The 82,651-nt window shown below is 59.7% G+C and carries 64 protein-coding genes and 4 pseudogenes (1 of these 68 running past the window's edge); 21 read left to right on the top strand and 47 right to left on the bottom strand.

What is annotated here, in order from left to right:
* Together PI86_RS06250 and PI86_RS06245 are read right to left on the bottom strand one after the other, a co-directional pair.
* Nucleotides 1-222: aldo/keto reductase (locus PI86_RS06250; RefSeq protein WP_039319890.1), on the bottom strand; the 222-nt coding region annotated here is incomplete at its 3' end.
* 67 nt (nucleotides 223-289) lie between these two features.
* On the bottom strand, nucleotides 290-1,609 hold the full coding sequence (locus tag PI86_RS06245; protein ID WP_039319888.1) for a GAF domain-containing sensor histidine kinase: 1,320 nt from the start codon (nucleotides 1,607-1,609) through the stop codon (nucleotides 290-292).
* A gap of 325 nt (nucleotides 1,610-1,934) precedes the next feature.
* Here PI86_RS06245 and PI86_RS06240 point away from each other — a divergent pair.
* Nucleotides 1,935-2,204 (top strand): annotated as a pseudogene (locus tag PI86_RS06240) (transposase); the annotation flags it as partial.
* A 228-nt stretch (nucleotides 2,205-2,432) separates the two neighbouring features.
* Here PI86_RS06240 and PI86_RS06235 read toward each other — a convergent pair.
* The 7 genes from PI86_RS06235 to PI86_RS06205 form a co-directional block, all read right to left on the bottom strand.
* A complete protein-coding gene (locus PI86_RS06235; protein WP_052319385.1) occupies nucleotides 2,433-3,344 on the bottom strand; it encodes a 4Fe-4S dicluster domain-containing protein in 912 nt (303 codons plus the stop codon).
* A 10-nt stretch (nucleotides 3,345-3,354) separates the two neighbouring features.
* Nucleotides 3,355-6,333 carry a molybdopterin-dependent oxidoreductase gene (locus PI86_RS06230; protein WP_039319886.1) on the bottom strand — a complete coding sequence of 993 codons (2,979 nt, stop codon included), beginning with the start codon at nucleotides 6,331-6,333 and terminating at the stop codon, nucleotides 3,355-3,357.
* A 93-nt stretch (nucleotides 6,334-6,426) separates the two neighbouring features.
* Nucleotides 6,427-7,341: a VOC family protein gene (locus tag PI86_RS06225; RefSeq protein ID WP_052319384.1), complete on the bottom strand. Its 915-nt coding sequence runs from the start codon at nucleotides 7,339-7,341 to the stop codon at nucleotides 6,427-6,429.
* Nucleotides 7,342-7,417: 76 nt separating this feature from the next.
* Complete coding sequence (locus PI86_RS06220) at nucleotides 7,418-8,158, bottom strand: OmpW/AlkL family protein (protein ID WP_052319383.1); 741 nt, start codon at nucleotides 8,156-8,158, stop codon at nucleotides 7,418-7,420.
* Nucleotides 8,159-8,450: 292 nt separating this feature from the next.
* Nucleotides 8,451-10,418, bottom strand: coding sequence for an acyl-CoA synthetase (locus PI86_RS06215; protein ID WP_039319884.1), 1,968 nt, complete (start codon nucleotides 10,416-10,418; stop codon nucleotides 8,451-8,453).
* Nucleotides 10,415-11,371 carry a fumarylacetoacetate hydrolase family protein gene (locus tag PI86_RS06210; protein WP_039319881.1) on the bottom strand — a complete coding sequence of 319 codons (957 nt, stop codon included), beginning with the start codon at nucleotides 11,369-11,371 and terminating at the stop codon, nucleotides 10,415-10,417. The genes PI86_RS06215 and PI86_RS06210 overlap by 4 nt, the downstream gene beginning before the upstream one ends.
* Nucleotides 11,372-11,407: 36 nt before the next feature.
* Complete coding sequence (locus tag PI86_RS06205; RefSeq protein WP_039319879.1) at nucleotides 11,408-12,505, bottom strand: VOC family protein; 1,098 nt, start codon at nucleotides 12,503-12,505, stop codon at nucleotides 11,408-11,410.
* A gap of 330 nt (nucleotides 12,506-12,835) precedes the next feature.
* Here PI86_RS06205 and PI86_RS06200 point away from each other — a divergent pair, with 330 nt between their 5' ends.
* A complete protein-coding gene (locus PI86_RS06200; RefSeq protein WP_039319924.1) occupies nucleotides 12,836-13,921 on the top strand; it encodes an AI-2E family transporter in 1,086 nt (361 codons plus the stop codon).
* A gap of 376 nt (nucleotides 13,922-14,297) precedes the next feature.
* On the opposite strand, the gene PI86_RS06195 is transcribed toward PI86_RS06200, so the two are convergent.
* Nucleotides 14,298-15,014: a TetR/AcrR family transcriptional regulator gene (locus PI86_RS06195; protein ID WP_052319386.1), complete on the bottom strand. Its 717-nt coding sequence runs from the start codon at nucleotides 15,012-15,014 to the stop codon at nucleotides 14,298-14,300.
* A 216-nt stretch (nucleotides 15,015-15,230) separates the two neighbouring features.
* On the opposite strand from PI86_RS06195, the gene PI86_RS06190 reads away from it, so the two are divergent.
* The 6 genes from PI86_RS06190 to PI86_RS06165 all read left to right on the top strand — a co-directional run bounded on the left by PI86_RS06190 (nucleotide 15,231) and on the right by PI86_RS06165 (nucleotide 24,875).
* Nucleotides 15,231-16,391: an efflux RND transporter periplasmic adaptor subunit gene (locus PI86_RS06190; protein WP_039319876.1), complete on the top strand. Its 1,161-nt coding sequence runs from the start codon at nucleotides 15,231-15,233 to the stop codon at nucleotides 16,389-16,391.
* On the top strand, nucleotides 16,388-19,561 hold the full coding sequence (locus tag PI86_RS06185) for an efflux RND transporter permease subunit (protein ID WP_039319874.1): 3,174 nt from the start codon (nucleotides 16,388-16,390) through the stop codon (nucleotides 19,559-19,561). Before PI86_RS06190 ends, PI86_RS06185 begins: the two co-directional genes overlap by 4 nt.
* A 2-nt stretch (nucleotides 19,562-19,563) precedes the next feature.
* On the top strand, nucleotides 19,564-21,027 hold the full coding sequence (locus PI86_RS06180) for an efflux transporter outer membrane subunit (protein WP_039319871.1): 1,464 nt from the start codon (nucleotides 19,564-19,566) through the stop codon (nucleotides 21,025-21,027).
* Nucleotides 21,028-21,132: 105 nt separating this feature from the next.
* A complete protein-coding gene (locus PI86_RS06175; protein WP_039319868.1) occupies nucleotides 21,133-22,476 on the top strand; it encodes a paraquat-inducible protein A in 1,344 nt (447 codons plus the stop codon).
* Between the two features lie 51 nt (nucleotides 22,477-22,527).
* A complete protein-coding gene (locus PI86_RS06170; protein ID WP_039319865.1) occupies nucleotides 22,528-24,123 on the top strand; it encodes a PqiB family protein in 1,596 nt (531 codons plus the stop codon).
* A complete protein-coding gene (locus PI86_RS06165; RefSeq protein ID WP_052319382.1) occupies nucleotides 24,120-24,875 on the top strand; it encodes a PqiC family protein in 756 nt (251 codons plus the stop codon). The genes PI86_RS06170 and PI86_RS06165 overlap by 4 nt, the downstream gene beginning before the upstream one ends.
* 56 nt (nucleotides 24,876-24,931) lie before the next feature.
* Here PI86_RS06165 and PI86_RS06160 read toward each other — a convergent pair whose 3' ends face one another.
* On the bottom strand, nucleotides 24,932-25,687 hold the full coding sequence (locus tag PI86_RS06160) for a TetR/AcrR family transcriptional regulator (protein WP_039319863.1): 756 nt from the start codon (nucleotides 25,685-25,687) through the stop codon (nucleotides 24,932-24,934).
* 179 nt (nucleotides 25,688-25,866) lie between these two features.
* Here PI86_RS06160 and PI86_RS06155 point away from each other — a divergent pair, with 179 nt between their 5' ends.
* Nucleotides 25,867-26,295, top strand: coding sequence for a TetR/AcrR family transcriptional regulator (locus tag PI86_RS06155; protein WP_082012156.1), 429 nt, complete (start codon nucleotides 25,867-25,869; stop codon nucleotides 26,293-26,295).
* Nucleotides 26,296-27,222: 927 nt separating this feature from the next.
* A complete protein-coding gene (locus PI86_RS06150) occupies nucleotides 27,223-28,404 on the top strand; it encodes an AlbA family DNA-binding domain-containing protein (protein ID WP_039319860.1) in 1,182 nt (393 codons plus the stop codon).
* A gap of 48 nt (nucleotides 28,405-28,452) precedes the next feature.
* Here PI86_RS06150 and PI86_RS17655 read toward each other — a convergent pair.
* Nucleotides 28,453-28,816, bottom strand: a pseudogene (locus PI86_RS17655) (AAA family ATPase); the annotation flags it as partial.
* A 318-nt stretch (nucleotides 28,817-29,134) separates the two neighbouring features.
* Nucleotides 29,135-29,338 (bottom strand): hypothetical protein, encoded by a 204-nt coding sequence (locus PI86_RS06145; protein WP_039319857.1) that lies wholly within the window; start codon nucleotides 29,336-29,338, stop codon nucleotides 29,135-29,137.
* A gap of 56 nt (nucleotides 29,339-29,394) precedes the next feature.
* Between PI86_RS06145 and PI86_RS16930 the strand changes: the two genes are divergently transcribed.
* Nucleotides 29,395-29,649, top strand: a complete 255-nt coding sequence (locus PI86_RS16930; protein ID WP_152608058.1) for a hypothetical protein — start codon at nucleotides 29,395-29,397, stop codon at nucleotides 29,647-29,649.
* A gap of 120 nt (nucleotides 29,650-29,769) precedes the next feature.
* On the opposite strand, the gene PI86_RS15670 is transcribed toward PI86_RS16930, so the two are convergent.
* From PI86_RS15670 to PI86_RS06130, 3 genes are all read right to left on the bottom strand, one after another.
* A complete protein-coding gene (locus tag PI86_RS15670; protein ID WP_052319380.1) occupies nucleotides 29,770-31,140 on the bottom strand; it encodes a DUF6602 domain-containing protein in 1,371 nt (456 codons plus the stop codon).
* A gap of 499 nt (nucleotides 31,141-31,639) precedes the next feature.
* On the bottom strand, nucleotides 31,640-33,424 hold the full coding sequence (locus tag PI86_RS06135; RefSeq protein WP_039319855.1) for a hypothetical protein: 1,785 nt from the start codon (nucleotides 33,422-33,424) through the stop codon (nucleotides 31,640-31,642).
* Nucleotides 33,421-36,078 carry a hypothetical protein gene (locus PI86_RS06130; protein WP_152608057.1) on the bottom strand — a complete coding sequence of 886 codons (2,658 nt, stop codon included), beginning with the start codon at nucleotides 36,076-36,078 and terminating at the stop codon, nucleotides 33,421-33,423. Before PI86_RS06130 ends, PI86_RS06135 begins: the two co-directional genes overlap by 4 nt.
* Before the next feature lie 600 nt (nucleotides 36,079-36,678).
* Here PI86_RS06130 and PI86_RS16925 point away from each other — a divergent pair.
* Nucleotides 36,679-37,107 carry a hypothetical protein gene (locus PI86_RS16925; protein ID WP_152608056.1) on the top strand — a complete coding sequence of 143 codons (429 nt, stop codon included), beginning with the start codon at nucleotides 36,679-36,681 and terminating at the stop codon, nucleotides 37,105-37,107.
* A gap of 977 nt (nucleotides 37,108-38,084) precedes the next feature.
* Here PI86_RS16925 and asd read toward each other — a convergent pair.
* A complete protein-coding gene (gene asd / locus PI86_RS06120) occupies nucleotides 38,085-38,924 on the bottom strand; it encodes an archaetidylserine decarboxylase (protein ID WP_039319848.1) in 840 nt (279 codons plus the stop codon).
* A 122-nt stretch (nucleotides 38,925-39,046) separates the two neighbouring features.
* Nucleotides 39,047-40,597, bottom strand: coding sequence for a GMC oxidoreductase (locus PI86_RS06115; protein WP_039319846.1), 1,551 nt, complete (start codon nucleotides 40,595-40,597; stop codon nucleotides 39,047-39,049).
* A gap of 57 nt (nucleotides 40,598-40,654) precedes the next feature.
* On the opposite strand from PI86_RS06115, the pseudogene PI86_RS06110 reads away from it, so the two are divergent.
* Nucleotides 40,655-41,176 (top strand): annotated as a pseudogene (locus PI86_RS06110) (LysR substrate-binding domain-containing protein); the annotation flags it as partial.
* 22 nt (nucleotides 41,177-41,198) lie between these two features.
* On the opposite strand, the gene PI86_RS06105 reads toward PI86_RS06110, so the two are convergent.
* The 5 genes and pseudogenes from PI86_RS06105 to PI86_RS06090 form a co-directional block, all read right to left on the bottom strand.
* Nucleotides 41,199-41,990, bottom strand: coding sequence for a substrate-binding domain-containing protein (locus PI86_RS06105; protein ID WP_039319843.1), 792 nt, complete (start codon nucleotides 41,988-41,990; stop codon nucleotides 41,199-41,201).
* Nucleotides 41,991-42,194: 204 nt separating this feature from the next.
* Entirely contained in the window at nucleotides 42,195-43,715 is a 1,521-nt protein-coding gene (locus PI86_RS16165) for a GMC oxidoreductase (RefSeq protein ID WP_082012154.1), read from the bottom strand.
* A gap of 149 nt (nucleotides 43,716-43,864) precedes the next feature.
* On the bottom strand, nucleotides 43,865-44,161 hold the full coding sequence (locus PI86_RS16160; RefSeq protein WP_235362694.1) for a MerR family transcriptional regulator: 297 nt from the start codon (nucleotides 44,159-44,161) through the stop codon (nucleotides 43,865-43,867).
* A gap of 396 nt (nucleotides 44,162-44,557) precedes the next feature.
* Nucleotides 44,558-45,007 (bottom strand): annotated as a pseudogene (locus tag PI86_RS06095) (HAD-IC family P-type ATPase); the annotation flags it as partial.
* Nucleotides 45,008-45,266: 259 nt separating this feature from the next.
* Entirely contained in the window at nucleotides 45,267-46,076 is an 810-nt protein-coding gene (locus PI86_RS06090) for an AraC family transcriptional regulator (RefSeq protein ID WP_039319838.1), read from the bottom strand.
* A 166-nt stretch (nucleotides 46,077-46,242) separates the two neighbouring features.
* Between PI86_RS06090 and PI86_RS06085 the strand changes: the two genes are divergently transcribed.
* The 3 genes from PI86_RS06085 (at nucleotide 46,243) to PI86_RS06075 (ending at nucleotide 49,927) form a co-directional block, all read left to right on the top strand.
* The gene (locus PI86_RS06085) at nucleotides 46,243-47,565 is read left to right on the top strand and encodes a tetratricopeptide repeat protein (RefSeq protein ID WP_014899895.1); all 1,323 of its coding nucleotides are present in this window, start codon (nucleotides 46,243-46,245) and stop codon (nucleotides 47,563-47,565) included.
* Nucleotides 47,566-47,721: 156 nt separating this feature from the next.
* Nucleotides 47,722-48,972, top strand: a complete 1,251-nt coding sequence (locus PI86_RS06080) for an MFS transporter (RefSeq protein ID WP_039319836.1) — start codon at nucleotides 47,722-47,724, stop codon at nucleotides 48,970-48,972.
* A 40-nt stretch (nucleotides 48,973-49,012) separates the two neighbouring features.
* Nucleotides 49,013-49,927 (top strand): LysR family transcriptional regulator, encoded by a 915-nt coding sequence (locus PI86_RS06075; RefSeq protein ID WP_014899897.1) that lies wholly within the window; start codon nucleotides 49,013-49,015, stop codon nucleotides 49,925-49,927.
* Nucleotides 49,928-50,031: 104 nt separating this feature from the next.
* Here PI86_RS06075 and PI86_RS06070 read toward each other — a convergent pair whose 3' ends face one another.
* The 8 genes from PI86_RS06070 to PI86_RS06035 form a co-directional block, all read right to left on the bottom strand.
* The gene (locus tag PI86_RS06070) at nucleotides 50,032-51,048 is read right to left on the bottom strand and encodes an alcohol dehydrogenase (RefSeq protein ID WP_039319833.1); all 1,017 of its coding nucleotides are present in this window, start codon (nucleotides 51,046-51,048) and stop codon (nucleotides 50,032-50,034) included.
* Between the two features lie 38 nt (nucleotides 51,049-51,086).
* Nucleotides 51,087-52,202, bottom strand: a complete 1,116-nt coding sequence (locus tag PI86_RS06065) for a flavin monoamine oxidase family protein (protein WP_014899899.1) — start codon at nucleotides 52,200-52,202, stop codon at nucleotides 51,087-51,089.
* A 2-nt stretch (nucleotides 52,203-52,204) separates the two neighbouring features.
* Complete coding sequence (locus tag PI86_RS06060) at nucleotides 52,205-52,873, bottom strand: cupin domain-containing protein (protein ID WP_014899900.1); 669 nt, start codon at nucleotides 52,871-52,873, stop codon at nucleotides 52,205-52,207.
* Between the two features lie 75 nt (nucleotides 52,874-52,948).
* Nucleotides 52,949-53,230 (bottom strand): hypothetical protein, encoded by a 282-nt coding sequence (locus PI86_RS06055; protein ID WP_014899901.1) that lies wholly within the window; start codon nucleotides 53,228-53,230, stop codon nucleotides 52,949-52,951.
* Nucleotides 53,231-53,305: 75 nt separating this feature from the next.
* Complete coding sequence (locus tag PI86_RS06050; protein WP_039319829.1) at nucleotides 53,306-54,079, bottom strand: SDR family NAD(P)-dependent oxidoreductase; 774 nt, start codon at nucleotides 54,077-54,079, stop codon at nucleotides 53,306-53,308.
* 578 nt (nucleotides 54,080-54,657) lie between these two features.
* On the bottom strand, nucleotides 54,658-56,091 hold the full coding sequence (locus tag PI86_RS06045; RefSeq protein ID WP_014899903.1) for an amino acid permease: 1,434 nt from the start codon (nucleotides 56,089-56,091) through the stop codon (nucleotides 54,658-54,660).
* A gap of 352 nt (nucleotides 56,092-56,443) precedes the next feature.
* Complete coding sequence (locus PI86_RS06040; RefSeq protein ID WP_014899904.1) at nucleotides 56,444-57,694, bottom strand: MalY/PatB family protein; 1,251 nt, start codon at nucleotides 57,692-57,694, stop codon at nucleotides 56,444-56,446.
* A gap of 140 nt (nucleotides 57,695-57,834) precedes the next feature.
* Nucleotides 57,835-58,467, bottom strand: coding sequence for a carboxymuconolactone decarboxylase family protein (locus tag PI86_RS06035; RefSeq protein ID WP_235362692.1), 633 nt, complete (start codon nucleotides 58,465-58,467; stop codon nucleotides 57,835-57,837).
* Between the two features lie 140 nt (nucleotides 58,468-58,607).
* Between PI86_RS06035 and gcvA the strand changes: the two genes are divergently transcribed.
* A complete protein-coding gene (gcvA, locus tag PI86_RS06030; protein ID WP_014899906.1) occupies nucleotides 58,608-59,525 on the top strand; it encodes a transcriptional regulator GcvA in 918 nt (305 codons plus the stop codon).
* 96 nt (nucleotides 59,526-59,621) lie between these two features.
* On the opposite strand, the gene PI86_RS06025 is transcribed toward gcvA, so the two are convergent.
* Both PI86_RS06025 and PI86_RS06020 read right to left on the bottom strand, forming a co-directional pair.
* A complete protein-coding gene (locus PI86_RS06025; protein WP_014899907.1) occupies nucleotides 59,622-60,806 on the bottom strand; it encodes an MFS transporter in 1,185 nt (394 codons plus the stop codon).
* A gap of 395 nt (nucleotides 60,807-61,201) precedes the next feature.
* Entirely contained in the window at nucleotides 61,202-62,092 is an 891-nt protein-coding gene (locus tag PI86_RS06020) for a LysR family transcriptional regulator (RefSeq protein ID WP_039319825.1), read from the bottom strand.
* Between the two features lie 127 nt (nucleotides 62,093-62,219).
* Here PI86_RS06020 and PI86_RS06015 point away from each other — a divergent pair, with 127 nt between their 5' ends.
* Together PI86_RS06015 and PI86_RS06010 are read left to right on the top strand one after the other, a co-directional pair.
* The gene (locus PI86_RS06015; RefSeq protein ID WP_014899909.1) at nucleotides 62,220-63,413 is read left to right on the top strand and encodes a M20 aminoacylase family protein; all 1,194 of its coding nucleotides are present in this window, start codon (nucleotides 62,220-62,222) and stop codon (nucleotides 63,411-63,413) included.
* A gap of 36 nt (nucleotides 63,414-63,449) precedes the next feature.
* A complete protein-coding gene (locus PI86_RS06010; RefSeq protein WP_039319823.1) occupies nucleotides 63,450-64,751 on the top strand; it encodes an MFS transporter in 1,302 nt (433 codons plus the stop codon).
* A 139-nt stretch (nucleotides 64,752-64,890) separates the two neighbouring features.
* On the opposite strand, the gene PI86_RS06005 is transcribed toward PI86_RS06010, so the two are convergent.
* The 14 genes from PI86_RS06005 to PI86_RS05945 form a co-directional block, all read right to left on the bottom strand.
* The gene (locus tag PI86_RS06005) at nucleotides 64,891-65,493 is read right to left on the bottom strand and encodes a c-type cytochrome (RefSeq protein WP_014899911.1); all 603 of its coding nucleotides are present in this window, start codon (nucleotides 65,491-65,493) and stop codon (nucleotides 64,891-64,893) included.
* A complete protein-coding gene (gene soxC, locus PI86_RS06000; RefSeq protein WP_014899912.1) occupies nucleotides 65,480-66,787 on the bottom strand; it encodes a sulfite dehydrogenase in 1,308 nt (435 codons plus the stop codon). Before soxC ends, PI86_RS06005 begins: the two co-directional genes overlap by 14 nt.
* A gap of 145 nt (nucleotides 66,788-66,932) precedes the next feature.
* Nucleotides 66,933-67,514: a disulfide bond formation protein B gene (locus tag PI86_RS05995; protein WP_235362696.1), complete on the bottom strand. Its 582-nt coding sequence runs from the start codon at nucleotides 67,512-67,514 to the stop codon at nucleotides 66,933-66,935.
* Nucleotides 67,514-67,687: a hypothetical protein gene (locus PI86_RS17310; protein WP_014899914.1), complete on the bottom strand. Its 174-nt coding sequence runs from the start codon at nucleotides 67,685-67,687 to the stop codon at nucleotides 67,514-67,516. The genes PI86_RS05995 and PI86_RS17310 overlap by 1 nt, the downstream gene beginning before the upstream one ends.
* Nucleotides 67,688-67,934: 247 nt before the next feature.
* Complete coding sequence (locus PI86_RS05990) at nucleotides 67,935-69,218, bottom strand: MFS transporter (protein ID WP_014899915.1); 1,284 nt, start codon at nucleotides 69,216-69,218, stop codon at nucleotides 67,935-67,937.
* Between the two features lie 80 nt (nucleotides 69,219-69,298).
* Nucleotides 69,299-70,501, bottom strand: a complete 1,203-nt coding sequence (locus PI86_RS05985) for a mandelate racemase/muconate lactonizing enzyme family protein (protein ID WP_014899916.1) — start codon at nucleotides 70,499-70,501, stop codon at nucleotides 69,299-69,301.
* Between the two features lie 203 nt (nucleotides 70,502-70,704).
* Nucleotides 70,705-71,598, bottom strand: coding sequence for a D-2-hydroxyacid dehydrogenase (locus tag PI86_RS05980; RefSeq protein ID WP_052319379.1), 894 nt, complete (start codon nucleotides 71,596-71,598; stop codon nucleotides 70,705-70,707).
* A 516-nt stretch (nucleotides 71,599-72,114) separates the two neighbouring features.
* Nucleotides 72,115-72,783 (bottom strand): GntR family transcriptional regulator, encoded by a 669-nt coding sequence (locus PI86_RS05975; RefSeq protein ID WP_039319815.1) that lies wholly within the window; start codon nucleotides 72,781-72,783, stop codon nucleotides 72,115-72,117.
* Between the two features lie 136 nt (nucleotides 72,784-72,919).
* Entirely contained in the window at nucleotides 72,920-73,645 is a 726-nt protein-coding gene (locus PI86_RS05970) for an amino acid ABC transporter ATP-binding protein (RefSeq protein WP_014899919.1), read from the bottom strand.
* Between the two features lie 58 nt (nucleotides 73,646-73,703).
* Entirely contained in the window at nucleotides 73,704-74,363 is a 660-nt protein-coding gene (locus PI86_RS05965; protein ID WP_014899920.1) for an amino acid ABC transporter permease, read from the bottom strand.
* Nucleotides 74,364-74,408: 45 nt separating this feature from the next.
* Nucleotides 74,409-75,206, bottom strand: coding sequence for a transporter substrate-binding domain-containing protein (locus PI86_RS05960; protein WP_039319813.1), 798 nt, complete (start codon nucleotides 75,204-75,206; stop codon nucleotides 74,409-74,411).
* Nucleotides 75,207-75,521: 315 nt separating this feature from the next.
* A complete protein-coding gene (locus PI86_RS05955) occupies nucleotides 75,522-76,490 on the bottom strand; it encodes a LysR family transcriptional regulator (RefSeq protein ID WP_014899922.1) in 969 nt (322 codons plus the stop codon).
* A gap of 195 nt (nucleotides 76,491-76,685) precedes the next feature.
* On the bottom strand, nucleotides 76,686-77,036 hold the full coding sequence (locus PI86_RS05950) for a carboxymuconolactone decarboxylase family protein (RefSeq protein WP_039319903.1): 351 nt from the start codon (nucleotides 77,034-77,036) through the stop codon (nucleotides 76,686-76,688).
* Between the two features lie 847 nt (nucleotides 77,037-77,883).
* On the bottom strand, nucleotides 77,884-78,885 hold the full coding sequence (locus PI86_RS05945) for a TauD/TfdA family dioxygenase (RefSeq protein ID WP_052319378.1): 1,002 nt from the start codon (nucleotides 78,883-78,885) through the stop codon (nucleotides 77,884-77,886).
* 113 nt (nucleotides 78,886-78,998) lie between these two features.
* Here PI86_RS05945 and PI86_RS16915 point away from each other — a divergent pair, with 113 nt between their 5' ends.
* The gene (locus PI86_RS16915) at nucleotides 78,999-80,078 is read left to right on the top strand and encodes a hypothetical protein (protein WP_152608054.1); all 1,080 of its coding nucleotides are present in this window, start codon (nucleotides 78,999-79,001) and stop codon (nucleotides 80,076-80,078) included.
* A 113-nt stretch (nucleotides 80,079-80,191) separates the two neighbouring features.
* Nucleotides 80,192-82,651, top strand: partial view of an ATP-dependent helicase gene (locus PI86_RS05935; RefSeq protein ID WP_052319377.1) — the 5' portion only. 759 nt of this gene lie beyond the right edge of the window; only the first 2,460 of its 3,219 coding nucleotides appear in the window; the start codon lies at nucleotides 80,192-80,194; its stop codon lies off the right edge, out of view.

Below are 82,651 nucleotides of genomic sequence, written 5' to 3'. Positions count from 1 at the left end.
GTATTCGTCACGCGGATGGTTCGCGAGCGCGGCGCCAACGCGAATTTCCGACAGGCCGGCCCCATAGAACGGCGCCGTATCGAAATAACGCACGCCGCGTTGCCAGGCGGCTTCGACCGTCGCCAGCGCTTCTTCTTCCGGAATGTTGCGGAACATGTTGCCGAGCGGGGCTGCACCGAAACCCAACACCGTACCGGCAGGCAATTTATCCTTGATGCTCATCGTTTAACTCCATTCATTGAGTGAGTACGATGAAGTCTAGATGTCCACCACCAAGTCCGTCCAAGACTTAATTTATCTGAGTTGCGTCCCGAACGGTCTTAACATGCACGGTATCCCGCCAACCAGATTTCGGGCTGCCGCGACGAGCGCAAGCATTGCCAATCGACGGTTCAGCCTGCTTCCGCCAATGCAGCTCCACACGTAACACGGCACCCCGCGGTTCATTCACCCGCACGTGAAGCGGGCCGCAATGCGCTTCGACGATAGAACGGCAAATTGACAGTCCCATTCCCATTCCGGTCGCGTCGGTTGTGTAGAAGGGCTCGAAGAGCCGTTCGCTCCTGGCGGCATCCAGTCCCGGCCCTGTATCGCCGATCGAGATACACAGGTTGCGCGCCGTGCCGAGATACGTGGCGATCGCCAATTCCCGCCCCCATTCTCCGCCCCCGGCCATTGCCTCGATCGCATTCACCACGAGGTTCATGACGACCAGCTGCAACTGCATCCGATCTCCGTAAATATCCGGCAAGCCCTCTTCCAGATCCATCAGGACCGTCACGCCGTGCTTCGACGACTCGCCATGCGCCAGCGTGATGACCTCGCGAATGGCGTCGTTGACGGCAGCGTATTCGCATCGGGGCGGCGCTCGCTTGACGAGTTCCCGGAGCCTTGTCACAACGTCGTTCGCCCGCGTGCCGTTGTTCACGACACGCTCAAGCGCCGCACGCACTTCGTCAAGATAAAGGCGAGCGTTCTCGAGCGAAATGGCGGCTTGGGATGCCAGCAACTTCAGCACGGCAATTCTGTGCGCCGTGAACACGTTCGATGCCAGGCTATTCTCGAGATACAACAATGCGATCGGCCGCCCTTGACGAACCAGTGGCATGCATGCAACTGAATGGTGGTAATGCGATCGGCCAAAATACGGATCACCGGAAAAATCGTGGAGTTCCGCAGTGTCGTTGACAATCACGCTCTCTCGCGAGCGAATGGCATAGTGGATGGCGGACTTCGGCAACGGAACCGCATCGAGCGCCCGTATGTCCAGGCTGACCTGCGTGGAATCGCTCGTCGAGATTGCTTCGGCCTCAACCCTCAATACCGGCCCGTTTGCAACGACGAGTGCGCCGCGATCCGCACCTGCATGCTCAACGGCGGTTCGAATGACCGCCTGAATCAGGTTATTCGAATCGATCTCCCCGGATACGGCTTGCGACACCTTGAGGACCGTCGCCAGATCGAGATGCTCAACAGGCGCTTCACTGCACCTTGCAACTGCGTTGCCGTGAACATCCCGGACAAATTGCGGATAGCGGTTGTCGAGCTGCAGCACCTTGCCAGTCGAGCCCCAACGCAGATACGCACGGCGCGCGGCGCGCAGGTACATGTCCGCGATGTCATCCAGCTCCCGCGATCGGTAAAAACATGATGCCAATTGCCAGGCAATGGCGTCATGATGGACGAAGGCTAGGGGCAGGGGCACCCAAAGAAGTAGTTGTAGAGTCCATCAATTGATGTCGCACCAAGACAACCAATTCTTGTCGTTTCGACCACTAAACTCACGCCGACGACAAGCCTAAAGCTGACCAAGACACGCAATTCGTGTCGCGCTGATACACGAACGCTTAATAAATCGACGCTCTGGACCTTTTACCCACCTGTTGCGTGCTGCAAATGTTGTTGCTTACCCTACCCGCGACGGAGCGCGGGCAGGCGTGACCTGGCACGTGGCGATGAAGCCGGGACGCCGCCGTATTCTGGACAAAGGCAAGCCGCTTGACGCACTCATCGATCAAGTCGAGCGAGTCAAGGCTGGCATCCGGGTCAAGATCGAGCATCCGTTCCGGGTAATCAAGCGCCAGTTCGGCTACGCCAAGGTCCGCTATCGAGGGCTGAAGACGAACACCGCACACCTTATGACCTTGTTTGCGCTCTCCAACCTGTGGATGGCGCGCGGCAAGTTGCTGGCTGCTGGGGCATGAGCGTGTTCCTGGCCCGCGCCGATACCCGGTGCGCAGCCCGCGTACCGTTCGACGTATGCCAGCCAGCTTCGCTCGGGGGTGATAGGTTGGCATCGTGGCGCATTCAGCTCCCTATTCAATCGTCAAATACACTCGATTCCGTTTTGTGCAGAGCATCCCTAACGGACAGACTTCAAGTCGTTGAGTGGAATGGCTCTCCGTGCCAGGCATGCTCAGACGTAAAATCCGTCACGATGCGACGGAACCGCGGTTCTGGGATAACGCAGCGTAATGAAGTCCGTCATTCGCCATAATTCGTGAGGGCCGAGCGAGGCTGAGCTCGCCAAGGTAGACGCTTTCGCCTAATTCGCACTGGTGCGAAGCCTCCCCGTGTGCATGACGGATTTCGACTTTGTAGACGCCGCTACTCCTCGCCAAGCCGACAAACCGAAAATCGCCGAAGCCGTCCGACACGGTTTCGGCCACCATGCGATCGCCGCCGTACAGGGTCACTTCCGCACCCGCGACGCATTCGACCACATCTCCAATCTGCGCACTCACACTTCCTCCGATGAAGCATGTGTCCCAGCGCGCCAGGGCGCTGTACCACACGCGTGGCTTCGTCCCAAAGTTGGGCTGCAGCACCCTGAGGCCCTCGCGCCGCGCCTTTTCGGCCATCGACTCGTCGTCGAGCTTTACCGCTTCGAACACTTCGGTCGGGCACGACTGCTGACAACGCGGGTGTGACCAACCTTGATCGAGCAGATGCGCGTCGAAGATCCAGGTCTGCGGCAGTTGCAGTTCCTCGTTCCAGACGATCGCCTTGTACGGGCAGGACTTGACGATGTCCTTGCGCCCTCGCGCCTTGTCCGGATCAATGATGACGATGCCGTCGGATCGCTTGCGGATCGCATCGCCGCCGACGCGCATGCAGGGCGCGTCGTCGCAGTGATTGCACATGACCGGCAAGTATGTCGTTTCAACCATGTGGGACTCGCCCTGCACGCGGCGCAGGATGCGAATGGGGCTTTCGGCGCTTGCCGCAGCAGGCGCGGCGTACCCAGGAAAGTCATTGCCGACATGCTCGTCCCGCGCCGCGACGACGCAGTTCTGGCAGTTCTCGCATTGCCCGACCTTGATAATCAGGTTCCATTTGCTCATCGTGTGCTCCTCACGCTGCGCGACGGATCAGGAAAGCATCCGCGCTTTTCCACTTTTCCACCTGCACAAGACATGAATTCGGACTCATGCTGCTTGTACCTGCCGTCTGGGGCCGATCCGGGGTCAGCAGGTTCATGCAACCGCCAATTTCGACGTGCTCCCCGTCTAATTCGATCAACTGGAATTCAGCGCTCGCCTCGTATGACTTGACTACCCCGGCAGTAACCAGCGGCGATACGTCAGCCGCGCAGATCACCGCACCGCGGTCGTTGTAGACCTTGACGAGATCGCGATGGGCAATGCCGCGGGCCGCCGCGTCGACGGCACCGAGTCTCAGCAGCCAGAAGCGATGTCCGCCAATCAACGCACGATGATCTTCGATGCTGTTGACCGAGGAGTTCTTGCCGTCGCAGTGGGTGTGAAAACTGTAACGGCTATGCGTGGCGATCAGTTGCAGCGGATATCGCTGTGCCAGTGGAGAGCGCATGCCCTCCCAGGACGGGATGTATCGGTTCACCGCCGGCCGCTCCGGGTTGTCCGCTGTGTGCCGCTTCAGCAACTCGGGTACGAACTCGAGCTTGCCGCTGGGCGTCTGCAGGCCCATGCCGAATTTTTCGGCATATTGCGACGGCATCGGATGCGGCTCCTGCAAATCCTTGCGCCGGCCTTCCGCGAACCAGCGCATATCCACTGGATGTCGCAATTCCGGTTTTTCGGTCGGCACAACGAAGTAGCCTTTACGGCAGAACTCGCGCCACGAAATGTGATCCGGCAAATCCGACGAGTTGAAAACGCGCTTGACCCAGTCCAGCTCCCCGCAGCCCTCGGTGAACACGCTGCCAAGTCCCAGACGGGTCAGAATAGCGGTGAAGATGTCATAGTCGGAGCGGGACTCGCCCAAAGGTTCGATGCACTTGTGCTGCAGCGTAATCATGCGGTGATTGACCGTGTTGAAGCCGTGATGCGCGTAGCCACCGGAATTCGACCATTCGCCGATGTCCCACCGCTCCAGCGATGTGCATGCAGGCAGAATGATATCGGCGAACTTCGCCTCGCCTTCCATCCAGATCGACTGATTGACCACGAACTCGATGCTCGGGTGACGGTAAGCATCGGCCCAGCGCCCCGCTTTCGTGACCGTGCTGAAGGCAGAGCCGCCATAGCGATAGATCATGCGGATCGGCGAGTAACCGGGCATCGGATAACTGAACGGCGCGAACTGCGCTTCCTGGGACATGCCGTCCCAGAGGTAGCCTGTCGCGTGGCCGTTGATGATTGCATCGGGCAACTGCTGCCGCGGGACCATCTGCTTGACCGGATTCATCGTCAGGATGTGCGGCATGCGTTGATAGTTGTTCACGGCGTTCGCGGTCCACGCGAGCTCGCCCGACATCCCACCGTCCGCGTAGCCCGGAAAGTAGAAGTTCAGATCGTGCGGAACGCCGATTTCGAGGCAGCCGAAATTGACGCCCGGCTTGCCCCAACCCTGCATCGCCATCATCATGATCATGCAACGCGCCCATTGGGCGCCCGTCGCGCCGCGTCCCGCCCCTCCAAACCCCGCGCCCGTCATTCCGACGGCGAGATACACCTTCTTCTTCCCCCACCGCCGCGCCAGGGCTCGAACGTCCTTGGCCGGCACGCCGGTTTCCAGCGCCTGCCATTCGGGCGTTTTCGGCACGCCATCCGTCTCGCCCGTCAGGTAGGCCCGCCATTCGTCGAACCCGGTCGTCCGGTTAGCGACGTAATCCTTGTCGTACAGGTCCTCCATCAGCCATACATACATGATGGCAGTGGCGAGGGCCGCGTCCGTTTGCGGTCGGACCGGAACCCATCGCCCACCCAGCAACTGGGCAGTCGGATTGCAGTGCGGATCGATATGGACGAACTCGATTCCCAGTTCCTTTGCCCAAAGACGCCTCGGCGTACCTTCGAATCCGGCGTAGGCGCCATTCGTGCTTTCCGGGTCGCTAGACCAGAAAACGATCATTTCGGCTTCCTTCAGGCAATCCTCGATTCCGCCATAGCCGGACGGTACGCCAACGCGCATCGAGTTGCCGAAGTGATGCATGGCCCCCCAGTACCAACCTTCCCAGCTGTCCGGATTGGCGGCCACCCGTGTGAAGCCGATCAGGTTGGCAAAACGCGTCAACGCGCTGAGGTAGTAGCCGATATTGCCCCACTGGTGGTGCGACGACATGGGGAACGTTATGGCGCCCGGACCGTGAACACGCTTTTGCCGGTTGATCTCTTTCGCGACAATGTCCAACGCCTCGTCCCAGCTGATCGGCACATAGGCAGACTTGCCACGGTTTTGTGGATTGCGCTCGCCGTCTGGGTCGAAATCGACTCGCTTCATCGGGTGAAGGATGCGCTTGTCCGAATAGACGAGCGACTTGATCGCCAATGCGTGCGGCGCGACGAGGCCACGCCGTGGCGGGCTGAAACGGCGTCCACGCGCTTCAATCTCCCAGCTCGGGGCATCCTTGTTGTCGAGATCGACAGGCGTCACGCGAATGATGCGTCCATTTCTCACGTACACGAATAAAGGGCCGCCATTGGTGCAAGTGGTGTAGCGCTGCGTGCCGTCGCGCATGGGCGTACCCATCGGCAGGCTGATGGTTTGCATCATGCTCAGCGTTTGCATGAACCACACCAGCAACTCATCGTCGCCTTCAGTAACCACCTTGAAATTTTTCGCCGCATGGATGATTTCCAGGTAGTCCGGACTGGCGGAGAGAAATTTCAGGGCGGTGGCCACGTCCTTGAATAGCATGCGTACGTCGGGCTGCGGATGCCTGCCGGCACACGACCGGATGCGGCCGTTCTTGAACTTGATGACGCGACCGATGCTTTGATCCATGAGCCCGATCCACGCGACGAGATCGCGCTCCTTTAGCCGATCGCGATAGGCAGGGAAGCGGCGTGCCGTCAGGTCGAGGACCTTGGGCATGGCAAAGAGAATGGTCTTGAGGATCTGTCGTTTCACTTTTTGATCCAATGGGAAGGCTGCGCAGATGCAATCATCAGGGCATTACGGACCAGTTCCGCCGAGCGGACAGCGGTCATGTCTGGTGGTGGTTTAAAGACCCGGGAAAGCCGGGCCCCATTGCAACAATGTATTTCGTCCGAACGGATAGCTCAGGGTCGGCGAGTCGCTGTTGACGAGGTCGCCGTCCACGTAATGCTCCATGTGGAAGCCGGCGGGATCGGTCCAGTAATCGAAAATCTGGCTGCCGTGGAAATGGCGGCCGATGCCCCAGCGGTGCTTGTAGCCTTTATCGGCCATGACCATGTGGCCGATGCCCACGTCATCGATATCGCGACATTCAAAGGAGGCGTGGTCCAGGCCCACCGCCTCGCCGCCGACAATGGCCAGTGTGTGGTGATCGGTCCATGTTGCGCCTGTATCCAGGTGCATGAAGGCGGCCACGACACGATTCTCGTCGCCCTGGTAGATCCGTTCCGACGGCTGCATGCCGAGGGTGTCGCCGTACCACGAGATCAATCCCTGCGGGTCTGGCGAGAAGACGGCCACATGGCCAAGCCGCTGAATGTGCGACGGGTCGAAGGCCGGGCGCTGGAAATGGCCAGGCCGGTTCCTCGCATGAGCGTCATTCCACACAATCGGAGCGCCGCCCGACGGAACGACTGGGAGACGTTCGGCGCCGAACCCGAACTCCAGCCGTCGGCCATCGGGATCGGCCCCCACCGTGTACAGGCCTCCGCCCGGATGCGGGCAATCGGTCACGGGTGAGTCAAAGCGGGCCGCCAACGTATCGAGCGCGTCGCGCGAACTCACGCGGAACCCGACACCAACAAACGCCGCCTCGCCTTGCATCGAGACGTAAGAGAAAGGCGCGTCCCCGTAGCTGCGCAGATAAAGCGTGTCGCCGCCCTGTTGCAGATCCAGCAAACCGTAATCGACCATGAAATTGCGGACGGCAGCCAGGTCCGGGTGGCGAAACATAACGTATTCGATGTCTTCGATGAGCATGAAAAATCTCACGATTGATGCGTTGGCGGCACAATCCGCCGACGGGATTGACGTCTGGGAACGCTGGTCGTCCGCGCTAGAATGTATAGCCGACGTTCAGAAAGACGTTAATGGGTTCGATCCGGAGCGTCGACCTGGAAACGATCTGCGTTCCGGTTGCGGTCTGTCCGTATATGGTCATGTGCGTCTTGAGCGGGATGTAGCCGACAGACGCTCCGACCGACCAGTGTTTGGAAAGCGCGTAATTTGCCCCGACGTCGAACACGGGGTTCCACGATGCACTGAGGGTCGCGTGTATCGATCCGCCAGGACCAACGCTATTGGTGATGAACTGGCCGTTGGTTGCGCGAACCTGGGTGAACCACGTATAGTTCACGCCCAATCCGACGAACGGACGAAATTTCGACTGAGCCTCAAACAGGTGATATCGAAGCTCGATGGCGGGCGGCATCGGCCTCGTCGTACCGAGGGTGCCGTACTTCGCGAGCGTCCCCTTGCCCTGCAGATTGACTGTTAGTGGCAGGCCAATGAGTGTCGCGATGCCGATGTTGTCGGTCACGTAGTACTCGGTGTTGATGCCGAGCGTATCCGTTGACGACGCGTGTGCACCAGTGCCCGACAACTGCTGATTGACGGCAATACCACCCACGCTCTCCACGGTAAGCGGCGTGGCATTACCCTGTGGTGCTACGTGAAGCCACCCTGTCGACAGGGTAAAGCTTCCGGCCGATTGTGCATTCGCATTTCCAGCAAGCGCAGCCGAACAGATAAAACCCGCCACAACGGCAGGCCGAACATTCTTCCAGTAGTTCCTCACGCGTCTTCTCCTGCCTCATAGGCTAAATGGTTTTTATCGTCCACACGGCTTTAACGATCCGCCCTTTGATCCGGATCGTTGGATCGGTTCTCGTATCTTTAGACCGAATCCAAAAATCGCCCCACTTTGTTATGTAGGTATACTAAATACAACGATATGATTTATCCGAGTCCATGCTTTGCTTACTGTCTCCGCTCCGTGTGGAGTCAGGAACTGCGAACGTCTGTTATTTTTTTCCCTTCTACGCGGCAGTCACGTTTGACAAGTTGGCGGGCACGTTAGTGAACACGCATCACGAGGTCCTGGAACTCGCCGCGACAGCGATTGAAAACGCGAACGGAAAGCGTCCAAGCGCGGAAGTCGCCGATGATTCGAGTTCTGCGTCGGGAAGTTCGACGTGAACTGAAATCCCACGCAAGGCGTCTTCGACGACGCTAACGGTTGCGCCCTCGACGCCAGCTTCCGCGAGCGCCGACCGCAGGGCATCTACGGTTTCGATCCTCTTCAGCGCGGGCTTGAAGATCTTGCCGACGCCCGTCAAGGGCATCGTTTCAACGATTCGTATGCCTTTGGGGAACGCAGCTCGTTCGCTGATCTCGTCACGCAGGAACTCTGCCATTTCTGCTTCATTTGCCGTTACGCCCGGCTTGAGCTGGACATAGGCGACCGGCAGTTCGCCTGCGTGCATGTCAGGACGCCCCACTGCTGCGGCAATCTGCACTGCGGGATGTCGGTGCAGCGCTTCTTCGATCGCTGCCGGATCGATGTTGTGTCCGCCACGAATGATCAGCTCCTTCTTTCGGCCTGTGAGCCAGAAGTAGCCGTCTGCGTCGCAGCGCCCCAGATCTCCTGTATTGAGCCATTTGCCGCCATCAGCCAGATCCATCCAGATGCCGCTGTTTTGCTCTGGCCGCATATAGCCGATGAACACGTTCGGACCGGAGATCACCAGTTGGCCAACCTCATCCGCAACACAGTCCCGCGCATAACGGCCCGTTTCATCGACCATCACGGCTTTCATGGCCTGGCCCGGGAGCCGAAGGCCGATCGAGCCGACCCGCCGTTCGCCAAGCGGCGGATTGACGCTGCTAATGCAGGTACCTTCCGTGAGGCCGTAGCCTTCGAGGATCCTGATTCCGGTTCGCGCCTGGAAAGCACGCAACAATTCCATCGGCATCGGCGCAGCACCGCACAACCCGTATTCGAGCGAACTGATGTCTCGGCCGTCAACGGGCACGTCCAGCAGCGAGCCATAGAGGGTCGGCACGCCGCTGAAAAAGTTGATCCGGTAATGCGCGACGATATCCCAGAAGCGTTTGACGACGCCTTCTCCGCGATAACCTTGCGGCGTGCCCACCACGACATGCGCACCGCGTGAAAACGGCAGCAGTCCCGTCACCATCACGGCATTGACGTGGAACAGCGGCAATCCGCAGAAGATCGTCTTGCCCGGGCCAACGCTTTCACCGAGGAATTGTCCGGCGCTCCATGCATTGGCCACCTCGTTGCCGTGCCGGCGCATCGCGATTTTTGGCAGGCCGGTGGTGCCGCCCGTGCAGAAGCAGGACGATACGTCGTCCCTGTTCATCCGGTGTGGGGTGCAGAGCACCATGCCCGGCTCCCGTGCGACTGCTTCGCCGAAGTCGTGAATGGCGATCTGCGAAGGAACCGCGCCTCGCACACCTTCCTCGCCGTGCAACCTTGCGCATTCGTCGCGCTGAAGCATTCGGGCCGCAAATCGCTGTTCGCCCGGCACATGGTCAGCAAGGTTTATCAGCACGACATGCTTGAGCGACACAACCTTGTGCAAGACCGCCTGCACTTTCGGCCACAGGTCCGTGTCGGGATACGGCGCCAGTGTGACAATCACGCTGGCGCCTGAGGCATTGAGCAGCTCGCCGATCGCGTCACTCTCGAGCAGTGGATTGATCGCGCAGACAATGCCGACCGCCTCGCCTCCCCAGATCGCAAAGTGCGTTTCGGGCAGATTCGGCAATACATAGGCGATGACCGTGTCTCGCTGTACACCCAGTCGCGACAACATGTTTGCAGTACGCGTGATGTCGCGCACCAGTTCACTGTAAGTCCAGCGCTCCGGGTTCGCGTAGTCGTCCGTGGTTGCGAAGAACGAAAGCGCGGGTGCCGATGGATTGATGGCGGCGCCCCGGCAGATCATTTCGTAGGTGCTCGACGGAATATCCGCCGGTTGCCTCTGCGATTCGATAGCGAGGACATCCTGCTCGTTTGCAATGCCTTTCATGCGGCCTCTGCGACGACGACGTTGCGCTGGGTGCCAAGATCGATCGAGCCATCCTGGCTGACGATACGTGCTTCGACCACATCGCCATCCTGAAGGTACTGCGGTCGATTCGCTTGCAAGGCGAGGAAAAGACGCCATTTCTCCGCTTCGGACAGTTGGGCCGCGGCGCGTTGCTTTTCCGGCGACGGAATGATCAGCGCGCAACCGGATGGCGTACCCGTTGCGAGCAAGTCACCGGCATGCAGGTCATGAATGCCGGACAACTCAGTCAATGTCTCTGCCGGGCCGTAGACAAGACCCGAAGTGGAATCGTTCTGTCGAACCTTCCCATTGACGGTCAGCGTCAGCACGAGGTCCTTCAGCTTCGGCATGTCGTGCTTTTCGAGCAGGCAAAGGTAAGGACCGACAGGGCCAAACGTACGATAGCTCTTGCCCTTGTAGAACTGCATCTGTGGAATCTGGATGTCGCGCGCAGAGTAGTCGTTGACGATCACGGCGCCGGCAATGAAATCGTGCAGGTTCTCGTCAGTAACCGTTTCGCGGGACGTGATGTCGCGTTTGAGGACAAGACCGAGCTCGATCTCATAGTCGAGAAACCGTACCTCGTGTGGCTTCACCAGTTTCGAGTCAGCAGCGACGATGCAGCTCGCGGCCTTCGTGAAGATCATGTTGAACTTCTTGACATCCGGGTCCATGCCGGATTCGATCATATGCTGGCGATAATTCGCACCCTGGCAGATGAACTGCTGATTCGCCGTGACAGGCGAGAGCCATTGCACGGCCGACTCGGGAATCGTCGGACCGTCGAGTTCGAGCAGGCGCTCAACCGGATTCGCGGCGATAAATTCCGCCGTCGTCGCGAATTCGCCGGGAATAGGCGTGATGGCGCCGTTTCGTACCACGCCCCAACGAGCGTGGCATTCGTGCCGATAATGCAAAACATGCAGTGACATGGTTTCGAGCCTCTATTGTTCGGAGATGCGGGGGTGTCAGGCGAATATCTTGGCGAGCGCCAGCAGCTTGCTCACCGTTAGATCCGGACTGCGTCGGAGGTTGCGAATGAGGGCGGCCAAGCTCGACGGCGAGAGCTTGGGCTTGGTGAAACTGCGTGGCATAGCCGGCCCCCATTGGGCCATCGCTTCACGGCTGACCGCATGCTGGCCGGTGGGTGCGTCCGACGTGAACAGGTCGCCGTCGCAATAGTGTTCGTGCTTGTCGCCCCAGGGGTCTTGCCAGTAGTCGAATATCTGGCTGCCCAGAATATGACGTCCGATACCCCAAGCGTGTGTCCAACCTTTTTCGCGCAGGACGCGTTGCCCCATGCCGACCGCGTCCGCATCGATCAATTCAAAGGCGCTATGGCTGTACTTCGGAATGAAACCTTGCGCCAACGCGAGCGTGTGATGGTCGGCTGGCCGCTCGCCCAGATCCAGACGCATGAATGCGACGGCGGGTGAGCCGTCCGGGAGTCTCTGTACATCGCTCGGGATAAAACCGAAGTGCTGTGTGTACCACGCGCACGTTTCCTGGAAGTTCGCCAACTCGAGCACGACATGCCCTAGCTTGATGACTTCAGGCACGTCCGCCGGCGGGCGCTGCGTGTCGTTGATTCGTACTGCCGCGTCCACGGAATTGAATTGAAGCGCGTTTCGATGGGGCAACGGTTCAACTTCGCGAAGGCCACAGACCGCATCGACGCGAAAGCCCGAGGGGTCGGTCAACGTCACGCGATATCCGCCGCCTGGCCAGTCCGACGATTCCACCCCCGAGGCGCCGGGGAGCCTGGTCAGGGCATGCAGGTCCGACTTGCTATCGACCTGCAACCCGAAGCCGGCAAACTGTGCCTTCGTCGCGTGGCGAACGACATAACAGAACGGCGCCGGGCCCGTGCCGCGCAAAAGCAACAGCGCTTCGTTTCGCAAGACCGTTTGCAGCCCGAAGTCGTTGAGAAACCGCTCGGCCTGTTCGAGGTCGGGACGGTCAAAGATCAAGTACGACAACGCCGACGCCTTGGTCGTGGGATGGGGATGACGCGACGGTTGTGCAGTAGTCAATCCGGGAACGCCAAGATGCGCACTTGTCTCCACGCTCAGCTCCTATCGTCTCTATGGTTGCTCGTCCGATTCATTGCTCGGCTTGTTGATGACATTAAACTCATCGATGATACTTTTGTCAACTATCGCAAGCGAGCCCGTACTTGTGCAGCGACTCTGCCTGGGGTGGCTTTATCCTCGGATGCCGGTATGCACATAATTAAATATCATTGTCATAATTGATTGTTTTGTCATTTGCGTGCAATATATCGCACCTAGGGTCGACGTCGAGCCGGACGGTCGTCGTCTACCGATCCCGAGAAGCAGCCACGGCAGCCAAGCACGAGCCTCAAGATGTCGACGAATCCACCCGCAACGCGCGAGCTGCAGCAAGAGCGTGCGCGACCCAATTCCTACCAGCGGCAGGCCGTGCTCTGGGGTGCCCTCGCAGTCGGGCTCGGCGTTCTGATGTGGATCTTGCGTCCGGTGCTCACGCCATTCTTGCTTGGCGGCTTGATTGCCTACATGCTCCAGCCCGGCGTCGAATGGCTCGTCCGTCAGCGTATTCCACGCTCTCTAGCGGCGCTCGTCATGATGCTTTTGTTTGCGTCGGTCATCGTGTCGCTCGGGCTGCTCGTGTTCGCCGTCATCCAAAAAGAGCTGCCGGCGCTCGCCGCGCAAATTCCAGGTTTCACGGCAAAAATCAATGCGGGGCTGCAGCCGAAGCTCGCCATGTTCGGCCTGGACGGGTCGTTCGATTTGTCGAGCTTGCGCAACGTACTGACGAGCCGACTCGAAGGCGGCAGACAATCGGTGCAGCCTGCAGCATGGCGCTATGTGCGCACGGGCGGCAGCGCATTGGTTACCGTGGTGGGCAATGTCGTCGTGGTACCGCTCGTGCTGTACTACCTGCTCTACGACAGGCGTAAGTTCTTCGCTCGGATCGAAAGCCTCGTGCCTCGGCCGTGGCTCGGCAAAACGTGCGCGCTCGTAACCGAGATGGATCAGATTCTGTCGCAATATCTGCGCGGCCAATTGCTCGTCATGGTCGTGCTCGCAACGTTCTACCCGATCGCGCTGGGCCTCGCCGGCTTCGGCGTCGCATTGCCTGTCGGTCTATTTACTGGGCTTGCGGTCTTTATCCCGTATGTCGGCTTCGCGACGGGGCTCGTACTCGCGCTGCTCGCCGCACTGCTCCAATTCGGCGACTGGTACGGTTTCGGTGCGGTGGCCTTGATCTATGGGATTGGGCAAGTGCTCGAGACGGCGTTTCTTACGCCTCGGCTCATCGGCGAGCGCATCGGTCTGCATCCGCTCGCGGTGATTTTTGCGCTGCTGGCGTTCGGCCAACTGTTCGGCTTTTTCGGCGTACTGCTCGCGCTTCCTGTCAGCGCCATCCTTGCGACGGCACTGCGCGAGGTGCGCCGGCGCTATCGGGCAAGCGCGCTTTATGCGAATGGGCGGGGGTAGGCGCCCCACCGCCGCATCGCCTCCGAAAATTTTGCGTCAGTACGCCACACGAGCCGGTCACGCTCCGTGCCGCCCGGCGCCGGGTCTCGGAACCGGCACGATCGTCAGCGATCGGACGCCCTGCGCACCGCGAATCAACACACCTTCGATGTTCGCGGTCGCCGACGGCCCGCTTGTCAAGACCACATAGTTCGCTTCGAAAAACTCCTTGCCATGGTAAGCATGACTTAGGTTTCCTACGATACGAACGCGAGTTCGCAGAGGACGTCGGCACCAGCAGCCACAGCGCGAGAGCGACTGCAAGATGCCGAGAATCTTCAGCGCAATTCGTGTGTTGGGAGATGAGATCGTCCTGGTTACGCCCGTCCGCTCGCCGTCAATGCGGCGCTACCGGCAACGGCCGCCGCGCGACACCCTCGGCCTCGGCACGATCCAAACCCAACGCGTGCAATACGGCCACGGCGGCGCGCTCCGCAAGGTGCTCTTGCGCAACGTCTCGGTCCTGATCCCGTTCGGCCGGGGATCGGCCAGGTGGGACAACATTAAGTTCCGCGGCAATCGCCGCGAGAACGATGCCGGTCACCGACACATGGCTCATGAAGGGATCGGCCGCGACGAAGCGTCCGGCTGCAATACCCATCTCGCTATCGCGCCTCAACCGCCGACTCATACCGAGGTGCAGTGCGCGATCCGAAAATCCCTCGCGAATCAGGAAACGTCCCCAAACCGGTTCGCGCCGCGCGCGCATCAAGGTGTGTCGCACGCACACCGCGACCACTTCCGCCGGATCGGATAGACCGCTCACAAGCGCATCGAGCCGGTCGCCGAACTCCTCGATCACCCAATCGACGAGCGCCGCATGAAGCGCATCCTTCGATTCGAAGTGGTTGTAGAACGAGCCGAAGCCCACATCCGCCGCTTCCGTGATCTCGTTGATGGTCACGTACTCGAAACCTTTCGTCGCCACTAGGGCGAGCGCCGCCTCGAGCAGGCGAGCATGCGTCTCGCGCTTGCGCCGCGCACCGCGAGGTTCGCGCCGGTCGCCCTCGCCTGGGCTCACACCGTCCACCGCATGAGCATCGCCGACTTCCATGGCCCCTTGGCGGGGCCGTCGCGAACCGGGGTGCCCACCGTTCACCGGCGCGTTCGTCTCTTTCTTATCGTTCATCGATTCAGATCCACAAGTCATAATTGACAATATTATCATCTTAGACTTTAATGTCAGCACCGATCGATGCTCGTCAGTGAAAACCCTGACGAATGAATGGTCCCCCTTTCCTCTTGCTAACCCCCTTGCTTTGGAAACATCGTGAAACTCCCCGGTCTTGAAACGCGGTCGTCCTCGCGCCCGTCTTCCACTGCGTTGCCCCGTCAGGCGGGTCTTTGCCTCGCCGTTTGCGGTGCGGTCCTGCTTGTGGCTTGTCACACACGCGAACCCGTCGCCCCCGAAGTGAAGCCCGTCATCGCGCTTGCCGTGCATGCCGACGGTACGCCGGACGCCACTTCGTTGCCGGCCCAAGTCGAAGCGCGTTACTCGACGACGCTTTCGTTCCGCGTCGGCGGCAAAATTGCCGAGCGCCGCGTACACCTGGGCGATACGGTGAAAGCCGGGCAAGTGCTCGCACTGCTCGACCCCACCGACCTACGCAACAATGCAGCGAACGCACGCGCTCAGCTCGATGCGGCCGAGCATCAGCTCGCGTATCAGAAGCAGCAGCTCGCTCGGGATCAAGCGCAGGCGCAGGCCAAGCTGATTGCGCCGGCGCAGCTGGAGCAGACGCAAAATGCCTATGCAACGGCGCTTGCGCAGCGCGATTCCGCGTTGGCTCAAATGGCGCTGGCCGAAGACCACCTGCACTACACCACTTTGGTGGCGGACCACGACGGCGTGATCAAATCCGAGGACGCCGATACGGGCCAGAACGTCGAGCAAGGACAGGCCGTCTATCACCTCGATTGGAGTGGCGATGTCGATATCGCCTGCGACGCCCCCGAGAGCGCACTGAATTCGCTCAAGGTCGGCCAGACCGCAAAAGTCACGCTGTCGGCCTTGCCCGGCAAGACATTCGAAGCACGCGTGCGCGAGGTGGCGCCCAGCGCCGATCCGCAAAGCCGCACCTGGCGCGTGAAGCTCACGCTCATTGCGCCGACCCCCGAGATACGGCTCGGCATGACGGCTCAGGTGCAGTTCGATATGGCCCACGCGAACGACGGCGTTTCCCCCTTCGAGCTGCCGGCCACGGCGCTCTTTCACGATGGCGACAAGCCCGCCGTCTGGGTCGTTCAACCGGGCACCGACAAGCTCGTGCTGCGTACCGTCGCCGTCACGAACTACGGCGAGCGGACGGTTGAAGTCGCCACAGGCCTGCACGACGGTGAACGCGTCGTCGTGCAGGGCGTCCATACCGTGAGCGCCGGCGAGCACGTGCAGGTCGTCGCCCCGCTGCATCCTGAGGACTTCGCATCATGAGCATCGTCGACCGTGAAAAGGCGGGCGACGCCACGTTCGCCACCGCCCCCAAGGCCGAAAGCGAAGGCAAAGGCGGCTTCAATCTTTCCCAATGGGCGCTGCGTCATCAGCAGCTCGTGATTTACTTGATCGGTCTGATGACGCTGTTCGGCGTCATCGGCTACACCCATCTTTCGCAATCCGAAGATCCGCCGTTCACGTTCCGAACGATGGTCATTCAAACGTATTGGCCCGGCGCGAGCGCACGTGAAGTACAGGAGCAGGTCACGGATCGCATCGCGCGCCAGCTTCAGGCCGCGCCCTACGTCGACAACATCAAGAGCTATTCGCGCCCCGGCGAGTCGATGATCTTCTTCGCGATGAAGGACTCGGCGCCCGTCAAGGAAGTGCCTGAAACCTGGTATCAGGTTCGCAAGAAGGTGGGCGACATTCGCGCAACGCTGCCGCAGGGTATCGTCGGCCCGTTCTTCAACGATGAGTTCGGCGACGTCTATACGAACATCTACGCCCTCGAAGGTGACGGGTTTTCGCCCGCGCAATTGCACGACCATGCGGACCAACTGCGCACCGTGCTCTTGCGCGTGCCTGGCGTCGCGAAGGTCGACTACTTCGGCGATCCGGACCAGCACATCTTCATCGAGATTTCGAACACGCAGTTGACGAAGCTCGCGATCACGCCCGCGGAACTCGCTCACGCCATCGATGCGCAGAACGCCGTGGCGCCGGTCGGCACGTTCAACACACCCGACGATCGCGTATTCGTGCGCACGAGCGGTGCATTCAAAGACGTGCATGCGCTCGAAGACATGCTGATTTCGGTGAATCACCGTACGTTCCGCCTCGGCGACATCGCAAAGATCCACCGCGGCTATGACGATCCGCCCGTCACGCAGATGCGGACGAACGGCCATGCTGTGCTCGGGATCGGCGTCACGATGCAGACAGGCGGCGACGTGATCCGGCTAGGCAAGGCGCTCGATAGCGAGCGCGCCGAATTGCAAGCACGCCTGCCCGCGGGGCTCAAGCTCGTCCAGATCTCGAGCATGCCCGACACCGTCAAGCATTCGGTCGACGATTTCGTCGAGGCAGTGGCCGAGGCTGTCGCGATCGTGCTGGTGGTCAGCCTCGTCTCGCTGGGCCTGCGCACGGGCATGGTCGTCGTAATCTCGATCCCGATCGTGCTCGCCGTGACGTCGCTGTGCATGTATCTGTTCGGCATCGGCCTGAACAAGGTCTCGCTCGGCACCCTCGTGCTCGCGCTGGGGTTGCTCGTGGACGACGCGATCATCGCCGTCGAGATGATGGCCGTGAAACTCGAGCAAGGCTGGAGCCGCATGCGCTCGGCGGCATTCGCCTACACGAGCACGGCCTTTCCGATGTTGACGGGTACGCTCGTCACCGTATCGGGCTTCCTGCCGATCGCCCTCGCCAAATCGAGCACCGGTGAATACACGCGCTCGATCTTCGAAGTGTCGGCGATCGCGCTCATCGTTTCATGGTTCGCCGCCGTCGTGCTCGTTCCGCTGCTCGGTTATCACCTGCTCCCCGAACGCAAGGCGGGCGAGCACGATGGCCACGGCCACGACGATGATATCTACAACACGGGTTTCTATCGCCGCATGGGCGGCTGGGTGGCCTGGTGCATCGAGCACCGTTGGTTGGTGCTGGGCGTAACGGCCATCGCATTCGCCGTCGCCATGGCGGCCTTCACTCGCGTGCCCAAGCAGTTCTTCCCGAACTCGGAGCGCCCCGAGTTGCTCGTCGATATGCGCCTGCCCGAGGGGGCTTCATTCGCCGCGACGCTGTGTGAAGCACAACGCCTCGAGCAGACCCTGCACGGCCGCCCCGAAATCGATCGCGTCGTCGACTTCGTCGGCACCGGCGCGCCCCGCTTCTATCTGCCACTCGACCAGCAATTGCAGCAGCCGAACTTCGCGCAATTCGTCATCACGGCAAAGGACGTCAAAGAACGGGAAAAGCTCCTGAAATGGCTCGACGCCTCGCTCGAGAATCAGTTCCCCGGCGTACGAACACGTGTGGCGCGACTCGAGAACGGGCCGCCCGTCGGTTATCCGATTCAATTCCGCGTGAGCGGCGACAACATCACGACGGTGCATGACATCGCACAGAAGGTGGCCGACAAGGTACGTGCCGACGCACGCACACGCAATGTGCAGTTCGACTGGGATGAGCCGGAAGAGCGCTCCCTATCGTTCCAAATCGACCAGAACCGGGCTCGTCAACTCGGTGTGACCTCGCAGGATGTATCGAACTTCCTCGCCATGACGCTTTCCGGCTACACGGTGACGCAGTACCGCGAGCGCGACAAATTGATCGACGTCGATCTGCGCGCACCCAAGAGCGAGCGCGTCGATCCCTCGCAACTCACGAGCCTGGCCGTTCCGACACCCAGCGGCCCCGTGCCGCTCGGCACGCTCGGTCATGTGCGCACGGCGCTCGAGTACGGCGTGATTTGGGAACGCGATCGGCAGCCGACCATCACGGTGCAAGCCGACGTTCGTGGCGATGCGCAAGGTATCGACGTCACGCACGACGTCGACCGGCAACTGAGCCAGCTTCGCGCGCAACTGCCGATCGGCTATCGCATCGTGGTCGGCGGCTCGGTCGAGGAAAGCATGAAGGGCCAGACGTCGATCAATGCCGAAATGCCGATCCTCATCATCGCGGTGCTAACCCTGCTCATGATCCAACTACAGAGCTTCTCGCGCACGCTCATCGTCGTGCTGACCGCACCGCTCGGCTTGATCGGCGTCGTGGCCGCGCTGCTGCTGCTCGGCGAACCGTTCGGGTTCGTCGCCATGCTCGGCGTGATCGCGATGTTCGGCATCATCATGCGTAATTCGGTGATCCTCGTCGATCAGATCGAGCAGGACATCGCGTCCGGCCATCCCCGTTTCGATGCAATCGTCGGTGCGACCGTCAGGCGCTTCCGTCCGATCATGCTCACGGCCGCCGCTGCGGTGCTGGCATTGATTCCGCTCCTTCGTTCCGGCTTCTTTGGCCCGATGGCTACCTCGCTCATGGGCGGCATCACGATCGCCACGGTGCTCACGCTGTTCTTCCTGCCGGCCCTTTATGCGACTTCCTTCCGTGTTCGCCGCGACGAGCGCGAACCGCAACAGAGCGTCGTCGAACACGCGGAGATCTGACCATGCAACTTGCCATCAAGACAGCCGTTATCGCCGTGTTCGCGGCACTTGCAGCGAGCGCCTGTTCGTTAGGCCCGAGCGGTACGCCACCCGCGATGCCGTCGCCCGCGCATTATGGGGCACAGCCGCAACCTCAGCAGACCGTCGCGGCGGGAGGTACGGCGCAACATTTCGATGTCGGCGCAACGTCAGTCCCGCAATGGTGGACGCTGTACCGCTCCGACGCGCTCGATGCGCTTGTCGAAGAAGGGCTGCGCAACAACCCGACACTCTCCGCCACGCAGAGGTCGCTGAATGCCGCGCAGCAGGAACTGCGTGCCCAGATCGGTGCTTCGACGTTGCCGTCGATCGACGCGGGTGCGCAGGTCGAGCGTACGCGTTCGCCCGTCGTCCCCGGCATCGGTCCAAGCACCGAACGCTACAACGTCTTCGTCGGTCAGTTGCAGGCGCAGTACAACTTCGATCTGTTCGGCGCTGTTCGCTACGGGAACAAGGCCAGCGCGGCTCGCGTCGACGTGCAGGCGTACGAACTCGACGCAGCGCGCCGCGCGCTCGCCGCGAACATCGTCGGCACCGCCATCAATGCCGCGGCGCTCGATCGTCAGATCGCGCTCACCGAACGTCTGGTAACGCTCGCCGGCGATACGGCGCGCGACGATGCGCACCGTCAAGCGCTCGGCTCGGTCTCGCATGCGCAGGCACTCGCGTCCGCGCGGCAGGCCGCCGCGCTCGCCGCTACCCTCCCGCCGCTGCGCCAGCAGCGCGCGAGCACCGTCCACGCGCTGGCCGTTCTGCTGGGCCGAACACCGGATGCGGCGCCTGGCGTCCCCGATCTGGATAGCCTTTCGCTGCCTGAGCGCCTACCGGTCGCCGTACCGGCGCAGTTGCTTCGCTCGCGTCCGGATATTCAAGCCGCCGAAGCCGCCATGCAGGCGGCCGCGGCCGATGTCGGTCAAGCGACGGCACAGCTTTTCCCGAGCCTATCGCTGACGGCCTCGATGGGCCGCGCCGGATTCAGTTGGCCAGCCCTGCTCTCCGGCGCCGGCGGCATATGGGCGATCGGTGCAAGCGCTGCGCAACCGATCTTCCATGGCGGCGCCTTGCTGGCGCATCGGCGTGCAACGAAGGAGGCGTATGAGGCAGCGGTTCTGCACTACAAATCGACAGTCTTGTCCGCCTTCGAGAACGTCGCCGATTCGCTCGCCGCGCTCGAAAACGATGCGCAGACGCTCGCATCGATCGAAAGCGAGGCTCGCTCGGCGCATGAACTGTTCGACGAAACGAGTTCGCGTTATCGGCTCGGGTCCTTGCCGATATCGGCGGCTCAAGCTAGCGAACAGCAGTTTCTGACTGCACAGCTCGACGCGGTTCGCGCGCAGAGCCAACGGCTCGGCGATACCGCCGCGCTGTTTCAAGCGATGGGCGAATTGCCGCCCGAGCCAGGGAAGTCGGCGTCGCGCGATTGATTCGCGCTCGTTCGCTCCATTTGCGATCGGGCGGGCCGGCACGCGAGAAGCAGGCCGCCCCGCCACGATCGGTCATCCATATTCGTCCGTTCGATTTTCTTTTATATGGAACATCGAGATTTGATTGCCTGTCACGAGTGCGACTCTCTCTTTCGCAAGCCGCCGCGTCTGCGCGGTTTGGTTGCGCACTGCTCGTCTTGCGGCGCAAGCATAAAAGGGGTGCGCCACGCGGGTCTGACGCTCGAGAAGGTCTGCGCGGTCACGGTCGCCGCACTTATCACGTTCTTGATCGCGCAGGCGTTCCCGGTACTCGCGCTGGAAACCAATGGCCTGACGTCGCACGCCACGCTTTTTGAAGCCGTGCAGGCGCTGTGGAAAGGCCATATGCATGTCGTCGCAGCGATGGTCTTTTGCACGACGATGCTGTTCCCGTTGTTCGAACTCGTCGCCCTGCTCTATCTATTGCTACCGCTGCGTGCGGGCCGTGTACCGCGCGCCTTCGACGCTGTGCTGCGCCTCGTTCAATTCGTGCGTCCGTGGGGCATGACCGAGGTTTTCATGCTCGGGGTGCTCATTACGATCGTGAAGATGGTGAGTCTCGCGCGAGTCATCCCGGGAACGTCGCTGTTCGCATTCGGCGCGTTGACGCTGATGTTTTGCGTGATCGCTGCTTTCGACCCGTGCATGCTATGGGAGATTCGCGAAGAGGTCATGAATCGGGGCGGCGCTCGCGCCGGGCTGCCCCGTCGGCGTAACAAGCAGCGTAACGCACAAGGCGGCGCTGTGCCGGCTATTCAGCCAGCAACCGCCTCCGTCACCGCCAAGCACGCCGGGTTCATCGCCTGTCACTGCTGCGGGCTCGTTCACTCGCGCAGCGCGCAAGCATCCGATTCACACTGTGTTCGGTGCCACTCACCGCTGCACGAGCGCCGCCCCGACAGCGTTACCCGTACGTTCGGGCTTCTTCTTGGCGCCGCTTTGCTCTATATCCCGGCGAACCTTTTGCCGATCATGCACACCTCGTCGTTGGGCCGCGCCGAGGACGACACGATCCTCGGTGGCATCGCCTACTTCTGGCGTTCGGGGGACTGGCCGCTTGCGGTGATCGTGTTCGTCGCCAGTGTCATGGTGCCGATGCTCAAGCTCGCCATTCTCACGCTGCAAACCGTCGCCGCCTATCGCGGTTCCGATTGGCAGCCGCTCGAGCGCGCCAAGCTCTACCGCATGGTGGAACGCGTCGGGCGCTGGTCGATGCTCGACGTATTCGTCGTGTCGCTCACTGTGGCACTCGTGCATTTCGGATCGCTCGCGCAGATCACCGCGGGACCGGGGGCTTTGGCGTTCGGTTCGGTCGTGGTGCTGACTATGCTCGCATCGAACGAGTTTGATCCGCGCCTGATCTGGGACAACGTCCGGCGCCGGCCGGCAGGCTCTCCCGCACGATCGTAATCGCCGCGTACCTTCCGGCTTCGACAACCCTTCATTCGATTCTTTCCAGCGATGCAAATCCCTGACTTACCGCATCCGGAGATCAAGCCTCGCAGCCGCTGGCTTCCTTCTCTGGTATGGCTGATTCCCTTGATCTCGGCGCTGATCGGTATCGCGCTTCTCACGAAATCCATCACCGATGAAGGGCCGACCGTCACCGTGATCTTCAATAACGCCGAAGGGCTGGAGGCGGGCAAAACGAAGGTCAAGTACAAGGATGTCGAGATCGGCACCGTGCGCACTATCGCGCTATCGGACGATCTTCGTCATGTCCGTGTCAAGATCCAACTCGACAAGGAAGCCGAAAAGTTCGCCACCGAGGGATCGCGATTCTGGGTGGTGCGTCCGCGCGTCGGCGCGAGCGGCATATCCGGCCTTGGCACATTGCTGTCCGGCGCGTATATCGGCGCCGACATTGGCCGCTCGACCCTGCGCAAAACAGCCTTCACCGGTCTCGAGAATCCTCCGATCGTGACCGCCGATCAGCAGGGACATCAATACACGCTGCGAGGAGATTCGCTCGGCTCGCTTGATATCGGTGCACCCATCTTCTACCGAAGGATTCAAGTCGGCCAAGTCGTCGGTTTTTCACTCGCCCCCAAGGGATCGGGCGTGATCGTCAACGTGTTCGTCAATGCGCCGTACGACAGGTACGTCGGGAGCGACACGCGGTGGTGGCACGCGAGCGGCGTGGATCTGCGCCTCGACTCAGGCGGACTCAAGCTCAACACGCAATCGCTTGCCACCGTCATCATGGGGGGGCTGGCCTTCGAAGCGCCGCCTGGACAAGATGCGGGCCCACAAGCCGCCGACGGCGCGACGTTCAGGCTCGCGTCGGACGAAACCGACGCCATGCGAGAGCCGGACGGCGCACCGCTCTATGTCGTCATGCATTTCAACCAGTCGCTGCGCGGACTATCTGTCGGCGCACCGGTGGATCTGCGCGGCATCACGCTCGGTCAAGTGACGAAAATTGGTCTCGAGTACGACGAAAAGGCTCAGAACTTCAGCATGGAAGTGACCATGGCGCTCTATCCCGACAGGCTCAGCCGCCGTTCGAACACGTCGCTGCCTGCGCCGAATAGCCAGGGCGGGCACGACATGCTGCAACACCTCGTCATGCAGGGGCTGCGCGGCCAATTGCGAACCGGCAACCTGCTCACTGGCCAGCTTTATGTGGCACTCGACATGTTCCCGCATGCAGCGCACGCGACGGTCGATCTGCGCAACATGCCGATCGAGCTGCCCACCGTGCCGAATACGCTCGATGAACTGCAAGTGCAGATTGCCGAAATCGCCAAGAAGCTCAATCAAGTTCCGTTCGACAAGATCGGGGCGAATCTGAACGGCACGCTGGAAAGCGCGAATCGCCTCTTCGGTCAGCTCAACACGGAAGTCGTTCCGCAAGCGCAATCCACGCTGGCATCCGCCCAGAAAACGTTCGACGCGGCACAAGCGACCCTTGGACAAGATTCGCCGATGCAAGCGGACGTTCACGGGGCGATGCAGGAATTGACGCGCACGTTGCAGTCTCTGAACGCGCTCGCGGACTACCTGGAACGCCATCCCGAAGCACTCGTGTTCGGTAAGAAAGGGGATCGTCAATGATGTTCAACCTATTGCATCGGCGCAGCGCCGCCATTCGAGTGCTTGCAGTGGCGAGTGCGCTTGCGCTATCCGCCTGCGCCTCGTCACCGCCGAGTCGGTTTTATACGCTGGCTCCGAGTGTGCGTGCCGCGGCCGCCTCGAGCGTTTCCAGTTCCGCAGCCTTGATCGACGTTCAGTCCGTCAGCGTGCCGGCCGAGGTTGACCGCAATCAGCTGGTCGTCAGGGTCAGCGAGACGCAGGTTGAAGTGCTCGAAAACGAACGCTGGGCGTCGCCATTGAACGATGAAATTCGCACGGCCCTATCGATCGCAGTGACACAACAGTTGAGCGACTTCAACGCTCGCCAGCCAAAGCAAAAAGGCGATGCGCCCGTCTATCGCATTGCCGTCCACGTGCAGCGTTTCGAGTCGTGGCCCGATGCGCGGGTGGTCATCGATGCGGTCTGGAGTATTCGCCCGCCGGGAGAGGTCGTTGGAAAGCTGACTTGCCGCAGCACGGTCGTCGAGCCTGTAACCGCCGGTTACGACGCACTGGCGGACGGTCATCGTCGCGCGCTGACGACCATTGCGGGACATCTGGCGGCGACCGTTCGCATCCTCGACTCTGCCGCGGGCGGGTCGACCATGACGCCGACAAGCCGTTCATCGAATCCGGCGCCGACAGTCCATTGTCCATTACCCGCGACCAACGTCGCAAACTACGTCGTACCGACTTCGGGATCGAATGCAGCCCGTTCGGGGTTCGCGGAATGAACCGCTTGCCTATCCGCCTTGCCGACCGTCAGCCGAACGGCTTGCCGCAATGCTTTTCAGTCGGCTTGGGCAGCGGTTTCCACGACCGGCAACGGACGCGTCGCGACCTTTTCCGCTTCCCCCCGTTTGAGGCCCAAGGTTTCCAGCAAGGCTCCGGCAACGCGCTCGGCGAGTCGCTCACCGCTGAAACCCAACGCCTTCAACGCGTCGGCATTCGGTGCCCCAGGCGCAACGATGCCCAGTTCGGCTGTCACCGCGGCGAGCACGGTGCCTCCCACGGACAAGAACGCGACGAATGGATCCGCGACGGCGAAACGCTTTGCGACGATACCCCTTTGCACATCCCGCAACAACCGCTGACCAAGTCCACGGTCAAGCATGCGCGAGGAAAAGCCCTCCCGTACCAAAAATTGGCCCCAAAGTGGCTCGCGATGCGCGCGCATCAAGGTATAGCGCACGGAGACGGCGATCACCTCGGCCGGGTCGGACAAGCCGGTCGTGAGACGATCGAGCCAGTCGGCGAACTCCTCGAACACGGACTCAACCAGCGTCGCGTAAATCGCCTCCTTGGACTCGAAATGGTTGTAGAACGAGCCGAAGCCGACATCGGCCGCCTCGGTGATTTCGTTGATGGCGACACCTTCCATGCCTTTTTCGGCCATGAGCTTGAGCGCTGCCTCAAGCAAGCGGGCCCGCGTCTCTCTCTTGCGGCGTGCGCCGCGCGGCTCGCGCGCGTCAGCGGCCTCCAAAGTGACGGCGGGCGTTCGCGCGGCAGCGCGCTTTGGTATCGGGCGATTTGTTGTCTTCGACATGACGATCTCGATTTCGATCAGAGCCGCAGTATAGATTCAAACGTCTTAGTCGACAAAACAATCACTAGTGATCAATATATCATTCATCATCGCGGAATTGGCCTTGTCTTTAGTCAGGCGTTAGCCGGCAGCCTGCTCCGAACCGCCCATTGGGACACTGGACTTCTCATGGACATCCAATGAAACGCAAAAGGCTGACGCACGCGGAACGAAGAGCGCAAACGCGCGAGCAAATGGTGGAAGCAGCTCGGGAGCTCTTTATCGAAAAGGGGTTTCCGTCGACCAGCGTGGCCGATGTCGCCGAAGCGGCGGGCTACACGCGCGGCGCGTTCTATTGCAACTTTTACGACAAGTCCGACTTGTTGATCGAATCATTGCACTGGAAGCAGGACGAGCTGACGTGCAACCTGCGCTCTGCGATATTGAAACTCCACGATTACTTGCAAAGCGACGATTGCTTTACCCTCTGGGTCGAGGCGAGCCTTCTCGCAAGGCGGGACCCGGCGTTTCGCAAGCGGTTCGATTCAGTTCTGAACGACGCGAAACTAGCCATTCCAGTTCAGGAAGGCGAGGCAAGCGAGCAATGCGCGGCGCACCGAGGGAATTGAACGTCACCGCTTGCCCGTAAAGCTGAACAACGCCTCACGCAGCGCCTTTGCGCGGCATTTACCCGAATCGCCGTCTGGTGATGACCCGCTTTCGTGGACGCGATCTATCCGTTGAAGAAGAAGGTGCGAATCATGTCCACATGTACGATCGAGAGTCGATGAGTGACAAGATGACGAAGGCCTGCTCGACGCTTTGATCGCATCCGTGTTTTCGCGTCGACCGCAAGCGTCAACACATGACCGTTAGCGCACTGTCGCGCTTTGAAGTCGTCACCCAAGCGCATCAAGCTTAGTTGTGGAGTTCAACAATTGATGTCGCGCCACGCCAACCAATTCTCGTCGTTTTGAACGGTGAAATCACCCCGACGACATGCTTGAAGCCGGCCAAGACAAGCAATTCGTGTCGCCCTGTTACACGAACGCTTAATAAATCGACATTCTGGAGCTTTTATCTACCTGCTGCGTGTTGCAGATATTCCCTCTACCAAATATCGTGCAAAGCGCAAGTTAACTTTGCCGCGCGTTCGCGGAAGCTTCGCTGCTCCTCCTGCGTCGGCGCTATCAACTTCTGGCCCGCACCATTGAGTGGTGGCCAGCCGAAATCCGCTGGTGGCAGAAACCGTGCTCTCACACTTTGATGATTACGAGCTATCCGCCCATCCATCCGAGCTCGCCCCGCCGAGGAGCTCGTCCCACTTGGGGCAAAACGCTACTGCAGCGTGTTCCGCGTAGACCGCTTGCGCCTCTGTGACGCGTTCGTCAAAAAAACGAACACGTCATCCATGACAGTACAAGCAAGTGCGCGAGCCGCGCACGCGGATGCGCGTCACATGAGTGCGCGGATGTCCCGGGCCATCGACTCATTTCGCGATAGCGAACGCGGCTGGCCGGCTTAGAATTGCCTCTTCATTGAAACGGGAGTCCGCAATGCCGTTGCCGTCCAAGCTGGTGGATACGACCCAGGCGCATTTGGAGCAGTTGATTCAGGAACAGACGCAGGAAGGCCCGCACGTCGACTTCAAGCGCCAGCTGCCTGCGGCATGGAACGACGGCGCGAAGCACGAGCTGTACGCCGACGTCTCCGCGTTCGCGAACGCCAGCGGCGGTGACCTCATCTATGGCCTTGACGAGGACGAACAGGGCCAGGCGGCCGTTCTCGTTCCGCAGGCCGTCAATGCCGACGAGGTCACGCTCAGGATGCAGAACCTCCTGCTCAACGGCGTCGAGCCGCGAATGCCGGGTGTGCAGGTGCAGCCGGTTCCTGTCTCGGTGGGTGGCATCGACGGCTTCGTGTTCGTTATCCGGGTGTCGCAGAGCTGGGCAGGACCGCATCGCGTACGCTCGAACTTCAAATTCTTTATCCGCGAAGGCAACCGTAAGCGCGAACTGAACGTGCCGGAGATTCGTGAGCTGTTCGTCCGCTCCGAGACTCAGGCGCAGAGGGTGCGGGACTTCCGCACTGAACGTCTGGGCAAGCTCCTGACGGGCGAGGCGCCCTGCCGACTCCACGACGGCTCACTCTGGGTGCTGCACCTGATTCCCACGCAGGCAGCGCTCGGTACCGGCAGCATTGACCCGCTGGCCTACTGGGACTACGCACGTCAGATACCCATCCTGGGCAGCAGGGCAGGCAGCTTTCGCGTCAACCTTGATGGTGCGCTGGGGCTCCGGCCAGAAAACAATGGTTTCGTGCATGGTTACACGCAATTGTTCCGCAACGGCTTCGTCGAGAGCGTGTATGTTCTGACGGACAATGACGTCCGCCCGCGCGTACTGCCCGGCACCACGTATGAAGACCAAGCCGCCCGCTTTCTTCAGCAAATCCGCGAGGAACTGACCCACGCAGGGTTTCACCCAGAAGTCACCGCCATGATGTCACTGCTCCAGGCGGACCGCGTTGTCCTCGGCTTTGACCGGTTCAGGGTGGATGTCGACGGTGACCAGGGACGGTTTGACCGTAATGCAGTCGTCTTGCCGGATGTGCTGGTTCCCGCCGACGTCAATGCGCACCAGGGCCTGAAACCTATGTTTGACCTCGTGTGGCAGGCCGCGGGAATGCGCGGCTCCATCAATTTCGACGAGGAGGGCCGTTGGGCCCCACGCGTATGACGGCGCCGTTACGGCTGCGGATGCGCCCGCGAGCCGTGTTGCCGATTGTTAGCCAGATGCAGGCGCCGAAAACGGCAGATATCGCACCGCGTACGCCTCGGTCGGCAGCGGCGGCTCCCACTTGAAGAGCATCGCCTGCAGCTTCTTGTTGGTGAGCGACGTGTCGCGCTTGTGGTTGCGCGCGAGCAGCTCCGCGCGCGCCCGCTCAAGGTACACGACCTCGACCTCGGCGTACTACGCGTAGAGCAGGTCCAGGGTGCGCCCGCGCATCTGCTCCGACAGGTGGTGGCATTGAAGACGAACGGCGCGCGCTCGCGCAGCAACGCCTTCGCCTTGTCGAGCGCGCGGTGCGCGACCCTCCCTCGTTCTTGCCGTGACGCAGACGCAGCTCCTCGCGAGCGTCGCAAAGCGAGCCACCGACGCGGCTCACTGGGTGCCGGAGGCGTCGTCAGCGGGTGTCACCCCATGGCGGCCACGGCTTTAACCTTTTTGATGCCCTTTTTGCGCTCGGCTCGACCAGGCGCACCCCACTGCGCGAGCACCCCGGCATACGCCGACGTAACGGTAATATGGGTGAGCTTCGCCAACAGCACGCACTGGTGCCAAAGCGCCCTTCCGAAAGAACCCTTAGCGCCGTGACGCGAGGGCGCGATGCTTAGTGGAAGTCCTCGCCATCGCCGCAGTTGCCGTCGGCCGGCCCGTTGCACGTCAGGCAGCGGCTCTCAATCCATCAGCCCGGGTTAGGTCCACGCGCCTCGCGGCGCAGGTCGTCGTCGTCCATGTCCGCGATGTCGTCGACGCCATAGGCGGCGAGCACGTCATCGCTCGCATAGGCCCAGAACAGTGTTGGCTCGGGATGTCGGGACGCCAGGCATGTGTCACAGGCGATTTGACGATGTTTTTTGTCTTCCACGTAGGCAGAAGTGAACAACATGGTAGGTACTGGCCAAGCCACTGCCAGGGCAAAGCGCCGACCTCCGCGACGCAGAGGTGAAATACGAGCTGGTGCGCACATGGGCGCCTGGCCTGCGGGTGGACGGCTGGCTCCTGTCGCCGCCGGCTGCTGTGCCGAACACGCCGCGCTCGCTGGTCGAAGCGCTTCAGACTGCACTAGGCAGTGACTTCGGTACGCGCGAAGACTTTCTGAACGAGGCCTACAGCATCTTCCACTACCGACTCGATAACCAGGGACTGTATTCGCAAAACCTTCAACCCCAAGGTTACCCGACGCGCAGAGCCGGTTGATAGACGAAGAACGTTTAGCATCATATCGAGCACAATATCAAAACGTTCGACCAATCTTTCCAAGGTGACGTTGACATTTACCGCTCGAAGGGGCGCGCATGACGGCGCGGGCAGGATATCCTAATCAGGCAACTTCCCCAAACTGCTGAGTACGGCTTGTGCATCCAACGTTCCGTCGAAGAAACCCTCAAGAGCGTCCACGTAAGATTTCGCAATAGGAGCATACAGTGTCCGCGCATCCGCTCCTTGGAACTTCGTTGGACGCCACTGCTCCTTGAAGATTGGTAGCCAGTCCGCATACGAGACATCATTAGCCGTCCGGCTGAATTGTCGAACTGCGACCGCCTTAGCCTCAGACTCCAAGACGAGATGTTCAAGTAGCGTCTGCAAGAAGCGAGCAGTCTGCCAATCTCCCGGTTCGACCGTTGCCGGTTGCACAAGGCATGGCTGAGGAAACGAGTTGTCGTCGGCCGGCGCTCCGTATCCTTGAAGAACACAAGTGCGGCTTGGAACGCACACCGCTGTGATGCCTGCGTAAAACGACTCTAAGGGATACAGTTTCTCGCCGTCTTTGTCGGTTTGATTGAAGAGTTCCTTTAGTCGGTTTCTTACCCCGTCTCTTTCATCGACATAGGACGTCTCGAAGGCAAATACGCCCTTGAAGATGGGAAGTAATTGATGGTCCGTGCGGAAGGCATCAGAGATAATCTCTACGGCTTCCTTTAGCGACCCGGCTTCCAAGGTCGTTTTCACCTCAATCACCGCGCGCACCGACGAGCGGGGAACTACAACGACATCCGCCTCGCGAAAGAGTGCCGGATAATTCGTGCCGTCCCAGACGATTACGTCAAGCTGTCGTGGGCAATCTTCGATGAACCCAGTGTCGACGTGATAGCGCGACGGCAGCAAGCGCTTCAACATGCTTCGAAGCAGAGTCTCTCGGTATGAACCTTTCGTACCTGAGTGGCCTATAAGGGAATCGATACGTCGGCTTTTGGTAACTAGCTCCTCGGCGAAGCTCCTCAAATATGAGCGCCTCTCGTACTCAGCCCGCTTTTCTCTCGAAAGCTTAATCTTGACGCCGCTTTTCTGCGGTACCAGTTCGAGGTATCGAACAGCAGCATACATACGAATGGTATCTTCAATAAGATGCTTTGTGAGTGAGACGTCGTCCTCGAGCTTTCTCAGCAGTTCGTCGATTGGCAATTGAAAATTCTCTGCATCTCGCAGGTTAGAGTTGATTGCCGTGACAATTGAAAAATACTCGGCCACGTTCACCCCTGCGTTTCTCCATGATTCGGGGTCAACGAGCACGTTGTACCCGAATGGTCGGTCGAAGAGCGAGAGCGGCGACAAGACCGATTTTCCGCCGCCCATTTCATCGATAGGTGCGGTGAGGACGTGCAGATTTCCGTCCCTCTGGAAAACCACCCCTGTCCACAGTTTTTCCCATGGGGCAAAAGGGTCATAAATCTGACCGGTAACGAACATGTCTTGGTCATACTGATGCTTAAAGTGAAGCCGATTCGAGATTGAGTACAACGTGCTTGGCGCTTGATTCGACATATGCGAGTTATGCTTTGAGTTTTAGTTACGTTGCAATCTTACCAAGGGCGTATCGAACGCGGGTCCCCTTTGGCTTCGTGCTGCGTGTTCTGCACAATGATGCATGACCTTCTCGTCCCAGAAGATGCTTTCTGGTAAGCGCACTGGTTGTTCGCTCCTGAACCTGCGCGACGAAATCTCGCGTTGCCGGCTCACGCTTGGACAGACGCTCTGTGCCAACCGAGTCCATCCGGCTACTACGGGCGACAACAGCACCACGCGGCCGCGACGTCCGTCTCGCGCTCGGATTGTGTGTGTACCGGATGCCCGTACCTGGGATGCTCGCGGTGACACGGCCACGGGAGTTGTACGTGAAAACCATGCAGCAGCCCTCCATGAAGTGCTGCGCGCAGTGACGGGCGGCTATCAAGCCCCCGTCTGGTCTTCAGGCAACGCCCTCTTCCGCTGCCACGTATTGCTCCACCCTCTGTCGCCCCTCTTCCGTCAACCCAAACTCATCTTCATCACCTGGTACGGTGCGAGCGCAGCGCTGCTCAAGGATGCCGGCGCGGGCGAGCAGGTTGAGCGCGCGTTGTAACCGGTCCTCGAGGATTTCGACACTTGCCAGTTCGCGTTGGTGATGAAGGTCGCGCTCGAGCCCTTCATCACCCATGACGATGCGGTAACTGTCACGCGGATTGCGCTTCTGCTCAGACCGTTCGCGCACGACGCGAAAATGGAGATTAATCACATAGTCCTTGACGATACGCGCCACGAAGTGGGCGAGCGGCGCGTCCCGGTACTCTTCGACCAGTCTGACAAGTTCGGACGGACTCAGCCGGTCGCGTTCGAGACTGGCCTTGAACTCTGGTATTTCCAGCCAAAGCGGTATATCAACAGCGCAATAGACCAGCGCTTCATATGCGAGGGCGCTTGCAGCCTGCGCCGGAGTGCGCGCGTCATCATCTCGTTTGCCAGGTGTTGCCTTCACAGACCACGCCGTCTCGTAGAGGTACTCGATACGGCCAGCCATGCTGAGGTTCTCCTCTTGCATGCCACTTCGGTACAGCATCGGCTCATCGGGCAAACACTGAGACATCAGACGCTCGACCGTGTCAGCAACTGTCACGTCGACATCCGCCAGTTCCTTTGCCGCCCTTTCCCCAATCGCATCTGCAATGGCCTGGATATCGCGCGCACTGTCCGTGAGGACCGCATCGTGGATTTCAAATTCCGTCATGCGCAGGTACGTCTCGAGCGCGAGCTTGATGTACTGGCGGTATTGCAGAGAGGTCCAATAGCCTGCACTTTCAAGAAGCGACTCATCATCGAGGACGGTTCCATCCGGTGTTCGCCGGCTACCCATCACGTGACGGATAACTTCGACCGGCACAAAACCGTCCCTATCCGTGAAAAGTCCCTCGGCGGCGTGAATAGCCCGGAGCGCGAGCGTGATACCAGCACTCCGGTGTTCCCAATTGGGCGCATGCTTAGGGATGTGCCCCGGCGGCGGAAAATACTGGGCAAGGAATGCGTGACGTTCCGCATCTGTGCACTCACGGACATTGAGGATAGGGTTCCAGAGGCTCCGCACCTTCGCCCTTGTCGTACATACATCCGTCGGGTCCGACAACCATGGTGCGAGTTCGTGCCCTGTCTCAGCTAGCATGGACTGGAAGGCCTTGGCGAGCTCTTGCCCCGCAGGCGTCAGTGCCCAGATACCCGGCTCATCCGGGTGCGCGAAAAGGAAACAGAGGCCTCTTGCAATGCTCGGCTGGTACTCAGGTGCCGTCATAAAGTGGGTGCCCGCCTTTATTGCCACGCCTGGCTTGCCCACGAGCTGCTGTTGCTCGGCGCTGACAAGAACATCAAAGCGCAACTCAATCTCTTCGTTGTCTTCGTCTTCTTCCTTCGGCCAGACGCGCAGTCGACCGGGCATACCCTTTAACCCGTGAAGCACGTTGGCCCACGACAGCAAAAGTTCGATTTTTTGCATTCCGCGCGTTGCGATTTCACGAGCCTCTGCGCTTTTTGCCTCTCGTTCGGTTGCAACAATGTCGATGCGCCAGACCATCCAGCACAGGGCTGAATAGACACGGATGTACTGTACAGCGTTGTTAATACCAGGAAACACTGAACGATAGAGCGCCATGTTGACGCTTTGCGTTCCAAGCGAGTCGGGAGCCAGCGCGGAGCCTACGCGCGATGTAAATACGGGACCAGTAATCATTGCCGCTCCTTTCCCACACCGAATTTGACGTAATCAGGGAGTCTGGATTTCAAGGCGTTGACGTCCAGACCCAGGAAAATCGACCGGTTACAGTTGTCTTTTACATGCACGGCCGCGCGCGTCGCGCGCAAGGCCCGAAGCTCCGCAATATCATCGAACATCTGGTTGCATGCCGGACATTGGAATCCCTCATTTGCAGATGCGACTACGGCAAAGCGCCGTGGGTTGTATCTGGGCGGTTTGCGTTGGCGCTCGAGAAGGTCTCTGACAACAGGCGCATACACGGCGGGCAGCTCAGGCGCATTGCCACCGTTAAAGACCGTCGTGATGAGTAGCTCCAGCGCCTCGGTAAGTGAGGTCGATGCGAGAATCGAGGGCACCGTTGCGACGATGGCTTCGCGGTCCGCAACGTCCATGTCCGCAACACGCTTGAAGGGCCGTGTCATAAATACCCGTTCAACTGTAGTACGCCAGGTTTCAGCATCAGGGAGGTCGCCGCCCGCGAGTACGCGCACGGCCTCCTTGACTCGCGCACGCACTGTGCTAACGGTTTCAGGAGCGGCAAGCCACACAGCACAGCAGGCCATCGCGCAAAAAGCAGGAAGGAGATTGCGCCGGTTCGGGTCGCTGTAGGCGAAAACACTGTAGCGGGCGAGCCAGGCGTCCATTCCGAAGGCCAGGTCGGAGCTCGCAAAATAGACGTTCCCCGTTCTCGCGAGGCTCTCTCGCCGAGCGAAGGCGCGCTTGAGCGCATCGCATGCGGACAGCTGCACCGCCCCTGAGAGCAAAGGATGGGTCGCATTCTTGGCAAGCCCCTCCGGCAGAGCCTGCAGCATTGCGGCTTCGGCGCTTTCCTTGTCAGCAGGCGCCTCGCCGTTGCCTCCGCTATTCGCGGACGGGTCAGAGCCGTCCTCGTTGCCCCCCGACTCCCCGCCATCTTCCAGTTCGGTATCGGACGATGTACCCGGAACGTCAAACTCATCATCCTTGTTCTGAAGCAAACCGAGCTTTTTCTTCCCCTCCGTCCTGGTTTGCGGAAACTCGATGTCCCGGTTCAAATGGCGGAACGCAGCAATAAGGCACTGCAGCTCCAGCGGATTGGAGGCGCCCAGGTCGCCGAAATCCTGACTGCTCCAGCTCTCGTAAGGGTGGTCGACCGTCGTTGTATCGGGAGGCGGCGCACCTTCGCGGGAGTCCTTGCACTCTTCTTTAGGGCGCACGGGCGGTTTGCGCTGCAGCGCCTGCTTCAGGACGTCATAAATGGCCCAAAGGTCTGCTGCTGTTGCTCGTCCCGCCGAGACCCGTTCAGCAGCACGGGAAACGTCTTTCTCTCGCGGAGTAAGCCGCAACTCGGCCTCAATGTTGAGCCACCCTTGCGCGACGAAGTCACCCGCAGTCAGCACAATCAAACGAGAGCCTGACCGGTCCTTCTGAGAGTCTGACGAGTCCTTCTCGAACTGAAAATCCTTAATGGTAAAGGTGCCATCGTCCTCCACTGCTACAGCCTCCTCGCCTTCAGTCCTCGAACCACACCAGACCACCAGTCGGCAGTCCCGGTATGGGGGTACAGGGGCGACCGTACCGCGCAGGGTGCCGTCCAGCAGCAATTCGGCGTCAAGCGCCGGCTGGCAGGCGGCATTAGCCGCCTCGAAGTCACACGCCACGTAGGTCTCCGGCTGCTCGACCGCCCACTCGAACGGCGTCGAGTCCACGCGCCGGATGAGCCCGACCTCCACGTTGCCCGTGCTGTACAAGCTCTGCGCCGTCGCGTTGACGGAGCCCGTCATCAGCACGCAGCCCCGAGACGATACTGCTTCGAATACCTTGGCATGAGCAAACCGCGCTTCTCGGTTCTGCACAACGACGAACTCTGTTCCAGCCGGGAGCGCCTCTCGCTCCGGGTCAAACGGCGCGATGCGTTTTGGCTCGCTCAGTCCGACGCGCAGCGAATCCGCTTGCGTCTCTTCCTTGAGCAAGGTAACCGACAAGCCTTCCGGGTCGTGATAGGGCGCAAGAACAGTCAGCTGGCTGACGGGGCCGATTTCTGCGCAACGCGCGGCAAACTGGTCAGCAGCGGTCAATTCAAGCGTATGAACGAGCCACACCGTCGGGTTCCGCAATGCCTCAGGGGGGGCGGCTTTGGCGGCCGCACGTGCGCGCTTTGCGTACTCCACCAGTACGCGCCTTGTCTCGCGCGACAAGCTCACGCGTGCAGCGAACCGGTCGAAGAACTCGCTGATTTGCTGGAACACGAGCGGATGCTCGTTAGAGTTGACTGCGTCAAGGACTTCAAGGTTGGAGCCTTGTCCGGCAAACGTCAGATTTCCACTTCCAACAACCAGCACGTCACCCTTGCCGTCGACGTCATCAGCGCTTCGCTCGAGATACGCCACCTTCGGATGGAAAAATCCGCCCGATTTCATGTACACCGGGACGACTCGATACGAATTCCCGGCATAGTGACTGGACGACTCGTCCGTTGAACGGCAGGCGTGACGTGAATCGACCATAACATCGATTTTTTCACAACCGCCAAGCCGGAGTACAGGGTAACAAAACGACTCGAACCAACCCGGACTGAATGTGAATGTTGTGAGCAGTGCGCGTTTGGGACGAACCTCGTCAAGGATGGCCAATAGCCTGGTCTGCTCCATGCCCTCGTCCCTGTATTTATTGAGCAACGTCCAATAGGTCGGGAAAGTTTAAACGGGTGCGAATGTGCCGTCACGTGTTGCAACCAGCAAATAACAACACACGATGCGTCCGCGGCCCAACGAAGGACTGCTTCCATGATGGAAGAGTGACTGGCAACGGCGGACCGTCCCTTCTGTTGGCAACCCAACTGACGCAGCACACTCGGAGATTCTCGGTTGCTGTATCCGCTGCCGTACGACTTGGCTCGGAACCGTGGTTCCAGCGGGAGGGGTGCAACGGCCACCTTACACTACTCAGGTTGCACGCCTCATCATGCGGACGTTCAGGATTCGGCTGGCTAAGCTCTCCCAGTCAACTAGCAGTTGATGGGTCCGGGAACGCAACTCCCGTGCATGACAAGAGTCACTTTACCCAAGCGAGTCGTGGTCGTCTGAGCTTGCCCCCGAAAAACGAATCCCTTGCTGAGCGTTTAAACTCAAGCAAGGAGAGTCAAGAAGATGAGCAAGACGACGCGGGCGCGCTACACGCTCGAATTCAAGCTGGAAGCGGTGCGCTGGTCAAGGCAGGCCAGAGCGTTGCGGCGGTCGCCGCGACGCTGAATGTGCCGGCTTCAGGCCAGCCTCGGCTTCCTTCAAGATGCCGATGATTTGTTCTTCGGTGAATCGCTTTTTCATTGCCGCTCCTCTCTGGAACGGACTCTACACTGTCACCGTACTAAACACGGGGAGCAGGTCAATCCGGCACTGCAAAGGATGTGCGCTCAGGCGCGTATCAAGATCGGTAAGTTGCGTCAGCGTGGCGCGATCATGAAGCACCTGTACCTGCGCGCATGTATCAAGGCCGGTGATCGCATCGGCGACCGCCTTGACCTCCCGAAAACGCTCACCGTCCGGATGGGCGAGTACGTCGATCAGATCCAGCCGACCGGCCCGCCGCGCAATCTGCACGAGGCGGCGGCAGATGCCGTCCATGATTCCGTGCGCCGACCACCCCGCCCTGACGTAATTCGGCAGATCACGTTCGGCTGATCTGCGAACGATCGGGCCAGCCGGTACGGCGTGCCGCATCGTGACCGCGGCGGCGGCAGAGAAATCGATTGGGTTCGGCGGGCGGTGCCGAGGCCAGGCGCGTTTTCCGGTCGACCAGTTTGGCACGCCAATCGTGCTGTCGTGATAACAGATGATCTTTCCTGATCTACGAAAATTTGCCGGAATGACGGAATTTGATCTCGCACGTTTCGGGCTGCCACGCCGAGCACGCTAAGTCTAGAATCCTCAGAAACGCCGTGCTTTGGCGCAGAGTTCAGTCGGGCGTCCAAGCAGTTTAAATCGGCGCGAACGCCGCTGCAACGCCCTTCCCCTAGGCCCTTCCGGTTCATGCGTGCTGAGTCGCTTCCTGCCCATACGGAGTGTAAGTCCTCGGTGCCGGTCGTCCCGGCCCGCCGACTCGTTCTTTCGATTCCCGAGAATCTGCTTAGACCACCGCGATTCATCGGCATACGTTCCGATGTCAATGTTAATTATGCAAAGTTAAAGGAATTCCCTCCGAAACAGAACACGTGCTTACTTCCTCCGGACGACTTCTACCAGTCGACGCTCCGCCAACACACACAACAAAGCAGCGCGCCCACACATCGGACGCGCTGCTTCACACCGCTCACAAAACCAACTGCCGGACATGCGCCCCGAACGATGACGAGGCGCATGCTGGAACGACGCTCACGAGACCATGCCTTGCGTCTTGTGCGACAAATGCGCATGCGAGGCCCGGTCTATCAACGCCTCGTGGTCGCCGGCCTCAAAATAAACGTCGACTGCTGCGTGGAGCTTTCCCCGACGAAAGTCTGGAACCTCACCCCCTTCTTCATCCCGCTCCGGTGAGTTGCCAACGATTGGGGACGCTTGGGAAGCCTCCCCAGACTCGGTCGATTCCTTAGTGCTATTAACGAGTCTTCAGGAATCGAAACGAGTGAAGCCATGCAATCGAACGCTCGACTGGCCAACGCTCAGTCCGCCATCGGTTCACCCAGGTACACCACGCGCGTCGGCATCCAGTCGGGATTGAGCTGCAGCGCCCCCTGCGGGAACAGCACGACCACGGTCGAGCCTAGCAGGAAGCGCCCCATCTCCTCGCCCTGCATCAGAATGATATTCCTGTTCCGATAATTCCAGTGACGCACGCTGGGGCTGCGCGGCGGGTTGACTACGCCGTGCCAGGCCGTCATGATGCTCCCGACGATGACGGCGCCCACTAGCACCAGAGCGAACGGGCCGTGCGGCGAATCGAAGTGGCACACCACACGCTCGTTGCGAGCGAACAGCGCATCGACGCCGCGCGCGGTGGCCGGGTTCACCGAGTACAACTCGCCTGGCACATAGCTCATTGAGATCAGGCGGCCATCGCACGGCATATGGATGCGGTGGTAGTCGCCCGGGCTGAGATAGAGGGTGGCAAATAGGCCGTCATCGAATTGACGTGCCAGTTCCTCATCACCAGCCAGCAACGCGCTACTGCTGAAGGATTTGCCCTTTGCCTGGAAGATCTGGTCGCGCTCGATGCGACCGGACTGGCTGATCACGCCGTCCACTGGACAAACGACTCGCGCTTTCGCCAGAGGACGCACGCCGGGCAGCAACGCACGGGTGAAAAAGTCGTTGAACGTGGCATAGGCGCCGGGTTCCCTCTGCACGGCTTCCGTCAGGTCGACATTGTAGTGGGCGATGAAGCGGCGTATTGCCCACTGTGTCAAGGCACCGGCGCGCCGTTGCGCGAGAAAGCCCAGCACGCGTGTGATGAGACGCTTGGGCAGCAGATGCTGCAATTGGACGAATAGGCGCTCGGACACAAGTGGCTTAGAACATAAAGCATGGTTGATTCGACAGGTCGCCGCGCTGGATGCCCCGAGACGGGGAAATTGCAAAATACCCTCGCGCACCGGGTGAAAAGTTGACAGCACCGCGAGGGGCGTCAGGTGGCTTTCAGCACCGTCCGCTGATCCTTGCTTGGCGAGCCGCGATTTTCCAATTCTGAGATCAATCGGTCGGCGACGTTGGCTGACCATGCAGCTATGGTCAGACTGGGAGCCCCCCCGGGGGACATCGGAAGCGCGGCGGCATCGGCGACGTACAATCCGGGATTATCGAATACCTCTCCATTGGCACCTACCACGCCGTCCGCGTTGGAGGTGCCCAGGCAGGCACCTCCAATGGGATGTACCGTGACGGGATTCCGAGGCGCGTAAACTTTTGTCTTGGTGATCGTCTGGATGTCCTTCAGTTCATCATTAATCTGACCATAGATGACGTTGTCTTTTGACCTGTATTTAATCTTGAATCTGCCACGTTTAATTTCCATGGTTCCGTTATTATTGTCGCCGCCAAAAGCGATAATGACGGATTGCCTCCGTAGCCAACGCTTGACAAAGGAAGGTGCCGGTACACCATCCAGGCCTTGAATGCTCGCGCGCAGGACAATGACGCGCTCATTCTTCGAGTCCTTGAGCCTGAACGGTGAGGCAATAGGCATGCCTTTTGAAAGGTCTGATTTGCTATTCTCCTTCCAGACTCCGAAGAAATCGCCATTCCCCCCGAATTCGAAGCCGAGCCTCGGCATCCCTGCCAAGCCCTTTTCGACGTCGCGGCTCTTGAGCAGCAGCCGAACGGTGCCCAAGCCGCCCGCGGCCAGAATGACACGCTCCGCTCGGACACATTCTTCTTTCCCGCTTCGATGATCGCGGTAGCGGACCTCATAGCGCATTTCGCCATGACCTTGTTGCGCCAATCGGCGTATTGACAAGGCCTCGCACATATCCCTGACGACCAGGCCCCGTTGCATGGCCGGCCGGATAAACGAGAAATCCAGAGTGGTCTTTGCGCCTGAAGGAGAGCCCAAGAAGCTATTGTTCTTCATGTCACATTCCCACCGCTCGATTCCATTCCTATCCACGACCTTGGAAGGAAATCCTGGTTTTTTTGGAAGCAGCATGGCGACCGGTGGGTTGCCCAGGCACGTGAGCAGGCCGTTATAATTTGCCTCCTCGATCCGGTTGGGAGCTTGGTCTTGTGGTGTGAGTGCGCGAGCACCAAGGGCTTCAAGGATCTCGTTGTAATAGCGCTCCATGCCGGCCTGCGAGATTTCCGGGTGATGGTTATCCCAGTAGTTTGGAGCCAGCGGTTTATCAAGGAATCCTGCGTAAACATGGCTGCCACCGCCCACATTGGACGAGCAAACAACGCTGATGCCATCGCCGAAATAAGCTTCGATGAGCCCTTTCTTATTCAGAACCATATCGCGTTTGAATAAATGGGAACTAACGGATCGTATGCCATGGGTGAAGGCTTTGGCGCCCTGCGGCAGAGACACCAGATTCTTAATGCCCATCGACCGGTTGGGAACGGTGTCTCTCCAGGGGCCGCGCTCAAGCATGAGGACATCGCGACCTGCTTCGGCAATTCGTTTTGCGGCGACAGACCCACCAAAGCCACTTCCGATTACCAAAATTTCAACTTCATTATTCATGGTGATATTTATTAATCTGACTCTGAATACGCGTACGGCATGCCGCTTCGATGGCGTTTCGTCGCTCAGCACGTCGATATTGGCGTACGCTACGGCACGGGAAGCTGGCCTGGGCTGACGGCGGTCAAGCTGATGGGCGCGAAGATGCACCCAGTATGCTCGCCCAAGCTGCTGCACAAGCAGGGACGCTTGCAAAAACCGAACGGCCAAGCGCGCGAGACGTTGATCCACGACCTCTCGATGGACAGCCATACGGACTTTCCCACTTGGGATATATGGCCGCAAAAGTCGGGGGTTACGGGAGTCGCAACGAATCGCGGCATGAGAATCAACAATTCTGCTGCAGTCTTGCAGGCAGCCATTCAGGGCCATGGCATCGCGCTCGCTCGCAGTGTGATCGCGAGCGACGACCTGGCGACCGGACGGCTCGTCCGGTTGTTCCCGAAGATAACGTTCGCTTCGCCGTTGGCCTATTACGTCGTGTATCGGGCCGATTGCTCTGGCATGCCGAAACTCGTCGCCTTTCGCGATTGGCTGCTCAACGAGGCTACCGCATCGGCAAGGAAACGCCCTCACTGACGACACAAGCTTCGGTCGCTGGCTAGTTCCGCCCGTCCTGGCTGCCGGCTTGGTCCCCAGTCATCCAGCCCCAGCGGGAGAAAATTGCTGCGCCCGCTTTGGAGCGAAGGAAATCAACGAACTGCTGCGCAGCGGGATTCTCCTTCCCGCGCTTGGTCACAGCCACACCAGAATCGCGATAGATCGCGTAACGTTGTTCGATCGGCACCGTCTCAGCAAGAGACGGATTCGACACCTGCCAGATGTTCCAGATGAGCCACGCATCGATGTCGGGCTGCGCGGTCCAAGTTTGCCGAGCAATCGCACTATTACCCGCATAACTCACGATATTGCGGTGCATCGCTGCGACCGAACGGACGTCGCCAAGCCGGCCCGCCACGTCTTCCCATACACCGTTCTGTCCGGCGCCATTAACGACCAGAATCTTCATACCCGGCTTGAGCAAGTCCGCGATGCCATGAATATTGCGAGGGTTGCCGGGGCGAACGAGGATCGCCATTGGACGAAGGTATAAAGGCACCGGCGCTTGAGGCGTTAGCTGGTCGCCCATCGCAACAACGAAGTCGGACATCATCGTCTCCGAGCCGCTGAAGATCAGGTCGGCATCGGCGCGTGCGTGCTCGATCCACGTCGGCGTCGGTCCAGCCGTGACGTCAACGTGCGTACCCGTCTGCTTCTCGAATGCCGCGGCAGCCTCCTTCATCGCCGGCGCCGGGCCGCCAGGCCCATAGGCATGCAACACGGATTGCGGAAATGCGTGTCCTGGCGACATCGATAATGTCAACACAGCGGCAATTCGCATGATGGCTTTCATGGTTTCCCTCGAACACGAACTATGCACAAAAACTCCTGAGATAGCGCACTGGCATACTAGAAATTGAATCGATTTTCATATTTCTATCGAAAATTAGATATTCGTTTATATAATCGCAAGAAAACCTTCCCTACTGTGCACTCACCATGTTTTCTTAAACTCGCTGCGCTTCACCGCAATGGTCTTCTTTGCTCATCTTTGAGCCTATACGTCGCGACATTGCAGCGATTCCAACAGTCTATCTGCAACGTTGGCGGACCATGCAGCTATCGACAAACTTGGCGGCGCCCCGGGAGATTCCGGGAGAGCAGAGGCATCTGCGACATATAGCCCAGGGTTATCAAAAATCTCACCGTTCGCACCAATCACACCATCCAAATTCGATGTGCCCAAACAAGCACCTCCGATCGGTTGAACCGTTATCGGAGTGCCAGGCGCATATACCGTTGTATTCGTTGCCGCTTCTATATTTTTTACTTCATCTGCAATTTCTTGATAAACACTGTTTTCACTTTTCCTGTATCGTACCTCGAATTTTCCGCGTCGCAGCGACATCGATCCATTGCTACCATCGCCACCGAAGGCAACCATACAGGAGTTCTTGCACAACCACTTCCTTATCAGCTTTGGAATCGGTACGGCATCCAATCCCTGTATGCTGGCGCGAAGCATCAGAGCTGATTTACTTTTCGAGTCTTTCGCCCTGAAGGGCCCACATAGCGGCGTACCGGCAGAAAGATCTCTCTCACTGTTTTCTTTCCAAAATCCGAAAAATCCCCCGTTCGTACCAAACCGGAAACCTAGCTTAGGCATTCCATCCAATCCGCGCTCTACATCACGGCTTTTCAACAGTAAGCGAACTGTATTCAAGGCTCCAGCAGCCAGGACTACGTGTTCCGCGAACACGTGCTCATCCCGTCCGCTTCGATGGTCGCGATATCGAACTTCGTATCGCATCTTGCCGGCGCCATCCCTTCTCAGCTTATGAATTGACTTTACTTCACACAAGTCACGAACCGATAGTCCATGCCCTATGGCAGGCCAAAGGACGGCGAAATCCAGGGTCGTTTTTGCGCCGGACGGAGATCCCAGAAAACTATTATTCCGCATGTCGGATTCCCATCGCTCGACCCCGTTCCGATCGACCACTTTTCGAGGCTCTCCCGGCCTTTCAGGCAATAGGATGCCAACGGGTGAATTTCTCAGGCCCGCATTCGATAGTTCACCATCGTAGTTCGTTTGATCAAAACTGTTTGGCACCATGTCATGAGGCGACACGGGCCGCGCAGCAAGAAATCCCAGAATTTCGTCGTAGTACTTATCCATGCCCTCCTGAGAAATTTCCGGATGGCGATTGCTCCAGTATCCAGGATTGAAAGGCTTGCCCAGCACAGCGGCATAGATGTGGCTACCACCACCAACATTCGAAGAGCAAATAACGTTTATACCATCACCAACGTACACCTCCACAAATCCTCTTTTATTAAAAACGAATTCTCTTTCAATAAAACGAGATCTGACGGATCGTAACCCATGGGTAAACGCCTTTACCCCTTGCGGGAGCGGTGATAAATCCTCGATACCGGTCGACCGAATGGGAACGGTATTCCTCCATGGCCCACGCTCGAGCATTAAGACATTTCGTCCTGCCTCCGCAAATCGCTTTGCGGAAATAGAACCTCCAAAGCCACTTCCTATTACCAATATTTCCACTTCGTTTTCCATAGCCACGCTTAATTCCCCCGATTGTCGAAGTACGCTCGAACCAGCCTCTGACGTCGACCCACGATCATCATCAGCAGCAGCCGGTTCACGGAAAGCTCGAGCTCTAACGAGCGAGCGGTCGCCGCTTCTCAGACAGCGTCTTTCGCGGGTTAGTGTTGGCGGCGCGATCTCGCACGAATGCTTTGGACGTGAGCGACTCGATGATCGGGCAGTCCGGCGTATCGTCGCCATTGCAGCAGTGCATCGAGCAGTTCGCTGACCCTGTCCAGCGAGAAGCCGAGGTCTCGGCATTGCCCGATAAACCGCAGTCTGCCCACGTCCTTGTCGCCGTGTCGCCGGTAGCCGTTGTCCGTGCGGCTCGCCGGCGGCAACAGTCCGAGGCCTTCGTAGTGCCGGATCATTTTCGCCGAGACGCCGGAGGCGGTGGCCGCTTCGCCGATATTCATAGGTTTGATTCTCAAGTAGATATGACGTCGCCCCCCGGCGCGGGACGCCTCGCATCAGCGTGATCCCCGCCGCCTCCATCGCGCCGTCGGCGCCGGCCGACATCGACGAGCCAACGTCAGCCGCCACGAGAGACGGCGCATCGTTCAGTCCGTCACCGACCATCGCGAATCGAAGGGAAAGAAAAACTATCCGACTTTCCCGAGATTCGATGGGCCTGCTGCCGACCATAGCTCACAGATACGGCCGGACTTAGTCATTGATTACATTCTTCGGTGATTCTCGTCGTGCGGCAAACGAGATAAAGTATCGAAAATCTAAAGAAAATCTTTACTGCTACGAGATCTTCGGTTCGAGACTGCTTCGCCGATGTTCGCGATCAGGCCCCTTGGATCGGGCTAACGCCGGTCGCCGGGCCTGCGCCGAAGCATCAGTGCATTGGTGACCACGCTCACGCTGCTGAAGGCCATGGCAGCACCGGCGATGACCGGGGTCAGCGTGCCCAGGGCCGCCAGTGGAATGCCCAGCACGTTGTAAGCAAACGCCCAGAACAGGCCTTGTTTGATTTTCGAGTAGGCGCTACGCGAAACGTCGAACGAATCCGCCACCAGGCGCGGGTCGCCGCGCATCAGCGTGATGCCCGCCACCTCCATCGCGACGTCAGTGCCCGTCGCCATCGACAAGCCAACGTCCGCTGCCACGAGAGACGGTGCGTCGTTCAGTCCGTCACCGACCATCGCCACGATATGGCCTTGCTTGCGCAGTTCCCGGACGACGGCAGCCTTGTCACCTGGCAACAATTCCGCACGGACTTCATCAATGCCAAGCTCACGCGCCGCGGCATTCGCGAAATCACTGATGAGCATCCGGCTGAGATTCCAAAATGCTGAACAAGCTATCGCGGGATGGACTACTCAGCGCATCTGGCCACGGTCTGACCTGCCCCCTCCGTAATCGAGTGACAAATCGGCGGCACATTGGCCCTTTACGATCGACATCGCTCCGGCTTTCGCACAACGGCAGCAAGCACGAAATCGCACTTGAGCGTAAGTCGAGGCACTTTATATGTGCCCAACTACCTCATGCCTTTTCAATCGACCAGCACGGCTACCGATCTCGGGCGACGCTCGCATCCTCTCCGCGTCCACGAATGTACGCTTGCGGGCTGCAACCCATTTCGACTCGAAACGCGTACACGAATGCAGACGTCGAACCGTATCCCAGTTCCATTGCTGTCCGCGTCACGCCGAGCCCGCCCCCGAGCAGTTCGATCGCTCTAAACAACCGCAGGCGCCGCCGCCATGATCGCAAGCTCATGCCAGTTTCGTGAACGAAATGCCGAGCGAGGGTCCGTGCCGACATCCCGAACATTCGCCCCCACTCCTCCGGACCGCGCGGGTCCGCCGGATCCGCGTAAAGCGCCTCGCACAATGCTGAAACGGTACCCGCCTTCGGCCAAGGGAGCGCAGCGGAAAGAGTACGCGCGCGACGCAACTGGTCGAGAATCAATCGAGTGACACGTCCGGCATACCCGTCGTGATCTTCCGCGTCGACTATCTCGACCGCCTCGACGATCAGTGCCTTCAGTAACGGCGAAACGGCAAACACGGTCGGTGTCCCACACGGCAGGCCGTCGCCAATATCGTCTGCAATCCACAGACTGCGGAACTCCGCGCCCAATAGCGATCCGACCCGATGCCGGACGCCCGTCGGCAGCCATACTGCTTGCTCAGGAGAAATGACGAACGACCCTCCTTCGGCGATTACCGTCAACGCTCCGGACACTGCGTAAACGACCTGATTCCAGTGATGAGAATGTTCGGGGAAGCTATGGCGGGCAGGAATGGATTGCGCGCGAACCGCCAGTGGCCCAGGCGGCGCCAGGCCCGGTGGTGTCTCGATCGTATCCCATGTCATGGCAATCCTCCGGTTGGCATTTATTCTATACAGATTGGCCGCTCATCGAAATACCGACATCACAAAAATTGGTTTAATAGACAGGTTACAGTCCCCGACACCGGATGGGCCGCAATCGACCGACTGCACCGATCGCCCACGATTCCCATTGGAGTAAACCTGTTCTATGGCCTGCCTCGACCGCTACAGCCTTCCCCTTTCGACGACTTCCGATCTCGCGGCCGAGCGCTACCGTACCGGCGTCGATCTCCTTCTATCATTGTGGCCAGGTGTCGCCGAAACGCTCGACGACGCGATTGCCGCCGATCCGGACTTTGCGCTCGCCTATGCCGCGCGTGCGCGTTTCCACGCGATCCGCGCCCAGGTCACCGAGGCTCGGGACAAGATCGCGAAGGCGACGGAACTCGTTGCCCGCAACGGCACCGAGCGGGAGCGCAGCCACGTCAATGTCCTTTCGCTCGCGATCAACGGACAGTCCGCCAGGGCCTTGACGGCCGCGCTGGCACACGCCGACCAATGGCCGCGCGACATCCTGATCCTGTCGCTCCCGCTTGGCGCTTTCGGCCTCTTTGCGTTTTCCGGAATGGCGGACCACGATCAGGCACGCGTCGATCTTTGCGAGCGCCACGCCCGACACTTCGATTCCGACGACTGGTGGTTCAATACCTACCGTGGCTGGGCGCATGGCGAAAATGGCGACGTCAAGCTGGGCCGCACATTGACCGAACGTGCGCTCGAACTGCGCCGACACAACGTCAACGCCGTGCATGCCGTCTCGCACGTTTTGTATGAAGCTGGCGCCAGCGACGATGCAGAAGCGGTGATCAGCGGCTGGCTGCCGGAATATGACCGAAGCGGCGTTCTCCATAACCATATCGCATGGCACGGGGCACTTCTTGCGCTGGAGCGCGGCGACACCGATCGCGCACTCGCCATCTACAACGAGAACATTGCGCCCGCGGTTGCGACCGGCGTGCCCATCAACGTCGTCAGCGACACCTCGTCGTTCCTGTGGCGCATGCAGGCATACGGCCACGCCGTGCCGACGCAAATGTGGGACGACGCGGCCCAATACGCGTCCGCCTACTTCAAGCAAGCCGGCTTCCCGTTTGCCGACGTCCACATGGCGATGATCGCCGCGGCAACCGGAGACAAGGCCGCACTCGATCAGCGCGCGGACGCCCTCGCCAACATGGTCGAAACGGGCAGCCTGGCGGCCGGCCCTGTCGTCCCGGCGATCTGTCGCGCAGCGCTTGCCTTTGCCGAGGAAAACTACGCGCGTTGCGCCGAGATCCTCGAGCCGGTCGCGCATGACGTGGTCCGTATCGGCGGCAGCGGCGCACAACGAGAAATCGTGGAAGACACGCTGCTCGTGTCCCTCATGCGAAGCGGCGACGTGACCAAGGCGCGCGCGATTCTCGACAAACGCTTGCACCGTCGCCCGTCGCTGCGCGACACGAACTGGCTTGGCCAGGTCGCAGGCGCTTGAGTCGGCCGGGGAGATCGCTGGCCGTTGGCTGCCGCCCGCGACCTGCCCGAGACTCGCAACCGGGTACGCAAAACCCGGCATGCAGGAGCAGTCAGTATGCATCGCCGGTAAAGAGGTTCCCCCTCGCCGGTTCTCAGGCGTCTTATGGAAAGTGAAATGAATTCGGCCATTGCCGTGAAGAAGAGCGGGTTGCAGCGGTTGCTCACCAACGGCCTCGGACCCGTCGCCACCGTGTCGATTGCGCAATTGTTCGGCACCGCCCTGTGGTTCAGTGCCAACAGCACGGCGGGTGACTTGATGCGCATCTGGCACGCCAGCGCGTCCGACATCGGCTGGCTGACGAACGCCGTCCAGCTCGGATTCATACTCGGCACACTCGTCATCTCGTTGAGCGGCGGTGCCGACCGATTCCGCGCGAGCAGTATCTTCGTCTGCAGCGCGATCGCGGGAGCGCTGTTCAACGTGTGCTTCGCATGGCTGTCGACGGGCCTGGTGAGCGGGGCCCTGTTCCGGTTCGGTGTCGGCATCTGTCTTGCGGGGATATACCCGATGGGCATGAAGCTGATCGTCGGTTGGGCGCCCGACCGGACCGGCCAGGCACTCGCGCAGCTCGTGGCGATGCTCACCCTCGGTACGGCGCTACCCCATGCGATGCGCGTGCTGGGCGCCGGCTTCCCATGGCAGTCGATCATCACGGCCTCGTCGGTTCTCGCGCTCATCGGCGCCTGCATGATCGGCGCGCTGGGAGACGGTCCGCATGCCGTGAGCAAACGCCGGTCGTCGACGACACCGGATTCGATGGCGCGGACATCGTCCGTCCTCGGCGCATTCCGGATGCGTCCTTTTCGAGCTGCAACGCTCGGATACTTTGGCCATATGTGGGAGCTCTATACGTTCTGGACGACCGTGCCCTTGCTCGTCGCCCACACGTCGCTTACCGCACGCGCACCCGGGCTTGGTGTTTCCGGTATCTCATTTTGCATTATCGGCGCCGGCGCGGCAGGCTCGCTAATTGGCGGGAAATTGTCACGGCATGTTGGCAGCGCGAGGGTAGCCATCGGAGCACTGACCATCTCGGGTCTCTGTGCACTGACTTTTGCGCTCGGTTGGCGCCACCTCCCTACAGGCGCAATCGCGATCCTCCTGATTGTCTGGGGAGCCTCAGTCGTTGCAGACTCACCGCAGTTCTCGGCCCTGGCCGCCAAGGCCTGTCCGCCGGACCTGGTCGGCAGTGCACTGGCCATCCAGAACTCCATCGGGTTTGCCATCACGGTCATCTCGATCGCCGCGACCACAGCCCTGTTCGAGCACATCGGGCTCGACGCGATGTGGCTCCTGATTCCCGGACCGGTGCTCGGCCTGGCGGGTTTTTACCTGACCTGTCGAAACGCCGCGTCGCCACACTGACGGGAAACCCCATCCGGCGCCCCGCGAAAGGAGATCAAAGATGCTGGACCTCCAATACCTTGCGATCCTGATGGAAGTCGAGCGCCTCGGCAGTGTCACTGCTGCCGCGGAAAAGCTGAATGTGACGCAGTCGGCGCTGTCGCACATGGTGCGCAGATTCGAAGAGCGACATGGCGTCAAGCTATGGACGAAGAGCGGGCGCGGCTTGCGCTTTACGCAGACGGGACAATACCTACTCGCGCTTGCGCAACGCGTGCTTCCGCAAATCGAACACGCGGAGCGAGTCCTGATCGACTTCGCGCAGGGTCGCCAGGGAGCCTTGCGCGTGGGAATGGAATGTCACCCATGCCAGAAATGGCTGGCAAGGTTGACACCCCGGTATCTAGCGACCTGGCCGGATGTCGATTTCGATGTCCGTACCGCATTTCGTTTCGATGGTGTCGCTGCCCTTCTGGGCTATGAGATCGACCTGCTTGTCACGCCGGACCCCATCGACTTGCCGGACCTCGTGTTCGTCCCGGTCATCGACTACGAGCTGGTTCTTGTCGTGCATGAAACGCACGCGCTTGCTACACGGGTGTTCGCCGTACCGCACGATCTGCTCGATGAAGAGCTGATCACTGTTCCTGTCAGCAAGGAGCGGCTCGACATCTACACGCGCTTTCTCGTACCTGCTCATTGCCAACCGAGGTTCCATCGAACCGCGGAGGCAACTGACCTGATGCTGCAGCTCGTCGCCGCCGGACGCGGGATCGCTGTTCTGCCGGATTGGCTGGTGCTCGAGGAAGGGGCCGGCCTGCCGATTCGCTCGATTCGGCTAGGGCAGGACGGCATTAGGAAATGCATCAATCTTGGCGTTCGACGCGGAGAGGAGGAAATCGCCTATATTGCCGGCTTCCTGTCACTGGCGAAGGAAACCGGCGTCTACGTCGGGCGAACCACCAGTCAAGCATGATCGTCCTGTGTCGACGGCACGGTTGATTAACTCGCGATCGATCGACAGCGGTGCACCAGTAAGGTGAATGGTCAATCAGCGTTTGATTGCCGTAGATTCCCGCGTCACATCGTGAGTACCATCCGATACCTCACGTCACCCGAACGCATCTTCTGATAAGCGTCGCCGGCCTGTTCCAGCGGCATGACCTCGATCATCGGACGCACGCCGGTGAGTACGCTGAAGTCGAGCGCCCTCTCGCTCTCGTAGGGTGATCCGGTAATCGAGCCCTGCACGCTGCGTTCGCCGGCAACCATCTGGCCGAACGAGACCGACAACGGGTCCCTGCCGATGCCGAGCAGAACCAGACGTCCCATGGGAGCCAGGCCGCCCAGCAGCCCGGACACGGTATCGCGATGGCCGATGGTCGTCACGATGGCGAGTGCGCCACCCAAGTCCTTCAGCCTGGCAACCGGATCTTCCCGCTCGGTATCGATGTAGATGTGTGCACCCAACGCCAGCGCATCTTCGCGAACCTCGCTGCGGCGCCCGATGGCGACAACCTTGAAGCCCATGTGGCGCGCATACTGCAAGGCCATGTGGCCCAGACCGCCCACGCCGAGAATGGCCACGACGTCGCCTGCCTGTGCGCCGCACTTCTTGAGCGCATTGAACGTTGCGATGCCGGCGCACAAAATCGGCGCGGCTTCTTCCGCATCCAGTTCATCCGGAATCGACACCAGCCCGGTGCTGCGCGCGAGCATCATTTCGGCGTAGCCGCCATCGCACGTCGCGCCAACGACCGGCTGGTTCCGGCAAAGCTGGAAATGCCCCTGGCGACATTGACTGCATTCGTTGCAGCAACCACCAAGCCGGCCTATGCCCACGCGCTGCCCCACTTTCCACATCGCCGATACATTGGCGCCGAGCGCGGCGATGCGTCCGACAATTTCATGTCCGGGCACGCGAGGCGGCTGCAACGCCGGATCGGCGCCTTCAATGTCGGCAGCATCCGCACCGCATATGCCGCAAGCCTCGACTTCGATCAGCACTTCTCCCACGCCCGGGGTCGGTGTCTCGCGCTCCACGAGCTCGAGAATGCCCGGCCGGGTCACTTGCATCGCACGGTAACGGGATTTCATGATTGACACTCCTGATTGATAGATCGTTTCGAGACGAGTCAGTCCAATAGCGTCCGCACGCCGACGCTGGCAGCCTCGACAGCACCTGCGACATAGCCGGGAAATTGTTTCGACCACTCGCTTGCAATACCGGTCAAACGGCTGCTCCAGACGCCCGAGGCAGCCGTAGCGCGTGGAGCCATCCCGTGGTCTCGAGGCTGTTCCAGATCGGCCGCAGCGGCTGTGCACGGATCGATCGCCCAGTCCTTAATGACATCGGTCCTCGGCGTCGCCGCGCGCGCACCGAACAAGCGCGCCAGTTGCGCGCGGCAATGCATGCGAAGCATCTCGTCAGGCACACGCTTGCGCAGACTCGCCGGCACCGAGAAAAAGCCGAACAGCGCTGCGCTGCCGCCCGGCATGGACGCATCGTGAATTTCTCCCAAGGGCCCGCGCGCACTGCGCGCTTCACCGGACAACCCTTGTTCACGCCAGAACGCGGAACCGTAAATTGCAACGTACTTGGCATGCGGGGCCATCCACGTGGGTGTCATGCGCCATTGCAGCGCCAGTCCCGGCGGCAAAGGCGGCGTGAATTCGATCGTGTCTTCGGCCAGGCGCGGCGGGACAGCTAGAAGCACATGCTCGACACACCAGGTCGAGACTTCGTTGCGGGCGTCAACACAGGTCAGTTCGACGTGGGCGCCGATGCTGCGTGCGTGACGAACCTTCTGTCCGGCGATCGTCCGCGAAGCATCCACGCGGGCGCGTACCGCATCGGTCAATGCGCCCATCCCTCCGATCAGGCGCATCGAGATCGGCGAATTGGCATAGCCTTGCATCCGCAAGGGAGCTGCATCGGGTGTGCGCTCGACCATCATGTCACCGACCTCATGTTGCTCGAAGGTCGACAGGCCGAGCCTGGAAACAAGCCGCTCCAATTGCGGCTGAACCATCGGCCAGAACCACGTGGGGCCGAGATCGAAGCGATCGAATCCACTCCCATCGACCGCTTGATCGGAAGCCGCATGTCCTTCTATCGACGCAATGCGGCCTCCAAACGAATCGCGAGCCTCCAGAAGCACATAGTCCCTGATGCCGCTCTCCTCGAGCATGAAAGCGGCATACAGGCCGCTCAAGCCTCCGCCGACGATGGCAATGCGCGTCTTGTGCATACTTACGCCCCCATCGCCACGCGGGACAGGTGGCCGGTCTTGAGATATACAGTGGCCCCGCGTGCACCCGCGGCAAGTTCCGGATACTCTCCGGCGGGAAGTCGCATCCAGCTGCCGCGCTCATATGAACGTCCGGCTGAAACCACGCCGCCGGCAATTACCAGCAGTTCGGCACTATCAGTGGGTCCGGCGAGCAAGATCTCGCCTGGAGCCAGGCGATGCAAGCTGACCTGCTCGTCGTCGCATGAATGGAGCACGCAAATCTCCCGACCGTCCCGCTTCCACCAAGACGCCGGATCACACGTGTCGATGCGTACGCGAAGTTCGTCTTTCGGCGACATCTGCCAAAGCTTGACGAAAATAACGGCTCCGGTGTCGCTGAACGGCTGATGGCACGAACCCGGCGGATTGCGCAGATACCAGCCTGCCGGATAGTGCGCGTCGTCGTCTGAGAACGTCCCGGACAGGACAAGAATTTCTTCCCCACCCGGATGCACATGACCCGGAAAGCGGGAACCGGGCGCATACCGGACAATGCTCGTCGCGCGCGCTTTCTCGCCACCCAGTCGATCAAGCATCACTCGCTCCACGCCGCTCTGCGGGGAGGCCACCCATTGGTAATGGTCGGGCGAAACGATGACGCTGCGCGAGAAATCCGCATTGACGAGCATAGAAATTCGTTCAGAGATCGAAGGATTGTGGCCGGCCGTTGTCGGACGCCGACAAGGGCGCCCGACCGTGCACGATTAGGCAACCTGGTAAATGCGCACATCCGGTGCAGCATCGAGCAGGGGCTGGAGACCGCCAACCACATCCGCGGTAAACAGATCGCTTTGCAGGTACGCATTCGCGTTCACTTCCGTGTCGAAGCCGTGCAGCACCTGTACGTCTTCGTCACGCAACAGCAGTTGCTTGGACTTCGCGCCCGCGACGTTATCGAGGAACGGCGCCTTGTATTTCTCGTATATGCCGGCAGCCGTTGCACGCTTGGCATTGGCGATCTTGAGCGTAATCTGCAGATAGACCATGTCTGTTTCTCTTGGCTAGGTTGATGAAGCAGTTGATGCGGGCGTTCAGAACCGGAAGCGCCCGCGCCGATTGCGTCAGTTGCGGCCGGCCATCACGCCGCCGTCGACGTCCCATATTGCACCGGTTACCCAGGCCGCCTTCTCCGACAGCAGGAACGTGACGACTTCCGCGACATCCTGTGGCGTACCGACACGGCCGAGCGGATGGAAGGCGTTGAAGCCCTGCAGCACGCCGTGTACCTCGGCCTTCGGGATGAAACCCTCGTAGATCGGTGTCTGTACGACAGCGGGCGATACCGCGTTGACGCGGATCCGCTTCGGCGCGAGTTCCATGGCCAGGTGCTGAGTCAGCGCGTGCACACCCGCTTTTGCCATCGAGTACGCGGAGGACGGCGTGGCCGCGATGGCCTGCCTGGCCCACATCGAACCGATATTGACGATCGCGCCGGGGCGCTCCTTGTCGACTAGGTTCGCCGCGACCTTCCGCGTGATGAAGAAGAACGCCTTGTTCAGCTTCATGTACTGCTCGTAGTCCGCTGCCTGATGGTCGAGGAAAGGCTTCGGGAAAAAGATCCCGGCTGCATTCACCAACAGATCGACATCCGCGTGCTGCTCGTCGATCGTATCGAGCAGCGAAGCCAGGCCCTGATCGCTCGAGATGTCGGCCGTCAGCGCCGTCACCTGACCGAGCGCCGCCAGTTCCGCGCGCGCGGATTCGGCTTTCTCGGCGCGATTCCCCACGATCACCACGCTGCCGCCATCGGCGAGAACGATCCGGGCCGTCTGCAGCCCCATTCCGCTGGTGCCGCCAACGACCAGCAGTTTCCTTCCTTCGAACCGGTTGCTCATGTCGAATCCCTCTACCAGCCTGACCATGGTCAGGCTCTGATTGAACGAAATGGGGAAGTACGCCTGGCGTTAACGGATCGATGCACGCGCACCACGCAACCCGAGTCTCACTGGCTCGTTCGCAACGACGCGCACCAACAAGAACGGCCGCAAAACGGCCTGCGCCGACCACCCGCGACGAATCGCTGCCCCACACATTGACTGGAATTCTGTGCCGGTCGGCCGTGGTCGACAAATGAGATAAACTGTCCTGGCCTGAAAGAAAAACTATGTCAGTGCGACGGATGAGCAACCGTCGAACGCGTTGGCGCGATGCATCCGGCGCATACGCCGAAGCTGTTTCGTGACGCGGCTATCGCGCGTCCCCGCCCCCGATCCGGGCCGGATCGTCATGCTCCAGCGGAGCTTGCAGCCCCATACCGAAGCGAAACGCGCGAATTTGGCGGGAACCCCCTGCTATAAACTTTCTCTATTGCAGGCGGCCCCGCGCGTTGGCCGCATGATGCGCGGCAGCGATTCTGTCAGGCCTGCGTCGACCGATCGCCGCCCGTCAAACTCCCGCTTGCGCGGGGCTGGAATCACGCAAGCAGATTCTTGGCTTCCCGCGGCTCCGGTGCGTCAGCCGCAAGCGCCGTGTCGTGTCTCGTATAAAACTTGTACGCCACGAAAACGACGCCCACCCAGACACCCGACACGATCAAGGACATGCGCATGTCCGGCAAGATGGCGATACACGCGATCACTGCGGCAACGAACGCGAGCGCGATATAGTTGCCATACGGATAGAAAGGCATCTTGTACGAAAGACTGGCTGCCTGGCCGTTCTGAATTCGAATCTTCCTGAACTTCAGATGGCTGATGACGATGGACCCCCATGCGCAAACGAGCGCGAACACGGTGACCGACGAGAACAGTTCAAACGCCTTCTCGGGCATGATGTAGTTCAGGAGCACACCGGCGAACATCGCGGCAAAGACCATGAAGATCGCACGAGACGGCACCTTGCGGCTGTTGACGACACCAAGGAATGCCGGCGCGTTCTTCTGCAATGCGAGGTTGTAGAAGGTCCGGCTGTTCGTGAAGACGCTCGCATTGACCGCGGACAACACAGCCATGATCACGACCAGGTTCATGATTCCCGCAGCGGCCGGAATGCCGATCTTCGTGAAGACCTCGACGAACGGGCTGCCCTTCGTGGTGAGCGACGTCCACGGGAACACCATCAGCAGCACCGCGATCGCGCCCACATAGAAAATCAGCAGTCGCCAGAACGTGGCGTTGACCGCTTTCGGCATTGTCTTCTTCACGTCCTTTGCTTCGCCTGCAGCAAGGCCAAGGTTCTCGACGCCGCCGAACGAAAAGGCCACCATCACAATGGCCAGGAAAGTTCCGCCAGCACCTTTCGCGAAGAACCCGCCGTGATCGACAAGGTTGCGATAGCCGATCGGCACACCATGGTTTCCGATGCCGAACACGATCATGCATACGCCGAACACGATCATCGCGACGATTGCCACGACCTTGATCAACGAGAACCAGAACTCGGCTTCTCCATATATTTTCACGCCGATGATATTGATGACGAACATCATCGACACCGCAGCAGCGGCCGTCACCCAGATCGGGATACCGGGAAACCAGAAGTGCACGTAATTTCCCAGCGCATTGAGGTCGGCCGCGCTCGTGGCAAGAAGAAATATGAAGGCATTCCAGCCATTCAAAAACCCGACGAAGCGATGAATGTAGCGATTCGAATACGAGACGTAGGAACCCGATACCGGTTCCTCGACGGCCATCTCACCGAGCGCGCGCATCACGAAGTAGATCGCCACGGCCGCGAGCAGATACACGATGAGAATCGCCGGCCCGGCCGTCCTGATGGCCCAGGAAGAACCGTAGAAGAGCCCAGTACCGATCGCGCCGCCAATCGCGATCATCTGAATATGGCGGTTTTTCAGGTCTCTTTTTAGATCTTCTTGTTCGTATGCCTGTATCTGGCTACCATCAGTCATGTCACCTCCAAAGAATCACAATATGATTAATTTTTTAAGTTGGCCCCTATCGCAACATGCGAAAAAATGAAGCCCTTATTTTAGTTTGCCGCGGACCCGGGGAAATCCGCCCACATTCCGATATACGGCATCATCCGATGGCGCAACGATAATCAATTCCATCGCATAACGAATTATTTGATAATCTATCAAACGACTGAGTCGTGATCGCGTCGGCCTGATCGGCCAGCTAGTCAGTTCCGCCTCGGGTCAGGCACGAGGAACACAGCGTTCCGGCCGGCGCGCACGCGCCGGCCGACCGCTACCGCACCAGATCCGCTCCCCTTCTCAGGCCACGCGCAAACCTGCTCGCTCAGAGGCCCGCTACCGCATCGGTCAGACGGCGGACGGCTTCGTCGATCGTGGCGCGGGAGCAGCCCAGATTCGCCCGCATATAGCCGTGCCCCTCGATGCCGAATTTCTGCCCCTTGTCGAGCCAGACTCGCGCCGTCGTCAGCATGAACTTGTTGAGCGCATCCGCATCCATGTCCATGCCGCGACAGTCCATCCAGGCCAGATACAGTGAATCGGCCGGGAGAACCTCGATTTTCGAGGTCATGCCGCGGATCGCTTCGCGGAAGTAGAGATGATTGCCGCGGAGATACACGAGCAACTCCTCCAGCCATGATTCGCCATGTGCATAGGCGGCTTCCGCCGCAACCATGCCGAGCGTGTTGACCGACTGGTAGGAATTCCGGTCGTACTGCCGGCGCAGTTCGTCACGGAGGCGACGGTTCGCGACGAACACGTTCGCGCTTTGCAGGCCGGGCAGATTGAACGTCTTGCTCGGTGCCGTGCAGGTGATACTGTTTTCCGCAAATTTTTCGCTTAACGAAGCGAACGGAATATGCTTCTTCGCCGGGTTGATGATCAAGTCCTGATGAATCTCGTCGGAGATCACGAGAACACCGTGGCGGAGACAGATCTCCCCCATGGCCGTCAGCTCATCTTCCGACCATACGTTCCCGGTCGGATTATGCGGATTGCTCAGGATGAACAGCTTGGTGTTGTCCCGGATCGCCGCTTCGAACACCTTTTCATTGAAACGGTACCCGGTATCCGTACGTTCGAGCGGCGCCAGCGCCAGCCGCCGACCGTTCAGCAGGACGTCATCGTGGAAATGCGCATAGACGGGCGGCTGAATCAGGACCGTATCGCCCGGTGCGGAAAACGCCTGTATCGCCGTCTTAAGCGCGGTGATGATGCCGCTCGTCTGCATCACCCACTCCTTGGCCACATCCCACCCGAACCGTTTCCCCTGCCAACGGACCACGGCGTCCAGGTAACTGGCGGTTGCGCCGCACGAGTAGCCGAAAACGCCGAACTCCACGGCTTCGTGAAGGGCATCGATCACCGGCTGGGGAGCCCTGAAATCCATGTCGGCCACCCACATCGGCAGCGGCTGCGCTGCAAATTCATCTGCTGCGAGGAGTTTTTCGCCAAGCGCCCACTTCAGCGAATTCGTGTGCTTCCGGTCCACAACGCGATCGAAGACCGAAGTTTCCTTTCCTGCTGCTGCACCACAAACGAGTGATTTTGAATAAGCGCTCACGATAACTTCCATTACTGTAGGACCGCGCGCCAGTGGCGCGACTTCGTATTGGGACAAGAGTAACAGCGTGGATTCATGAGCAACAATGGTATGTTCTCATGGACCCGTGAGCGTAGCTCATGGGTTCATCGCGCACCCGTACTCGGGCGGTGTCATATCGCCAGCGCGACCAGGAAACGCGAAACCATGTTGTACGCAGCAACTGTCGCCACGGCTTCCACGGCCTTGCGTTCTCCGAAGAGCGCTTTCAGTTTCTCGATGGCGGCCGCGTCCACGACGACTCGCCTGGTCGATTGATCGGCGAGTTCAAGCAGGACTCGTTCCCTCTCGTCGAATAGTGCGCTCGTCACCTGGTCGGCCTGAATGGCGCTACATTTCTCGAGCGTGCCGCCCGCCTGCAGGTAGGCGGGCTGATGCACCCGCCATTCGAAATCCGCGCCGTTCAACACAGCGACCCGCAACATGATCAGTTCGCGATACTCGAGCTCAAGCTCGAAGTCCGCGCGAACTCGACGCAGAAGCTCATTCCACCCCATTGCAAGCGGGAAACTCTTCAGCAGTATCCGGTCTATACCGATCAGCTCGCCGTTCGGCCGGCGCGCACGCATGCCGGCGAGCAACTCGGGAGGAGCTGGCTCCCCATCCTGCCAAGGGACTACTCGTACACCACTCATGAATCTCTCCTTCATCAATATTTGGATGGTCGCGGGAACGTCATCGACGATGCGCCACGACCATCGCGTTGCGAATGCTGATGGAAAATCTTTGTAGGATTTTCTTCTCATGCTCCGCCCCCTCTCGCTCAGTAGTCCATCCCAGCAACTCGAGAAACCATCAGACCAATCGACCATGCAAAAAAATTTTGCGGTCAACGGATCGGTGTCACAACTGCTATATTCTTTGCACGTGACAAAGAAAAACTTTCATGAAGACACCTATCTTTCTGAATGCGCTTCGAGCCTTCGAAGCGAGTGCGCGGCACCAAAGCTTTTCGGCCGCCGCGGCCGAACTGAACGTGACGCCAGCCGCGGTAGGACAACAGGTCCGCTCGCTCGAGGAGTGGCTGGGTACGCCGCTGTTTCGCCGGGAAGTGAGCGGGCGCGTCCGCCTGATTCCCACTGAAACGGCAGAGCAAGCGTTGCCGGATATCCGCGCGGGCTTTGATCGGCTCTCGCTCGGCATGAGCCGCATGCGCCAAGGGGCAAGGAGCGGCGTGCTGACTGTGGCAGTCAGCCCGGCGTTCGCGGCGAAGTGGCTGCTGCCGCGGATCGAAAGATTTCATGCGACCTGCCCCGAGATCGACGTTCGACTCGATACGAACCTCAAGCTCGTCGACTTCGCCGCGCAGGGCGTCGATATTGGCGTGCGATACGGTCGGGGAGCTTGGTCCGGGCTTCTGTCCGAGAAGTTGATGGACGAGCAGATCTTTCCGGTTTGCTCGCCCTCGTGGCTCGACAAGAACGGTAGCGTGACAGCGCCGAGCGACCTCGCCGGCAAGGCGCTGATACATGATCTATCGGTAGACGCTCATATCGGATTCGCGTCATGGAACGACTGGCTTCAGCGAGCGGATGCATCGAACGTCGATGCCAGCCGAGGGATGCAGATCAACAACTCGGCCGCCGTCCTGCAGGCTGCGATCGACGGGCATGGTGTCGCACTGGCCCGGAGCGTGATGGCCGGCGACGACCTGACCGCAGGGCGCCTCGTGCAGCTATTTCCCGCTGTAACGTGGACGTCTGAACTGGCTTACTACATCGTCTATCGCGCCGAATACGCGTCTCTTCCCAAACTCGTTGCTTTTCGGGAATGGCTGATTCAGGAAGCGGCATCAGGGCAGTGAACGTTCGTGGTCGGCCGGCAACACGCGACTCTCGTGCCCACCGGCTCACATCCCATCGTCGTCGACGCTCGACGCCGACCGGCGAAATCCGTTTTTCTATCCGGCAACCGCGTGTCTCGACGATTTCAGCCACATCACACAGATCGTTGCGACCACAACTGGCGGCAGGATCAGCCCCGATACGAGCGACCACCCGAACGCGCTCAACAAACCGCCCGAGACGAACGATCCAACGACCATCGCACCGAATACGATGAAGTCGTTGATGGACTGGACGCGCGGCCCTTCTTCTGGCGTGTGGCATGCCAATACCTGAGCCGATGCGCCGAGGAACCCGAAGTTCCAGCCCGCACCCAGAAGCAGCAGCGCGCCCCAGAAGTGATAATCCGTGATGCCGCTCAACCCGGCCAATGCAGCAAGCGCGATCAACGCCATTCCGGCAAGGGTTACGTTGAGCGCGCCAAAGCGAGCAATCAGCCGTCCGGTGAAGAAGCTTGGGGCATACATCGCGATTATATGGATTTCAATGCCGAGGTTGGCATGCACCCGCGAGATCCCGCATAGCTCCATGGCAAGTGGCGCAGACGTCATCATGAAGTTCATCATCATGTAGCTCACGACGCCACAGATCATCGCCACGACGAAGCGCGGTTGTGCGAGGAGCATTGAAGTTGGACGTCCCGATGCATGACGCGAGCTCGGCGGCTGGCGCTCGAACCTGACGCCCGACAATACGACGGCCGACAGCGCGGCCGCGCCGGCAGCGGCAATATAGGTGACTGCATACACGTGCGGCGACCATAGATTCATCGTGCCCGTGACCAACTGCGATCCAAAAACGCCGGCCACCACGCCGCCTGCCAGAACTGCTGACAGCGCCCGCGGACGATTTTCCTCGGATACGCATTCGGCGGCCGCGAAGCGGAAGCTCAGCACGACAGCCGCATAGGAGCCGCCGAACAGCAATGCGAAGCAAAAGAGCGAGAAGGACTGGATGACCAATGCCAGTGCGGCCACGAGTCCCGCGATCACGCCACACAAGTTTCCGGCGAGGAAGGCGAGGTGCCGGCCGTAGCGCCGCGCGATCATCCCGACCGGCAGCGTCGCGATCGCCATGCCCACGACGAACGCGGATATCGGCAACGTCGCCAGTTCGGGGCTTGGCGCGAGGAAGTTTCCGATAATCGCGCCGGTCGCATAGACGACGGTCGAATTGGCGCCTGCGAGTGCTTGCGCGATGGCCAGACGCAGCACCGAACTGCTGACTTTCGAATTGAGCATCGGAGAATGGAGTCCGCATGCCGGCCTCCCATTCGTCATTGACCGGTATCAACTTCGGCGGTGAAGCGTCAGCGACCGTCATCTGATGGAGCCGGTCTTGTTGTCGATGTCGAACGAGTCCGCGGCGAAATGGCAGCACCGGGAAAGTGATTGATAGTCAGGCCTGCGACAAAAGGCAACTGCCAGCCGCCCTCCACCACTGACCTGAATCGGCATGAGATTGCGCCGTATTCTTCTCGCTTTCCGCTATGCGGACAACAAAGAAAATATGTCGCCCAGAGAAAGGAAATCTTTCCGCGCAATGCCGTCCACGCGTATCGACACGATCATCCAATCATGCAGACGGAGCGCACCGAAGCCGGCTTCGGTACCGACGAACCGGTTCCTCCGTTACGTCATTGCCGAACGTACACGGTCACGACATCGATGAACCGCCTCAGGACGGACGAGCACCGGTCTTCGCGCCACACGAACTCCCACTTCTGAACGACGTCCAGGTCCGGAATTCTCATGCAGGCGACTGACTCCGGCATGGTGTTGTTCGCCATCTCGGGCAAAACGGTACAGCCCATGCCTGCCGAAACCAGCGTCAGCATGGAGCCTGCGTCAACGCCATGCGCGGACACTTTCGGCACGAAGCCCGCGTTGAAGAAGCTGTGGACCAACGAGTCATGCCAGGTGGGCGCGGCGCTGCGCTGGACCCAGATGAAGTCCACATCGTTCAGGTCACGCAGCGATTCCGGTTTGCCGCGCTCCCATTGCCAGTCCGCCGGATAGAACAACAGCAGTTGCTTCGAACACACCGGTATGCCATTGAGAGACGGATCGTCCTCCGGCCTGAAAAGCAAAAAACCGGCATCTAGCTGTCCGGTCGACAGCTGTTTCAATTGCGCCTCGGACAGCAGGTGGCTGAGCGTGATCGACACGCCCGGAACTTCCCGGCGAAAGGCCTTGATTATCCCCGCGATCTCCGGTACCGAACCCTGCCGGATCGGCAGCGCGATCGAAAGGTGTCCGATTTCGCCACGGCCGGCTCGACGAACGCGATCCATTGCAGTGGCCGCATCGTCGAGCATCTTCGTGGCGTCCGCGAGCAATTGCTTTCCGGCGTCAGTCAGATTGACTCCGCGCGTCGTTCGATCGAACAACGGCGTACCTAGCTCGACTTCCAGCGCATGCATCTGGCGCGTCAGCGCAGGTTGGGCCACGTGCACGAGCCGCGCCGCGACACTGATGCTCCGGCATTCGGCAACCGCAACGAAGTAACGCATCTGGCGCAGATCCATAGGGATACCTTCGCGGTATGGCGGACATCAGAAATCGGTATTTTACGGCATGGGCCGCGGTTCGTAGCATGCGATCAGGCTGCAACGATGAGCCGATTCAATCATCGTCCACCGGATTCGACCGCCCATGCCGCACACGATCATCGAAGCAATTCGCTCGGAACTCGCGACCTTTCTTGCACTCCGTCGCGATCTCCATGCCAACCCGGAACTGGGATTCAACGAGCATCGAACGGCCGGGGTGGTCGGCCAGACGCTTCGCGAACTCGACATCGAATATCACGAAGGTATCGGAAAAACCGGAATCGTCGGTGTCATCCGCGGGCGGGGGAACACCCACGCACGTGCCATCGGCCTTCGAGCGGATATGGATGCGTTGCCGGTTCTGGAGCGCACCGGGCTCGACCATGCGTCGCGATGCGATGGAAAAATGCATGCATGCGGGCACGATGGACACGTCGCCATGCTGCTGGCCGCCGCGAGCTACCTGCAGCGCACCCGCAACTTCGACGGCACTGTCTACCTGATTTTTCAACCGGGCGAGGAAGGATACAACGGCGCGCTGGAAATGGTCACGGACGGGCTCTTCGAGCGATTTCCGATCGAGCAGGTGTACGCGCTTCACAACTGGCCGGACCTGCCGCTCGGCACGATCTCCGTTCCGATCGGCCCGGTCATGGCCGCTGCGGACGGGTTCAGGATCTGCATCCACGGCAAGGGCGGACACGGCGGCGTCGCCCCTCACCTGACCGTGGATCCGGTACTCATCGCAGCGCACGTCGTCACCGCGCTCCATTCCATCGTCAGCAGGAACGTGAATCCGCTGGAGGCGGGCGTGATCAGCATCGGCGGGATTGCCGGGGGCAATCTTGCCGCCCGTAGCGTCATCCCGGAAGACGTGACGATCGCCGGTACGGTTCGTTCACTGAAGCCCGAAGTACGTCAGGTGCTCGAGGCCCGCCTGCGCGAAACCGTCGAAGGCATCGTTCGGGCATTCGGTGGCGCCGTCACCATCGAATACAGCGCGGGCGTCCCGGCCACCATCAACTCCGAACCGGAGGCCCGGCTTGCCCAACTGGCGGCAGCCGAGCTCGTTGGTCAGGATAACGTAGTTCATCAACCGGTTCCGAGCCTCGGCGGCGAGGACTTCTCATTCATGCTGCTCGAACGTCCGGGCGCCTACGTCCATCTGGGCACCGGGGACAACGAGCATTGCCACGGCCTTCACAGTGCCCATTTCGATTTCAACGATTCCGCGATCCCCATCGGCGCCGCGTTGCTCGCTCGAATCGCGGAGATGAGCATACCGATGACCCTGTAACGACGACGACCATTCAATAAATCAAGGAGACGAATCATGCAGCTTCAGCAAACGAAGGTAACCCCGCGGTGGTTGCAAGTATCAGCTGCCATAGTCGGCAACGCACTGGAATGGTACGACTTCGGCATCTACGGCACGCTTGCCATCATCATTTCGCAAGTTTTTTTCCCGGATGCCGGCCTGTACTCCGGGTTGCTCCTGACGACCGCCACTTACGGAGCGGGATTCGTCACGCGACCGCTGGGCGGCATCGTCATCGGGATCTATGCGGACAAGCGCGGCAGAAAGGCGGCACTCCAGCTGATCGTCGCCTTGATGGCGGTGTCGATGCTGATTCTGGTGTTGACGCCATCCTATGCGACCATCGGCATAGCGGCGCCGATACTGGTTCTGGTCTCTCGCCTGCTGCAAGGCCTCGCCTCCGGAGGCGAGTTCGCGTCCGCCACCGCTTACCTGGTGGAAGCCGCCCCGCCCCATCGAAAAGGCCTGTACGGGTCATGGCAGATGACCGGCCAGGCCATCGCGATGCTGCTCGGCGCAGTCTCCGCGCTCGTGCTGACGTCCGTATTCACCAAACAGCAACTCCTGGACGGGGCATGGCGGATTCCGTTCGCGCTCGGCTTGGTGATCGCACCGGTGGGCTGGTGGATTCGTCGGCATCTCGACGAGACCCACGAGCCGACCCAGGCTCGGTCGGCCGGAACGACCCTGGTCCTGCGCGAACTGTTCAGCCAGTTCCCCAGGGCTATCGCAGCCGCGCTCCTCCTCACCACCAGTGCCACTGCAGGCGTCTATGTGTTCATCAGCTACATGCCGACTTTTCTGAGCCGCGAACTGCACGTGCCGCTGTCCAGCTCGTTCACAGTCCAGTCGATCGCGCTCGTCGCGCTCACCTTGATGGCGCCGGTCACCGGATGGCTGTCCGACCGGTTTGGCCGGAAGCGCGTCATGCTCTCGACGATGATCCCGTTCACGATCCTCATCTATCCGATGTTCCATTGGGTGCAAAGCGCCCCGTCGCTCGCGCACATCGTGATCATCTACGTCGTGCTCAGCATTTTCTTCGGCGGTTTCCTCGGGCCCTTCACGACGGCGCTCGGCGAGCAGTTTCCCGCCGGCATCCGCTCTTCCGGCCTGGCAATCTGCTACAACCTCGCGGTCATGGTGTTCGGAGGGTTTGCCCCGTTCAATGTCACTTTGCTGATCCATGCAACGGGTCTGCCGCTGGCCCCGGTGCTGTATAGCGTGGCGGGCGGCGTGCTCGGCGTAGTCGGCTGCCTGCTCAGCACCCCGCCTTCCGCACGCGAGCAGCGCGATACGGCGCTGGTGGTCCCGTAAGCCGATCCCCCGGCATGTCCTTGCGCGCCGGCACGTGTTGTCGGCGCGCAAGGCATCTCCGAACGCCGCGATGCTGCAACACGCGGCCATGGCCCGGATATGCAACGACGTTCGCGAGTGACGGGGACCGGCGACGGTATCAGTCGCCGTCAGCCCTCGGACGCGCCAGCTTCTCGCTTTGCGCACTACGGATAAAGCCGTCACGGTTTGGCATCACCACGGCAGGGAGCGTCTTTTCATTCATCACGGCAGGTGCGGGAATCACGCCGTTGCGCGACAGAATGAACGCGACGAGCGCGTAGACCTCGTTGCTGGTCAACGAGCCCGGGGCCGTCAGCGGCATCGCGCGCCGGATATAGTCGAACACGCCGGTTGCGTATGGCCAATAACTCCCGACCGTTTTCACGGGCACATCGTCAGCCAGCGTCCCGATGCCGCCAACGAGCCGCGGAAATGCGCCTCGCTCCGGAACAGAAACGCCCTCCCCATTCGCGCCATGACATGCCGCGCACCGCATCGCAAATACGGCGGCGCCCTCTGCCGCCGTTCCATGTCCGATCGGAAGCCCGGTGCCGTCGGGTACGACATCGATATCCCATCCTGCGATCTCCTCGGCCGTCGGGCTGCGGCCGACATGCATCGACGGCTTCGCAACGGACTGCGCGAATACAGTACACGCGGTTCCCGCGTATATCGCACTCGCGAGCAGCAACCTACGCAGGGTCTGGTCAGACGCGAACATTGGTCACCTCCCCGTTGCGATCGACCTGCCAGCTCTGGATGCCGTTCAAGTGATAAACCGAATTCACGCCGCGCGCCTGGATGATGCTCTGCATCGACGGCTGTTCGTATCCCGTCTCGTCTACGCACCGACTCTGCAGGATGGCCGGTGAGCCATCCCAGTCCCAGTCGAGCCTGAATCTCGTCAGGCACTTCGAGAGCACCGGTTCCTGAAGCCGGGCACGGCGCCAGGTCCGTCCGCCATCGGTCGATACATCGACCTGCCGGATTTTTCCTTCCCCGGACCATGCGAGACCGGAGATCTCGCGGTACCCGGACTTATCCAGCAGCATGCCGCCCGAAGGAGACGTGATGACGGACTTCGCCCGCATCACGAAATTGAACTGCCTGGCCCTCCCGCCTTTCAGCAATTCCGTGTAGTACGCGGTCTCCTCGTAGGTCTCGAACGGCGCAGCGCCGAATTTCAGACGCCGCAACCATTTGATGTTCATGTTGCCTTCGTAGCCCGGCACGAGCAGTCGCAACGGATAACCCTGCGACGGCCGCAGCATTTCGCCATTCTGCGCATAGGCAAGCATCGCATCGTCGAGCAGCTTTCGCACCGGAATGCTGCGATCCATCGCTGCCGCATCGGCCCCTTCGGCAAGTGCCCAGGTCGCTTTCGGGTCGATCCCGACATCGCTCAACACTGTCGAAAGCAGAACCCCGGTCCATTCCGAGCAACTGAGCAGTCCATGCGTTTGCTGGACGGTCTTGCCCGTGGGCCTGCGCCATTCCGTCGACGTATTGCCCGAACATTCTATGAAATGCATGCGCGAGACGCTCGGATAGCGCATCAGGTCGTCCATCGTCAGCATCAGCGGTCGCTTGACCATCCCTTCGATCAGCAGTCGGTGTTGCGAAGGGTCGATGTCCGGAACGCCCCCGTGGTTGCGTTCAAAATGCAGCCCGCTGGGCGTCACGATGCCGTGAAGGTGTTGTAACGGTGTGAAGTTCCACGAGGCCAGGTCGATTGCCGTCGTGGTGGTCGGAATGCGCACGACATTCTTTTCGTACGAAGACGGCGTGCCGTATCCGGTCAGCCCTCGTCCCGGTGCCATCATCCAGGCCGGGCGACCGGGAGGCACATTCGTCCCCTCGGAGGGCTCTTGCGACCCCGCTGCACGATTCCGACCACGTGCGGATTCCGAACCTGCGTGAGCAGTGCCGACGCTCAACGCCGCGCTCGCGCCCAATGCGGTCGATGCAATATTCTTCAATGCAGTACGCCTGCTGATCTTGCCCACGTCTCCCATTCTCTCCTCCAGGGTGGATCGACCATGCCGACCAGGCAACATGACAGCATGCATCGCGTTGTCGGCAGACCAGGGTCGCGGCCCTGGCCTGCCCGATAAAGATTCGCTTCCTTCACATCGTCGACGTGGCGTCTTCGCGCCCGCGTCACGGTTTCATGACGTCCCCGTCATAGAGCATCTGATAATGCTTTTGTCCGCCCGCCTTGAACGTATGGAATCCATTCTGCAGAAAGGCGGAAAGCAGATTGGCACCGACCAGGAGGACAAATACGCCGATCACGATCGATCGCGGAATGGATGGCGAGCCAACCGCCAGTTGTTCGTTGCCCGTGGCGACCGGCGCGTGCAACGCCAGCATGACCACGCAATACATCAGCGCGACGGTAAAGGCGATGTACGACCATGTGTACATATGCAGGCCGAAAATCGCCGATCCGGTGGGGGTCGTGTACGGCGGGGCCTTCGCGAACATGAACAGCAGGCTGATCAGCCCGCCGATCAGGGCCCCGGATGCACTGAGAACGTAGTTCCAGGCGCTCACCCCGAATCGCATGTTCAGCAACAGGCCGCTGCCGAACAACATGAATCCGACGCGAATCAGATTGCAGAATGCGCACGGCAGTTCACCGAGCACGATCTGATAGTAAAACGCCTCGATCAGGACAAAACAAACACCCGCAAGCGCCGCCACATCGATATTCCGGAGATTTCGACCGTCACGTTTCATCACCACGACCCCAGCTTCGAGAGATCGGCCATGTGATGACTGCCGTGAAACACGGTCCACACGACGACCAGAAGCGCACAAACCATCCACAGGAGGCGTGCGTTTTTCTGATTTCGCAACGACGTGATCGTCGCCGCGAATGCCACCAGCACCGGGATAAAGCCAATAAACATTTATTGATTCCAGTTATCGGTTTAAAAATTTGTTTCCTGACCGAATTTAAGACATCGCGACATGACTGTCTGTCGAGTATTTGACGTTGTATATATAGGAACAGACAACCTTCACGCGTGATTCGTGTTGGCGAATCACCTGACTCGTCGAGGCAATCGAAGGTTGACCGCTTGTTCGAAGGCGCCTGATTGACGCACATCCCGGCACGCGTTTCGTGTCGTCGTGCCGGGATTGCAGGGCCGGGGTTCAGCGCCCCTTGAGCGTCATGAACAGCATGATGAGTGCCGAGATTGCGCTGCAGCAGACCAGGAAGTAAAGGCCGTACGCATACGATCCCGTCATATGGATGACGAAGCCGATCGCCGTTGGCGCCAACGCTGAAAATCCGTTTGCGAGGCCATTCATCAGCCCGGACCCGATGCCGATTGCATTGCGCGGCACGATATCCTGCAGCATCGTCCAGACCGGCGGAAAAGCGAAACCGAGTGCCCCGATGCCAAGTGAGAGCAGAATCGTGGCCATCACCGTGTTACTCAACGTCGCGCCGAACAGCACGCCGAGGCTGACAACGACCATTGACACGAAAATCAGGGGCGCCCGCTGTCCGGTCCTGTCACAGACATACCCCGACGCGATTTTCGCGACGAACGCCAGAATCCACGGCAACGACGAAAGGACACCCATCTCACCCCACGAGAACCCCTTGGCCTCCTTGAGATAGGTCGGCAACCACGTAATCGTCCCCCAGAAGATTGACGCGTGGAAGGAATAGTACGAAACCAGAAGCCAGAACCGGTAGTCGCGAGTGAATGACCGGGTGCCCGCCGCGAGCGAGTCACCCGTCTCCGGCGAACCGTCTCCAGGCTGGAGGCCCGCCTCGATATGGTCGAGTTCCAGCTCATTGACTTTCTTGTGCTGTCGCGGCGTATCCGTCGTCATGAACCAGACGAGAGCCAGCGGGATCAACCCCAGCGCACTCAGGATCACGAAACTCGACCGCCAGCCGCTGACCTGAATGATCATCGTGAACAAGGGCATCGCCAATGCCGGCGCAATCGACAGCCCGGTCTGCCACACCGCGTTTGCCTTGCCTCGCTCGGACACCGGGAACCACTCCTTCACATACTTGCTCTGCATCGGAAAGTGCAGTCCCTCGCTCATGCCCAGCACGGCCCGCGACACCAGAATCGTCATGAACGCAGTCGCCATCCCGCCGACCAGTAACGACAGGGCCCAGCACGCAATCGACAAGGCCATCGCCTTGCGTGCGCCGATCCTGTCACCGAGCGGGCTGAGAACAACGTTCCCTACACCGTAAGCGATCAGAAACACCGTCATCAGGAGACCCTTCTGCACCGCATTACCGGCGATGCCCATTTCCGCAAGAAATGTCGGATCGACGACCAGGATCGAAACGTTGACCCGGTCTATATAAGAGAAAAACAGGACTGCGAGCAGAATCGCCGCCAACACATGACGTTGGCGCGTCGGACGGTCGGTCAGAGCCAGAACCGCTTTGTTCGACAACATGGGGGTCTCCTCCATAAGACGGATCAAATGACTTCTGATCCGTCTTTATTTCCATCGCTCCGAGACGGAGCGATGCCGGGTCACTCGATCGTATAGGCGAGATAGTCTTTAACCACTTCGTCGTTGAGCGCCTGGCCCAGTCCCGGCACATCGGGAACCTTGAAGCGCCCGCGATGCGGTTGATAGTCGTTCACGCAGAGTTCACGCACACAGGACTTCAGCGCATAGGTGTGGTGCTCGTGAATGACGAAGTTCGGGATCACTGCTTCCAGATGCAGCGACGCAGCCGTCGACACCGGGCCGCCGCAGACATGTACCTGCACCGTTGCATCGTAGATGTTGGCCATGTCGCAGATCTTCTTGCCCTCAGTAATGCCGCCGACCAGGCACAGGTCCGGCTGCACGACCGCCAGCGTCTGTTTTTCGAGGAGTTCCCGGTATCCCCAGCGCGTATAGGAGCGCTCACCGGTTGAGAGCGGAATGTGCGTGTTGGCGGAAATCTTCTCGAAATTCTTCGAGTTCAGCGGGTTCACCGGCTCTTCATAGTAGAAGATGTTGTACGGCTCAATGGCGCGCGCGAACTGAATTGCCGAATTCGTACCGAGCAGCGAATGAATCTCGCAGATGATGTCGACCTGTGGCCCGACCGCGTCCCGAATTGCCGCGATGCGCTCGACGCCCATCTGAAGATCGTCGTAACGCAATATCCCGTAGTTTTTCTGGTTGATTTTGGCAACGCCCGTTTTCACGCCGTCGCGGCCGATCTGCAGCGGATCCACCTTCACTGCGTCATAGCCTTCTGCGAGAGCAGCCCGAGCGCTGGCCGCATACTGCTCCGGCGTCACGTTCTGCGAGTACTCGTCGCCCCAGCCGAACTGCAACTGGCTCGCGTAAGTCCGAAGGTCGTCGTTCGTCTTGCCGCCAAGCAGTTGATACACCGGTTGGTTCATGACCTGGCCGCGGATATCCCAAAGCGCGATATCGTAGGCACTGATGCCGCCATAAACGACCGGCCCGCCGCCTGCACCCCAGTAGGTGGTTCGAAACAACAGCTCCCACAGCGCCTCGACCTTCATCGGATCGCGCCCCAGCACGAACGGGGCGAAATCGCGCAGAATCCCGACGGCAGCTTTCGCGCCCGCACCATACGCAAGCCCTACCTCGCCGATACCGCTGATTCCCGCATCGGTATGCACGCGAACCATGACCGGATTGAACTTCGCCATGGCCGGATCCTTCCGGTTGACCTCGCAATCGAAAATCTCGACCTTTGTTATCTTCATATATCCTCGAATATAAAAAATACACAAACAATTGAACCGGCACGCCGCAAAGCGCAGGGCATGAAAAACAAGTGTCGACTCGAACAGGATTCACTCGGGGAAGCACACTTCACCCGCCCAATAAACCAGAGTGGTCTAATTTCCGGTGTCCGGCAATCCTGCTACCGAGAAGTCGGCCTCCCTGGTCAATTAATTTCGAATAACTAACTTATAGATACCGGGTTCTTAAGTTTCTCGCCTCTCGCGAGCCTTCTCAGATTCTCGGAGACGATGTCCTTAATATTGTCAGGAACGATATCCGACACGGCCCCTGCAACATGCGGAGTAATGATAAGGTTCGGGGTCGACCAGAATGGATCGCTGCGAGGCAATGGCTCCGGGCTGGTGACATCGACGGCCGCGCCGCCCAATTTCCCGGAACGAAGCGCATCGTCGAGATCGGTCTGGTTGACGATGTCTCCCCTCGCTACGTTGATGAAAAGCGCACCATCCTTGAACCGGGAGAACGCCTCTCGGTCGAACATGCCGACCGTCTCCGACGTCGACGGCACCGCAGCGACCACGACGTCGGCCTGCGAAACCACCGTTCGGAAGTTCACGATCTCCGCGATTTCGTCGACGAAGGCATCGCCCTCGCCCGCGCGATTCAAACCAATGGTGCGCATCGAGAATGCTTTGGCCCGAACGGCCAGCGCCCTGCCGATCCTGCCGTATCCGACGATCGCGATCGTCTTGCCGTAAAGGGATCGCGACGAGTCCGAGTAGGTGCGCCCCCATTGCCGGGCCGCTTGCAGAAACAATGCGTCCGGAATGCGCTTGCTGAGTGCGAGAACGAGCATCATTGCATGCTCGGCCACCGCAATCGACCAAGCGTCGGCAGCATTGGTGACTTTTGCGCTCGGCGGAAAACCATACTTCACCAGATTCTCAAACCCCGCGGACATCAACTGAATGAGCTGTAGCCGCGTGGATCGACCGACGACGTCTGCGATCTCCTTCGTGTACGACGGACCGGTCGTGACGAGCACATCCGCATCGGAGATCATCGCGGCCAGCTCAGATGCGTTGTCGGCCGGCATGATTTTCAAACGGATCATTGTCCAGTTCCATCGCGACCAGCGATCGCGCCAACGAACCAAGATAAGCCACTTTCATTCGAATCTCCCGATACACGCGCGATTCTCATCGCGTTGACTGCTTGTTACGACTCGCGATCGATTGCAGCCGCCCGAAGAACACAGCGAAAGTTTAGGTATCCATCGAATACAGCGTCAATGAATGGCCTCGCGCGCTGGCCTGCCAGGATTATGAAAATGCCGATTGACACAGGATTCGAAAGCCGATCAACGCCGGCCAATCGGGATGCGGACCGGACGCCAAGGACGGGTACGGTTGGTGAAGCGCCGTGTCGTGCTTCGGCGAAGCAGCCTTTCAGTAACGCTCGACGAACCGCTATGAGTCGCATGTTGATGCGCGACGCTCATTCAAGCACCACAGGTGAACCGGCGCCGCAAAGGCATCGCCGAAAGCACTAGAGAGGAGCATGGAACCCGCTTGACGCGCCCCGAGGACTTCCGGAGAGCGCGAGGTGCATGAATAGCCGGCAGGCAACGTCACCCGTCGAAGGATCGAAGGAGATTCTTTTCCCGAGGCGAAAAACTCGTCTTGATATGTTTCTGGAGTCTTTCGCAGGCCAGCTCCACGTGACCGTCGGTCAACAGTTCGACGACGGAACGATGCGATTCGAGGGACGCGTTGTAGTGAGCGTCGGGAAAGGTCAGGAGGCTGCGCATCGTCCAGATTTTGATTTCTATGTTTCCGTAGGCCTCCGTCAGGTACTTGTTTCTGGCACAGACAAATGGAAGTCGGTGAAACTCGCGGTCGAGCATCCGATATTCGAGGTGATCGTTGCTCCGGAATGTCAGTGTGCTGGCCTTTTCCAGATTTTCCTGCATGCACTGCAAAAATATCCGACGGTTCGATTCCATCGAAATCCGGATGGCAGCGCACTCGAGAACTTCTCTCAAGGTGTTGAGCTCATCGAACTCCTCGAGATCGAGCGAGAAGACAAACGTTCCGACCCTGGGCCGAACGTCGAGCAAACCGACTGCCGACAGGCTCGCCAATGCATGACGAATCGTCGCCCTGCCAGCGCCAAACCGCGTGGTCAACTGGTCCTCGCTGATCTTCCCCCCCATCTCGAATTCACCGGTGGCGATCAGCTCCTTGATCTTCTGTTGCAGCGCTACGGAATCGGGAGCAGCGCAAAAGCGATCTTCCATTTTCTGTCACTAGTACATTTCAGGATCCTGTGTGCGGATCAGAGAATCGCGCACGGCCACCTCAGCGCCGGCGGCAGCGATGGCACCCGCCAATGCGGGTGCCATCGCTACACGGGGAACGTGTGCACGTCGGATTTCAATGCAGGACCTTCGCGAGGAAATCTCGAGCGCGCTCCGATCGCGGTGCGTCAAAGAAGCTGTCCTTCACGCAGTCTTCCACGATGATGCCGGCATCCATGAACAGAACGCGGTCCGCAACTTTGCGGGCAAAGCCCATCTCGTGCGTCACGCAAACCATCGTCATCCCTTCCTGCGCGAGCTCGATCATCACATCCAGGACCTCGTTAATCATTTCCGGATCGAGTGCAGATGTCGGCTCATCGAACAGCATGGCATGGGGATCCATCGACAACGCCCTCGCTATGGCCACACGTTGCTGCTGTCCTCCGGACATTTGTCCCGGATACTTCTGCGCGTGACACTTGAGCCCCACACGCTCCAGAAGCGTCAGCGCCTTGTCCTCCGCCTCGTCGCGAGGCCGGCGAAGCACCTTTAGCTGCGCCAGGGTCAGATTTTGAAGAATTGTCATATGCGGGAACAGTTCGAAATGCTGAAAAACCATTCCAACTCGCGACCGAAGCGACGACAGGTTCGTCTTCGAATGTCCCACGCTGACGCCATCGACCGTGATCGAGCCTTCCTGAAATCCTTCAAGACCGTTGATCGTCTTGATGAGTGTCGACTTGCCAGAACCGGACGGTCCGCATACGACGACGACCTCACCTTTCTGAACCGCAGTCGTGCAGCTATCGAGCACACGAAACTGGCCATACCACTTCGAGACGTTATTGATGTCGATCATGTTGGGTTACCTATCCTGCAAGTGCATTCAACGTTGGGGGCCGAGCGTTCGCCACGGGTCAATGTCGGGTCCGCAGCGTCAGACGCCCTTCGAGCCGGGTCTGAACCGCACCCAACAACGAACTCAACACCCAGTACAACGCCGCCACGGCCAGATACAGCGGCAGCGGCTGGAACGTCGTTGCAATCACCTCTTGCGCAGACCGCAGCAATTCCGTCACCGTGATCACCGATACCAGCGATGTATCCTTGATCAGGCTGATCAACGTGTTCCCCATCGACGGAACCGCGAGGCGCAGTGCCTGCGGCCCGACCACGTACCGCAGCGTCTGGAAATAGGTGAGCCCCAGGCTGTGGGACGCACTCCATTGCCCTCGTGGAATACCGAGGATCGCCCCACGCATGCTTTCGGAAAGATAGGCCCCGGCATTGAGCGTCAACGTGAGCACCCCGGCCGCGGTCGGAGACAGCGAGATACCCACGTCGGGAAGCCCGTAGTACATGACGAACATCTGAACCAGCAACGGCGTGCCGCGCATGATACTGACGTAAGCCTGAGCGACACGATCCAGTACGCGATTGCCGCTGATTCTCATCACCGCCACAGCGGCGCCGACGATGAGACCGAGGACCATCGCGGCAATCGCAAACTTGATGGTCAACAATGCACCCATCAACAGGACGGGACCGGAGCTCAGAATTAGATTGAATTGTTCCATCTGTTCGTTTCCTGCGTGCGGCACGCTCTATCGGCAATCAAAGGTTCAGTTGCCCGTGGGATGGGTCACATCGGTACCGAACCACTTCTTCGAGATCGCGGCGAGCGTACCGTCCTGTTCCATCGCGCTCACCGCCCCATTTACCGCCGCCGCGAATTTCGGATTACCTTTTCGATACGGAATGCCGATCTGCACGTCCGTGTTCTTCATCAATCCGCCCCCGCGAACCGCGACCTTCGAGGTCTTGATCAGATACGGAACGAACAGGCGATCGTTCAGGTACGCATCGGCTCGCCCGCTCACGAGATCACTGAGCGCTTCGGACATCCCCGGATAGGTCTGTACGATGATGCCGGGAACCGACTTGGCATAGTCGGCGTAGTTGGAGCCGAGCGTGACGGCAACCCGCTTCCCTTTCAGCTCGTCGAGGCTTCGGTACTCCTGCTTGTCATCGCGCCGTTCCAGGACCTGAACCGCGGAGTACGCGTACGGCGGGGTGAAATCGAGAGATTGACGGCGTTGCGGCGTGATCGACACCTGGTTGGTCACGACATCGAATTTCCCGGCCTGCAGGCCGCCAATCAGACTGGACCATTCCGACGTGAAGAATTGCGGCTTGACACCCAGCTTCGCGGCCACTCCGCGCGCCACATCCACATCGAAGCCCTGCAACTCGCCGCTCTGGTCCCGGTAGTTGAACGGCGGGTAGGTTCCCTCCATCCCGACCATCAGGACACCGCGAGACTTGACCGTATCGAGCACGTCTTCCGCGTGTGCTGAAAGGATCGAACCAACCGTCGAAATCGATAGGATTCCGAATACAATAGCATTCTTGAGTTTCACTTCTGCATCTCCTGTAGCGTCTAATTGATACCAGAAATCAAGGACTAACGCGTGCCTCAACTTGAGTATCGGCAGCTATAATTTTCGACACAATTGACTTTTTCTCTCCACAGTCGAGCGTTTTACTCACAAATGTGGGCGCAATTCGACCCCCGAAACATCACGGGTCGCGCCTCGACAACTCGCCGTGACCCGGCCGTTTAGCCAACGGTATTCAGAGGGTGTCCGCGTTCACGCACACGCATGGACAGGCACACGGCAAGCAGCATTGCCGGCACCCATTCAGCGTCCTTCAGGCCCCCGTGATCCGATGACTCAAGTTGCTTCGTATTCAAACCGCGGCAAACCGACTGAATCCTGCACCGCCCGGTCCCAATGCGGAATGTCCCCGATATCGGCAACCACGAAATCGATGAAGTTGCGCACGAGCATGTTCGCGTGCTTCGATCGGTAATACATCGCATACAACGTATGCGTGATGATCGGTCGGTGATCCGGCACGACAACGCGCAGCGCGCCCTGAACCACATCGGATGAGACGAGATACGTGGGCAAGCACGCAACCCCGAGGCCCTGCAACGCAGCTTCGTGTAGTGCCAAACTTGAATTCGAATCGAGGACCGACTTGACCGGTATCTGCTGTACCTGGTGGGTGCGCTGCCCGTCACTGAACGTCCATGCGCCATTTACGGTCATAGCGGGGTAGACCAGGCACCTGTGTTGCATAAGATCCGCCGGCTCGCGAATCGACTCGTTCGAATCGAGATAGGCGGGTGCCGCGCAGTACACCCAATGTATCGTTGCCAGTTTTCTCGCGGCGTAGCTGGAATCCGCCCTGCTGGTAATGCGGATCGCGAGATCGAAGTTTTCCTCGACGAGGTTGGTCAGCCGGTCTTCAAGTGCGATCGACGCACTCACCTGTGACCGGGCATCCAGATAGCGGCCCAGGATCGGCGTGAGTTGTTTGGAACCAAAGGCCATGGAGCACGTCAGGCGCAGATTCCCTTCCGGGCTCTTCGATTGACGCGCCGCGTCCAGGGTGACTTCGAGATCGGCCAGTATGTCGTTGGCACGCTCGAAAATGATCCGACCGCTGTCCGTCAAGGTCAGGCTTCGCGTCGTGCGCTTCACGAGGAGCACCCCGAGCCGGTTTTCGAGTTGCGCAAGGCTCTTGCTGACTGCCGACGGCGACAGGTTCAACTCTCGGGCAGCAGCGGACAGGCTTCCCAATTCCGCTATTCGAACGAAAGCGGTGATCTGAGTCAGCGACGCAAAGTTCTTCATAACACGACCAAATCAATCCGAACCGGCGCGGTCACGCCGCGACGACGCGTGCATCGACCACCAGTGCCGGACCGGCCCGACGAGCGCCGTGTCGTCACGCCGAGATCAAGGCCGGTCCAATGAAAGCGCGATTTCCCGGCCGGGAGAGGTGATGCGACCGCCCACGGCGAGGCCATGTCCGGTCGCGTGGCACTGTTACTTGTTCGCTGCCGGCAGTGCGGCATGCGCGTCGAGTACGCGTGCCGAATACACGGCAGCCGCACCGGCATTCAGTGCTATCGCTACGCCGAGCGCTTCCGCGATTTCTTCTCGCGATGCGCCGCGCTCAACGGCCGCCTTCGTATGAAAGCTGATGCAGCCATCGCAGCGGGTCGTCACCGCTACCGCAAGTGCGATCAGCTCATGAATTTTCGGCTCAAGATGCCCCGTCTTGACGGCACTACCACTGATCTTGCTCATCCCCTCCATCACATCCGGGCTCATCGAAGTGAATTCACCGAATCGCGCCGACAGGGCATTGCGATAGGCATTCCAGTCTTTCATCAGCGTCATTCTCCTTTAGTTACAGCAGGTCTCAGTACACCATTCTTCTCTTCGGCCGAACATCGAGACTGAACCGAACGATTCCGCGAACTTCAAGGCGGTCGATGGACAACTCATTGCATCGGATCCACACCTCAGTGAAGACGATCCACTCATGTCTCGACGCCCTCAGCCGAGCACTGCCGGAAGAGGCGGTCGGGTCTCTTATAGTCGTCTCCACCGAGAGCTATTTTTTGCCGCCCAATCGACCTCCGCAAACGAGATATTCTGTTCGTCACTGAAAGAAAATCTTTGGCGGCCCACTTCAGGTTAGTCCCAATCAACTGACAAAAAGAAGAACGCGACGTGCAAGGGATCAAACGTCATCAGAACGTTGACGTAGCGCAAGTCGCCCGCGCGCACTCGAAACGACTGCGTCGGATATCGAACGCTCAGCCCCCGCAGAATGGAAAGCGACACAAGCGGTGCGAGCAGCGCGAAGAGGAGAAGATGTGGAGTTCAACAATTGATGTCGCGCCACGACCAATTCTCGTCGTTTTGAACGGTGAAATCCCCCGACGACATGCTTGAAGCCGGCCAAGACAAGCAATTCGTGTCGCCCTGTTACACGAACGCTTAATAAATCGACATTCTGGAGCTTTTATCTACCTGCTGCGTGTTGCAGATATTCCCTCTACCAAATATGAACCGCACCGGGTCCTGCGACCATTTCGCGCACGTCGGACAGCAGCTCGTCAACGTCGTAGAGCACTCCACCTCGGATTGTCTTCAGCAGGCACCGTTTGTATTCCGGGCCATTGGTCTCCTCGTTCAATCGAACACCGGGCCGTCATAAATCCCGCCATCACCCTTATGGGAAAAGCATATAGGCAGGTTTCGAGTATCGCTGCCCCTTCGTCAGCCCGGTAGTGTCAAGCCCGTAAGTACGGAGAATCCAGCGAGATTCGCCACCCGGCTCTCCCCCGACATCACTGCGCCCATGCAAGGCCAATCGATTGTTCACTAGCAGGATGTCGCCGGGCTCGACGACGACAGATGTGCAGTGCTGGAGACAGGCAGCCGCGAACGCAGCGTTAGCCTCGGCGGCTGCAGGCTGTTCGTCTTCGTCGACGAGTATGCTGCTGTGGCTGTAGCGGACCCAGGTCTCACCGCCCACATCAAGCAAGATTTCGCCCTCGTCGACGCCATGCTCCTTACCAAGGATGAGATTCATCCCGGGGATGAAAGTCTTTTGGGACCGGATGTCGAACTGCTGCTTCTTGAGTTCATCGATGTGCTCAGCGGAAAGGCCCGCCAAGACATCGCTTATCGGCATGACGGTTGTGCGAACACCATCTGGATTACGCAAGCCTGAGAGGCAAACGAAGTCGGGCGACGGCGCAATATCCGGATTGCTCACATCCAGTTGCCCCCGGAACGGAAAAGTCACAGCATCGGTGTGCCCCCGCATTGCACCTTTCGACTTGTCCGCAATACGCCCTTCGCCTGGGAAAACAACAAGGTTCACAAACAACTCACCATCATTTTCCGAACCGTAGGACACAGTCTCCATGCCCAGTGCCCCCATGGCGACAACGGCAGAAACTCGGGCGATTAGGGTACCCTCGGCATCCGGAACTGGTACGAAGGCCTGCGGCGTCTCAGGCAATTCCCCTTGAGCGAAGGCCTTGGGCAGCATCACAAACGGCGCAGCCCAAAGACTCGCCGACAAGGCTTCGAAGCTTTGGCCCGTGCTCTTCTGATGAGCGTCCCTCACGGCGGCGGACAACTCGCCGACCAGCTTTGCAGGTATACGCAATGCATCTCTCACCTGCTCGAGCGATTGCTGGTTTTGCCGCCACGCCTGCACCACCGCCTGAACAGCGGTTGCGAATTCAACGGAAATCAGAGGAGCCCCCGGAGGTTGATATATAGTTGGTACATGACTATACTGTTGACATACCCTCGGCCCGAGCGAGCCAAATCATGTCATCCACGACTCTTCCCCAAGCAGAAGCCGAACGTCCTGCACGGATGGTTAAAGAATTCGTGGCGTTAGTTGAGTCCATATCTAGGACTGTCGAGTTTACTGCAAGTGTTGGCAACGATGGCGTCACTTGCTCGGTCACACTGCCTAGTAACAAAAAGCTGTACAAAGACGCGCGTAACGCGGACGAGGCTGCCCGAAGCCTGCTCGCGGCGCTTACTGAAGAGATTCTAGGCGCTAGAGTGGTCGACCATTGGGTTTCCGAATACAGGCTCGCTCTTGAAAAGAACTGCACGCGAAGCGGGGAGGCCAATATGCAACCCAACGAATGCGAAACCGCGGCATCGAGGACGAAAGAGCGTCAGGAAACTATTGGCGTTAGTACAACGGCCTCTCTGCACACCGCAATCAACGCGCTTGCACTGGCGCGGCGAACGTCTACCGCCGCAGTAGCACGAGACATGCTATCGAAGGGTTTCGAGGACTTCGAAACGCGCACCTTTACGGAAAGCCCGCGTCGTTTGTTGGCGAGCTTCGAATCGAAGCTCGCGACATACAACGAGGGCGAGAATATGCAGTGGATGGTGCGCGTGGACCGCAGGCTAGCCACACGAATCAAACTTTCCGCCAAAGAGTACGGCAAATCAGCGTCGCAGATTGTCGCGATGTGCATGAGTGACGCGTTGGTCCGGCAGTCCGCAATTGCCGCAGGCGAGGTCGTGCCAACCGAACTCGAATCGGCAAAGGCAATCGTCGCGAAATACAAGGGGCCGGCGGCCCGCAAGCTTGCGGAAGATATTGGTCTTGGAAAGCGTGGCCCCCTTCTGAGCGGCGTTCTATCAGGAAAGACAGCAGCACCTCGAGCTTTGCTTCGAGCGCTATCTCTGAAACTCAAGGTGCCGATGGCGCTCCTTAGCCAAGTCTTCAATGAGACTTTCCTTGGTTCCCCTGTCCCGGCGTTCAAGGCTGAAGATGGAAAGCCTGAGGTCAGGCTCACGCAGCAATCTTGGGAAGGTGCGGTGAAGTCACTGAGTCTTTCCGATGAAGACACCTCGGCACTCCTCGAGTTCGCAGACTAAGCACTTCAATGAACCCATTTGACCGAGCTCGCGCAGAGGCGCAGGTATTGCGAAAACGACTTTTGGTACATTGCGACGCTCCAATACCGACGAGTCGCGAGCTTCTGTCATTCGTGGAGGACGAGCTGGAGCTAGCGCTCGAGACGGTGCCCGCCGCCTATTCCACTCTTGGCGGCGGCGCCGCGGTTCTTGACCGTCCGGAGCGTTGCATCTATGTCCGCAACGATATCAGCGAGCCTGAGTTTGCGTATCTCGTTGCACATGAACTTGGTCATTGGGTTCTCGATGCTGAAAAGCCGACGACGACTATCGCTCATCTCAAGTCGATGGCTGCCGCCCCAGAAACTCCGGCAGTGGCCAAGGTGGAAGCATATGGCGCGCGTGAGCGTCAAGAATTGCAGGCGAACGTCTTTGCTCGCGAGTTGCTGCTCCCGCGAGAGGTAGCTGATTCCCTCTGGCAGGCAGGCGAAGGTTCCTATCAGATTGCCGGCAAGTATCTCCTTCCCCTCGAAGTCGTTAGGCAGCAGTTGCTGGAGGGTATCCTGCTGCCACCGTACGCCCCGCCTCCTGTAAAACCGCTGCCTTCGCCGAGTGCCGACCAGCTGAAGGCAGCGACGGCGAAGGAGCGATTCGTCAACGTTGTCGCAGGGCCAGGAACAGGCAAAACGACAACCCTCGTTCACCGCGTCAAATACCTAATCGAGGAGCTTGGCGTTGAACCCAGTCGCATTCTTGTCCTGACCTTTACGAACAAGGCGGCCTTCGAGTTGGTTGAGCGGCTGCGTAATGCTGGTATTTCGCGAGCCGCCGAACTTTGGGCAGGAACCTTCCACGCGTTCGGGCTGGAATTTTTGCGCAAATTTCACCAGCATTTTGACCTCGGTGCCGACGTACTCGTCGCAGACAGGCTGCAAGAGCTATCCCTACTTGTAAAAAACCTGCCTCGGGTTGAGTTGAAGCACTACTTGCGCGTGGAAGACCCCTACGAATGGCTCAGAACCGCTACCGTATGCATTCAACGCCTGAAAGAAGAGCTCGTCAGCCCGGACGAGTATCGCTCGCGGCTTGCAACACTGGAGCCTGTCGAGGAAGCAATCCAGCTGGAACGCGAAGACATCGCGACGCTGTATGAACTCCACGAGACCGTGCTACATGAATCGCGAATGGTCGATTTTGTCGACCTCGTCGCAAAGCCTGCCATCAAAATCCGCGATGAGAGAAACGCCGTCGCCGAGCTGGCAGACCACTTCGAGCATATTCTCGTCGATGAATACCAAGACGTCACTGAAGCAATGGTGACGTTGGTCCGGCAACTTTGCGTAAATGCCAAATCCCTTTGGGTTGTTGGGGATGTCCGGCAAGCCATCCACCACTGGCGCGGTGCGTCGGTAAAGAGCCTGCTGCGATTTGAGCATTTCTTTCAAACTACCGGCGACTCGTCGTCTGTCAAAAAGTACCCGCTCGACGAGAACCGAAGAAGCTCATCGGAAATTCTGGACCTTTTCAGTCTCGCGGGTCGCGTCCACGAGCTCGAATCCCGCCTGCCTTTGGATGCAATGCACGCTGTCAACGGCAAAACTGGACGGCTGCCGGAACTCATTTCATGCGCAACGCGTGCGGCCCTGCCAGCGGCAGTGATTGCTGAAATTGGTGAGCAGCGAAAATCTGGTATCAGCTTTCGACAGCAAGCCATACTCTGCAGACGAACTGCTGACGTAGAGTTTCTTGCAACCAAGATACGCGAAGCCGGGCTCCCGGTTCTCTACATTGGGGAACTAGCCCAACGACCGGAGGTAAAGCTGCTGCTTTGTCTCATGCAACTCCTATGCGAGCGCGCACCTCGCGCTTTGGTCGGGCTAACGAACGTCAACGGCATCGCAATGCCAATGAGCGATATCACCTTTTTACTGGAGCAGTCACAGGGCCAAATGGCGTGGCAGCGCGGACGTTGGCTCGGTACGGTTGCTGGAGGTATGTCTGCTACTGGCGCGCTGGCGAGTGCGCAACTCAAGACCCTACTCGCGGGGTTCTCCCGCCATACAAGTCCCTGGGACTTTGTATGTGACATGCTCCTGGACCGCCGGTTCGCGCTCCCACCGGCTGCCGACACATCCATTGAGGCGCAGACCGCGCGGCTTGCGCTGTGGCAGTTTGCATATTCTGTTCGAAATGGCGACGGCGACATGCGCCAAGCGACCTTGTCCAGATACCTTCTACGACAACAGTTGAGGCAGCGCATCGGTGACACCTATCGAGACAGAGACCTGCCGCCCGCGGCAAGCGCTATGGACGCCGTGCGCGTTATGACCGTGCACGCGAGCAAGGGGCTCGAATTCGAAGCCGTCCACGTCGGCTACATCGACACCGACTCCTATGGTGCGGACGAGCCATGGAGTTCTGGAGATTCGATACTCGACCTGGTGCCACCAGCGGTTTTGGGTAGTGACGACGACGAGCACCGCTTTGAAACGGCTGTCGAACGCAACAACCTTTTCTACGTTGCGCTGTCTCGTGCGAAGCAATGTCTGGAACTCTATGAGAACGTCGAGTTTGCAAAGGACGGCCTCAAGCAG

This window comes from Burkholderia sp. A9 (assembly GCF_000801975.1).
The sequence above is the reverse complement of the archived record's forward strand: the minus strand, read 5'-3'. Positions and strand labels throughout refer to the sequence as shown.

Excerpts from the sequence above, each read along its gene's own strand:
- PI86_RS06170 (WP_039319865.1), top strand. The coding sequence starts at position 22,528 with ATGCAAATCCCTGACTTACCGCATCCGGAGATCAAGCCTCGCAGCCGC.
- PI86_RS06080 (WP_039319836.1), top strand. The coding sequence starts at position 47,722 with ATGAATTCGGCCATTGCCGTGAAGAAGAGCGGGTTGCAGCGGTTGCTC.
- PI86_RS06215 (WP_039319884.1), bottom strand. The coding sequence starts at position 10,418 with ATGAAAGGCATTGCAAACGAGCAGGATGTCCTCGCTATCGAATCGCAG.
- PI86_RS06235 (WP_052319385.1), bottom strand. The coding sequence starts at position 3,344 with ATGAGCAAATGGAACCTGATTATCAAGGTCGGGCAATGCGAGAACTGC.
- PI86_RS05980 (WP_052319379.1), bottom strand. The coding sequence starts at position 71,598 with ATGATCCGTTTGAAAATCATGCCGGCCGACAACGCATCTGAGCTGGCC.
- PI86_RS06165 (WP_052319382.1), top strand. The coding sequence starts at position 24,120 with ATGATGTTCAACCTATTGCATCGGCGCAGCGCCGCCATTCGAGTGCTT.
- PI86_RS15670 (WP_052319380.1), bottom strand. The coding sequence starts at position 31,140 with ATGTTCGTTACCGGTCAGATTTATGACCCTTTTGCCCCATGGGAAAAA.
- PI86_RS06010 (WP_039319823.1), top strand. The coding sequence starts at position 63,450 with ATGCAGCTTCAGCAAACGAAGGTAACCCCGCGGTGGTTGCAAGTATCA.
- PI86_RS06040 (WP_014899904.1), bottom strand. The coding sequence starts at position 57,694 with ATGGAAGTTATCGTGAGCGCTTATTCAAAATCACTCGTTTGTGGTGCA.
- PI86_RS06135 (WP_039319855.1), bottom strand. The coding sequence starts at position 33,424 with ATGATTACTGGTCCCGTATTTACATCGCGCGTAGGCTCCGCGCTGGCT.
- PI86_RS06150 (WP_039319860.1), top strand. The coding sequence starts at position 27,223 with ATGCCGTTGCCGTCCAAGCTGGTGGATACGACCCAGGCGCATTTGGAG.
- PI86_RS06055 (WP_014899901.1), bottom strand. The coding sequence starts at position 53,230 with ATGGTCTATCTGCAGATTACGCTCAAGATCGCCAATGCCAAGCGTGCA.
- PI86_RS06065 (WP_014899899.1), bottom strand. The coding sequence starts at position 52,202 with ATGCACAAGACGCGCATTGCCATCGTCGGCGGAGGCTTGAGCGGCCTG.
- PI86_RS16160 (WP_235362694.1), bottom strand. The coding sequence starts at position 44,161 with ATGAATATCGGCGAAGCGGCCACCGCCTCCGGCGTCTCGGCGAAAATG.
- PI86_RS06105 (WP_039319843.1), bottom strand. The coding sequence starts at position 41,990 with ATGAAAGCCATCATGCGAATTGCCGCTGTGTTGACATTATCGATGTCG.
- PI86_RS05975 (WP_039319815.1), bottom strand. The coding sequence starts at position 72,783 with ATGGAAGATCGCTTTTGCGCTGCTCCCGATTCCGTAGCGCTGCAACAG.
- PI86_RS05970 (WP_014899919.1), bottom strand. The coding sequence starts at position 73,645 with ATGATCGACATCAATAACGTCTCGAAGTGGTATGGCCAGTTTCGTGTG.
- PI86_RS06175 (WP_039319868.1), top strand. The coding sequence starts at position 21,133 with ATGGAACATCGAGATTTGATTGCCTGTCACGAGTGCGACTCTCTCTTT.
- PI86_RS06045 (WP_014899903.1), bottom strand. The coding sequence starts at position 56,091 with ATGACTGATGGTAGCCAGATACAGGCATACGAACAAGAAGATCTAAAA.
- PI86_RS06025 (WP_014899907.1), bottom strand. The coding sequence starts at position 60,806 with ATGCTCAATTCGAAAGTCAGCAGTTCGGTGCTGCGTCTGGCCATCGCG.
- PI86_RS16915 (WP_152608054.1), top strand. The coding sequence starts at position 78,999 with ATGTCATCCACGACTCTTCCCCAAGCAGAAGCCGAACGTCCTGCACGG.
- PI86_RS06245 (WP_039319888.1), bottom strand. The coding sequence starts at position 1,609 with ATGTACCTGCGCGCCGCGCGCCGTGCGTATCTGCGTTGGGGCTCGACT.
- PI86_RS06180 (WP_039319871.1), top strand. The coding sequence starts at position 19,564 with ATGCAACTTGCCATCAAGACAGCCGTTATCGCCGTGTTCGCGGCACTT.
- PI86_RS06035 (WP_235362692.1), bottom strand. The coding sequence starts at position 58,467 with ATGAGAAGAAAATCCTACAAAGATTTTCCATCAGCATTCGCAACGCGA.
- PI86_RS17310 (WP_014899914.1), bottom strand. The coding sequence starts at position 67,687 with ATGTTTATTGGCTTTATCCCGGTGCTGGTGGCATTCGCGGCGACGATC.
- PI86_RS06130 (WP_152608057.1), bottom strand. The coding sequence starts at position 36,078 with ATGGAGCAGACCAGGCTATTGGCCATCCTTGACGAGGTTCGTCCCAAA.
- PI86_RS05995 (WP_235362696.1), bottom strand. The coding sequence starts at position 67,514 with ATGAAACGTGACGGTCGAAATCTCCGGAATATCGATGTGGCGGCGCTT.
- PI86_RS06090 (WP_039319838.1), bottom strand. The coding sequence starts at position 46,076 with ATGACATGGGATACGATCGAGACACCACCGGGCCTGGCGCCGCCTGGG.
- PI86_RS06005 (WP_014899911.1), bottom strand. The coding sequence starts at position 65,493 with ATGTTCGCGTCTGACCAGACCCTGCGTAGGTTGCTGCTCGCGAGTGCG.
- PI86_RS05985 (WP_014899916.1), bottom strand. The coding sequence starts at position 70,501 with ATGAAGATAACAAAGGTCGAGATTTTCGATTGCGAGGTCAACCGGAAG.
- PI86_RS06155 (WP_082012156.1), top strand. The coding sequence starts at position 25,867 with ATGAAACGCAAAAGGCTGACGCACGCGGAACGAAGAGCGCAAACGCGC.
- gcvA (WP_014899906.1), top strand. The coding sequence starts at position 58,608 with ATGAAGACACCTATCTTTCTGAATGCGCTTCGAGCCTTCGAAGCGAGT.
- soxC (WP_014899912.1), bottom strand. The coding sequence starts at position 66,787 with ATGGGAGACGTGGGCAAGATCAGCAGGCGTACTGCATTGAAGAATATT.
- PI86_RS06085 (WP_014899895.1), top strand. The coding sequence starts at position 46,243 with ATGGCCTGCCTCGACCGCTACAGCCTTCCCCTTTCGACGACTTCCGAT.
- PI86_RS06070 (WP_039319833.1), bottom strand. The coding sequence starts at position 51,048 with ATGAAATCCCGTTACCGTGCGATGCAAGTGACCCGGCCGGGCATTCTC.
- PI86_RS05990 (WP_014899915.1), bottom strand. The coding sequence starts at position 69,218 with ATGTTGTCGAACAAAGCGGTTCTGGCTCTGACCGACCGTCCGACGCGC.
- PI86_RS06060 (WP_014899900.1), bottom strand. The coding sequence starts at position 52,873 with ATGCTCGTCAATGCGGATTTCTCGCGCAGCGTCATCGTTTCGCCCGAC.
- PI86_RS16165 (WP_082012154.1), bottom strand. The coding sequence starts at position 43,715 with ATGGAAAACGAAGTGGAAATATTGGTAATAGGAAGTGGCTTTGGAGGT.
- PI86_RS06115 (WP_039319846.1), bottom strand. The coding sequence starts at position 40,597 with ATGAATAATGAAGTTGAAATTTTGGTAATCGGAAGTGGCTTTGGTGGG.
- PI86_RS06015 (WP_014899909.1), top strand. The coding sequence starts at position 62,220 with ATGCCGCACACGATCATCGAAGCAATTCGCTCGGAACTCGCGACCTTT.
- PI86_RS06195 (WP_052319386.1), bottom strand. The coding sequence starts at position 15,014 with ATGGAAGTCGGCGATGCTCATGCGGTGGACGGTGTGAGCCCAGGCGAG.
- PI86_RS06020 (WP_039319825.1), bottom strand. The coding sequence starts at position 62,092 with ATGGATCTGCGCCAGATGCGTTACTTCGTTGCGGTTGCCGAATGCCGG.
- PI86_RS06210 (WP_039319881.1), bottom strand. The coding sequence starts at position 11,371 with ATGTCACTGCATGTTTTGCATTATCGGCACGAATGCCACGCTCGTTGG.
- PI86_RS05955 (WP_014899922.1), bottom strand. The coding sequence starts at position 76,490 with ATGAAGAACTTTGCGTCGCTGACTCAGATCACCGCTTTCGTTCGAATA.
- PI86_RS16925 (WP_152608056.1), top strand. The coding sequence starts at position 36,679 with ATGTGCCGGCTTCAGGCCAGCCTCGGCTTCCTTCAAGATGCCGATGAT.
- PI86_RS06225 (WP_052319384.1), bottom strand. The coding sequence starts at position 7,341 with ATGCTCATCGAAGACATCGAATACGTTATGTTTCGCCACCCGGACCTG.
- PI86_RS06050 (WP_039319829.1), bottom strand. The coding sequence starts at position 54,079 with ATGAGCAACCGGTTCGAAGGAAGGAAACTGCTGGTCGTTGGCGGCACC.
- PI86_RS05965 (WP_014899920.1), bottom strand. The coding sequence starts at position 74,363 with ATGGAACAATTCAATCTAATTCTGAGCTCCGGTCCCGTCCTGTTGATG.
- PI86_RS06160 (WP_039319863.1), bottom strand. The coding sequence starts at position 25,687 with ATGTCGAAGACAACAAATCGCCCGATACCAAAGCGCGCTGCCGCGCGA.
- PI86_RS06185 (WP_039319874.1), top strand. The coding sequence starts at position 16,388 with ATGAGCATCGTCGACCGTGAAAAGGCGGGCGACGCCACGTTCGCCACC.
- PI86_RS06145 (WP_039319857.1), bottom strand. The coding sequence starts at position 29,338 with ATGTTGTTCACTTCTGCCTACGTGGAAGACAAAAAACATCGTCAAATC.
- PI86_RS06075 (WP_014899897.1), top strand. The coding sequence starts at position 49,013 with ATGCTGGACCTCCAATACCTTGCGATCCTGATGGAAGTCGAGCGCCTC.